This is a genomic window from Halorubrum sp. FL23 (assembly GCF_052439115.2).
GTDB lineage: Archaea > Halobacteriota > Halobacteria > Halobacteriales > Haloferacaceae > Halorubrum > Halorubrum persicum.
The window spans coordinates 54,274-167,991 of record NZ_JBQVRO020000008.1; the positions used below are offsets into that span (position 1 = coordinate 54,274).

Sequence of the window (113,718 nt, forward strand, 5' to 3'; positions counted from 1 at the left end):
CTCGTGATCGCCGCCGGCGTGGTCGGGACGATCACCACGGGGGTCGACCGCGTGAGCGCGGCGGTCGACGACGCCGGGTTGGACGCGACCGAGACGCTCCGGACCGACGTGACGATCATCTCCGACGCGAGCGCGGGGGTGTACAACGTCAACGATCAGCACAACGTGACGCTTCTGATAAAGAACACCGGAACCTATCGGCTCGCACCCGACGGATCGGACCTCGACGTCGTCTTCGACGGTCGGTACGTCCCGCCGAGCGCGATCGACGGCAAACTCGTGTCCGCCGACGCGGGGGCGGCGTGGAGGCGGGGCGACGTGTTGCGGCTCACGATCAACACGAACGCGCTCGAGGGGACGAGCGGCGGCCTCGACGACGGCGACCACCGGGTGTACGTCACCGCCAACGGTGACGAGGAGCTGTTCCAGTTCCGCGTGGGTGGAGGCAACTGAGATGCCACACGACAATCTGCTCTCGCTCGGACTCGGGGAGCGCGACCGGCTGAACAAGGAGCTCGGCGGGGGGATCCCCCGCGGCAGCATCGTCCTGATGGAGGGCGACTACGGGGCCGGCAAAAGCGCCATCTCCCAGCGGTTCGCCTACGGGCTCGTCGAGGAGGGCGCGTCGGTGACGATGATGTCGACGGAGCTCACCGTCCGCGGGTTCATCGACCAGATGCACTCGCTGGAGTACGACATGGTGAAGCCGCTCCTCCAGGAGGAACTGCTCTTTCTCCACGCCGACTTCGACTCCGGCGGGGCGTTCTCCGACACCGACGGCGAGCGCAAGGAGCTGCTCAAGCGCCTGATGAACGCGGAGGCGATGTGGAACTCCGACGTCGTCTTCCTCGACACGTTCGACGCCATCTTCCGGAACGACCCGACCTTCGAGGCGTTGGTCCGGAAAAACGAGGAGCGACAGGCGGCCCTGGAGATCATCTCCTTCTTCCGGGAGATCATCTCGCAGGGGAAGGTGGTGGTGCTCACCGTCGACCCCTCGGCCGTCGACGACGACGCGATCGGCCCGTTCCGGTCGATCGCCGACGTGTTCCTCGAGCTGGAGATGATCGAGGTCGGCAGCGACATCCGCCGCCAGATCAACGTGAAGCGCTTCGCGGGGATGGGCGAACAGGTCGGCGACACGATCGGCTTCTCGGTCCGGTCGGGAACCGGAATCGTCATCGAGAGCCGGAGCGTCGCCTAGACATATGGGCGAGCCGACGCACAGTCGTCCCGACGGCCGGGACGCGACCGATCCGACAGGAGACACGGAGTAGACCATGACCGAACACGGCACAGCGAAACCGTCGGAAGAGCTCCGGAAGGCCGCCATGCGACGACCTCACCTCCGCGAGCACCTGCGGGAGTTCAAACAGATCACCGGGGAGTTCCCGCAGTTCATCGAGGAGCCGAAAGACGAGTACGAGTCGAACCGCCCGAACGTCATCTATCCGGTCGGCGGACCGATCTACAGCCACATCTACGGCGACCTCGGGCAGGACACCAAGTACTACGCCATCGAGCCGGAGGTCTCGGGGCCGCAGGCGGAGGTCCTCAACGAGGTGAAAAACCGCCTGCTCGCGGTGAGCGGCCAGCACAGCGCCCCCGGCAGCGAGGCCGAGTACGACGACCTCATCGAGGAGCTGTTGGAGGAGGTCACCCACATCGACGAGCAGAATCAGGGGTTCCGCGGCAGCCTCTCGAAGGTGCTCAACATGGGGAAGCTGTCGGTCACCGAGGAGACGTACGATAACATCCGCTACCGCCTCAACCGCGACATCGTCGGTCTCGGCCCGCTCGAGCCGGTGATGCGCGACCCGGCCAACGAGGACATTCACGTCATCGGGCCCAAGGAGTGCCACGTCGACCACGGGACGTACGGGATGCTGGAGACGACCGTCGACTTCGGCACGCCACAGGAGTTCGACAACTGGCTGCGCAACATGGGTGAGCGGATCGGCGACCCGCTCTCCGACTCCGACCCCATCGTCGACTCCACGCTGCCCGACGGGTCGCGTATCAACATCATCTACTCCGACGACGTGTCGCTGAAGGGCTCCTCGCTCACGATCCGGCAGGGCGAGGAGGTGCCGCTGTCGATCAACCAGATCACCAACTGGGGGACGCTCTCGCCGGAGCTGGCGGCGTACCTCTGGCTCTGTCTGGAGAACGAGCAGACGGTGTTCGTGGTCGGGGAGACGGCGTCCGGAAAGACGACGACGCTGAACGCCATCCTCTCGTACATCCCGGACGACTCGAAGATCTACACCGCGGAGGACACCGCCGAGGTCATCCCGCCGCACAGCACCTGGCAGCAGCTGTTGACCCGCGAGGGGGGCGGCGAGGGCTCCTCGGACGTGGACATGTTCGACCTCGTCGCCGCCGCGCTGCGGTCGCGCCCCGACTACATCATCGTGGGCGAGGTGCGTGGCGCCGAGGGGCGCATGGCGTTCCAGGCGGCCCAGACCGGCCACCCCGTGATGCTGACGTTCCACGCGTCCGACATCGTCTCGATGATCCAGCGGTTCACCTCCGAGCCGATCAACGTCCCGGAGACGTTCATGGACAACGCCGACGTGGCGCTGTTCCAGAACCGGGTGAAGCAGGGGGACGACGTGCTCCGTCGGGTGACGAGCGTCCAGGAGATCGAGGGGTACTCCAAGGAGATGGAGGGGGTCGTCACCCGCGAGGTGTTCAGCTGGGACCCCGTCGAGGACGAGATCGTCTTCCAAGGGATGAACAACTCCTACGTGCTCGAGGAACAGATCGCGACGCTGCTGGGGTACGCCGACACCCGTGACATCTACGACGACCTGGAGTTCCGCGCGGAGCTGATAAACCGGATGATTCAGGAGGGAATCTTGGGCTACCACGAGGTGAACGACGCGATCAACTCCTTCCAGCGCGACGGCGTCGAGGGGCTTCCCTTCGACATGCACCGGAACGTCAGATAGCCATGGCGGTGAAGGAGGTCGGCAACGGACTCGCGACGGCCGCGGAGCTGACCTCGGCCGTGATGGAGTCGTACGACAAGCTCGACATCTCGAAGCGGAAGTACGTCGGGCTCGTGTTGATCCCGGCGGTGCTCGTGTTCGCCGCGAGCGTCGTCGGGCTGTTCGTCCTCCCGCTGCCGTTGGCCGCGCGGGTTCCGATCCCGATGTTCGGCGGGCTCGTCGTGGTGTCGGCGGTGATCTACCCGAAGATCTACCTCTCCAGTCTGGAGACGCAGATCGACAACCAGCTCCACCTCGTGATGACGCATATGACCGTGCTGTCGACGACGAACATCGACCGCATGGAGGTGTTTCGGACGCTGGCGAAAGAGGAGGAGTACGGCGTCGCGGCCGAGGAGATCGGCCGCGTCGTCCACCTCGTCGACACCTGGAACCAGAGCCTCGACGACGCGTGTCGCCGGCGGGCCGAGGAGGTCCCCTCCGACGCGATGGCCGACTTCTTCGACCGGCTCGGCTACACGATGGGGGCGGGCCAGTCGTTAGAGGAGTTCCTCGTCTCCGAGCAGGACGTCATGTTAGCCAAGTACGAGACGGTGTACGAGTCCTCGCTGGCGAACCTGGAGGTGATGAAGGACCTGTACATGTCGATGATCCTCTCGATGACGTTCGCCCTCGTCTTCGCGATCGTGCTCCCGATCCTCACCGGGAACGACCCGACCGCGACGGTGGCGGCGGTCATCGTCCTCTTCGTCTTCGTCCAGCTCGGCTTCTACGCGATGATCCGGGCGACCTCCCCGTACGACCCGATCTGGTTCCACCCCGACGAGCGCGCCCCCGGCGACCTGAAGCTCTGGGCGTCGCTCGGGATCGGCGGCGGGCTCTCCTTCCTCATCATCGGGATCACGGCCGCCGGGATGTTCGGATACGGCCCGGGGCTCCCGGGGCTGCTCTTCTTCCTCGACGACGTGCGGCTCCCGCTGTACCTCGCGGTGCCGATATCGCCCCTCATTATCACCGGCGTCGTCCTCCGCACCGAGGAACAGGCGATCACGGCCCGCGACGGGGAGTTCCCCTCCTTCGTCCGCGCGCTCGGCGCGACCGAGAGCGCCAAGCAGTCGACGACGACGGACGTGTTGACCACGCTGCGCGACAAGAACTTCGGCGCCCTCTCGCCGTCGATCGAGCGGCTCTACCGCCGGCTCAACATGCGTATCAGCACCGAGGGCGCGTGGGAGCAGTTCACCTACGACACCCGGTCGTACCTCATCCAGAAGTTCTCCGAGATGTACCTCGTCGGGCGGCAGATGGGCGGGGACCCGAAGATGCTCGGCGAGCTGATCTCGAAGAACATGAACGCCGTCAACCAGCTCCGCGAGCAGCGTCGGCAGGCGGCGATGACCTTCATCGGCCTGCTGTACGGGATCACGGCGGCGGCGACGTTCGCCTTCTTCATCGGGCTGGAGGTCGTCGCGATCTTGGCGGACCTGACCGCCGACTTCGGCCTCGACCAAATGGATATGGCCCAGATCGTCTACCCCGGGGCGTACGACATCCCCCTCATCGAGTACCTGCTGCTCACGGTCGTCCTCTTCAACGCCGCGCTCTCCTCGCAGATGATCCGGCGGATCGACGGCGGGAACCCCGCGAACGGCTACATCCACTTCGTGCTGCTGACGTGGCTCGGCGCGGGGACGGCGATCGCGACCCGGACGCTGGTGAACGCGATCTTGACGATTTAGGCGGTGATTCGTTTATAAATGGTCGCTGATGACGTTGCGGTGAACATCTCTAAAGCCCCAGTCGCGACGACTCGCGCGGCTCGCTGCGCGCTTCAGTCGCTCACTTCGTTCGCTCCCTGCAGTGCTTACGTCGCCGTGCTTCGCCCTCGCGACTGCCCCTTTGAGTCCCACCCGCCCCGCACAGCACCGCACCTCACACCTCCCCAACCTCGTCGCGGCCGCCTTTGGCGGCCGCGGGCTCCCTCGCACGCGCTCCTCGCGCCCTTATCAAGGCGCTCGGAGGCGTGCGCCACCGTACTTCCTGTTTATAACGATCTCCCGATCTACCGCTCGAACAGCGTCGGCTCGTCGACCTCGGCGTCCGCCGCCTCGCGCCACGAACGCGCGGGCGTCCAGCCGAACAGCCGCTCCGCCTTCGCGATCGCGTACGCGCCCCGGTCGTCGCCCTCGGCGAGCGCGCTCCCGTCGATTTCGCAGTCTGCCGGAACCGCGCCGTACGCCTCCCGTAACAGATCGAGCAGGGGCCGCCCGAGCGCGTTGTCGGCGGCAACGCAGTTGACCGCCTCGTGGGCGCCGGGCGTCACGGCCGGGTCCGATCCTCCCGTCCCCGTGAGGGCGGTGACGACGAGGTCGGCGACGTCGCGGGCGTCGACGTACGACCAGAAGTTGCCGGCGCCGGCGTCGAGGTCGCCGACGTACTCGTCGCTCCGGCAGGCGTACGCGCCGGGGAACTGGATCCACGACGGGCGGATCGACACGGCCGGGACGCTCTCGCGACGCGCCACCGCGCCGGCGGCCGCCTCCGCGGTCACCTTCGAGAGGCCGTACGGGTCCTCGGGCCGGAGAGGGTGCCCCTCGGTGATCGGAAGCTCGTCCGGGAACGGCGTCGGATCGGCGAAGAAGAAGCCGTACGCGCCGTCGCTCGACGCCTGCACGATCCGGGCGTCGGCGCGGCCGGCGGCGTCGAGGACGTTCTTCGCGGCGTGGACGTTCGTCTCGAACACCCGACCGTCGGGATGGGTACCGGCGACGGGGATCGCGGCCCAGTGGACGACCGCGTCGGGGTCCACGGCGTGGACGGTGTCGAGCGCCTCGCCGCGGTCGGCGAGGTCAGCCGCGCGGAACGAGACGTGCGGGGCCGGGTCGACGTCGGGTCCGGGGTGGTCGTAGTCGACGACGACCACCTCGTAGTCGTCCGCGAGCCGGTCGACGATCCAGCGACCGGAGGCGCCGCGGCCGCCGGTGACGAGGACGGTCTCCATGCGTTTGGGTCGGCGGGGCGAGAGAAAAGCGCACCGACGCGGTCGGGGAGCCGTACCCCGGCTCCGGCAGGCTTTAACGCACCGAGAAGTAACTCACGTGCATGGAATGGAAGACAGACTGGGGACTCCGTGGACGAATGGGGTTCACGATGTTCCTGCTCTTCGCCCTCTACGTCGTGTTCATCGGCGTCCTGATTGAGGTGTTCAACGTCGGGATTCTCTTTACGCTCGCGATGTTCGGCGCGTTCTCGTTCGCGCAGTACTTCTTCAGCGATAAGCTGGCGCTCCGGAGCATGGGCGCCCGCGAGGTGAGCGCCGAGGAGTATCCGGACCTCCACCGCCGGATCGAACGGCTCAGCCAGCAGGCCGACCTCCCGAAGCCGGCGGTCGCCGTCGCCGACACGCAGGTGCCGAACGCGTTCGCGACGGGTCGAAACAAGAAGAACGCGACCGTCGCGGTGACGACCGGACTGCTCCGGTCGCTGGACGACGACGAGCTCGACGGCGTGCTCGCCCACGAGCTCGCCCACGTCAAGAACCGCGACGTGATGGTGATGACCATCGCGTCGTTCCTCTCGACCATCGCCTTCTTCATCGTGCGGTGGGGGTGGCTGTTCAGCGGCGACAACAGGCAGGGCGCGCCGGTCATCGTCGCGATCCTCGTGTCGATCCTCGTCTGGATCGTCTCGTTCCTGCTCATCCGCGCGCTCTCGCGGTACCGCGAATACTCCGCCGACCGCGGCGCGGCGCTCATCACGGGGAAACCCGGCGCGCTCGCGTCCGCGCTGATGACGATCGACGGCCGGATGGACCGCGTCCCGAAAGAGGACCTCCGCGAGGAGGCGGAGATGAACGCGTTCTTCATCATCCCGATCAAGGCGGGGTTCGTCGGCAAGATCGCCTCGACGCACCCGTCGACCGAGAACCGGATCGAGCGCCTCCGCGAGCTCGAGCGCGAAATGGAGACCGCCTGAACGGCGTTTTCCGCTCGTCTTCCCACCTTTTTCTCTGACCGCCGGAGCGTGTCCGCGCCCGACCGGCTGCGAAGCAGTCGACCGCGTTCCGCAAAGAGTAACCCGCCCCGCCGGCAGTCGCATCGCCTACTCCCGCGAACGTCCCGCCGAGGCGTCGGGAAGCCCCAGTGAGGGGAGTCGATAGCCCGTCGGCAGAGAGAAAGAGTGCATATATCGAACATCAAACCTGCGTTATTATAGCAAATATTTGGTAGTTTTATCGATGTGGGGCGGCAGTTCGGATCGAATCGGAGTGACACTGGAGATCGCGGCGCGATCGGCGATCGAAGTCAGAAAGGCGTTTAGGCGGCCGTAGCTCGGAATAATTCGAGTATCCGATAGCACACTCGGTGAGAAATCGATAGCGGATAACTCCCCCAACCGTAATTAGACGCTTGCCGACGAGAGGCGCCTTAGCGTGCTTCTTCGCGAGTTCAGCGTGAGTCAGCGTAGGAACACGTGCATCGTCGCCGTCGATCGGCGGAAAGGGTCGAACGGGACTGTCGAGATATCTCATAATCTAAATAGTACGCAATAACCATCAGTTTAGACGTATTTGACCAGCGCAAGTTCGATGTGCGGGTGCGAGCGCGAGTCGATCTTCCGCTGAGGCTCGTCACAGTTTGTGGCGGCCAGAATAACAGGCGTACGTATGTTATTCTGAGTGTGGCGGACGCGGAATACGCGCCGTTCGACACCATCGAACGCGTCGCGCCGGGCAACGGACGGGATCCGGCGTCAGGAGTGTGCGATGTTGAGTTCCAGTTCGTTCGCCGCGCCGAGCAGCAGGTCGGGGAGTTCGGACTCGAACCGCTCTCCGGTCAGTCGATGCGAGGGGCCGGTGACGCTGAGACCGCCGATCACCTCGCCGTCCGGGCCGCAGATCGCGACGCCGACGGCGTGGGTCCCGCGGAGCGACTCCTCCCTGTTGAAGAAGTACCCGCGCTCCCGACCGGCTTCGATCTCCGCGCGGAGATCGTCCGGGTCGGTGATGGTGTGGTCCGTGACGGGCTCGAACGACATGCGTTCGAGCATGTCGAATAGCTCGGGCTCCGGCAGCTCGGCGAGGATCGCCTTTCCCGCCGAGGCCGCGTACAGCGGGATGCGACTACCGAGGCCGGGGTCGGTGCGAACCGCCTGATCGCCGGCGGCGCGGGCGAGGTACACCGCCTTCCCGTGCTCCTCGACGAAGAACTGGGCGCGCTCGCCGGTGGCCTCCGCGATCTCTTCGACCTTCTGGCGCACTAGGTCGTACCCGCGGAAACTGCTTCGAGCGGTGACGCCGACCTCGAGGAACCGAAGCCCGACGTGGTAGCCGTCGTCGCGCTGGACGACGTAGCCGAGCTGCTCCAGCGTTTGGAGGTGGCGGTGGACCGTGCTCTTCGCGTAGTCGAGCTCCTCCGCCAGCTCCGCCAGCGTCGCCCCGTCGTTCTCGGTGAGTCGTTGCACGACATCGAACAGCGTTTCGGCGGTCCGTACGGTGTCCACGTCCCCCTCCGCGGCGTCAGACCTCGTTTCGTTCATAATCGATGATCTCGCTCCGGGCAAATAAGTGTTCGACCATTTCGAACGATGATCGGTGACCGCGACAGAGTTACTGGGAAACGGAGTCGGCGGCACCGCCGTCGACACGCGACCGACCGTCCAAACGGGGAGACGCGACCGACTGCCCCAACGCGTAGGTTTAATTCGGACGCCCGCCTGCTCGCAAGCGTGGTATCGCCCTCGTCGATCGCGGGATCCGACGCCGGAATCGTCCGAGAGCGACCCTTCCAGCTGCTGCTCCTGATCAACGTGCTCCCGCCGCTCGGCACCGCCCTCCTCTCCCCGGTGCTCGGCTCGCTCGTCGAGCCGCTGGGGGCGTCGACGGCGAACATCGGGCTCATGATGTCGGCGTTCACCGCGCCGTCGATCGTCGTCATCCCGATCGCCGGCGTGGTCGCCGACCGATACGGGCGACGACCGGTGTTGATCTTCGGGCTCCTCTGGTTCGGGCTCACCGGCACCGCGATCGCGTTCGTCTCCACCTTCGCCGCGGCGCTCGCCCTGCGCGCGCTGCAGGGGGTCGGCTTCGCCGCGCTCACGCCCATCATCATCACCAGCCTCGGCGACCTCTACGCGGGGACGAAGGAGGCGACCGCACAGGGGCTCCGGTTCACCGGCTCCGGACTCTCGCAGACGGCGTTTCCGCTGGCCGCCGGGGTCCTCGTCGGGATGGCGTGGCAGTACCCGTTCCTCCTGTACGCCATCTCCTTCCCGATCGCGGCCGTCGTCTACGCGTACTTCGAGGAGCCGCTCGACAAGACGGCGGACGGGAACGGGGAGGCGGGGCTCCGGACGCAGGTCGGCGACATGCGCGCGCTCGTCGCGCAACGGCGGGCGTGGACCATGGTCGTCGCGCGGGGGAGCGCGAACGTCGCGTGGTTCGGCTTCCTCACCTACAACTCGATCCTCGTCGTCGACGTGCTCGGCGGCACGCCGGCGGAGGCGGGGGTACTCGCGGCGCTCGCGAGCCTCACGTACGCGCTCGCGGCGACGCAGGCGGGTCGGATCGCCGACGTCTTTGACGACCGGCTCTACCCGCTCGTGGCGATGAACCTCTCGATGGGCGTCGGCCTCGCGCTCGTCTTTCTCGCCCGGTCGCTCGCGGTCGCCGCCGTCGGCGTCGTGTTCATGGGCGCCGGCTTCGGGCTCGTGCTCTCCGTCTACCGGAGCGTCATCACGACGCTTCCGCCGGCGGACCTGCGGGGCGGGCTCGTCAGCCTCGGCGAGGGGAGCGGGCGCGCGGCGGCGACGGCGACTCCGATCGTCATGGGCGTCGCCGTCGCGGTCTCGACCCGGTCGCTCGGGTTCGAGGCGGCCGTCCGCGCGGTCGGCGTCGGCGCCGGGCTCCTCGGCGCGGGCGTCGGAGTCGCCTGCCTCCTCCTGATGAGTGCGTCGCCGCCGATCCGGATGGACGAGTAGCGCTCGCAGGCGCCCCGAGCCACCGACACCGGCGGGTACGAGGGGCTGCGAAATCAGGTCGCGGAGGAGATCAGATCGAGGAGATCGAGCCGCAAAGAAGCCGACAGTCGCGAACGGCGAGCGACTACTGGTACGCCTGCAGCCCGGTGAGGTCCTCGCCGAGGATCAGGGTGTGGATGTCGTGGGTGCCCTCGTAGGTGTACACGGTCTCCATGTTCGCCATGTGGCGCATGGGTGAGTAGTCGGCCGTGATCCCGTTGCCGCCGAGCATCTCGCGGGCGATCCGCGACTGGTCGCGGGCCATGCGGACGTTGTTGCGCTTCGCCATCGAGACGTGCTGCGGCCGCATCTCGCCGGCCTCCTTGAGCTCCGAGAGGCGGTGGGCGAGCAGCTGCGCGAGCGTGATCTGCGTCGCCATCTCCGCGAGCTTCTGCTGTTGCATCTGGAAGCCGCCGATCGGCTTTCCGAACTGCTCGCGGTCGGTCGCGTACTGCCGAGCGGTCTCGAAGCAGTCCTGTGCCGCCCCGATGGCGCCCCACGCGATGCCGTAGCGGGCCTGCGTCAGACACGACAGCGGCCCCTTCATCCCCTCGACGCCGGGGAGGCGGTTCTCCGCCGGGACGTGAACGTCTTGGAGGCTGATCTCGCCCGTGATCGACGCGCGCAGGCTGAGCTTCTCGTCGATCTTGTTGGTAGTGACGCCGTCGCGGTCGGTCTCGACGAGGAAGCCGCGAACGGGGGTGCCGTCCTCGGTGTGGTCCTTCGCCCAGACGACGGCGACGTCGGAGATGGGTGAGTTCGTGATCCACGTCTTCGACCCGTTGAGCACGTAGTCGTCCCCGTCGGCCTCGGCGCGCGTCTCCATGGCGGAGGGGTTCGACCCGTGCTCCGGCTCGGTGAGCCCGAAGCAGCCGACCGCCTCGCCGGTGCCGAGCTTGGGAAGCCACTCCTCCTTCTGCTCCTCGCTGCCGAACGCGTGGATCGGGTACATCACCAGCGCGCCCTGCACGCTCGCCATCGATCGCAGCCCGGAGTCGCACGCCTCCAGCTCGCGCATCAGCAGGCCGTAAGCCCGCTCGCTGACGCCCGGCAGGCCGTACCCCTCGAGGTTCGGCGCGTAAAACCCCATCTCGCCCATCTTCGGGATGATCTCTTTGGGGAACGTGCCGTCGATCCAGTGTTGGCCCACGTCGTCGACCTCGCCGTCGATGAACGACCGGGCGGAGTCGACGAGCAGGCGCTCCTCCTCGGACAGGGTCGACTCCATGTCGAAGTAATCGAGCATACGAATGCTTGCGATCCCAAGGATAAATAAGTATAGTCTCGCTCGCCGAGCGGCCGGGTTCTCCCGGAATCGCGCGCCGCGATCGTTCCCGGAGCGCCGGCTCAGAACCCGGTCGTCCCCTCGAGGAGGTGCTCCTCGACCACGTCCGTGTCGAGTTCGATCCCGAGACCGGGCGACTCCGGCACCGCGATCCGACCGTCCTCGATCAGCGGCTCGTCGCGCGCCAGCAGGTCGTCCCACCAGTCGACCTCCAGCGCGTGGTACTCCAGCAGGTCGAAGTTCGGCGTGGCCGCGCCGAGATGGACGCAGGCCATCGTCCCCACCGGACTACAGACGTTGTGCGGTGACATCGGCATGTAGTTCTCCTCGGCGCGGTCGGCGATCCGCATCGTCTCCGTGAGCCCGCCGACCGTCGCCGGGTCGGGGGTGACGATGTCGACGCCGTGCTCGTAGATCAGGTCCGACAGCTCGAACACGCGGAACCGGTTCTCGCCGGTCGCGACGGGGGTGCGCGTCGCCTTCGTCACCTCCTTCTGGGCGTCCATGTTCTCCGGGGGGATCAGGTCCTCGAGCCACATCAGGTCGAACTCCTCGAGCTCGTGAGCCAGCCGCTTCGCGCTCTCGACGGAGTAGTCCCAGTGGCAGTCGAAGGCGAGGTCGACGTCGTAGCCGATCTCCTCGCGCACGGCCGCGACGATCTCCTTTTTCTCCCGGATCGCCGCGTTCGTTAAGCGCCCGTTGTACGGGTCGTTCTCGTTGTCGGCCGGCAGGTCGAGGTCGAACTTCAGCGCCGAAAAGCCCATGTCGGTGACGCGGGCGGCCTCGGCGGCGTACGCCTCGGGGGAGTACGCCTCGGCGTCGGCGTAGGCGGTCGCGCCGTCCTCGACCGCGTACGCCTCGCCGGCGTGGCAGTCGCAGTAGAGGCGCACCTCGTCGCGGTACTTCGAGCCGAGCAGCTGGTAGACGGGGAGCCCGAGGATCTTCCCGGCGGCGTCGAGCAGCGCGATCTCGATGCCGGAGGCCGCGGTGACGACCTTCCCGGTCGTGCCGCCGTGGCCCGACATCTCCTGGAAGATGTACCGCACGAGCCGCTCGACGTCGAGGGGGTTCTCGCCGACGAGGAACCGGTTGGTGTACTCGACGAGCTCCGGGACGCCGCCGCCGCGGTACGCCTCGCCGATGCCGGTGACGCCGGCGTCGGTCTCCACTTTGATCAGGTTCCACTCGAAGTTCCCCTCGACGACGCAGGCGTCGAGGCCGGTGATCTGTACGTCTCGGTCCGGGTCGCGGGTGTCGATCTGGTCTGAGTAGTCTCGCATATGTAGTGTGTCGGTGTTGTGTGTCGGAGTGGGTCAGTCGTCTCTGAACCGCCGCAGCGCGTCCTTGTCGAGCGGCACGCCGTGACCGGGACGGTCCGGCAGCTCGATAGTCCCGTCGTCGCCGGGTGTGACGGGATCGGCGACGACGTCGTCGAACGCCTTCACGTCCATGTCGCGGTAGAAGTACTCGACCCAGAGGCCGTTCTCGATGGCGCCGAGCAGGGAGGCGTGGATGTTCCAGTTGTAGTGGGGCGCGATGGGGATGTCGTACGCCGAGGCGTGGTTGGCGATCTTCAGCCACTCGGTGACCCCGCCGCAGACGGTGACGTCGGGCTGGAGGATCGTCGCCGCCCCGGTGTCGGCGAGTCGGGCGAAGTTGTGTCGCGTCCCCTCCAGCTCCCCGGTGGCGACGGGGTAGTCGATCCCGTCGTTCACCTCGGCCATCGTGTCGACGCGGTCGATCATCACGGGCTCCTCGATGAAGTACGGGTCGTACGGCTCGAACGCCCGACAGTTGCGGAGCGCCTCCGTGGTGGACCCCCAGACGCCGTTGGCGTCGAGCAGGAGGGTGCGCTCGTCGCCGATCTCGTCGCGCACCGCGGCGACGCGTTCGGCCTCCTCCGCCGCCGACAGGCGACCCACCTTCATCTTGACCACGTCGTGGCCCTCGTCGAGGTAGCGCCGCATCTCGCCGCGCAGCGCCTCGTGACCCTTGTCGTCGCGGTAGTAGCCGCCGCTGGCGTACGACGGTACCGACTCGGAGTGGCCGCCGAGCAGCTTGTGGAGGGGCATGTCGGCCGCCTTCGCCTTCACGTCCCAGAGCGCGATGTCGACCGTCGAGATGGCGCGCAAGAAGAGACCGGTACGGCCGATCTGCACGTTGCCGTCGTACATCTTGTGCCAGAGCCGTTCGGTGTCGCGGGGGTCCTCGCCGACGAGCAGCGGTTCGAGCATCGACTCGACCGCGTCGGCGATGAGGCCGGCCCCCTCGTATCCCAGCGAGTAGCCGACGCCCTCGTGGCCGGTGTCCGTCCGTACGTACGTGATCGCGTGGTCCCGATAGGTGAGCGTCCGGTTGGAGAAGGAGACGGGCGACTCCAGCGGCAGCTTGATCGGGAACGACTCGACTTCGGTTATCTGCATGTGTGCTGCGGCGTCACACGGGTACTAGTAGCCCGCTGTATCGGCAAACCTCTCACCCGCAGCTTTTGTACCGGGGCTGCGAGGGACCCCACATGGAGTTTCCCGACCGAGCCGACGTCGACCACCTCATCGACCCGCAGCCGCTGCCGGAGTTCGCGCGGGTTCGGTACGAGCCGCGGACGGAGCGCCTCGACGATCCGGTCGGGGCGGCCCGCGAGGCGACCGACGCGCTCGATCTCGACGACCTCCCCAAGGGCGCGAGGGTGGCCGTCGGGGTCGGCAGCCGTGGGATCGACCGGATCGACGAGGTCGCGGCGGCGGTCGTCGACCGACTCGCCGAGCGGGGGTTCGACCCCGTGGTGGTCCCCGCGATGGGCAGCCACGGCGGCGCGACCCCGGAGGGGCAGCGCGAGGTGCTGGAGGCGCTCGGGATCACCGAGGAGGCGGTCGGCGCGCCGATCGACGCGCGCATGGCCGCCGCGGAGCTGGAGACGGTGCCCGTCGGCGACGCGGACCTGCCGGTGTACTTCTCGGAAGCGGCGTCGGAAGCCGACGCCGCCCTCGTGGTGAACCGCGTGAAGGCGCACACCAACTTCACCGGACCGATAGAGAGCGGGCTCGCGAAGATGACGGTCGTCGGGCTCGGCAAGCAGCGCGGCGCGAAGTCGTTCCACTCGACGGCGATCGCCGAGGGGTACGTGGAGGCGTTGACCGCCGCGCTCGAGGTCATCGAGCGGGAGACGCCGCTGGTCGGCGGGATCGCGCTCGTCGAGAACTTCGAGGAGGAGATCGGTCACCTGGAAGCCGTCCCCGCGGGATCGTTCCTCGACCGCGAGCCGGAGCTGTTGGAACGCGCGTACGACGAGATGCCGACGCTCCCGGTGGACGACGTCGACCTGCTCGTCGTCGACGAGATCGGCAAGGAGATCTCGGGCGCCGGGATGGACACGAACGTCATCGGTCGCTACCGCGTGCTCAACGCGCCAGACCCCGAGACCCCGGACATCGACCTCATCTACGTCCGAGGGCTCACGGAGGCGACGAAGGCGAACGGCAACGGGATCGGGCTCGCCGACCTCACGCGACAGGCCGCGGTTGACCAGCTCGACCTGAAGAAGACGTACGCCAACGCGCTCACCAGCGGGTCGCTCGCGAAGTCGAAGCTCCCGGTGGTGGCGCCCGACGACGAGTTCGCGCTCCGGACCGCGCTGGCGGCGCTCGGAGGGTACGACCCCGAGACCGTCCGGATCGTCTGGATCCGGAACACCCAGGACCTCGGCGAGCTCCGCGTCTCCGACGCGGTGGTCACGGACCTCCCCGCGGCGACGACGGTCGTGGGTCGCGAGACGGTGGGATACGACGACGGAACGGCGGAGTTCAATGACGAAACCGCGGAGTCCGACGCCGACCCGACGGGCGGGTCGGGCGCGTGAGGGCGGTCCGCCCGCTTGCCTGTAGGGAAACGTTTTCACGCCGGACTCCGGATGTGTGAGGCATGGACTTACAGATCGACGGGAACGTCGCACTCGTGACCGCATCGTCCAGTGGACTCGGGAAGGCATCGGCGAAGGCGCTGGCCCGAGAGGGAGTAGACGTCGTCATCAACGGCCGCGACGAGGAGCGGCTGGCGGACGCCAAAGAAGAGGTCGAGGCGGTCGCGACCGGCGAGGTCGTCGCGCAGCCGGCGGACCTGACCGACGCCGACGAGGTCGCGGCGCTCGTGGAGGCGACCGTCGACGAGTTCGGCACGATCGACCACCTCGTGACCAGCGCGGGCGGGCCGCCCTCGGGCGCCTTCCTCGACACCGACGACGAGGACTGGCAGTACGCCTTCGACCTGCTCGTGATGAGCGTCGTTCGGCTGGCGCGGGAGTCGTATCCGCACCTCAAGGAGGGCGACGGCGGCACCATCGTCAACGTCACCTCCCGCAGCGTGAAGGAGGCCATCGACAGCCTCGTGCTGTCGAACTCGGTCCGGATGGGCGTCATCGGGCTGGAGAAGACGCTCTCGAAGGAGTTCGCCCCGGAGGTACGCGCCAACGCCGTCCTCCCGGGCCCCCACGAGACGAGCCGGATCCGGGACCTCGTCGAGGCGGCCGTCGAGCGCGGCGACTACGACTCCTACGAGGAGGGGCTCGACGACTGGGCACAGAATCCGCTCGAACGCATCGGCGACCCGATGGAGCTCGGCAACACGGTCGCGTTCCTCTCGTCGCCGAAGTCCGGGTACGTCAACGGCACCGCGCTCCCGATCGACGGCGGCTCCACCGGAGCGAACCTATGAAGCCGGTCGCGTTCGACGAGGCGGAGACGTACGAGCCCGAGGAGGGGTGGCGGCGCGTGTCGATGGCGGGAAGCGACCGGTTCTCCTTCGAGTGGTTCGAGAAGCCGCCGGGCCACAGCTCGCCGATGCACGACCACGAGAACGAGCAGGTCTGCCTCTGCCTGCAGGGCGAGCTCACGGTCGCGACCGAGGACGACTCGGTCGCGCTCCAGGAGAACGACTCCGTGCTCCTGGAGTCGAACGAGACCCACAGAGTGGAGAACACCGGCGACGAGCGCGCGGTCGGGCTCGACGTGTTCGCGCCCGGGCGCTCGTTCGACTTCTGGACGGACCGCGAGGAGTGAGCGATGAAGTACCTCGCACGCACCGCGACCGGAACCCCCCTGCTCGGTGACGACGAGGGGTACGTCCCGCTCGCTGCCGTCGAACCCGACATCGAGACCGTCCGCGACGCCCTCCCACGGGCGGCCGCGGGGACGCTCGGCGATGTCGCCGACGCGACCGCCGACCCCGTCCCGGCCGGGGACGTGTCGTTCGGCGCGCCGCTGGAATCGTTCGGGAAGCTGTGGGGGATCGGCCTGAACTACGAGGAGCACGCCGGCGACCTCGACGAGCAGCGCCCCGAGGAGCCGGCGAGCTTCATGAAGCCGTCGTCGGTGCTGACCGGGCCGGGGGGCCCGATCCGACTGCCGCCGGAGTCGCAGAGCGAGCGGGTGACCGCCGAGGCGGAGCTGGCGGTCGTGATGGGGCGGACGTGCCGGAACGTCGACGAGGCCGCGGTCGACGACGTGGTGGCGGGCTACCTCCCCGTCATCGACATGACCGCGGAAGACGTGCTCCAGCGGAACCCGCGGTTCCTCACGCGAGCGAAGAGCTACGACACGTTCCTCGTTCCCGGCGCCGCGCTCGCGGTGCCGGAGGAGCCGCTCGACCTCGAGCGCCTCTCGGTGCGGACCGAGGTCAACGGTGAGGTGCGGGCCGAAAACGAGATCCGGAACATGCTGTTCCCGCCGGCGGAGATCGTCTCGTTCCACTCCGACGTGATGACGCTGGAGCCCGGCGATCTGTTCAGCACCGGAACGCCCGGCGCGGCGCCGATCGACCCCGGCGACGAGGTGCGCGCGGTCGTCGAGTCGATCGGGACCGTCGACGCGCCGGTGACGCGGTAGGGGCGGGCATCCCGACCGCAGGCAGTTTTATTACCCGCTGTTCGGTTAGGTTCTCGCATGTACCGCGTACTGCTTCCCGTCGGTGGGGACTCGGATAACGAACTGGCCGCAGCGGACGCCGTGGCGTCGCTGCCGAACGCCGCCGAGGAGGTCGAGGCGGTGATACTCAACGTCTACGAGGGGTTCGAGGTCAGCGGCGAGGCCGGTCGCGTCAACTCCGAGGACGTGTGGAACGAGGAGAACTACCCCGAGAGCGTCGACGTCGTCGAGGACCGGTTGGCGGAGGCCGGCGTCGAGACGGTCAGACGGCGCGAACACGGCGACCCGGCCGACACGATCGTCGAGGTCGCCGCGGAGCTCGACGTCGACGGCATCACCATGAGCGGGCGCCGCCGGAGTCCGACCGGGAAGATGCTGTTCGGGAGCACGACCCAGTCGGTGCTGCTCGGAGCCGGCTGCCCGGTGACGGTGATCCTCGACGAGTAAACAGCGGGACGGAACCTGTATAGCGAAGATCACGAAATGAATATTCTTCGTTTTCTAACTGGAATAAACAGATACATTGTTAATGATGGACGAACTGGTCACGGTTGAACATGGCAGACAAGTCGATCGATCGGCGGCGGTTCCTGTACGGCACGGGTGCGGTAGGCATCACCGGACTCGCTGGATGTAGCGGTGGGGGCGACGGTGGCGACGGCTCCGACGGGTCTGACGGCTCCGACGGGTCGGACGGTTCCGACGGGTCGGACGGTTCCGACGGCTCCGACGGATCGGACGGCTCCGACGGCGGAAGTCAGGATCTCACGCTGCGCGTCGGGACATCCGCCGGCGGGACCCAAGACGTCGGGCTCGCGGTCGAGCGGGCGGTCAGCCAAGAGAGCGACACCCTGAGCTACTCGACGATCGAGAGCCCGGGGTACATCGGCACGATCCGCCGGATGGCGAACAACCAGTTCAACGCCGGCATCACCGACAACAACTCGCTGTCGAAGGCGCTCGACGAGACCGGCGCGTTCTCGGAGCAGCCCGTCGAACGCATCCCGCAGTACGGGTTCTACGCGTTCCCGTACAGCATCTACGTCATCGCCCGTGACGGCACGGGGATCGAGACGTTCGACGACCTCGCCGGCGCGAACGTCTACCCGGCCGAGCCGGGGTACTCGACGCGCGCGACGACCCTCGACGTCTGGTCGCAGGACCCGACGGCCGACATCTACGACCAGATGAACATCCAGAACATGGGCGTCGACTCCGCGCCCGGTGCGATGGAGGAGGGTAACATCGACGCCTGTATCGCGTACGGGACCCCCGGCGTGCGGTACACCGGGTTCGTTCAGGAGATCGCCTCCCGCATCGACATCCACTACGTCGAGCCGACCGACGCGCTCCGCCAGTCGGCCGAGTCGTACCCGGGCGCCGGGACGGGCACCACGAGCTACGCCGACTGGTCCATCGCCGACGCCGACATCGGCACCGACGAAGTGTTCCACTGGAACCTCGAGGTGAACTACACGTTCAACCCCGAGGCGAACCCCGACGCCGTCTACGAGCTGTGCCGCGTCGTCGACGAGCACAACGACACGGTCAACGAGGGCGAAGAGCAGTTCAACGACTTCGAGTCCACCGCGGACATGCTCGCCTCGGCTCGGGAGAACATCCCGGTCCACCGCGGCGCAGTGCAGTACTACAAGGACAACGACGCGTGGGACGACAACCTGACCGAAGGCGACAGCGCCTGATCGGTCGGTAACCCGACTTTCTTCCCGCTCTCCGGGGCGTACCGATCAGTAATTTAAAATCATCCAATCCGTAATCGACAACTCAGACACCAACTATGACACTATCAACCACGCCCGGGCGGACGACCATCCTCTCTAACGTACGCAGGCGCCAATGAGTACGGAAACGTCCTCGACGGCCCCCGAATCCGGACTGCTTCGGGGACTCGACGTCACGGTCACGGCGGCGGCGCTGCTGTTCTGGGTCGGCGTCCTCTACTGGGCCCAGACCCAGGCGATCTCGCAGGTGCGGTACGCCACCGCGTTCGTGGGCGGTATCCTGACCGTGTACGCGCTCAACGAGACGCGGACCGCGATTTCGGACGGCGACTGGATCGACGGCGCCGTGTTGATCCCCGCGTCGCTGGCGCTGATGACCGCGTCGGCGTTCTTCGCGCTCAACTTCCAAGACGTGTATCTCCAGCGGCAGGGGTACGCGCTCGACCACGAGTACATGCTCGCGCGGCTGGTCATCATCTCGCTGATGTACCTCACGTGGCGCGAGTTCGGCAACGTGTTCCTCGGACTCATCTTCGCCGTGTTCGGGTACGCGATGTTCGGGAACGTCGTGCCGGGCGTGCTGGGGCACGCGGGGATGAACCAAGCGACGCTGCTCCAGGCGACGGTCACCGACCTGTACGGGTTCTACGGGAGCCTCACGCAGATCACGGCCTCGTGGATCGCGCCGTTCCTGCTGTACGCCGGGCTGCTGTTCGCGTACGGCGCGTTCGACCTCATCTTGCGGGTCGCCATCGTGGCGGCGAAGTACATCGAGTCCGGGATCGCCCAGACCGCCGTCCTCTCCTCGGCGGTCATCGGCTCCATCAACGGCTCGTACACCGCCAACGCGGCGATGACGGGGTCGTTCACCATCCCGACGATGCAGGAGGCCGGGATGAAGGGACACCGCGCGGCGGGTATCGAGGCGGTCGCGTCCACGTCCGGGCAGGTGCTCCCGCCCGTCATGGGGGCGTCCGCGTTCGTGATGGCGTCGTACCTCGGCGTCCCGTACCTCGACATCGTCGTCGCCGGTCTCGTGCCGGCCGCCATCCTGGTCGTGTCGATCTCCATCGCGGTCCACTACCTCGCGATCTCCGACGCCAGCAGCCAGGACATGGAGTTCTCCGAGTTCTTCGACGAGGAGCTCTCGACGGAGAAGAAGGTGTTCGAGGCGCTCCGTTTCGGCGTGCCGTTCGCGATACTCATCTACCTCCTCGGCGTCGTTCAGTACACCGTGATGACGTCGGCGCTGTACACGGTGGTCGCGATGATGATCACCGGAACGCTCATGCCGCCGCTCCAGCGGATCGTGGACAGTAGCGGCGTCGGGCCGGGCAGCGAGCTCGTCACGCAGGTGAAAAACACCGTCCACGGGATCCGCCGCGGCGCGATCATCCTGGCGCCGATCGCGATCATCCTCGTCGTCATCAGCGGCGTCGTGAACCTGTTCAGCACGACCGGGATCCCGGCGAAGATCGCGCTGCTGCTCATCAACATCTCGGGCGGCGTGCTGCTGTTCGCGGTGCTGCTCGGGATGGCGGTCGCCATCCTGATGGGCGTCGGGATGCCGACGGTCGCCGCGTACGTCATCGTGGCCATCCTCATCGTGCCGACCTTCGTCTCGGACTTCGCCGTCGAGCCGATCACGGCCCACTACACGATGTTCTACGCGGCCATCCTCGCGGGGATCACGCCTCCGGTGGCGACCGCGGCGGTGATCGCGGCGGGGATCGCGGAGGCGAACTTCTGGCGGACCTGCGGGGCCGCGATCCGGATCGCCGCGCCGCTGTTCATCCTCCCGGTCGCGTTCGTCTACAACCCCGGCCTGATCTCGATGGACGTCGGCGGATACACGCTGTACGTCGGACTGCTCGTGCTGCTCGGCGCGGTGACGATCATCTACGGGCTCAACTACCCGTTCAAGATGCGTCCCGGCCGGAAGATCGGCGCGCGAGCCCTGCTCGCGACGCTCGGCGTCCTCATCATGGTGTACCCGAGCAACGTCGCGAAGATCGCGGGGATCGCCGTCTTCGCCGCCGTCTTCGTCGCCGAGAAGGTGATGATCCGCGGTCTCAAACTGCCGTTCGGCAGGGGGGCGAGCCAATGAGCGACGGCGACTCCCCCGAGGCGGTCGCCGAGGAGTCCGCACAGCAGGCCGGCGGGCTGGGCGAGATCATCCCGGAGCCGCTGATGCCGGTGTGGAGCCAAGTCGAGAAGGTGCAGGCGTTCCGCCGGACGCACGGCGAGACGTACGTCGGCGTCCTCGAACTGCTCACCGCGCTCACGCTCGCCGGCGGCTACGTCTGGTGGCTGCTCATCTTCCTCGAACTCCTGTGAGCCCGTAGCCGCCGCCGGGCCGCGTTCGTTTCTTCGTTTCTTACGTCGAAGCGGCGGTCGGTCGGCGACGGGCGCTCACTCGAACCACTCCGCGGCCCGCTCGACGTCCTGCGGGATGTGGTACTCCCGATCGGAGACGTCGTCGAGGTACGAGCGTAGTTCGGGCGCGAACGCCGGGTGCGCGCAGCGCTCGACGATCAGTTCCGCGCGCTCGACCGGCGACAGGCCGCGCACGTCGGCGACGCCCTGTTCGGTGACGAAGACGTCGATGTCGTGTTCGGTGTGGTCGACGTGGAAGGTCTGCGGAACGACCCGCGACACCGCGCCGTCGTTCAGCGTCGAGGGGAGCGCGCACACCGTGATCAGCGAGTTCCGGTTGAAGTCGGCGGAGCCGCCGACCCCGTTTATCATGCGCTCGCCGCGGACGTGCGTGGAGTTGACGTTCCCGTAGATGTCGAACTCGACGGCGCTGTTGACGCCGATCACGCCGAACTGGTCGATGAGCCCGGGGTGGTTGGAGACGTCGGCCGGGCGGAGCACCACGTCCTCGGCGTAGCGCTCCACGTCGTCGAAGAGGCGTTCTTGCCCCTCGTCGGTGAGGGCGAGCGAGGTCGCGCTCGCCGACGCCAGCCCGCCGGCGTCGAGCATATCGAAGAGACCGTCCTGAATGAGCTCGCCGAAGTAGTGCACCTCGCGGTCGCCGAAGTCGAGCGCCCGCAGTTCGCTCATCAGGGCGTTGCCGACCGAGCCGACGCCGAACTGGAGGTGGACCGCGTCGTCGAAGACGGCCGAGCGCTCGAGCTCCGCACGGAGGAACTGCCCGAGGTTGGCGGCGATCGCGAGGTCGTCGTCGGTCGGGTCTCGGAACGTGTACGTCGAGTCGGGGATCTCCGTCTCGACGACGCCCGCGAGCTTCTCGGGGTCGAAGCCGACGTGTGCCGTACCGATGCGCTCTCCGGGGGCGGACAGCGGGATCGGTCCGCGGTCCGGCGGCGCGTCGGGGCGGTACACGTCGTGGAGCGCCTGCAGTTCGAGCGGCTGGTGGCGGTTCAGTTCGACGTACAGCGCGTCGGCCGCCTCGACGAACGCGGGCACCTGCCCGAGCGAGGTGGAGGGGACGAACCAGTCCTCCCCGACGGCGACCGCCTCGACGACGGCGACGTCGGGGTCGACGAGCCCGCCGTACTGGACCTCGTCGCCGATCGACGAGGCGTTGCGGTCGCTGAAGGCGATTTCGCGGGTGTTGCTCTTCTCGCGGGCGACCCGCGACGACTGGTAGGTGAAGCGGCGATCGACCTGGCCGGAGTCGATGAGCTCGACGTCGATCTCGTCGCCGACCTTCCCGCTGGAGACCAGCGTGAGCGAGAGGTCGCGGGGGGAGGACGCCAGCGCGAGCGGGATCGCCTTCGGGTAGCCGACGCTGCCGAAGCCGCTCGTGAGCACGGTCGACCCGGGAGCGATCTCGGCGGCGGCGTCCTCAGGGTCGGCGATCGGCACGTCCCCGTGAAGGCGGCGCTCGACTGGCCGCCGGTCCGGGCCGCGGTTCATTGCGACCCTCGGTCCGGTCGCCGGGGGCGTTCGCGGGGCGCGGTGCGGTCGGCGGCGAGGGGCGCCCGGCCGCCGTGGGTCGGGGGAGACGGGTGTGGTGACATGATCGTGGGGACGGGGCGGGTCGCGCGGCGGAAGCTTGGGACGCCTCCTCGGCCCGGCCCCGCGCGTGGTGGTCGAAGCCTCGGAGGGCCGGGACTTAAACCATGAGCTTCGGGGGAAGGGTGCGTCGCCCGCGTCGTCCCGATCGGGACGCAGCGGCGGGGCGCGGACCCGCGGTCACACCTTCGCCGCGAGCCGCTCCGCGATGTGATCGCCGAACGGCAGCGAGGAGGTGAGCCCGGGCGAGACGGCGTTGAGGATGTGGACGGCGTCCTCGCGCTCGACGAACAGCGGGTCCTTGACCAGCTCGCCGTCCTCGCTGACGAGCTGAGCGCGGATCCCCGCGTAGCTCTTCCGGAGGTCCTCGGCCCGAACCGCGGGCACCAGCTTCTGGGAGGCGGCCGCGAACTTCTCTTTGCGGTAGGATTTGTTCAGTTCCGACCACGCGACCGAGAGCATCAGCGGCGAGGCGAGCAGCCGCTGGAACCCGACGTAGCTGAGCGTGTCCAGCAGCTCCCGTGGATTCACGTCCGTGTTGTCGTACGCCTCGCGGCCGAACGCGAGGACGGCGTTCGGGCCGACGATCACCTTTCCGTCGGTGCGGCGCGTGTAGTGGACGCCGAGGAACGGGAGTTCGGGGTTCGGCGTCGGATAGATCATCGTCTCACAGAGCTCGCTGCGCTCGGGGCGGACCTCGTAATACTCCCCGCGGAACGGAACGACCTGGTACCCCTCGCCGACGCCGACCTGGTGGGCCAGGGTGTCGGCGTGAAGCCCCGCGGCGTTGACGAGGTACGAGACCTCGAACCGACCGTTGCTCGTGTCGAGTCGGTACCCCTCGGCCGCCGACTCGATCTGCGAGACCTCGTACCCCGTGTACACCGTGACCCCCGCGTCCCGGACCTCCCTCGCGAGCGCGTAGACGTACTGCTCGGCGTCGACGGAGGCGGCCTCGGGAGCGTGGAGGGCCGCCTGCCCCTCGGCGTGCGGTTCGTGTTCGCGGATCGCCTCGCGGGAGTCGAGCAGCTCGTAAGCGACGCCGTTGGCCTCGGCCTGCTCGGCGAGGTCGTCGAGCCGCGCCTCCTCCTCGTCGTCCGTCGCGATGACGAGAACGCCGAGCTCGTCACAGGGCACGTCGTGCTCCTCGCAGTACGCCTTCATCCGGGCGGTGCCCTCGGTGGCGAACCGCGCCTTCTTCGAGTCCGGCGGGTAGTTGAACCCCGGGTGGAGCACGCCGGAGTTCCGGCCGCTCTGGTGGGACGCGAGGTGGTGTTCCTTCTCCAAGACGGCGACGTCGAGGTCGGTGCGCTCCGCGAGGTGTTTGGCGACCGACAGCCCGACGCAACCGCCACCGACGATGGCGACATCGTGGCGCATCATTGCTCGTCTTTCGGATCCGGAAGGGGGGCCTTATAAATTCCCAAAGCGGGGACCGGTCGAGGCCGCGGCGGATGTCGACCGTCCCGGTCGGTCCGGGCGGTTGCGGCGGGAACCCCACGGCAATACCTTTGCCGCTGCTCGACGGTGATCCAGACGAATGAGCGACACGGACGATGCGGGGGGCCGCCGGAACAAAGTGGCGCGTCTCGTCGACGAGTACGATCTGGGCGGCGTCGGCGACGAGCTGGAGGCGCGATGGACCGCGACCGGTGACGCCCACACGAGCCTGCGCGACCTCGCCGAGGAGTTCAATCGGCGGCTCGTCGAGACGCGCCTCGACGAGGCCGGAGTGCGGTTATCAGTGGGAGAGCTCACCGCCGTGGTCGGGTTGTTGACGGGGGAAGAAGAGACCGCCGCCGACCGGATGCAGCTCCGGCGACGGCTCGAACGCGAGGGGGTCGACGTCGACGCGCTGGACCGCGACGTGGTCAGCTATCAGGCGGTCCGGAGCTACCTCCGGGACCACCGCGGCGCGGAGTACGAGCGCGACAGCGACGACCGCGCGGGGACCGCGGCACGGGCGATCGGGAAGCTCCGCGGTCGGTTGGTCGCGGTGACGGAGTCGAAGCTCCGGGCCCTCCGACAGACGCCGGCGCTCACCCTCGGGGAGTTTCAGGTGTTGGTCGACGTCGGCGTGCTCTGTACGGACTGCGGTTCGCGGTACGGCGTCACCGAACTGCTCTCGGCGGGGGGATGCGACTGCGAGGCGAACGCGGCACCCGAGTCGTCGGGACCGGACGGCGGATCGGGCGAGGGGCAGCGATAGAAACATAAGAAAACACATACTTTCTACATAACCCAAGAAATATTATACTAGTCGGGGAGAGCGAAGACGATGACAGATTTAGGCCTTCAGACCACCGTATACGTTTTCTAAACAGAAATCAGCCACTTTGGCTCTGTTTACTCGACAGCGATCAGAGTATCGTTGTGGTCGTTTAAGCCTCGTTTAAACAGACTATATGGCCGATTTCGGCGGTTTATTCGGCGTTTCTACAGATACCGACGGAACTTCGGTCGGGACAGATGTGTTCGAATTAAAAGATGTACTGTGTTCGAACAGACACAGCATAGATCCCGTGAGACGACGCGGGGTTACGTCTCCCGATCGGCCGCGCCGCCGACCAGTTCCTCAGCGACCGTCTCGGGGTCCATGAGGTCCGGGTCGACCGCGAGGTCGGCGACGCCCGCGACGAACTCCGGCAGCGACCGCCCCGCGTACGTCACGACGAGCACCTCCGGGTGCAGCTCCTTGGCGACGGGGATGCCGGTCGCCTCCTCCACGTCGGTGAGGACGAAGTAGGCGGCCTCGGCGATGCCGGCCGCGGAGAGCGCCTCGGCGGTGACGAGCCCCTCGATGCGGCGGATCTCGACGTCGAGCGCGTCGAGCTCCTCGCCGAGGCCGTGCTCGTCGGGGCCGGCGACGACCGCGATGGGTTGGTCCGCCATCACTCGTACTCGATCGTCGCGGGCGGCTTGTGGGTCACGTCGTAGACGACGCGCGCCACGTTCTCGTTCTCGCCGGTGATCCGGCTCTGGATCCGCTGGAGGGTGCTCCAGTCGAGCTCTTGGGCGCGCGCCGTCATCCCGTCGCGGCTCTCGACCGAGCGGACGGCGACGACCCAGCCGTGGACGCGGTTGTCGCCCTTCACGCCCGTCGCCTTCCCGAGCACGGCGGCGAACGCCTGCCACGGGTCGTACTCCTCCAGCTCCTCCTCGACGACGTGGGTCGCCTCGCGGGCGACCGCGGCCTTCTCGGGGGTGACCTCGCCGACGATCCGGACCGCGAGGCCGGGGCCGGGGAACGGCATGCGCTCGGAGATGATCTCCTCTAAGCCGAGTTCGCGAGCGACCTCGCGGACCTCGTCCTTGTAGAGGTCGCGCACGGGCTCGACGATCCCCTCGAAGTCGACGACCTCGGGCAGCCCGCCGACGTTGTGGTGCGACTTGATGTTCCCCTCGGACTCGATGCGGTCGGGGTAGATCGTCCCCTGCACGAGGAAGTCGGCGTCCACGTCGCGGGCGACGGTTTCGAACTCGTCGATGAACCCCTCGCCGATGACGTGGCGCTTCTCCTCGGGGTCGGTGACGCCCGCCAGTCGGTCGAAGAAGCGGTCCTGCGCCTCGATCACCCGCAGCGACTCCATAAAGGAGAACGTGTCGCGGATCTCGTCGGTCTCGCCCTTCCGCATCAGCCCGGTGTCGACGTACACCGGGGTGAGCTGGTCGCCGACCGCCTCGTACGCGAGCGTCGCCGCGACCGAGGAGTCGACGCCCCCCGACAGGGCGATCACGGCGTTCGCGTCGCCGATCGCCTCCCGTATCTCCGCTTTCGCCTCCGCGATGAATTCCTCCGTCTCGACCATCTATAGCCTCACGTCCGCGTTCCGCTCGGTTGTGTCCGTCGATCCCAGCGCCGCCTCGACGAGGGCGACGAACGGGGGGCTCGCGCGGTCCGGCCGCGATCGGAACTCGGGGTGCGCCTGCGTCCCGAAGAAGAACGGGTGGTCCGCGCGTTCGAGGATCTCCATCCGGTTGTCCGCGCGGCCGGAGAAGGTGAGCCCGTCGGCCTCCAGCTCGTCGATGTACTCGGGGTTCACCTCGTAGCGGTGGCGGTGGCGCTCCGTGCAGGAGTCGGCGTCGTACACCCGCGCCGCGAGCGTGTCGGGCTCGATGTCGGTCTCGTGGGCGCCGAGCCGCATCGTCCCGCCCATATCCTCCGTCTCGTACTGCTCGGGGAGCAGATCGATGACGGGGTGGGGCGTGTCGGGGTCGATCTCGGCGGAGTGGGCGCCCTCCAGCCCGAGCACGTTGCGCGCGTGTTCGACGACCGCCATCTGGAAGCCGAGGCAGAGCCCGAGGAACGGCACGTCGTTCTCGCGGGCGTACCGGACCGCCTCGATCTTCCCGTCCGTCCCGCGGGAGCCGAAGCCGCCGGGGACGACGACCGCGTCGGCCGACGCGAGCCGCTCCTCGTGCTGGTCCGTGGTCTCGTCGGCGTCGACCCACAGCACGTTCACCTCCGTCTCGGTGTGGATCCCGGCGTGTTTCAGCGCCTCGTGGATGGACATGTACGCGTCTTCGAGGGCGTACTTGCCGACGAGCGCCACGTCGATCTCGCGGTCGCGGTCGCGGGTGACGAGCTCGCGCCACTCCGTCGACCGCTCCGCCTTCGGGAGCGCCTCGTCGGCGAGCCCGAGCCGCTCCATCACGTGCTCGTCTAACCCCTCGTCTTCGACCATCAGGGGGACGTGGTAGATGTCCTCGACGTCGGGGTTCGAGAAGACGGCGTCCGTGGGCACGTCGCAGAACAGGGCGATCTTCTCTTTCGTCTCCGGATCCAGCCGGTTCTCAGAGCGCCCGACCAAGATGTCGGGCTGGAGGCCGATCGACCGCAGCTCCTTCACCGAGTGCTGGGTCGGCTTCGTCTTCTGCTCGCCGTTCTTCGAGTAGGGGACGAGCGTGACGTGGGTGAAGAGGATGTCCTCGTCGTCCTCCTCGTGGGCGAACTGGCGGAGCGCCTCGAGGAACGGCATCGACTCGATGTCGCCGACCGTGCCGCCGATCTCGATGAGGCAGACGTCGGAGCCCTCGGCGGCCTCCCGGATGCGCCGCTTGATGTCGTCGGTGACGTGCGGGATGATCTGGACGGTCTTCCCGAGGTAGTCGCCGGCGCGCTCGCGCTCGATGACGTGCTGGTACGTCTTCCCCGTGGTGACGTTGTGATCGAACGTCATGTCGGTGCCGAGGAAGCGCTCGTAGTTGCCCAGGTCGAGGTCGACCTCGCCGCCGTCCTTGAGGACGTACACCTCGCCGTGCTCGTAGGGATTCATCGTCCCAGCGTCGACGTTGAGATAGGGGTCCACCTTCACGGCGGTGACGTCGAAGCCCGCGTTCGCGAGGAGGCGCCCGGTGCTGGCGGCGGTGATGCCCTTGCCCAGTCCAGACATCACCCCGCCCGTGACGAACACGAACTTCCGACCCAGCGAGGGGTCGTACCCGGTGTCGGGATCCGTTGGCATATCGACCGTCCGTCAGGGGCCGGCAAAACCGTTTCGGACCCTTCGTTTCGAGTGGACGTTCGTGACGTTCTGTCGCGCGGAACGCGAGCGGGTCGCAACTGCGGCGCGGAACGGGCGACGAGGGAGCGAAAACTACTCACGGAACGGGGACGCACGCCCCAGTCGCCCCATGAACTGGTCCCCACTCCCTCCCGCGGTCGCGGCCGTCGTCGCGGTCGCGGTCGGCGTCGTGCGTCGCATTCCGCCGATCGTCGTGGAATCGCCCATCGAAATCCCCGGCCCGGGCGCGCTCAGCCTCTACACGCTCGGCGGGCGCGCCGCCGCGTTCGTCCTCGTCTACGGACTGCTCCTCGGCGTCGCGTACCGCGTCGGTCGCCGCGACGGCGACGCGATCGACGCCGGTGCGACGACGCTGGCCACCGCCGCAATCGGCGGAATCGCGTACCTCGTCGCATCCGGCGCCGTCGTCCTGTGGCTCGGTCCCAATCAGCGGTGGATCGCCGCCGTCGGCACGCTCGGCTCCGCCGCCGCTGTCGGCGTCGAGCTGGCGATCGTCGCGTTCGCCGGGCTCGCGCTCGGTCGATCGCGGATGCGCGGGTGAGCCCGGTGCGAATGAACCGGGAGAACGGACGTGCGAACCAAAAGAATACGTTCCACCGAAAGGTTGATTTTTTAAGAATTTGTCATACTCTCATGGAGAATTGGAGCGAGCGCTTGGAATCCAGTTCGGAGATTCTGCGCCGACAAGCGGTTCGGGTTCCGCTCCCAGACGTGGAGGCAGAGCGGTCCTTCCACCAGAACATGATGCGAATCGCGGCCGCTGGCGACCGAAAAAGCGAGTTGCTTGACGACCCGGACGTGCCGTTGACGGATGTCTACGAAGACGAGCTGGCCGAGATGCGGCGGAGTTTCGAGCATCGGTTGCAACACGTTGCTGGCGAGAACTACTACGATATCGCAACCGCGTATCTCGAGGACGATCGCGACGACTGGGTTGGCGCACTCGCGGCGTACTACTTGGAGTGTTATTATCGCTTGCAGGAACGCTACACGGTTGACGAGCAGATCTTCTTTTTGATGATTCTGCGCTACCCGAACTGTTTCACCGTGAACCTCAGTTTCCTCACCGGCGATTTCGGCCCCGAGGGTGTTAGATACGAGTCCACCAAACACGTCGAAGCCGACCTCGACGAGCAGGATAAACAACAGCTGTACGGCGACTGCCAGCGCTCACAGCACGAAGCTGCGAAATATCTTCGGGAGAAAACCGACTGCATTCGAGAAGCCGTCCCAGATCCGGATACGACGCCGTTCGAACAGCGCCGATACGGAGGGTTCGTCCATATCACCGGGAGAAACGGAGCCACGTTCAACGAGATACTGGAGTCCGTCTCCCCGGACCCGGACCGGTTCAATGGCGAGCCGTCGACGCCCGGTCTCGTCGATGAGGGACCAGAGGCCAAACGGGCGAAACAGGAGTTCCTCACCGACGCCAAGGTTGAACTCTGATACCGCCGCCCCTGTCTCGGCGAGTCCCCGCCCGCAGTTTCAGCGGTGATGGCGTGGGCGATACAGACGCCCGCTGAGGGTTCGTAACCGATACGGCAACAGAGACGGACGGCAGGAAACACCTCCAACCCCCCTGCTGCGACGACTTGGGGGCGAGGCGCGCGCCATCGCATCAGGCGCAGTTCCCGCGCGATCGAGCACACCGATTCCCGATCACGGAGCCAAGTAGCCGACGCTGGTGGCGTTCGAGTGAAGTGTTGCGAGGGAAGAGCGCTCCGAGAGCGTCTTCCGCATCACGGGGATGGACCCCCGCGATGCGAGGGGAGGGATTTGAACCACGGTCGCGCCAGAGGCGCTCCCTGATTCGAATCCTCCCCCCGGTTGTGCATTCGCGCGCTGTGACGCGCTCATGCGAGGGGAGGGATTTGAACCCACGGACCTCTACAGGAGCGGAGCTTGAATCCGCCGCCGTTTCCGGGCTTGGCTACCCTCGCACGCGGACTGGGCTTGGGTGTCACCTCCCTTTATTTCATCGATTGGTCGCGCCCGGCAGGCAGCCGGGGCAGGTCCGGCGTCTGACTCCGGCGACCTCACAGCGCGATCATCCCGACGCCGACGACCGCGAGGAGGGCCGCGACGAGTCGGACGCGGAAGTAGCGCTCGCCGAGGATCACCCCGCCGAGCACGACGGCGACGATGGCCTGCGTGTTGATCACGGGAGAGGCGACGCTGGCGGGCAGCGCCGCGAACGCGACCGTGGTCAGGTGTTCGCCGAGCGCGACCAGAGCGCCGACGGCGAGGAACTTCGGCGCGTCGCGGCGGGTCACGCTCGCCGGGTTCCGGAGAGCGCTCGGGAGCAACACGAGCGCCACGCCGGCGAGCAGCAGCGGGACCCACAGCGTCCCCTGGATCGCGAGCTCCTGAAGCGCCACCCGCCTCCCGAGGTCGGCGACGGCGTAACACGCCGCGCTCACCAGGGCGAGCTGGGCCGGACGAGAGTGGACCGCGCTGGTGAGCGGCGCGAGGAGGTCCCCCGGCTCGTAGTTCGCGACGTACACGGCCGCCGTGGCGACGACGACCCCGGCGACCTGTATCGGCGCGAGCACCTCGCCGAGCAACAGCACCTCTAGCGGGAGCACGAACATCGGGACGACCTTGTTGATCGGGGTCACGTACGAGACGTCCCCCCCGTCGATCGCCCGGAGGAACAGCACGAACGCGGCCGCGGTCGCCGCCGCGGTACCGGCGACGACGGCGACGGCCGGGAGGCCCGCGCCGGCCACCCCGCTGACGATTCCCCCGATCCCGCCGGTCGCGAGATCGGTCGTCGCGAGGGTGACCGGGAGGAACCACGCGATCGCCGAGGCGTTGATCAGCACCGTGAGCCCGGCGGGCGGATACCCCGCGAAGGAGCGCTTGAGGACGAAGATGTAGGTCCCCCAGACGACCGCGGCGCCGATCGCGGAGAGGAGGCCGGCGTCCATTGGCCGACCCGACGCCCGGCGGGGGAAAGAAGCGTTCGATCCGGTGGAAGCGGTCACCCCCGCGAAACGGTTAGGTCGCTGCGGGCGCGACACGACCCCATGGACGACCACACCCGCGATCCGGGCGTCGCCCCGCCGCTCGGGAACCCGACCGGGTGGCACGCGGCGGGCGAGGGCGCCGCGGCGGACGAAGATCCCGCCGCCGACGCGCGGATCGCCGGCGGTCACTGGGAGCACGCCACCCTCCGGCGGGCGACCGAACACGGCGTCCGGCTGTTCAACGCCGGCGCGTACCACGAGTCCCACGACTGCTTCGAGGACGAGTGGTACAACTACGGCAGCGGCACCGCCGAGAGCGCCTTCCTCCACGGGATGGTGCAGGTCGCCGCGGGCGCGTACAAGCGCGTCGGCTTCGAGAACGACGACGGGATGCGCTCGCTGTTCGAGACCGCACTGGGGTACCTCCGCGGGCTTCCGGGGGACTTCTACGGGGTCGATCTCGACGAGGTCCGGGCGACACTCCGGGACGCGCTGGACGATCCGTCCGCCGTCGACGGGTGGCAGATCGCCATCGACGGCGCCCGCCCGGAGGCGTACCCGGCCGACTACGAGTACGCGGAGCGGGTCGACGAGGAGCACTGAGCCGACGCTCGCGTCGGAGCGGCGAGCGCACCGAGCCGCGTTCCGGATCCGAACGCCACTTATCGGCAGGGCTCCTCGCGGACGTATGGACGTTCACGATCTGGGCGAGGGGGAGCCGGAGATCGCGGTCGTCGGCGCGATCCACGGCGACGAACCCTGCGGTGCCCGCGCGGTCCGACGGCTCGTCGACGCCGACCTTGACGTCGAGCGACCAGTCCGGCTGATCGTCGCCAACGAGGCGGCGCTCGACGCCGAGGTCCGCTACCTCGACGCCGACCTCAACCGGTCGTTCCCCGGCGACCCGGACGCGGAAGCGCACGAGGAGCGGCTTGCCGACGAGCTGCTCGGCGCGCTCGACGGCTGTTCCACGCTCGCGATCCACTCGACGCAGTCGTACGCCGAGCCGTTCGCCGTCGTCGACTCGATGGACGAGGTCGCTCGGGCGGTCGCCCCGCACCTGCCGGTCGACGCGGTTATCCAGACCGACGCGTTCACCGAGGGGCGGCTCATCGAGCACCCGCACACCCTCGAAGTGGAGGCCGGCCTGCAGGGCTCCGACGGCGCCGCGGACAACGCCTACTGGCTCGCGCGGGCCTTCCTCGCGGCGACCGGCGTCACCCCGGCGCCCGGCGCGGAGAGCGTGGTCGACGCCGGCGGTCGCGAGGACGTGGAGGTGTTCCGCCTCCGCGACCGGATCCCCAAGCCGGACGCCGAGGTGTACGAGGTGTTCGCGCACAACTTCGAGCGCGTCGAGGCCGGCGAGGCGTTCGCGGCCGCCGGCGACGAGCAGCTCCGCGCCGACGAACCCTTCTACCCCGTGTTGCTGTCGCCATACGGCTACCGCGACCAGTTCGGCTACGTCGCGGACCGGGTCGGCACGATCGAGTGAGGGGGCGGCCGACGGTTACTCGACCAGCTCGATCTCGTCGTCGCCGTTCGTCACCGCACAGATGAACGCCCCCGGCTCCTCGCCCTCGTTCCGGTACCAGTGCTCGACGCCCGCCGGAATGAGGAGCGCGTCGCCGGGACCGACGACGTGTTCCGCCTCGCCGATCCCGACGACGTACTCGCCGGCGAGCACGTACTGCTCGTGTTCGACCGCGTTCGTGTGACGCGGGACCGCGGCGCCGGGAGCGAGCTCGAACCGCCGCATCGCGAAGTTCGGGGCGCCGTCCGACTCGTCGAGGAGGACGCCCTTCCGGAGGCCCTCGGCGGCGTCGACGGCCTCGTAGCCGATCTCGTCGCCGCGCTTCACAACGGGGGCCGGGTCGTCAGCCGTCGCCGCGTCGTCGGTGGTGTCACGCATACCGGCCGATCGACCCCCGGCGGCTTATAAACGCCGGAGCGCCGTCTTCGGCGGCGCCCGGACGTTTAACCACCCACCCGCCCAACTCGCGGGTATGCGAGGACTCAAGATCGGGACGGTGCTGGGGATCCCGGTCAGGCTCAACTGGACGTTTCTGATCGTACTGCCGCTTTTCGCGTACCTCATCGGCTCGCAGGTCGGGATGATCGCCGAGGTGATGAACGAGTCGCTCGGCGCCGGCATCGACCCCGCCGGGCTGGCCGGAGGATTCACGCCGTGGGCGCTCGGGCTGGCGGCCGCGCTCGGACTGTTCGGCGGCGTCCTGCTCCACGAGTTCGGGCACTCGATCGTCGCGATGCGGTACGGCTACGAGATCGAGTCGATCACCCTGTGGCTGCTCGGCGGACTGGCGAACTTCGCGGAGTTCCCCGAGGACTGGAAACACGAGTTCTGGATCGCGATCGCGGGACCGGTCGTCAGCATCGCGGTGGGGCTCGCCTGCTACGGCGTGTTCGTGCTCGCGCCGGTCGGCTCGAACGCCGCGCTGTTCGTCTTCGGCTACCTCGCGCTGCTGAACCTCGTGCTCGCGGTGTTCAACATGCTCCCCGCCTTTCCGATGGACGGCGGGCGCGTTCTCCGAGCGCTCCTCGCGCGGAACCAGCCGCACGCGCAGGCGACCCAGCGCGCCGCCGCGGTCGGTAAGGTGTTCGCCTTCTTCATGGGGCTGATCGGGCTGTTCACCTTCCAGCTGCTGCTGATCGTGTTGGCGTTCTTCATCTACATCGCCGCCTCGGGCGAGGCCCAGCAGACGACCCTGAAGGCCGCCTTCGAAGACGTCACCGTCGCCGACGTGATGACTCGTCGCGAGTCCCTCCACACCGTCAGCGAGGACACCTCGGTCGCGGACCTGATGAGCCGGATGTTCGAGGAGCGTCACACCGGCTACCCCGTGCTCCGGGGCGACGACCTCGTCGGGATGGTGACCTTAGAGGACGCGCGTTCCGTCCGAGACGTCGAGCGCGACGCCTACACCGTCGAGGACGTGATGGAGACCGACGTGGTCGGTGTCGGCCCCGAGGCGGACGCGGTGACGGCGCTGCAGACGATGCAGGAGAACGGCGTCGGTCGGCTCCCGGTCGTCGATCGGAGCGGCGAGCTGGTCGGGATCATCTCCCGGACGGACCTGATGACCGCGTTCAACATCATCCAGACCGGCGGGACTCCGAGCATCATCAGCGGCCGCCGACAGCAGACCGAGGGCGGCCCCGGCGTGTTCTGACGACGAAGTCGCCGGCTCTCGAAACCGCCTACGAGACGCCGTCGCATCTTCCGTGAGAGGCGAGGTCGACGCTCGCCGTCTCCACGCGAAACACACCAAATTGCACTCAGTAGGTCTCCGTACCCTCACAGCGACACCGACGCTATCTGGCGATTACCGGGGGCAGTTCGTCGATCGAACCGCGCCACCCGCGTTTGCGTACCCCTTTATTTCGTCTGCGGAACAGCCGTGGCTGAGCGGGTCGTATACGCGCCCACCACGCAGCACGCTGCTCCTGTCGGAGTCGAGGGATCGAGAACGGAGCCGCCGCCGAAGCGGCAGCTCACTCGCCGTCGGCGCTCGCGAAGAACTCCACGTCGCCGGCGATGACGGCGCTCGCGATCACCGCGGCGCCGACGAGGATCGCGACGACGAGCGTCGTCAGCGTCACGGTGAGCGTGGTCCCGCCGATCGCGACGCCGACGAACGAGCCGACGGCCCCGCCCACCCCGCCCGCGATGATCGCGAGCGTCTTCGATTCGCTCATAGGTGTCGGTTCATCAACACTGTAGATAAACGTTCGCGTCGGGTTCTCTCGGGTGATAACGCCTTGCTCGCGTTCGGTCGAGTCAGTCCCGCATCGCGACCGACTGGGTCTGCCCGCATCGCGGTCTCCCGCAGTCGTCTCAGCGCGGGTACTGCCGACCGAGATCGGCGCTCGTCCCGCTGTCGCCCGTGTTGTCGCTCGTCCCCTCGTCGGTCGGCTCGCCGTCCCCGTCGCCGCCCGGACTCACGCTCCCGGTTCGGTAGCCGGCCATGTCGAGGGTGACGTAGTCGAACCCCACGTCGGTGAGGTGCTCGTGGACCGCCTCGGCGAAGGCGGGATCGAGCGCGCGCTCCAGTTCGTCGGGGGCGATCTCGACGCGCGCGAGCCCGTCGTGGTCGCGGACGCGGAACCCCTCGAACCCCCACTCGCGGAGCACCCGCTCGGCCTTCTCGACGCGGGTCAATCGCTCCTCGGTGACCTCCAACCCGGTCGGAATCCGGGAGGAGAGACACGCCATCGAGGGTTTGTCGGCGACCGACAGGTCGTAGGCCTCGGCGATCGCCCGGACCTCCGCCTTCGTGATCGCGGCGTCGAGGAGCGGCGAGAACACGTCGAGCTCCTCGACCGCGCGCAGACCGGGGCGGTGGCCCTCGCCGGGGTCGTCGGCGTTGGTCCCGTCACAGACCGTGCCGATCCCGAGCTCCTGTGCCGTCTCGTACATCCGGCCGAGCCGCATCGTCCGGCAGTGGTAACAGCGGTCGCCGTCGTTGGCGACGAAGTTCGGGTCGTCGAGCTCCGAGAAGGTGACCGTCTCGTGGCGGATCCCGATCTCGTCGGCGACGCGCTTCGCGTCGTCGAGCTCCGCGGCCGGGAGCGTCTCGCTGCGCGCCGTGCAGGCGACCGCGTCGTCGCCGAGCGCGTCGCGCGCGAGCGCCGCGACGACCGAGGAGTCGACCCCGCCGGAGAACGCGACGAGGACCCCGTCGCGCTCGCCGATCGCATTGCGGGCGGCCGCCGCCTTCGCCGCCGTCTCGGGGACGAGATCGCCCTCGGCGGCGAGAGTGTGCTGACTCATGGCCCCGGGTTCGCGGTCGGCGGGAAAAAGCGCGTCGGCCGCGGACGACCGGGAATCAGCGCGGGTCGAGCGAGCGATCCCGGCGGACCCGGACCCCCTATCCTTTTGCGCGTTGCCGCGATATCCGCGGACAGATGGAGCTGGAGGCGATCCCCGGCGTCGGCGCGAAGACGGCCGCGGCGCTGCGCGAGCTCGACGATCCGGTCGCGACCGTCGAGTCCGGCGACGTGGCCGCGATCGCTCGCGCCCCCGGCGTCAACGAGGCCCGCGCGGCCCGCATCGCCCGCGGCGCGATCCGCCGCCGGCACGACGACGACGGGCGCGTGCTGGCGACGGACCGGGCCCGCGAGGTGTACCGCTCGGCGATCGACCTGCTGCGCGAGCGCACCGTCACCGACTACGCCGCGAAGCGACTGGAGACGTTCTACCCGAGCGCCTCGGCCTCGCGGATCGACGAGGCGCAGTCGTTCGTCGAGGCGGCGACGGAGCGCGATCCCGACCCCGCGGTCCGGGAGGCGCTGACCGGCGTCGAACCCCTCACCGACCCGCCGACCGTCCGCGTGCGCGACCGGTGTCTCGCGACCGCCGACGCCGAGACGCTGGCCCGCGCCGAGTCCGCCGTCCCGGAGCTGTCGGTCGAGACCGTCGAGGACGCCCGCGACATCTCCGAGCTCGCGCGGTCGTACGCCACCGTGATCGTCCTCGACGAGACGTTCGCCGGACTGGACGTCGAGGGCGACGTGCACGTCCGCCCGGACGCGCTGGAGACCCCCGCCGAGACTGTCCCCGAACGCCTGCTCGCCTTTTTCGCGGCGAACCGCGAGCGGCTGGAGGCGGCCGCGGCGGTCCACGAGGCGGCTGACCTTTCCCCCGCGGCGGATCTCGGAAGCCTCCGCGACGCGCTCGCGCGGCTCGACGACGACGGGACGGTCGTGGGCGACGCGGAGCTCGAACGGCTGACGGCCGCCGTCGACGATCTGGACGCCGCGGTGTCGACCGCCGAGTCGGTCGCCGACGACCGGCTCCGGGAGGCGATCCGGGAGCGGGACGTGACGATCGAGGGGACCGACTTCCTCTCGCTGGTCGAGCAGGGCGCCCGCGTCGACTCGCTCCTCGACCGGGAGCTCGCCGACGAGTACGACGAGGCGATCGCCCGTGCCCGCGAGCAGTTCGCCGACGCGCTCCGGTTGGAGCCTGAGGAGGCGGAGCTGGCCGAGCGCGTCTTCGGCGGCGACCCCTCCTTCCCCGTCGAGCACGACGAGAGCGCGGTTTCTCGGCTGCGCACCGAGCTCTCGGCGGCGCGCGACCGACGGGCCGCCCGACTGAAGGCGGAGCTCGCGAGCGATCTCGGCGAGCTGCGCGAGCCGGTCGAGGAGCTCGTGCGGGACGCCCTCGAACTCGACGTGGAGCTGGCGATCGCGCGGTTCGCCCGCGACTTCGACTGCGTCATGCCGGACGTGGTCGAGCCGGACGCAGAAGGTGAACCGGAGACGGCGGGGAAGGGGTTCCGCATCGAGGACGGTCGCTCCCCGCTTCTCGACGTCGCGTTCGAGGACGCGGAGCCGATCGACTACGCCGTGTCGGGCGCGACGCTGCTCTCGGGGGTCAACTCCGGCGGGAAGACGTCGACGCTCGACCTCGTGGCGCTCGTGGTGGTGTTGGCGCAGATGGGGATGCCCGTCCCCGCCGCGTCCGCGAGCGTCGAGCGCTTCGAGGAGGTCCACTACTACGCCAAGTCGCAGGGCACCCTCGACGCGGGCGCGTTCGAGGCGACGCTCCGTGACTTCGGCGACCTCGTCGAGGGCGCCGACGGCCGGCTCGTCCTCGTCGACGAGCTGGAGTCGATCACGGAGCCGGGCGCCTCCGCGAAGATCATCGCGGGCATCCTCGAAGCGCTCGACGAGCAGGACGCGACCGCCGTCTTCGTCTCCCACCTCGCCCGCGAGATCCGCGACGCCGCCGACTTCGACGTCGCCGTCGACGGGATCGAGGCCGCCGGCCTCGTCGACGGCGAACTCCGGGTGAACCGGTCGCCGCGGAAGGGACACCTCGCGCGGTCGACGCCGGAGCTCATCGTCGAGAAGCTCGCCGGCGACCGCGACACCGAGTTCTACGAGTCGCTGCTGGAGAAGTTCTGAGCCGGGGGGTGATGGCGACCCGTCCGGGCTCAGTCGTCGCCGTCGAGTTCGGCCGTGACGGTGATCTCGACGTCGAGCGGCGCGGGGAGCCGGGACACCTCGACGCAGGTCCTGGCCGGGTACGGCTCCGAGAGGAACGACTCGTACGCCTCGTTCACGGCGTCGTAGTCGTCCATGTCCGTGAGGTAGACGGTCGCCGTCACGATGGCGTCCGGGCTGGTGCCGGCCGCCTCCAGTATCGCGGCGACGTTCGCGAGCGTCTGCGTCGTCTGCTCGGCCACCGACTCGGGGGCCTCGCCGGTGTCGGGGTCGACGCCGGTCTTCCCCGATACGTGCACCGTGTCACCGGAGACGATCCCCTGCGAGTACGGTCCGAGCGCCTCGGGCACGTCGTCCGTCGTGATCTCGTGCATCGCCCGGAGCGACGGCGCCCCGCGGCATCAAACTGCGGGTCGCTCCGACCCGGATGCACGGCGAAATCGGGAGCGCGGGCAGATCTCTCGCGCGGACGACGTCCCTCAGTCGTCGTCCGCGGCCGCCGGCTTTCGCCGGTCGTCTCGCGGCCCCGCGATGTCGACCTCGGGGAGAAGGTCGCGCAGGTAGCGTCCGGTGTGGGAGTCGTCGCTGCGGGCGACCGCCTCGGGCGTACCGCTCGCCACGAGCTCGCCGCCGCCGTCGCCGCCCTCCGGGCCGAGGTCGATCACGCGGTCGGCGTTTTTCACCAGGTCGAGCTCGTGTTCGATGACGACCACGGTGTTGCCGGCGTCGACGAGGCGGTGGAGCACGTCGATCAGCTTCCGCTCGTCCGCCTTGTGGAGCCCCGTCGTCGGCTCGTCGAGCAGGTAGAGGGTATCGCCGGTCGCCTTCTTCCCCAGCTCCTCGGCGAGCTTGACGCGCTGGGCCTCGCCCCCGGAGAGGGTGGTGGAGGGCTGGCCGAGCTCCATGTAGCCGAGTCCGACGTCTTTTAAGAGCTTCAGGCGGCGCTGGAGCCCCTGGTGGCTCTCGAAGAAGTCGTACGCCTCGTCGACGCTCATGTCGAGCACGTCGGAGATGGTCGCGCCCTTATACGTGACGTCGAGCGTCTCGTCGTTGTAGCGCGCGCCGCCGCACTCCTCGCAGGGGACGTACACGTCCGAGAGGAAGTTCATCTCGATCTTCACGGTCCCCTGTCCGCCGCACTCCTCGCAGCGCCCGCCCTTCACGTTGAAGGAGAACCGCCCCTTCTCGTAGCCGCGGCGCTTGGAGAGCTTGGTCTCCGCGAACAGCTCGCGGACGTAGTCGAACACGTCCGTGTACGTGGCGGGGTTCGAGCGCGGGGTCCGCCCGATCGGCGACTGGTCGATGAGCCGCACCGTCTCGATCTGATCGACGCCGTCGATCGCGTCGTGGTCGCCGGGGTCGACGGAGGTGTTGTCGTTCATCTCGCGGGCGAGCCCCTTGTACAGGATGTCGTTGACGAGCGTCGACTTCCCGGAGCCCGAGACCCCGGTGACGGTCGTCAGCGTGCCGAGCGGGACCAACACGTCGAGGTCCGCGAGGTTGTGCTGTCGGGCGCCGCGCACCGTCAGCTCGCCGTCCGGCTCGCGGCGCTCCTCGGGCACCGGGATCTCCTTCCGCCCGGCGAGGTAGTCGCCCGTGACCGACTCGTCGGCGGCGATCACGTCGTCGAAGTCGCCCTGCGCGACCACCTCGCCGCCGCGCTTGCCGGGGCCGGGCCCCATGTCGATGATCTCGTCGGCGCGGCGCATCGTCTCCTCGTCGTGCTCGACGACGACGAGGGTGTTCCCGAGGTCGCGCAGTCCGGCCAGGGTGTTCAGCAGGCGGTCGTTGTCGCGCTGATGGAGCCCGATCGACGGCTCGTCGAGGACGTACAGCACGCCGACGAGCCCCGACCCGACCTGCGTGGCGAGCCGGATGCGCTGGCTCTCGCCGCCGGAGAGCGTCGACGCCTCGCGGTCGAGGGTGAGGTACTCCAGGCCGACCTCCTCCATGAAGCCGAGGCGCGCGCGGATCTCCTTGAGAATCTCCTCGGCGATCGTCGTGTCGCGCTCGTTCAGCTCGGCCTCCATCCCTTCGAAGTGCTCCCGCGCCTCCGCGATCGACATCTCGTTCACCTCGGTGATCGCGGTGCCCGCGACGAGCACGTGTCGCGACTGCTCTTTCAGGCGAGTGCCGTCACACTCCGGGCACGTCGTCACGGCCATGTACTCCTCGATGTGGTCGCGGGCGCGCTCGGAGTCGGTCTCGACGTGGCGACGCTCCAGGTTCGGGATGACCCCCTCGAAGCGCTCGGTCTTCTCGCGCGTGCCGTTCTTCGTGGTCCACTCGAAATGGACGAGGTCGTCGGTGCCGTAGAGGAACTGCCGCCGAATCGACTCGTCGAGCTCCGCGAAGGGCGTGTCGAGCGAGATGCCGAAGTGGTCGGCGACGTTGTCGAGCTGGCGGGAGTAGTAGGTGCGGTCGTAGCTCCACGGCTCGAAGACGTGTTTGAGCGGCTTCGAGGGGTCCTCGATCACGAGGTCCTCGTCGACCTCCTTCGTCGAGCCGATCCCCTCGCACTCGGGACAGGCGCCGTACGGGCTGTTAAACGAGAAGGAGCGCGTCTCGATCGCGGAGAACTGCACGTCGGAGTTGGGGTTGCCGAGCTCCTCGGAGAACTCGACGACCAGCCGGTCGTCGGCGTCGGCGTCCGCCGCCAGCGACCCGGTCGACCGCGCGTTCGAGGCGAAGGGGACGTCTTCGGGCGGGTCGGGAACGATCAGCTTGAGCGCGCCGTCCGCCTCCTCCAAGGCGGTCTCCACCGAGTCCGTGATCCGCGAGCGGGCGTCGGGCGACACCCGGATCCGGTCGACGATCACGTCGATGGTGTGGTCGTAGTTCTCGTCGAGGTCGGGGTCGTCGAGGGTCAGGTCCATCCCCTCGCCGTCGACCTCGACGCGGGCGTACCCGTCGCTTACGAGTTCCTCGAACAGGTCCTCGAACGCGCCCTTCTGGTCGCGGACGACCGGCGCGGCGACCTTCGCGCGGGTCCCCTCGGGCAGTTCGAGGATCTGGTTCACCATGTCCTGTGCGGACTGCTCGCCGACCTCCTCGCCGGTGACGGGGTCGTACTGGGTGCCGATCCGGGCGTACAGCAGCCGGAGGTAGTCGTGGAGTTCGGTGACGGTCCCCACGGTCGAGCGGGGGTTGTTCGCGGCGTTCTTCTGGTCGATGGAGATCGCCGGCGAGAGCCCCTCGACCGACTCCACCTGCGGTTTGTCCATCTGCCCGAGGAAGTTGCGGGCGTACGCCGACAGCGACTCGATGTACCGGCGCTGCCCCTCGGCGTAGACGGTGTCGAACGCGAGCGACGACTTCCCCGACCCGGAGAGCCCGGTGACGACGGTGAACTCCTCGCGCGGGATCCGGACGTCGAGGTCCTTGAGGTTGTGTTCCTCGGCGCCGCGGACCTCGATGTAGTCCTTGCTCATTCTTGTCCCCTGTTGCGTGCGCGCGCGGGAATACCCGTCGGTCTCGGCGGTCTGCGGCGCTGGCGGAGCGAGAAGAGGGACGACGAGGAGCGAGAACCGACCCCGGTGCGCGTCAGCGTCCGACGAACTCCGAGGGCGGCGAGAGGTTCCGCCGGCCCCCGAAGGTGACGAGGAACAGGACGCCGACACCGACGCCGTACGCCGCCATCAGCGGGAGCGTCGCGAGGAGCATCGTGATCACGTCGGCGGGGGTGAACACCGCCGCGAACAGCATGATCCCGACGGTGACCTCGCGCCAGCGGCTCCGGAAGACCCGGTACGGAACCCCGGCGTTGTTCAACAGGAGCATCGCGATCGGGATGTCCGCGAGGAAGCCGATCCCGATGGTGGTGTAGACGACGAGCCAGAGGAAGTCGCTCACCTGGTAGGTGATGACCATGTTCGCCAGCTCGGCGTCGGTGACGAGCCACCCGATGATCCCGGGGGCGATGTAGGCGTACCCGAGCGCGAAGCCGCCGAACAGCCCGGCGAACAGCGCGCCGGCCCAGAGATACACCTGATAGATGCGGCCGGCGACGAAACCGCGCTCGCGGAGGGCGGGCCACGCGTAGTAGAGGGCGACCGGGAACACGGCGACGATCCCGAGCAGGACGGAGAACTTCACCATGAAGATCAGCGCCTCGACCGGGTGGAGCGTGATGATGTTGATCCCACCCCCGATCTCGGCGGGGACGCGGGACTCCAAGTCGTTGCGCACCGTCGCGAGCCCGCCGAGGTACAGCCACGTGAACGCGGCCGCCATCACGCCGCCGAAGACGGCGACGAGTCGGAACGACCGCGACCGCAGCGAGTCGAAGATGAACTTGAGGTCCTTGTAGTAGCCGCCGATGTCGTCTTCCGCCTCGTCCTCGTCGCCGTCGGTGAGCTCGGAGAGGAACGTGGAGCTGGCCCGAGAGGTCCGGTCCTGAACGGTGCCCACCAGGCCGTCGCCACCCCCGGAACCGCCGGAGCCACCCGCACCGCCGCCGCCTCCCGTCGCGTCGGGGGCAGCCGAACCGTCGCCGTCACCGCCCCCAGCGTCGCCGTCGTGCACCGCGTCGAACCGGTCGAGGACCGCCTGCGCCTTCTCCGGGTCGTCGTCGTCGATCGCGGTCTGTGCGATCGCGAGCGACTCCTCCTCGTCCATCGCCGCGAACGCGTCGTCCGGCGCTGCGCGCACGCCGGCGGCGTCGAGTTCGCTCACGTCGATGGCCGACGGATCGCCGTACTGGTACCCCGCGCTCGTCGTGTCGAGGTCGGCGTAGACGGCCCACAGCGTCGCGACAGCGACGAACGCGAGCGCCCACACGGCGGCGTAGATGCCGGCCGCCGTCGCGGGGTCGGTGCCGAGGCCCGCGCCGGGCTCGAGGAAGCGCCACTCGCTGTTGGCGAGGCGGAGGAGATCGTTAACGGCGGTCCGGCCGCCGTACTCGTAGAAGGCGTACACGAGCCCGCCGCCGAGGACGGCCGCCCCGCCGACGACGTTCCAGTGGTTCCAGGCCGCGCCGAGCACGTGGATGCGGTCGGAGCTTCGTTTGGCCGTGACGACGAGCTTCGCGAGGTAGAGGCTGAAGCCGTACAGAACGATCAGCGGGAACGCCCACATCAGCTGGGTGAACGGGTCCGGCGGCGAGAACACGGCACCGAAGACGAAGATGGCGACGACCGCGTAGCGCCACTTGTCGCGGAACGTCTCGTACTGGACGATCCCCGAGTAGGAGAGCCCGGTGATGAGAAGCGGCATCTGCCCGGCGAGCCCGAAGGAGAGCGAGAGGAAGACGATGAACTCCGTCCACATCACGATCCCGTAGGTGGGCTGGAGCCCGGCCTCCAACCCGAAGCCGGCGAGGAAGGAGAACATGATCGGGAAGAAGGCGTACACGCCGTACCCGACGCCGACCGCGAACAGACCGAAGCCGAGGAGACCGATTCCGGCGAGCTTCCAGCGCTGGATCGGCGACTGCGGCCACGCCCCGCGAGCGCGGAGCTCGTCGCGGGAGACGTAGATGAAGGGGGGAATCGCGAAGATGACGCCGACGATCAGCCCGATCTTCGCCTGCAGGAGGATCACTTCGAACGGGGTCGTCGCGATCACGTCCGTCTCGGCGGCGACCGAGGGCGACATGTTGGCCTCGGTGATCGCCCGAAGCTGGTCCCAGATGTAGACGCGGAGCGCCCAGAACGTCGCGAGGAACCCCAGCAGGAAGACGACGAACACCTTCTGGAGGTCTTTCTGAACCGACCGGAGGAAGGCCTTCGCAGACTCGCGTCCCTCCGCGAGCGACTGCTGGGTATCCTCGTCGAGGGCACTCGCCATACGAGACCGGAAGTCCGTCGCCGTTATCAACCTTTTCGACCGCGCTCGCGTCCGCGTGCCGCGGCGGCGCTCGCCGCCATCCGAAAAGGCCTATAGTCACCCGGTTGCGTAGAAGAAGTGAATGGACGACTCGGACCGGTCGCGTGACGAGCCCTCGGCCCCCGAGGACGACTCGGTCGCCGACGACGGGAGGGTCGACAGCGCCGACTCTCCGGAGGACGGATCGGCCGAAGAATCCGATGAGACTCCCGGAGACGGCCGAGTAGGCGACGAGGAAGGTGGCGAGTCGGCGGGCGTCGAGCCGGAGGTCTCGCCCGAGGTCACGTCGGAGATCGGGACGGACGAGGACGGCGCGGGCGACGAGGACGGCGCAGACGCGGATCCGGGTCCCGAAGGCGCCGACGGAGACGAAGAGGGCGACGAGGACGGCGACGACACCTTCGACGCGCACGAGCCGGGAAGCGCGAAGCACCTCGACGACAGCAGGAAGCCGGATCTCGGTTCCGACTCCGACGACGATGCGGACGACGCAGACGGCGACGATGCAGACGGCGACGATACAGACGCGGACGACGCAAACGCGCTGACCGTCGAAGACGGCGGTATCGCGAGTGGGGGGTCCGTCGAGAGCGAGGAGGAGTTCAGCGGGATCGAGGCGCCCGAGACGGACGAGGAGATGCCGCTCGCGGCCCACATCGAGGAGATGATGCGGCGGCTCGCGGTCGTCTTCGTCTTCGGCGGGTTGGCGACGCTGGTCGTGGTCACGGAGTCGACCGACCTCATCAACTACTTCTGGAGCTACCACATCCCCGCGCCGATGGAGAACCGCCCGCGGCTGTACGGCCCCCTCGAGCTCCCGCTCACGCGGCTGAAGGTCGCCGGGCTCGCGGGCGTCGTCGTCGGGCTTCCGGCGTTCGTCTACCAGACCTACCGGTTCATGAAACCGGGGCTGTACGAGAACGAGCGGCGCTACTACCTCGCCGCCGTCCCGACGAGCCTCGTCCTCGGCGGCGTCGGAATCGCGTTCGCGCACTTCCTCGTGTTGCCCGCGATCTTCTCGTACTTCACCACCTACACGTCCGACGCCGCGACGATCGCGTTCGGCCTCGCGGAGACGTTCAACCTGATCGTCATCATGCTCGCGTTCATGGCGATCGTGTTCCAGATCCCGCTGTTCATCATGCTCGCGATCATGATGAACCTCGTCACCCGGCAGTGGCTGGAGGCGAAGCGCCTGATCTTCTGGGGGTCGTTCCTCGGGATCGCGTTCCTCTTCAGCCCCGACCCGACCGGGATGGCGCCGATCATCGTGACGCTCACCATGATCATCCTGTACGAGGGGACGCTCGCGGTGCTGCGCTGGACCGGCAACTAGATCGGGTCGGCGCTGTTTACACCATTGATTGCGGATCGACGGCGGACATTGTCAAAGCCTCAGCCGCTCGGCTATACGCAGACACCTGCTGATCGCCGACGATCACCCCCAAAGCCCCAGCCGCTCCGCCGATACGCATTAGTCCGCCGCGGCAGATCGGCTCGGTATGGTCCTCGGACTCCTCGTTCCGGCCGCCGTCTCGTTCGTGTTCGCCGCGGTCGCGGCGTACGTGGGCGCCCTCCGCGCGCTGGAGGTGTACTTCGACCCGAACCAGGACAGCGTCTTCCTCATGGACGACCGCGAGCCGCCGCGGCGGCCGTGACCGTCGCTGATCGCGGGCCGCGGGCCGCGCGGCCCGGCGGGCGTCCCCAGTCAGCGCCGACCCGTTCGGACCGCGAACGCGACCAGCAGCGCGGCGACCGCGAGGATCGGCAGCAGCGCGAGCGTCACGTCGAACCGGTACCCGAGGTTCCAGACGAGGACGATCGTCTGGACCCAGCCGAACGTGGCGCCGAGAAAGAGCACGGAGAGGGTCGTCCCGCCCGGCGTGTTCGTCATCGAGTCCGGCGCGATCCGGACGAAGGCGACGGTCGCGACGCCGAACGCGAACAGGCCGACCGTCGCGACCGGCTTCGACGCCACCGTGTCCGGCGTCCCGCCGCTCCAGTGAACCGCCATCTCCGCCGGAAGCGATCCCCAGAGCAGGACCGCGGCGACGAGCGGGAGCGCCATCGTTCCGACCGCGAGCGCGTCTATCGATCGCTTGGAGGGCACGTTCATGGCTTCGCAGTCGCACGATCCGCCGCCGAGGTATTAATCAGTGGGTCCGCCGGCGTACCGGGTCACTCCCCGCCGAGCAGCTCGACGAGCAGCGCGTTCTGCGCGTGCATCCGGTTTTCGGCCTGGTCCCAGACGAGCGCGCGGTTAGATTCGAGCACGTCGTTCGTGACCTCCTCGCCGCGATGTGCGGGCAGGCAGTGCATCACCTTCGCGTCGGTGTCGGCCAGCAGGTCAGCGTTCACCTGGAACCCGTCGAAGGCGGCGAGCTTCTCCTCGCGTTCGTCCTCCTGCCCCATCGAGATCCACACGTCGGTGTAGACGATGTCGGCGCCGTCGATCGCGGCCTCGGGATCGGTCGTCGGGGTCACGTCGGCGCCGAACGACGCGGCGCGATCGAAGACGGCGGGGTTCATCCCGTACTCCGCGGGGGTGGCGACCTCGACGTCGATCCCGGCCATCGCCGCGCCGACGACGAACGACTGCCCGACGTTGTTGCCGTCGCCGACCCACGCGACCGTGGCGTCCTCGCCGACCGTCTCGCGGATCGTCAGGAGGTCGGCCAGCGTCTGGCAGGGGTGCGCCTCGTCGGTGAGCCCGTTGATCACGGGGCAGTCGGCGTACTCGGCGAGCGTCTCGACGTCGTCGTGATCGAACAGCCGCGCCATCACCCCGTCGACGTACCGACCGAGCACGCGAGCGGTGTCGCGCAGCGGCTCGCCGTGGCCCAGTTGGATGTCGTCGGGCCCGAGGAACATCGCGTGACCGCCCAGTCGGGTCATCCCCGTCTCGAAGGAGACGCGGGTGCGCGTCGAGGGTTTCTCGAAGATCATTCCGAGCGTCGCATCTCCGAGTCGGGGGTCGGTCTCGCCCGCCTTCATCGCGGCGGCGCGGTCGAGCAGGGCGTCCAGTTCGGCTGGCGTCACGTCGTCGATGTCGAGGAAGTCGTCGGTGGCGAGTGGCATGGGTAAGTGGTGTGTGTAGAGTCGAGATGGTGTCGGTGGTCTTGGGTCGTGACCGCGGTGCGGTCAATCGTCGGAAGCGACGCGAGGCGGGTCAAAAGGAGCCGGCGCCACGGGCGGTGCCGTGACGCCTACGGTCGGTCCCGGCAGACGTCGCTCAACACCGTCGTCGCGCGGTCCAACTCCGAGAGGGGGAGCCGCTCGTCGGGCGCGTGGTCGAGGTCCGAGTTCCCGGGGCCGTAGGTGACCATCGGGCAGTCCCACGCGGCCGCGAACAGGTTCATGTCGCTCGTGCCGGTCTTGCGCAGCAGCCGAACGTCGCCGCCGGCGCCCCGGATCGCGACCCGGAACGCCCGCGCCAGCTCCGTCCGCGGGCTCTCCATCACCGGCGGGATGGGCTCCTTCCAGTGGACCGAGCCGGTCGACAGCTCCGTCTCGGCCAGCTCGTGGATCTCGTCGACCGTCCGGTTGGGCGGGACGCGGAGCTGCACGTCCATCGTCGCCTCGACGGCGAGCCCGTCGTCGGTGAGCCCGCCGTCGACCGAGACGGGCTTGGTCGTCACCTGTTCGAAGACGGGCGTGTCGTCGTCGGTGGGGTCGAACGCCTCCTCGACGCCGTGCCACCAGTCGATCGCGTGCTGGATCGCGTTCGGCTCCGGACGCGAGGTGTGTCCGGACTCGCTCGTGTTCACGTACGTGCCCGCGAGGAACCCGCGGTAGCCGAGGGTGACGCCGTCCCAGCCGGAGGGTTCGCCGTTCACCACCGCCTCGGGCGCGTCGCGGTCCTCGACGAGGAACCGGGCGCCCCGAGAGTTCGTCTCCTCGCCGGCGACGCCGACGAACGAGACCCCCGTCTTCACCGCCGCGACCGCCATCGCGACGAGCGGCCCGGTGGCGTCCACGCTCCCGCGCCCCCAGAGCACTGGCTCGCCCGGCTCGCCGACCGCGCCGTCCTCGGCCGCCGGCTTCACCTCGACCGGGATGTCGCCGGGAACGGTGTCGATGTGCGAGGTCAGCAGGACCGCGTCGCTGGCGGGCGCGCGGACGTTGCCGGCCTCGTCGATCCGCGCCGCCCGGCCGTTGGCCTCGAAGAAGTCGACGAGGCGCTTCGCCGCCTGCTCCTCCTCGCCCGACGGCGAGGGGATAGAGACCATGTCGTACAGCAGCTTCCGAGCCGGCGTGTCGCAGGCCTCGGGGTAGCCGCCGCCCGCGACCACGTCGGTCCCGGCCGCCGACGACTCGTCCGCGTCCGACTCGGTCACCGGATCGTCCGCGTCGGCGGCGTCGCGCTCCTTCCCGGTCGACATCACCCGATCACCTCCGCGATCGCGTCGATGACCGCGTCGGCGTGCTCGCGGTCGATCGTCAGCGGCGGGAGCAGACGCAACACGGTGCGGCCCGCCGGCAGCGCGAGCACCTGGTGTTCGATCGCCAGGTCCCGCAGCAGGCGGTTCGAACCGCGCTTCACCTCGATGCCGATCATCAGGCCGTCACCGCGGACGTCGCGGACGTCGTCGCCGAGGCGCTCCTCGATCTGCCCGCGGATGTACGCGCCCGTCTCGTCGGCGTGCGTGGCGAGGTCCTCGCGCTCGATCACGTCGAGCGTGGCCCCCGCCGCGGCCGACACGACGGGCCCGCCGGAGAACGTCGAGCCGTGGTTGCCGGCGTCCTCGGCGATCCAGTCGCGACACAGCGTCGCGCCGATCGGGAGCCCGCTGGCGAGCCCCTTCGCGGTGGTGAGCACGTCGGGCACCACGTCATGGCGCTCGGCCGCCCACAGCGAGCCGGTGCGACCGAGCCCGGTCTGGATCTCGTCGAGGACCATCGCCGCGCCCGCTTCGTCCGTCGCCTCCCGGACTGCCTGCAGATACCCCGTGGCGACGGGGTTGATCCCGCCCTCGCCCTGCAGGGGCTCGAGGATCACCGCGGCGGTCTCGTCGTCGACCGCCTCGCGCATCGCGTCGGCGTCGCCGTACTCGACGAACTCGACCCCGCCCGCGAGGGGTTCGAACCCGTCCTTATACTTCTCCTTCCAGGTGGTCGCGAGCGCGCCCATCGTCCGACCGTGGAACCCCTGCGCCGTCGCGACGATCTTCTCGCGACCGGTGGCGTGCCGGGCGAACTTCAGGGCGGCCTCGTTGGCCTCGGTGCCGGAGTTACAGAGCCAGACGTTGTCCACGTCGCCCGGCCCGGCGTCGGAGAGCTGCTCGTACAGCGCGGTCCGCGCCGCGTGCGGGTACGACGCCTGCACGTACATGAGCTCCTCTATCTGACTCGTCGCGGCGTCGACGACCTCGGGGTGGCAGTGGCCGACGGGCGTACAGGCGTAGCTCGCGCCGAAGTCGAGGTACTCGGTCCCGTTCGTGTCGGTGAGCGTCACGCCGTCGCCCGAGGCGATCTCGATCGGCTTCTCGGAGAAGACGAACCCGCTCATGCGGTCTCACCTCCGGTTTCGGCGTCCGCCTCCTCGGCGTCGCCGTCTGCCTCGTCCCCGAGCGCCGACCGCTCGATCGTCGTCCCGCCGCCGCCGAGCGCGGCGACGATGGGATCGTTGATGTTGGCGTCGGCGACGACGACGCGCCCGGAGCCGCCGGAGAGCGCCTCCGTCGCGGCCATCACCTTCTTCCCCATGAACCCCTCGGCGGCGTTCTCGACCGTCGCCAGTTCGTCGGGCGTCGCCGCCGACTCGATCAGCGTGTCGGGGTCGTCGGGGTCCGCGTACACGCCGGCCACGTCCGTGAGCAGGACGAGATCTGCGCCGAGCGCGCCCGCGACCGCGGCGGCCGCCCGGTCCGCGTCGGCGTTAACGGGCGTGACGCCGCCGTCGCTCTCCGTCCCCTCCATCGGGGGCGAGGCGACGGGCGTGTAGCCGTCGGCGAGGAGGCCGGAGAGCAGGTCGGCGTTCACCGACTCGATCCGGCCGGAGTGCTCGCCGCGGCGGATCTTCTTCTTCCCGTCCTCGATGACCCGGACCGCCGACTTGCGCGGCCCCGAGAGGAGCCCGCCGTCGACGCCGGAGAGGCCGACCGCGTCGACGCCGGCCTCGCGGAACTGCGCCGTCAGCTCGGTGTTGAGCTTGCCGGCCATCGCCATCGTGAACGCCTCCATCGTCTCCGCGTCGGTGAACCGACCCGTGACGCCGGAGGCGGACTCGACGTACTCGGGCTCCATGCCGAGCCGCTCGATGACCTCGTCCACGACGGTCGAGCCGCCGTGAACGACGACGACCCGCCGCCCGTTGGCGGCGAGGTGGGCCACGTCGCCGACGGCGCCCGCCGGATCGACCGCCTTCGCGCCGCCGATCTTGACCACGACGGGGGGTTCGTCGGCGGGCGTGCCGCCGGCACGGGACTGCTCGCCCGTCATGGCGATCCCACGGGGTGAAGCCCCTGAAACTCCAAGCCGGCGTCTTCTGGCAGTTCGAGTGCGACGTTCGCCGCGTGGACCGCCTGCCCGGCGGAGCCTTTCATCATGTTGTCTATCGCCGAGAAGACGACGATGCGGCGGTTGCCGGGGTCGAGCTCGAAGCCGACCTCGCCGTGGTTGGTGCCGGCGACCGCCTTCGGTTCGGGGTAGCGGTAGACGCCGCCCCCGCCGGAGACGATCCGCATGAACGGCTCGTCCGCGTAGGCGCCGCGGTACGCCTGCCAGAGGTCCGCCTTCGAGACGGGCTCGTCGGGGAAGACGTGGCAGGTCGCGCTCGCGCCGCGCACCATCTCGACCGCGTGGACGGTGAAGGAGACGTCGAGCCCGAGGTACGCCTCTATCTCCGCCTCGTGACGGTGGCTCGTGGGCGCGTACGGGCGCACGACGCCCGACCGCTCCGGGTGCGAGGAGGCCGCGCCGCCGCCGGCGCCGCCCTCCGAGGAGCCCACCTTCACGTCGACGACGACCTCGCCCGCGTCGGGACCGAGCGCGCCCGCGTCGACGAGGGGCTTGAGCCCGAGGATCGTCGCGGTCGCGTTGCAGCCGCCGCCGGCGATCAGGTCGGCGCCGGAGAGGTTGTCGCGGTTGATCTCGGGGAGCGCGTACTCCGCGCGCTCCAGGTACTCGGGCGACTCGTGGCCGTCGTACCACTCGTCGTACAGCGCGGCCTCGGGCAGCCGGAAGTCTGCCGAGAGGTCGACGACCGTGTCGGCGGCCTCGAAGTACTCGTCGATCCGGCCCATCGAGACGCCGTGAGGCGTCGCCGAGAACAGCACGTCGACCGATTCGAGGTCGTCGGGGTCGGAGAAGCGCAGGTCGAGCCCGCGCAGGTTCGGGTGCGAGCGCCCGACGGTCATGTTGTCGGCCGACCGCGACGTGGCCTGCACGACCTCGAACTCGGGGTGACCAGAGAGGATCCGCAACAGCTCGCCGCCGGTGAAGCCGGTGCCGCCGACGACGCTCGCGGTGTACGTCTCGTCGGTCATGTGTGCGCCTCCGCGGCGTCGTCACCGGCCGCCGCGGCCGCCTTCGCCTCCAGCCAGTCGACGACCTTCGCGGGCACGTCGACGTCGGTGGCGGTGTTCAGCGCCTTGAACTCGACCGTGTGGTTCACCTCGTGGACGGTGTACTCGCCGGAGCCGGCGCCGCCGGTCTCCCCGGTGTCAGCTTCCGGCTCGACTCCCACCTCCATCAGGTCGACGCCGAGCATGCCGCCGCCGACGGCCGCAGACGCGCGCTCGACCAGCTCCAGCGCGCGGTCGTCGAGCTCGAACGGCTGGGCCTCGCCGCCCTTCGCGGCGTTCGTGAGCCAGTGGTCTGACGACCGGGTCATCGCGGCGACCGGCTCGCCGTCGACCGCCAGCACGCGGATGTCGCGGCCGGGCTTGTCGACGAACTCCTGGATGTAGAACACCTTGTGCTCGTAGTGGCCGAGCGTCTCCTTGTGCTCTAAGATCGCCTCTGCGGCGCTCCGCGTGTCGATCTTCGCCATCAGCCGGCCCCACGAGCCGACGACGGGCTTGAGCACGCAGGGGTAGCCGAACTCCTCGATGGCCTCCATCGCGGTCTCCTTGGTGAACGCGACCTCCGTCGCCGGGGTGGGGATGTCGGCCTCCGCGAGCGCGAGCGAGTTCTTCGCCTTGTCGGCGCAGACGTCGCCCGTCTCGGGGGCGTTCACCACCGGGACGCCGTAGCTGTCGAGGAACTCGGTCGCGTACAGCGAGCGGCTGGTCGACAGGCAGCGGTCGACGACCAGATCGAGGTCGGCGACGTCGGCCGTGGTCGACTCCAACCCGAACCGCTCCTTGCGGACATCGATCTTGGTGACCTCGTGGCCGCGCTCGCGGAGCTCACCGAGCAGCAGCTTCTCGTCTTTCCGGATCCGCGAGTAGAGGATCCCTATTTGCATGTCGACCACTCGCGTGTCGCGGTCGTGGCGGTCGTCGCCATCTACTCGCCCCAGTCCTCCTCGAGTTCGGGGGCCTCTTCCAACACGACGGGGTCCAGCGAGATGACCTCCAGCTCGGTCCCGGTGACCGGGCTGTCGATGATCTCACCGACCTCGACGTCGGCCGGAAGCTCGATCTCCTCGCCCGTAATCGGGTCCTCTGCCATCACCGGATCAGTGTCGCTCGTCATCGTACCACCTACTCGACCGTGAACCCGCATAAACCCTTCGAACTTGTAAAACAGATTACAGTAAATAAGCTACCCGCTAGCGGGCGAAAATCGGTTGTACAACCGCCGTGTGAAATCCGGTGTCAGATTTCAGTAGTTAGTGTGTCCCCTCGCGGGGACGGCGGCGTCGTCGGCGGTCGGGACCCGACCGTCGACGGCGCCGGTCGGCGCGGCGGTCGCGGTCGCCGTCCGGAAACGGGGGCCGGGGGCTCACGCATACGACTCCACCTCCGCGTCCAGCAGCGCCGCCGCCGCCGCGAGCGACTCCCGCTCGTCGGCGAGCGACCCGGCGTCGGCCTCGATCCCCGCCTCGGCGGTCGCGAGCTCGTCGGCGACCGCGTCGGGGGCGGGTCCGCCGGCGGAGTCGCGGCTCGCGACGCTGGCGGCCGGATCGAGCGCGGACTCCACGTCGTCGCGGCTCACGTGCGTCGAGAGGGGCTCGCCCGTCACGTTTCGAGTGGCCTCGTCAACTTTTGCGGCTGCGGCCGCGGGCGAGTCGTCGTCGGAGACGCTCTCGGCGGCGGTCGCGACGATCTCGTGGGCGGTCCGGAACGGCATACCGCCCATCGCGAGCAGGTCGGCGACGCCGGTCGCCGTCGAGAACCCCTCGCCGGCCGCGTCCGCGAGGGTCGTCTCGTCCCAGCCGGCGGTCGCGACCGCGCCCGCGGCGACTTCGGTCGCCTCGCGCACGTCGTCGACGATCTCGAACACGCTCGCGTGGGCGCGCTGGAGGTCGCGGTTGTACGCGCGGGGGAGCCCCTTGAGGAGGCTCAGCGTCCCCGTCGCCTCGCCGATCGCGTCGCCGGCGACGCCGCGAGTCAGCTCCAGCGTGTCGGGGTTCTTCTTCTGGGGCATGATCGAGGAGGTCGAGGAGTACGCGTCCGACAGCTCCACGAACCCCTTGTTGGAGAAGAGGATGAGGTCCTCCGCGAGCCCCGACAGCGTCGTCGCGAGCGTCGCGCACGCGGTCGCGCCCTCCGCGAGGAAGTCGCGCGCCGACGCCGCGTCCGTCGAGTTCCGGACCGTCCCGCCGAAGCCGAGCAGCTCGGCGGTCCGATCGCGGTCGACGTCGAACGGCGTCCCCGCGAACGCGGCCGCACCGAGCGGCGACCGGTTGACCCGGTCGTACGCGTCGAGCAGGCGCTCGGTGTCGCGGGCGACCCCGCTCTCGTAGGAGAGCAGGTAGTGCGCGACCGTCGTCGGCTGGGCCGGCTGGAGGTGCGTGTAGCCGGGCATCGTGGTCTCGGTGTGCTCGCTCGCCGCGTCGACGAGCGCCTCGCGGAGCGTCACCGTCGCCTCGGCCGCCGCGAGCAGGTCCTCGCGCAGGCGGTACCGGATACAGGTCGCCACCTCGTCGTTGCGCGAGCGGGCGGTGTGCATCCGTCCGCCGTCGGGGCCGATCCGGTCGATGACCGCCGTCTCGATCGCCTCGTGAACGTCCTCGCCGTCGGGGAGGGCGTCGTGGCCCGCGGACTCCACGTCGCCGAGGGCGGCGAGTATCTCCCCGGCGGTCTCGTCGTCGACGATCCCCTGCTCGGCGAGCATCACCGTGTGCGCGCGATCGACCGCGAGGTCGGCCTCGAAGATCGCCGCGTCGGCGGCGAGGCTCGACAGGAACTCGCGGGCGGGACCGCCGCTGAAGCGGTTGCGGCGGACGGCCGTTCCGCTCGTCGCGTCGGACGCGTCCGCGTCGTCGGCCACCGGGTGGGGATCGTCGTCGGTCATCTACTTCTCGTCCGTCTCGCCGGAGCCGTCCGTCGCCAGTTCGGGCTTCGACACCGACTGCTTCACGTCGTTGGCGAGGCGCTCCTGCAGCCCGTGGTACTTCGCGACGCCCGTGGCGTCCTCCTGCGCGATGCCGGCCACGTCCTCGGTGTTGAACGAGGCCATCTCCTCGGAGTAGACCGCGTACTCGGAGTCGCGGGCGACGACGCGGCAGTTGCCGCCGGAGACCTTCACGGTCGCGGTGCCGGTCACCACGTCCTGCGTCTCGTCGATGAACGCGTCGAGCGCGTCGACGACCGGGGCGAAGACGAGTCCCTGGTACGCCTTCTCCGACCACTCCTGCTCGATCCCCTTCTTGAAGGAGCGCTCGTTCTTGGTGAGGACGAGGTCCTCGAGCGCCTGGTGGGCCGTCAGGAGGACGGTGGCCGCCGGGTGCTCGTAGTTCTCGCGCACCTTCAGCCCGAGCATGCGGTCCTCCATCACGTCGGTGCGGCCGATGCCGTAGCCGCCGGCGTACTCGTTGAGGTGCTGGATGAGCGGGACCGGGTCCATCGCCTCGCCGTCGACGGCGACGGGGACGCCCTCCTCGAACGCCACTTCGATCGTGGTCTCGCCCTCCGGCTCCGCGGTCCACTCGTAGATGTCCTCCGGCGGCTCGTAGTTCGGGTCCTCCAGCTTGCCGCCCTCGACCGCGCGCGACCAGATGTTCTCGTCGATGGACCAGACGCCGCCGTCGCCGGCCTCGACGGGCAGGTCCTTCTCCGCGGCGTAGTCGATCTCCCACTCGCGGGTGAGGCCGAGCTCACGCACGGGGGCGATCACTTCGAGGTCGGAGCCGCGCCAGACGGCCTCGAACCGGAGCTGGTCGTTCCCCTTCCCCGTGCAGCCGTGTGCGATGGCGTCGCAGCCCTCCTCCTCGGCGACGCCGAGGATCGCCTCGGCGATGACGGGGCGCGCGAGCGCGGTGCCGAGCGGGTACCCCTGATACGTCGCGTTCGCCTTCACCGCGTCGTAACACAGGTCCGCGAACTCCGCTTTCGCGTCGACGACGTGGATGTCGAGGCCGAGCGCCTCCGCGGTCTCCTCGGCCTCGTCGAACTCCTCGGTCGGCTGCCCGACGTCGACGTTGACGCCGATGACTTCGTCGTAGCCGTACTCCTCTTTCAACAGCGGCACGCAGACTGTCGTGTCGAGTCCCCCACTGAACGCGAGTGCAACGGTTGCCATTACCGGAGTAGAGTAGCCCATATCCCTTAAATTCATCGCTTTAGATGTTGTAAACAAATGACGGCGCAGGCGCTAACCGACGACGTAGCTGTCACTCTCCGGAACGGAGCGGCGCGAACGCGACGAGGGAGGAAGGTTACTGGCCCGAAGGGGCCGGTCGTCGCGCCGCGCCGGAAGCCGGTCGCGGCGGTCGGACGCCTCGTCGCGGTCGCGGGGCTCGTCGGCCTCGGCCGAGGGCGGCGTCGAGACGAGCCTCCGCGATCATCGTCCGTAACTATCTGATCTCCGGTATAAAAGCGTTCCGCACTTGGTGACCGATCGCAACGTTTGCCGGTCGGCGGCGTCGGCTACAGCGCCTCCCGGTACGCCGCCAGCGTTTCCGCGACATCCTCCTCGGTGTGCGCGTACGACGTGAACTGGCACTCGAACTGGTTGGCGGTGAGGAACACGCCCTGGTCTTTCATCTCCTGCCAGAAGACGCGCTCCCATCGGTCGGTGGCGGCGTCGGCGACGTCGGCGCCGGTCTTCGGGCAGCCGTCGTAGCGGTCGCAGTCGGGGTCCTGCCGACAGCCGCCGGCGCAGCAGGCGGTCGGGTCGTCGGGCGCCTCGCGGGTGAAGACCGTCTTGAACATCGAATCGGTGCCGACGACGGTGTACTCGGGCGCGCGCTCCGCGCAGATCTCGGCGATTCCCTCGCGGAGCTTCCGCCCGAGGCGGTTGACGTGTTCGTACACGTCGTTTTCGGCGGCGTACTCCAGCCCGGCCTTCCCGGCGGCCATCGTCACCGGGTGGCCGGAGAACGTGCCGGACTGGAACACGTCGCCCGCGGGGGTGAACTCCTCGATGATCTCGGCTTTCCCGCCGATGGCGCCGACCGGGAAGCCGCCGCCGATGATCTTGCCGAACGTCGTCACGTCGGGCGTGACGCCGAACTTCGACTGCGCGCAGCCGAGCCCGCCCACGCGGAAGCCGGTGATCACCTCGTCGAAGATCAACAGCGAGCCGTGGTCGTCACAGAGGTCACGGAGCGTCTCGTGATAGCCGTCGATCGGCGTCACGATCCCCATATTTGCGAGGATCGGTTCGACGAGGACGGCCGCGACGTCGTCGCCGTGCTCGGCGAACACCTCCTTGGCGGCCTGCGGGTCGTTGAACGGGATCGGGAGGGTGTGTTCGGCGAACTCGTCGGGGATCCCCTTCGTCGAGGGGTGATGGTCGTCGGGGGACCCCTCGACGAGCGTCGACTCCTGGGCGCCGTGGTAGCCGCCCTGCATGACGACGATCTTGTCGCGGTCGGTGTGGCCGCGCGCGAGTCGCACCGCCGAGACGGTGGCCTCGGTCCCCGAGTTGACGAACCGGATCGACTCCACGCTCGGGACGTGCCGCGCCACGAACTCGGCGTGTTCGACCTCGATCTCGGTCGGGGCGCCGTACATCGGGCCCGCGGCGACGTGGGACTGGATCGCCGCCTCGACCGGCTCCGGGAGGTCGTGGCCGTAGAGGAGGGGGCCGTACCCCATCACCCAGTCGACGTACCGGTTGCCGTCGGCGTCGATCACGTGGCCGCCGTCCCCGCGCTCGACGAAGAACGGGTGCGGCATCGTCGCTCGGACGGAAGAGTTGACGCCGCCGGGCATGACCGACAGGGCGCGGTCGTACAGCCCGCGAGAGCGCTCGTGGTTCATGTCCCGGCGTTCGGTCGGCGGGGTGAAAGTTGTTGCCGAACCGGGCAACGAGAAGCGATCGGAACGCGGGGGCGCGTCGCGACCGCGAGCGGTGCCACCGCCGGGTGACGCAGCGTCGCGCAAAAGTCGGCAGCCGAAAGTCGCCGGGTCCGCCGTCGTTTCAGCGTCGGTCCGCGTCGAAACCGTCGGTCCGGCTTACACCGCCTCCGGACCGGTCGTTCCCGTGCGGACCTGCAGCGCGTCCTCCACGGGCATGATGAACACCTTGCCGTCGCCGGGCTCCCCGGTCTTCGCGGCGTCGGCGATCGCGTCCGCCACCTCGTCCGCCGGGATATCCGCGACGACCACCTCGATCTTCACCTTCTGGTGGAGGTCAACCGTGAACTCCTCGCCGCGCCACTGGCCCGTCTTCGCGGGCTGGCTGCCGCGGCCGGAGACGTTCGTCACCGTGAGCGATGGCGCGTTGATCTCCGCGAGCGCCTGCTTGATGGCCCCGAGCTTGTCGGGGCGGACGACCGCCGTAACCATCTTGATCCCCGTGCCGGCCTCCACGCCGCCGTCGGCACGCGGGGAGTCGTCGGTGGTGTCGATGACGGAGGGGCCGCCGTCGGTCGCGACGCGGTCGCCACCGAACTCGGGGTAGGTCTCGACGCCGTGTTCGGAGATGTCGAGACCCTCCTGTTCGTGTTCCTGCGTGACGCGTGCCTCACCGCTCAGCTTGAGGGCGTACCAGACGGCCGCGGTCGCAGTGAGCGTCCAGCCGCCGATGATGACGACCCCGGTCAGCTGGGCGATGAAGTGCGCCCCGACGCCGGCGGTGAGGGTGCCCGGCGCGGCGACGAAGGGGAACAGCAGCGTCCCCAGGACGCCCGCGCTGCCGTGGACCGGGAACACCGCACAGACGTCGTCGATCTTGAGCGTGTCCGAGACGAACTCGAAGACGATGGGGAGCTGCGCGCCGGCGAGCCCGCCGACGACCAGGGCCCCCCACCACGCCGTGGTGTCCGGGATCGCGGTGATACCGACCAGCCCGGCGAGCAGGCCGTTGGCGACGTAGAGCGTGTCGACCTTGCCGGTCTTCAGCCACACGACGAGGGCGGCGCCGATCCCGCCGGCCGCCATCGCGATGGTCGTCCCCATCGCGACGAGGTTGAGCGTCAGCGTGTTGAACACGCCGCCGCTGACGATCGAGGCCGTACCCACGTTGAAGCCGTACCAGCCGAACGCCAGAACGAGCGTCCCGAGGACGGCGAAGGTCAGCGAGTGACCGGGGATGACGTTCGTCGAGCCGTCCTCGGCGTAGCGGTCCATCCGCGGCCCGAGGACGGCCGCTGCCGTGAGACCAGCGATGCCGCCCATCCCGTGGACGATCATCCCGCCCGCGAAGTCGTGGAAGGCGGTACCGGTCAGCTGCGCGACGAGTCCGTCGCCGGAGGCCGACCAAGTGAACGCGATGACCATCGGGTAGATGACGGCGGCGAGCAGGAACGTGTAGGTCACGTACGCGCGGAGCTTCGCGCGGCCGGCGACCGCGCCGGAGACGATCGTCGCGGCCGTCATGGCGAAGACGGCGCCGTACAGCCAGTTGACGTACGGGCCGATCGCGCCGGCGTCGACCGCGAGTTCACCGCCGGAAAACAGCGACCCGGCGGCCGAGACGGGCCCGCCGGAGCCGCTCATCACGCTGGTGAACGCCGTTCCGATCAGGAAAAACACCGTCACCCCGACACTCCACGTCAGGAGGTTCTTCGTCAGCTGGTTGGCGACGTTCTTCGAGCGGACCTGCCCGGCTTCGAGCATGGCGAAGCCCGCGTGCATGAAGAAGATGAGGAACGTCACGACGAGGATCCACGTCCCGTTCATCGCGGACGCGAACGTGCTCGGGTCGACGGTCGCGAGTACGTCGGCCGTCACGCCTCGACCACCCCGAGTGAACGTTTGTTCGTCATACGGCTCGTTTCGTCCGTGTTCATGTTCTGAATCACGTTTCCACAGGGAGTAATGAGGATATATAAACGTTCTAGTTGAGTTTCACAAGAAATACATTTGATGATACAGAAGGTGTTCAATATAAGGTCAGATCAATGTTGTATAAGGACATATTCTTCAGCAGACAGTAGCAATATTTGCGACGAAAGCGGACGGGTGTTGTGTTATCTGAGCGTCAAAAGTTGCCGGAACGGGCGGTTTCGGGCCGCAAAACGCCGGGCGCGGCGTCTGGTGGAAATACTTGCCACCCGGAAAATCGCCGGAGACGACCGATCCGACCTGAATCACCCGCTATCGGGCGTATCAGGCGGTCCTGCGAGAAAATGACGTTTGTCAACCGATCTGTCTGTCGGCGTCCGATCCGGGGACTCCATTCCTACAGCGTCGCGTGTTCCACGTGCGTTCGCCGCAAAATCCGTCCGAAGTGGGCTGCCGGTCAACCGGACCGGCCGGCGGACGCAGCGATCGGTCTGCGAGCGTTCGGCCGCTACTCCGGCTTCAGCCCCTCACCCTGCACGCGCATCACGGCCTCGCCGTCGGCGAGGTTGGGCGCGTCGACGAGGCGGACGATCCGCTTGTCACCCTTCGACTTGCGGAGGTAGATCCGGAACGTGGACGCGTGCCCGAGGATGTTTCCGCCGATCGCCTGCGTCGGGTCGCCGAAGTAGGAGTCGGGGTTGGAGGCGACCTGATTCGTGACGAGGATGGCGGTGTTGAACAGGTCGCCGATCCGCATCAGGTCGTGGAGGTGTTTGTTGAGCTTCTGCTGTCGCTCCGCGAGTTCGCCGCGGCCGACGTACTCCGCGCGGAAGTGGGCGGTCAGCGAGTCCACGCAGACGATCCGGATCGGCCACTCGCCTTCCTCGTGCTCGCCGGCGAGCTCTTTGGCCTTCTCCGCCAGCAGGATCTGGTGGTTGGAGTTGAACGCCTTGGCGACGTGGATCTGGTCCAAGAAGGCCTCGACCAGTTCCTCCATCGCCTCCTCGTCGCTCGGCGTACCCTCGATCTCGCGGCGCTCCATCTCCTCGGCGAGGATCTCGTCGTCGAGCCCGCGGACCATGTCGTCGATCCGCTCCGGGCGGAACGTGTCCTCGGTGTCGACGAAGATGCAGCCGCCGTCGAGCCCGCCGTTCTCCGGCAGGAGCTGGACGTTGACCGCCATCTGGTGGGTCACCTGCGACTTCCCGGACCCGAACTCGCCGTACACCTCGGTGATCGACTGCGTCTCGATCCCGCCGCCGAGCAGATCGTCGACCTCGTCGATCTGCCACGAGAGCTTCCCGATCTCCTGCCGGCGCTCCAGCACGGTCGCGCCCGTCTCGAAGCCGCCGACGTCGGCGGCGTCGCGGGCGGCGTTGATGATGTCTGCGGCCGAAGATTCACCGATGTCGGCGGTGTTCGACATCTCGCCGGGGCTCGCGACGGCGATCGACTGGTAGCTCTCGAACCCGTTCTCGACGAGCTTGTCTGCGGTGGCGGGGCCGACTCCGGGGAGGTCCTCGAGTTCGTCTTCTGGCATGTACTCCACTCTTGTTCGCCACCCCGTATAAAGACTGGTTTACACCCGAGTGAAAGTGAAAATCGGGCGGGAACAGCGCTCAGGACTGGCTCGGCATCGCACGTAAGGCTCCGGGGGAGGTGACAGTTCATCGTCGCGGCGGAACTGATCGGGGTTCGCCGCTCGACCGTCGGCAGGTGCTCGCCGATCGGTGAGCGTCGCTCTCGCCTCGGCCGACCGCCTCAGAACCCGACGCGGCGGACGTACGCCAGATCGCGGATCTCCACGAGCAGGTCGCCGGAGAGGTCGGCGTCGGTGATGACGTACAGCTTCGGGTCGTCGGTGAACTCCGGGTCCTCGCTGAGGACCTGGCGGATCGAGACGTCGTGGTCGGCGAGGATACCGGTCACTTCGGCGACGATTCCGGCCTCGTCGGCCGCCGCGACCTCGATCGTGAGGACCGTGAGATCGAGGACGGGGGCCAAGTCCATCAGGCTCGGCACCGACGAGATGTTGGTGAAGATGCGTTTCAGCTCCGGGTCGGCCAGTATCGCGTCGGTCGTCGAATCCACGACGCGCCGATCGACGTCGAGCTCGCGCGCGATACCGGTGTACGGGATCTCGATCCCGCCGGAGACGACTCGGCCCTCCTCGTTGACCGAGAAGCCGCGCTCCAAGAACAGCCGGATCACCGCCTGTTGGCTGGGCGATCCCTCGAACTTCTCGAGGATCTCGTCGAACATTCGTCTCCGGCTGGTCGCCGCGAACGGTTAAAACACCCGGGGGAGCCCTCAGACCACCGGGGAAACGGCGCGACGATCGCAGAGTTACGGTGTCTCGGTATCAGCCAGACAGCCCCGCGTACGTGCCTCCGAGCACGACTCCGTACGCGAGGTGACCGAGGGCGCTCAGCGCGCTCACGTTGGGCAGGGGCGGGTTCGCGGGCGAACCGACCGCCGAGAGCCAGATCGGCATCACGATCACGGCGAGGGCTATCCAGACGGCGATCCCGTAGGCCGCACCGACGCCGAGAGACTTCGCGGCGTTCCCGCCGATCGAGGGCCTCAGACCGACGAGCGCGGCGAAGCCGACGCCGAGAACCGCTCCGTGTGACATGTGGATCACCCAGCCGACGAACGGCGCCGCGGGCGGGGCAAGGCCGTACATCGACGGGATCACGATCGCCAACAGCGGGTTCGGAATGGCGTACGTCATCACGAGTCCGAAGACGACGCTGCCGGTGAGCCCTCCGACGACGCCCGCCTTCCAACTTCCCGTCCCGGTCGATACGTCGGTCGTCGCGGTCGCGGTTTCAGTCGCCATAGCGGTTCGGAGGTCGGGTGAGTACCGGTAATATATGCTGGTAACGTGTGTCTCGGATGCACATTCCCCGAACGTATATAAACATTGAAACTAGCGAGTGTGAAATGTTCCGAGTCCGACGCGAGCCGATCAGTTCCGCCGCGGCACCCCACCCCTTTTAGCCGATGGCGACGAACTTCGTCCCGTGTCAGAGTCGCCGCATCTTCGGTTCTTCCCGTACGAGGAGCCGTACCCGAACCAGCGCGAGGCGATGGACAGGGTCGCCAACGCGCTGGACCGCGGGCAGGACGTGCTGTTCGAGGGGGCGCCGGGGACGGGGAAGACCCTCTCCGCGCTCGTGCCCGCCTTGGAGCACGCCCGGGAACACGACCGCACGGTCGTGATCACGACCAACGTCCACCAGCAGATGCGGCAGTTCGTCGAGGACGCCCGCGCGATCACCCGCGAGGAGCCAATCCGCGCCGTCGTTTTCAAGGGGAAGTCGTCGATGTGCCACATCGACGTCGACTATCAGGAGTGTCAGACCCTCCGGGACACCACCCGCGAGCTGGTGGAGACGGAGAGCGAGGTCCGCGAGCTGGAGACGCGCCAGCGCGAGCTGCTGGCCGAGAGCCGCGAGGGCGACGCGGGGGCCGCCGAGGCTCGCGAGTCGGTGATGGAGGAGCTCGACGAGCTGGAAGAAGCGATCGATGAGTACGAGACCGCGAACGTCTGTGCCCACTACCGGAACAACCTGGTCCAGGACACCGACGAGTTCTTCGGGTGGCTGTTCGAGGACGTCCGCACCCCCGAGGACGTGTACGCGTACGCGGACGAGCGCGAGCTGTGCGGCTACGAGCTGTTGAAGGAGGGGATGGAGGGCGTCGATCTGGTGGTGTGCAACTACCACCACCTGCTCGACCCGAACATCCGCGAGCAGTTCTTCCGGTGGATCGACCGCGACCCCGCCGAGATAATCACCGTCTTCGACGAGGCCCACAACGTCGAGGACGCCGCCCGCGACCACGCCACCCGCACCCTCACCGAGAACACGCTCGACGCCGCCCTCGACGAGCTCGCTGACAGCGACGACTCCCGCGCCGAGGCGGCCGAGAACGTCGTACGGGCCTTCCGCGACGCTCTCGTGGAGACTCGCGACGACGCGCTCGGCGTCGGGCAGCGCGAGTCGGTCGGCGAGAACTGGGAAGACCTGTCGATCGCCAACGACGACCGCCGCGACGACCTGACGCTCGCGTTCCTCCGCAACTACGAGGGGAAGGGGATCGACACGGAGACCGAGCTCGCCGTCCAGCTCGGGCAAGCGCTCGACGAGGAGTACGAGCGCCGCTACCGCGACGGCGAGACCACGACCCGCACGGAGTGTCAGACCCTGCAGGTCGCCCGGTTCGTCTCGACGTGGATGGAGGAGGGGACCGAACTGGGGCAGTATCCGGTGGTCTCCGTGCGCCGCGACGGCGCCACCGACGAGGTGTACGGCCGCGCGGAGCTGTACACCTGCATCCCTCGCCGCGTCACCGAGGCGCTGTTCGACGAGGTCGCCGCGTCGGTGCTGATGAGCGCGACGCTCCGCCCCTTCGACGTCACCAAGGACGTGCTCGGGCTGGAGGACGTGGCGGCGCTGGCGTACGAGATGGGATACCCCGAGGAGAACCGCCGGACGTTCGCGGTCGATACGCCCCCGCTGTTCGCCTCCGAGCGCAACGACCCGGAGACGCAGGAGACGGTGTCAGCGCTGCTGCGCGACGCGATCCGCTTCACGCCGGGGAACACGCTCGCCTTCTTCCCCTCGTACGCCGAGGCCGAGCGGTACTACGAGCGGCTCGCGGGCACCGGCCTCGGAAGCCGCTACCTCGACGGCCCGGGTGAAGACGAGGAGGAGCTTCGCCGGCGGTTCGTCGAGAGCGACGACGCGACCCTCTTCACCTCGCTGTGGGGAACGCTCGCCGAGGGCGTGAGCTTCGACGGCGACGACGCCCGGACGGCGGTGGTGGTCGGGGTCCCGTACCCGCACCTGTCGGACCGGATGGAGGCGGTGCAGGACGCCTACGACCGGGCGTTCGCCGACCGCGACCGCGCCCGGGACCCCGGCTGGGCGTACGCGGTCGAGATCCCGACGATCCGCAAGACTCGACAGGCGCTCGGGCGGGTCGTCCGCGGTCCCGACGACTTCGGCGTCCGGATCCTCGCGGACCGCCGGTACACGTCCGCGGACATGGGGAAGTACTCGGTCCGCGGCGCGTTCCCGCCGGAGGAGCGCGCGGAGCTGCTCGACATCGATCCGGCGAAGCTGAAGTTCGCGATGCTGAACTTCTACGGCGACCACGACGCGTACGAGGGAGTTCCCCCGGAGCCGTGACGCGTCATCCCGGCATCGTCGCGAACAGCAGCGTGAGGCTAAATAACACGATCGCGAGTAGCGTCGTGATCACGGCGTGGATCACGGTCATCCCGACAGTGAGTCGACGGGGTTGGTCGTAGCTCCACGCGAACATGGTGGCGTCAAAAAGGAGCGCGACGAGAACGATCAGGGCCTCCGGCAGTGCGTACGTGACGCCGACGATCGCGGTGACCGCGGGGAGGGGACCGACGTAGAGCGCGCGGCGCGGGTCCACGTCGCCGAGGACGTTCCGCGCCGCGAGGTGGGCGGTCACGGAGAGAAACAACGCGAGCGCGACGGTCGTCCCCAGCACCGTGATCGGCGTCACCGTCTGGAGGAGCATAGGTGGCCTACGAGGTGACGGGTAAAAGTGGTCGCGGAATCGGAACGAGCGCGGCGGCCGTCAGGCGAGGAGCCCGAGCCCGTCGAGCTCCTCGACGATCACGTCGACGGCGGCCGCGGCGTCGTCGGGGCTCGTCCCGCCGGTGACGACGAGCTTTCCGCTGCCGAACAGAAGCGCCACGACGTCGGGGTCGTCGATCCGGTAGACGAGTCCGGGGAACTGCTCCGGCTCGTACTCGATGTGTTCCAAGCCGAGCCCGATCGCGATCGCGTTGAGGTTGAGGCTCTCGCCGAGGTCGGCGGAGGTGACGATGTTCTGGACCGTGATCTCCGGGTCCTCGATGGGAATCTGGAGCTTGCGGAGCTCGTCGAACACCAGATCGAGGCTCTCGTGGACGGCGTCGATGGAGTTTGCGCCCGTACAGACGATCTTCCCCGACCGGAAGATCAGCGCGGCCGACTTCGGGTCCGTGGTGCGGTAGACGAGTCCAGGGAACTGCTCCGGGTCGTAGTCGGCGCCTTCGAGGTCCATCGCGACGCTCTGGAGATCGAGCTCCTGCCCGATCCCCGTGGAGGCAACGACGTTCTCTATTGTGATCGTCTCCTTCGGATCGGCCATTCTACCTCGATACACAGTTGAAGCACCTAAAAAGGTGGCTGGTCGGAACCGCTATCCTCTTGCGACCGGCGGTCCGACTCGGCGGCGTGTACTGGCTCGAACTCGCCGGCGAGGAAGACGCGTTCGCCGCCCGCGAGGCCGCCGTCGCGGCGACGGGCGTCGAACTGCTCGCGCCGGGGATCGCGCGCGCCGGAAGCGTCGGCGGGGAGGGCGGGAGCGACAGCGCCGGGGGTCCGGTCCGACGGCTCGCGTACACCCGCGCCGCCCACGGAGCGATCGCACGGACCGACGCCGATATCGACGCCGCCGCGGCCGCCCTCGACGCGGCGCCGATCGACCGGTCGGGCACGGTCGCGGTCCGCGCGCGCAACGTCCGGAACAGCACCGATATCTCGACGAGCGCCGCAGAACGCGAGTTGGGCGGTGTCCTCGTCGACCGCGGGTTCGACGTCGACCTCGACGATCCCGACCACGTCCTGCGCGCGCTGTTCGCGGCGGGGGAGCGCGACGAGCACGAGTCGGTGCCCGGCGCGGACGGCGGCGACGCCGCGGTCTGCGCGCTCGGGTGGGTCGCCGTCGAGGCCGCCCGCGACTTCGCGCCCAAGCCGACCGAACGACCGTTCTTCCAGCCGGGGAGCATGGCGCCGGCCGACGCCCGCGCGTACGCCAACCTCGCCGGGGCGGCGCCGGGGCGGAGCGTCCTCGACCCGATGTGCGGAACCGGGGGACTCCCCCTCGAAGCCGGGCTCGTCGGGAGCGACATCGTCGCCTGCGACGCCCAAGCGAAGATGGTCCGCGGGACGCGTGAGAACCTCCGAGCGTACGTGGGCGAGGCCGGGAGCGACGACCCCGACTGGCACGTCGCCCGCGGCGACGCCACCGACCTCCCCCTGCGCGACGACGCGGTCGACGGGGTCGCGTTCGACGCCCCGTACGGTCGCCAGTCGAAGATCGCCCGACACGAGCTCGCGGACCTCGTGGGAGGTGCGCTCGCGGAGGCCGCCCGGGTCGCGCCGCGCGCCGTCGTGGTCGCCGACCGCGACTGGCGGCGCGAGGCGCGGGAGGCCGGCTGGACGGTCGACGCCGTCTTCGAGCGCCGGGTTCACCGGTCGCTCACGCGGCACGTCCTCGTGCTCGACCGGGAGTGACCCGGAACGGCGGTCGCGTCGTCGACCGCCGATCCCACCGTCCCGAGAGTGAACGACCGGTCGTCGATACCCGGCGGATGAGCGTCGCAGGCGACAAGTTTCAGTTTCACCGCCCCCGCGGGCAACGGTTAAGTAGGCGGCCTGTCGTGGTGTTCACATGACCGGGGACGCCGGCGGCGACATGCTCTCGTGGGACGAGTCGGTGTTCCGCGACGAGTCGGTGTTCGAGATCGACCACGTCCCCGAGACGTTTCGCCACCGCGAGAGCCAGCTTGAGAGCCTGAAGTACGCGCTCCGGCCGGCCGTCCGCGGCTCCCGACCGCTCAACACGATGGTGCGCGGGCCGCCCGGCACCGGGAAGACCACCGCGGTCCAGAAGCTGTTCGGCGAGCTCGGCGCCCGGACCGACGTGCGAACGGTGCGGGTGAACTGCCAAGTGGACTCGACGCGCTACGCGGTGTTCTCGCGGCTGTTCGAGGGGATCTTCGACTACGAACCCCCCTCCTCGGGGATCTCCTTCAAGAAGCTGTTCGGCCAGATCACCGACCGGCTCGTCGAGGAGGACGACGTGCTCGTCGTCGCCTTAGACGACGTGAACTACCTCTTCTACGAGAACGAGGCGTCGGACACCCTCTACTCGCTGTTGCGCGCCCACGAGGCCCACTCGGGCGCGAAGATCGGCGTCATCGTCGTCTCCTCCGACCTGGGGCTCGACGTGATCGACGACCTCGACACGCGGGTGCAGTCGGTGTTCCGCCCCGAGGAGGTGTACTTCCCCGTCTACGACGCGACCGAGATCTACGACATCCTCTTCGAGCGCTCGAAACGCGGATTCCACGACGGCGTCATCGGCGACGCCGAACTGGAGCGCGTCGCGGACCTGACCGCCGAGAGCGGCGACCTCCGGGTCGGGATCGATCTGCTCCGCCGGGCCGGGCTCAACGCGGAGATGCGCGCCTCGAAGACGATCGCCGAAGAGGACGTGGAGTCGGCCTACGACAAGTCCAAGCACGTCCACCTCTCGCGCTCGCTCCGCGGGCTCTCGGACTCCGAGCGCGCGCTGGTCCGCGTGCTCGCCGAGAACGACGGCGAGCGCGCCGGAACGGTGTACGAGGCGTTCCACGACGAGACGGATCTCGGCTACACCCGCTACTCGGAGATCACCAACAAGCTCGACCAGCTCGGCGTGATCGACGCGGAGTACGCCGAGGTGGAGGGTCGCGGGCGCTCGCGGGAGCTCTCCTTGGCCTACGAGGCCGAGGCGGTGTTGGACCGGCTGGAGTAGCCCGACGCCTTTTCAACCGCTCCCGCACAGTCGGACGTATGAAAACGAGCGGCGGCAGCGACGCGGCGAAGCGACGCGCCGGTGAGTCGGCGGCCGAGGCGGTCGACGACGGTGACGTGGTGGGCCTCGGCACCGGGTCGACCGCGGCACACGCGATCCGGCGACTCGGCGACCGGATCGACTCCGGCCTCCACGTCCGGGGCGTGCCGACCTCCTTCGCGAGCCGCGAGCTCGCGGCCGACCGCGGGATCCCGCTGCTCGATCTCGACGAGGCGGTCGGTCCGGACGCGCCGGGGATCGACGTGGCGATCGACGGGGCGGATCAGATCGCGGTCGGCGCGGCGGGTCGGGTGGCGACCGGCGCCGAAGGAGGCGGCGACCCGACCGCCGCCCCCCTCATAAAGGGCGGCGGGGCCGCACACGCCCGCGAGAAGCTGGTCGACGCGGCGGCCGACCGCTTCCTCGTCGTCGCGGACCCCTCGAAGGAAGCGCCGGTGCTCGACCGGTCCGTTCCGGTGGAGGTGCTTCCCGCCGGGCGCTCCGCGGTCGCGGAGGCTGTTCGGGCGGCCGGCGGCGAGCCGACGCTGCGGCGCGCGGAGCGGAAAGACGGACCGGTCGTCACGGACAACGGGAACCTCGTGCTCGACTGCGCGTTCGGCGAGATCGCCGACCCGGAGGCGCTGGCGGCGACCCTCTCGGCGACGCCCGGCGTCGTCGAGCACGGGCTCTTCGTCGGGCTCGCGGACGAGATCCACGTCGGGACGGAGACGGGTGTGCGGGTCACGGAGCGGAGCGGCGGCTCGGGCGAATAGCCGCGTCGCTTCTCGGTCGGCAGTCGGCAAAAAATGAAGAACGGAAAACGCGTCCGTCTTAGAGGTCGCGAGGCTGGACCGTCTTCCGGTCGTTGGCCTCGGCGCGGCGGGCGGCGTCTTCGAGCAGCTCGTCCACTTCGTCGTCCAGCGCGTCGTAGAAGTCCGAAGCGACGTTCTTGTCGTCCAGGGCTTCCTTGACGGCCGCTTTGACAATAAGGTCTGCCATGCAGTCGGTCGTATCCATCGACAGTTAATAAGAGTTCCTGAATTCGACCGCGAGGGGCTCCCTGCGGCCCGTTTGCGAGGGGTCGGCTGGGCACTACCTTATAAACTTTGTGAGACCGGTCGGCCGGCCGGGCGGGTCGGTCGCCGCGGACCGATAGGTACGACCCCGTTCGGCCCGCACGATCGACCATGCGCGACACGCTTGAGGCGCTCGAGGTCGGAGAGATCGGCGTCGCGGAGGCGGAGTCACGGCTCGCGGGCTACGCGACCACGGGAGCGGGGCGGGGGCGATTCGACGCCGCCCGCGAGGGACGACGGGGGATCCCCGAGGCGATCCTGGCCGACGGGAAGACGCCCGCGGAGGTCGCCGCGTTGACCACGACCGCGGTGGAGACGACCGGGCGTGCGCTCGTCACGCGAGCGGACGCGGACGACACGGCCGCAGTTCGGACGGCGATGGAGGAGTTCGAACGCGGCGCCGAGATCGACACCGCGGAGTCACCGGGTGCGACCGTCGACCACGACGAGCGAACCGGCACCATCGTCGTGCACGCCGACGACTTCGAGCGCCCGGAGCTCGACGCGACCGTCGCGGTCGTCTCGGCCGGTACCTCGGACGCCGCGGTCGCGGGGGAGGCGGCGGTCGTCGCCCGCGAAATCGGCGCGACGGTCGATCGGATCGACGACGTGGGCGTCGCGAATCTGGACCGGATCTTGGACCAGCGCGACCGGATCCGAGAGGCGGACGTGGTCGTGGTCGCCGCCGGCCGCGAGGGGGCGCTCCCGACGGTCGTCGCGGGGCTCGTCGCCGCGCCGGTGATCGCGCTCCCGGTCTCGACCGGCTACGGCGTCGGCGGGGAGGGGGTCGCGGCGCTGGAGGGCGCGCTCCAGTCCTGTTCGGTGCTCACGACGGTGAACGTCGACGCCGGGTTCGTCGCCGGCGCGCAGGCGGGGCTGATCGCGAGAGCGGTCGACGCGGCCGGACGCGACTAGGGTTTATAAGTGATTTTCCGGAATCTGACGGGGGTGAGAAAGGGTATTTGTTCGTCGAGCCCCTGCGATCTTCCGCCGGTGGAGACCGGTACCAAATGCCACGCTGTGACCACTGCGGGTCGCACGTCTCGGACCGCTTCGCGCGCGTGTTCGCGGACGAGTACGGTGACCTCAACGCCTGTCCGGAGTGTTCCGCCAACGCGGGGATCGCGGAGGTCGCTCGGGAACGCGGCCGAACCGGAGATTAGCGCACACCGTCGGATCGCGACCGACCGCGCCGAACCCGTACCGCCTTAGCACCCGGAGCACAATCCGCACCCGTGTCGGACCATCACGTGTACGTCATCGAGTGCGCCGACGGCACCCTCTACACCGGCTACACCACCGACGTAGAGCGGCGCGTCGCCGAGCACGACGCGGGCGAGGGCGCCAAGTACACCCGCGGCCGGACCCCGGTAACGCTGCGCCACGTCGAGTCGTTCGACTCGAAGTCGGCCGCGATGTCGCGCGAACACGCGATAAAGTCCCTGTCGCGCGCCGAGAAGGAGCGTCTGATCGGCGACGCGTAGGCGCGGAGCCGTGGGGCGGAGCTACTCGACGAGCCGCTCGATCTCCGTGACGAGGATGCCGGTGGCGCCCACCGACTTCAGCTCCGAGATCGTCGCGAACACGTCGCGCTCCTCGACGACGGCGTGGACCGCGACCATGCCGTTCCCGTTCTCGTCGGCCTCGACGTTCATCACGGTCGGCCCGCCGAGCCCGGGTATCACGTCTTTCACCTCGTCGAGCCGCTGTTTGGGGGCGTTCATCATCAGGTACCGTCGCCCGTCGGCCGCGAGCACGGACTCGAAGGCGGTCAACACCTGCCCGACCTTCGGATCGTCGACCACGTCGGGGCGGGCGAACAGCCGCACCGAGGAGTCGAGCACGTCGTCGATCACGGCGAGCCGGTTCACCTTCAGGGTCGTCCCCGTGGAGGTGATGTCGACGATGGCGTCGGCCATGTCGACGTGGGGAGTGAGCTCGGTCGCGCCGGTGACGGTGACCACGTCGGCGTCGACGTCCACCCGGTCGAGGTAGTCGCGGGTGACCGCCGGGAACTCGGTGGCGACCGTCCCGCCGGCGAGATCCGCGACGCGCTCGATGTCGCCGTCTTCGGGGGCGGCGAGGACGAGCTTACAGGAGCCGTACCCCAGATCGAGCAGGTCGACGAGGTCGTCGTCGGCCGCCGCGCTCGCCGAGTCGGCGACGCCGCCGGACTCCGCGGCCTGATCGAGGCCCGTGATCCCCACGTCGGCCGCGCCGTCGCGGACGTACTCGGGGATGTCCGCCGCGCGCGCGAACAGCACCGTCACGTCGGGGTCGACGGTGTCGGCGTACAGCTGGCGGTCGGCGGTCTCCTCGACGTGGAGCCCCGCGCGCTCTAACAGCGAGAGCGTCGGATCGTGCAGGCGGCCCTTGTTGGGGACGGCGATGCGCATACTCGACGACTCGCGGGGCGACGGGGAAACGTTTTCGTCCGGAAGCCGGGGCGGGTGTCGGCGCGAAATCGCTTCATCTTGACAGTGCGGTCGGCGCGTGCCTCCGAGTGGCCGCCACTGGCGGCCGCGAGGAGCGCGTGCGAGGGAGTCAGTCGCCGGAGCGAAGCGACGGCGACTGACGAGGCTGGGGAGGCGTGAGGCCGCGGAGCTGTGCGTGCCCGCGAGCAAAGCGAGCGGGAGCACGGAGGTCGCAGCCCGCGCAGCGAAGCGAGCAGGAACGTCTTCCGGAGGGGTGGGACTCAAAGGGGCAGCCGCGAGGGCGAAGCACGGCGACGTAAGTACCGCAGGGAGCGAATGAAGTGAGCGACCGAGGAACGCAACGAGCCGCGCGAGCCCTCGCGGCTGGGGCTTTGGCGGAGTACACCGTCGCTCCGGCGTGAGTCTCTTATAAGAGAGTAGTCGGCGTTTCAGAGACGGCTGTGACCCCTCGATCTACGCGCTCTCGTCCCGAAACCGACGAGCGTCGACCTCGACGGAGAGGTCGTCGAAGTCGTCGTCTGCCCCGACGACGAGCGTCGCGTCCCGTTCGCGGGCGAGCGCGACGGCGTACGCGTCGGCGAGCGAGATGTCTCCGTTGGCCTTCACCTCGGCCGCCAGCCGCCACTTTGCCGATTCGATCGCCAGCCCTCGTCGTTCGAGCGCGCGGAGGTCCCGATCGGCTTCCCGAAGCGATGCGTCAGTCGGGGTGTCGTCGACGCCCTCGAACCGGGAGACGAGGTAGAACACTTCCCCGGCGTTCGTCTCGGCGAGCGCCCCCGCCGACTCGCCGGCGAACACCTCGTCGAGCAGCCGGGCGACCGCTTCGTGACCGGGCTCCCCGTAGAGGTACGCGACGACCGCCTCGGTGTCGAAGACGTAGCCGCTCATTCGTCCTCAGACGGACGGAGCCGGGCGGCCCGCTCCGCCTCCCGGCCCTTCTCGTCCTCTTTCAGTTCCCGAACCCGTTCTATCGCCGCTCCGCGCTCGTGCTCGTCGGCGTGGATCCCGTGGAGCTTTTCCGGCGAGGGCACCGGCTCGATGACGATCCGCCCCTCGTCCTCGTAAATGAACACCTCACCGGGCGCCTCGATCCCAAACTTCTCGCGGAGACCCTTCGGGATCGTGGCCTGCCCCTTCTGCGAGACGCGTACTACCGCCGGTTCACTTGTACTACTTACCATTATAAGTTGTACTTACGAATTCAGTATTACTAAAAGCACCGCCGGTCTGGGATACATTCCCTCGTCACCGACCGGCGGCCACTCCCTCGCGGACGCCGAACCGCCGCCTCACCACCCAGTACGCGACGGGGAGACAGCAGGCGAACGCGATCGGCCAGACGGTCAGCTGCGAGGCCGGATCGGGCGGTGAGACGAGGCTTCCGGTGACCAGTCCGCCGACCCCGGCGACGGTGACGGTGGCGGCGGTTCGCTCCCGCCGAGACGGGGGGGACTCGCGGGGCCGTCCGCGCCGCCACCACAGGAGGTAACACGCGATCGCGATACCCGAGACGGGCGCGAGAACGCCCCAGGCGACCGGGTGGGCGCTCCCGCGAGCGCGCGCGTCGAGGGTCACCCACGCGCCGGTCGCCACCAAAACGGCCAGGAAGAGGGCGAAGCCGAACGCGACGGCGGGGGTGAGCTGGAGGGACACGGTTCGCCGTTCCGCCCGGTCGGTAATCGATTTTTCCCTGCGAGGGACCGTCAGCGCGGGGCGAATCTCGTTCTGTGAGCCCCCTAGCCGCGCCGCTCAAGTGTCTCGCCGCCCAACGGCGCGTATCGTGAGCGACGCCGACTCCCCCCTCTCGGAGGACCGCCCGACCGTCGACCGCCCGCTCCGCGTCGACGCCCCGTTCGAGCCCGCGGGCGACCAGCCGGAGGCGATCGAGCAGCTCGTCGAGGGGTACGAGTCGGGCGCCGACAAGCAGACCCTCCTCGGCGTCACTGGCTCCGGGAAGACCAACACCGTCTCGTGGGTCGCCGAGGAGCTCGACCAGCCCACCCTCGTGCTCGCCCACAACAAGACGCTCGCCGCCCAGCTGTACGAGGAGTTCCGCGAGCTGTTCCCGGACAACGCGGTGGAGTACTTCGTCTCCTACTACGACTACTACCAGCCGGAGGCGTACGTCGAGCAGACGGACACGTTCATCGACAAGGAGATGTCGATCAACGAGGAGATCGACCGGCTGCGACACTCCGCGACGCGGTCGCTGCTCACCAGAGACGACGTGATCGTGGTCGCCTCCGTCTCGGCCATCTACGGGCTCGGCGACCCGCAGAACTACCGCGACATGGCGCTCCGCCTGGAGGTCGGCGAGGAGGTGGGCCGCGAGGAGCTGCTGGCCCGGCTCGTCGACCTGAACTACGAGCGCAACGACGTGGACTTCACGCAGGGCACCTTCCGGGTGCGGGGCGACACCGTCGAGATCTACCCGATGTACGGGCGGTACGCGGTCCGAGTGGAGCTGTGGGGCGAGGAGATCGACCGGATGATCAAGGTCGACCCGATGAAAGGCGAGGTCGTCTCCGAGGAGCCCGCGGTCATGCTCCACCCCGCGGAGCACTACTCGATCCCGGACGACAAGCTGGAGCGGGCGATCGGGGAGATCGAGGAGCTGATGGAGAAACGGGTCAGCTACTTCGAGCGGCAGGGGGACCTCGTGGCCGCCCAGCGCATCGAGGAGCGCACCACCTTCGACATCGAGATGCTCCGGGAGGCGGGGTACTGCTCCGGGATCGAGAACTACTCGGTCCACATGGACGACCGCGAGTCCGGCGACGCCCCCTACACCCTCCTCGACTACTTCCCCGACGACTTCCTCACCGTCGTCGACGAGTCCCACCAGACGATCCCGCAGATAAAGGGCCAGTACGAGGGCGACAAGTCGCGGAAGGACTCGCTGGTCGAGAACGGGTTCCGGCTCCCGACCGCCTACGACAACCGCCCGCTCACCTTCGAGGAGTTCGAGGAGAAGACCGACCGCACCCTCTACGTCTCGGCGACCCCCGGCGACTACGAGCGCGAGACGTCCGACCGGATCGTCGAGCAGATCGTCCGCCCCACCCACCTCGTCGACCCGAAGGTCGAGGTGACGGAGGCGACCGGGCAGGTCGAGGACCTCTTAGAGCGGGTCGGCGACCGGATCGAGCGCGACGAGCGCGTGCTCGTCACCACGCTCACCAAGCGGATGGCCGAGGACCTCACGGAGTACTTCGAGGAGGCCGGGATCGACGTGGCGTACATGCACGACGAGACGGACACGCTCGAACGACACGAGATCATCCGCGACCTCCGGCTGGGCAACATCGACGTGCTCGTCGGGATCAACCTGCTCCGCGAGGGGCTCGACATTCCCGAGGTGAGCCTCGTCGCCATCCTCGACGCCGACCAGGAGGGGTTCCTCCGCTCCACCACGACGCTCGTCCAGACGATGGGGCGGGCCGCGCGCAACGTCAACGGCGAGGTCGTCCTCTACGCCGACCGAATGACCGACTCGATGGAGGCAGCGATCGAGGAGACCCAGCGCCGCCGCGAGATCCAGCTGGAGTACAACGACGAGCACGGCCACGAGGCGACCACCATCGACAAGCCGGTCGGCGAGACGAACCTCCCCGGCTCGAAGACGGACACCTCCTCGGTCAGCGTCGGCGACGTCGAGAGCGAGGCCGAGGCGAAAGCGCAGATCGAAGCCCTCGAAGGGCGGATGGACGAGGCCGCGAGCAACCTGGAGTTCGAGCTGGCGGCCGACATCCGCGACCGGATCGCGGAGCTCCGCCGCGCGTTCGAGCTCGACGGCGGCGACGACGGCGTGCCGGCGCCGATGATCGACGAGTAGTCGAGCGCCTCCATCGATCCGACCGCCTCTCCCCCGGATCCGATTCTCGCGCGCCGAAAGCCACGACGACGGGGTTTTTAATTGCGACCGTCGGAGCCTGTCACATGAAGCGCCGCGCGGCGGTGGCCGGGATTCTCGGTGTCGCCAGCGCGGGCTGTACCGACCGCCTCCACGACCTCGCGGCGTCGACGCCGCGGGACCTCGCGGTCCGGAGCCGCTACGTCGACGGGAACCCGCTCGTCGAGGGGCAGAGCGTCCGTTCGCTGCCCGAAGAGCTCGTGACCCACGCCGCCTCCTTCCGGTCGAAGTCGGAGGCGAAGGCGGCGGTCCTCCCCGGTCAGCCGGAGACGATGGCGTTCGTCGAGGAGACGTCGTTCGTCGACGACGGCGGCGAGTCGGTTATCGTCGTCGCCCAGCGGCTCACCGCGCCGGAGGTCGAGCTTCGGTTGGGGTCGATCAGCCGTACGGGAGAGCGGTCCCTCCGCATCGCCGTGGACATCGCGGGCGTTCGCGGCGAGGTCGAGACCGACGACCCCGTGGTCAAGACCCTCCTCCTGCGGCTGACGGACGAGCGGGGGCCGCCAGAGCGCATCGTCGTCTCGATCGAGGGAGACCGCGCCGGCGTGACCGTCTGAGGCGGACCGGCACCGCACGGTGCGCCCACCGCCCGCATCGCGCCGGAGTCCCGGGGTCGTTTAGTGGCTCGGCGGTCTTCCGCCGGTATGCCATCTCTTCGCCGTCGCCTCGTCGGCGCCGCGCTGCTCGCCGCCGGCGCCGTTACGTTCGGGGTCGCGATCACGATTGCGCCCGTGATCGTGCCCGAAGTCGGGACCGCGTCCGGCGCCCCCGATCTCGTCGTGCCGTCGCCGGTTTCGCTGCTGGCCGCGCCCGCGCTCCTCGCGGCCGGATCGGTGCTTCTCGTCTCCGGGGGGGCCACGCTCTGCGACGCCCGGCTCTCGGCACGCGCCGCCCTCCTCGCGCCCGCGCTCGGCGCCGTCGGCGCGCTCGCGTTCGGCACCGGGATCGGCACCGAGTTCGGGGCCCCCCTCACCGCGTTCGCCGCCTCGGGGACGCTCACGGCCCTGAGCACCGGCCCGCCCGGTACGGTCGCCGCCGGCGCCGCCGCCGGCGCGACGGTGGCCCCCGTGGTCCGCGCGGCGACGACGGAGGATACGGTCGCGCTGCTCGTCGGCGCGACCCTGCTGCTCGCGTCGATCGCCGTCGGCTCCGAGTCCCCGCTCACCCTCGCTGCCGGGGGCGTCACCGGAGCGCTCGCGGTCGGCGCGCTCTGGGCGATCGACCCGGCGACGTGGCGGCCCTAACCCCGCGTCGCTACCGGAGTTGGAGCCGCCGCCGGCGCCATCGACCCGCCTCGCCGATCGGGCAGACCGCGCGAGCGGCAACTGCAGCGTCACAAAGGACGAAGTCAGCCGCGCGTGTTCGGAGCCGCCACGCCGCGATCCCTGTGCGTAACTATGCAATCTGAATTGTATTACTGAAATCCTGTTGGTAATATTTATCCCGGTGGAGCCGGAGGTGTCTGACACGGTTCGAACGGGAGACGCCGCCGATCGCGGCCGGTAGCAGCGCTTTCGCGGCGATCGGAGCGAGGCCCGCGAGTGGCAACGCCGTCGACCACGCTGCGGCGGATCGGGGTCGATCGGCTCGCGGCAGGTCGGACCCCGGACGAGCCGAGCACATCGGACACATCATGAGCACGACGACACACGACACCGCGGTTCGCGACCTGCTCGACCGGGCTCGGGCGGGCCACGAAGACGTACTGGACGACGACGAACGCGACCGGATCGCAGACGAGATCGAACGGGCGCTGTACGACGGCGCCGATCCCGGCGAGGTGGCCGAGGCGACCGTCGACGCGCTCACGGCGCGCATCGAACGCGACCCCGCCTACGACGCCGCGGCCGCGCGCGTCGCTCGCGAGGACTACTTCAGGCGGGTGACCGGCGAGCGACCGCCCGCGGCCGACGACGCGCTCGCGGCGGCGTACCGCGACTCCTTCCGAGCGGCGATCGACCACGGGCTCGACGCCGATCTGCTCGACGAGCGGATGGGGGAGTACGACCTCGATCGGCTCGCCGGCGCGATCGAGCCGCGGCGGGACGAGCTGTTCGATTACACCGCGCTCGACACGCTCGAACAGCGGTACTACCTGCGGGAGGCGGACGCGGAGCCGTTCGAGCTCCCGCAGGTCTTCTGGATGCGGGTCGCGATGGGCGTCGCGCTGCGGGAGGACCCGTCGGAGCGGGAAGCCCGCGCCGAGGAGTTCTACGAGGTGCTCTCGACGCTGCGGTTCGTCCACTCCACGCCGACGCTGTTCCACGCCGGGACGACCCATCCCCAGCTCTCCTCGTGTTACCTCACGACCGTCCCCGACGACCTGGAGGGGATCTTCGACGCGTACAAGGAACACGCCACGCTCTCGAAGTGGTCCGGGGGGCTCGGCAACGACTGGACCCCGCTGCGGGCCGACGGCGCGCTGATCTCCTCGACGGGCGTCGAGTCCACCGGCACGGTCCCGTTCCTCAAGATCTCGAACGACGTGACCGGCGCGATCAACCGGTCCGGGAAGCGCCGGGGCGCCGCGGCCGCCTACCTCGAGGCGTGGCACCTCGACTTCCCCGCGTTCATCGATCTCCGCCGGAACACCGGCGACGAGCGCCGCCGCACGCACGACATGAACACCGCGGCGTGGGTGCCCGATCTGTTCATGAAGCGGGTCGCGAACGACGGGAAGTGGACGCTGTTCTCACCCGACGAGGTCCCCGACCTCCATGACACCTACGGCGAGGAGTTCGAGGCGCTGTACGAGGAGTACGAGGACGCCGCCGAAAACGGCGAGCTCCGCCAGCACGAGACGGTCGACGCGAGCGGGCTCTGGCGGGAGATGCTCACCCGACTGTTCGAGACGGGCCATCCGTGGATCACGTTCAAGGACCCCTGTAACGTCCGGTCGCCACAGGACCACGTCGGCGTCGTCAACTCCTCGAACCTCTGTACGGAGATCACGCTCAACACGAGCGAGGAGGAGACCGCCGTCTGTAACCTCGGCTCGGTCAACCTCGCGCGTCACATGACGTTCCGCGGCGACGCCGAGACGCACCCCGCCCCCGACGACGTCGCGGTCGCGGCGCGGAGCGGATCCGAGACGGACGACTCCGCCGTCGGTCTCGGCGCCGACGGCGAGGCCGCCGAACTCGACGCCGACCTGTTCGCCGACACCGCCGAGACGGCGATGCGGATGCTCGACAACGTCGTCGACCTCAACTTCTACCCGACCGAGAAGGCCGAGCGCTCGAACATGCGACACCGGCCGATCGGGCTGGGGCTGATGGGGTTCCACGAGGCGCTGCAGCTCGCCCGCGTCCCGATGAACTCCGAGCGCGCGCTCGGCTTCGCGGGGCGGGCCGGCGAGCTGCTCGGCTACCACGCGATCGACAACTCCGCGAGGCTGGCGGCCGAGCGCGGCGCGTACGAGACGTTCGAGGGGTCGAAGTGGGACCGTAACGTGTTACCGCAAGACACTCTCGACCTGCTGGCCGACGAGCGCGACCGGGAGATCCCGGTCGACCGCGAGGAGACGCTCGACTGGGAGGCGGTCCGCGAGCGGATCGCCGAACACGGCATGCGGAACTCCAACACCACCGCGGTGGCGCCGACGGCGACGATCTCCACCATCGCCGGCACCTCGCCTTCGATCGAGCCGCTGTACTCGAATCTCTACGTCAAATCCAACATGTCCGGCGACTTCACCGTCGTCAACGAGCGGCTCGTCGCCGACCTCAAGGCCGAGGGGCAGTGGGGCGCCGAGGCGCTCGACCGGCTGAAGTACCGCGACGGCGCGGTCGGCGACCTCGACCTGCCCGGCGACCTCTCCGATCTCTACCGCGGCGCCTTCGAGATCGATCCGCGCCACCAGCTCCGGCTCACGGCGCGACGGGGGGCGTGGATCGACCAGAGCCAGTCGCACAACGTCTTCTTCCCGTCGACCGACGGCTCGCTGCTCACCGACGTGTACGAGACCGCGTGGGAGCTCGGCCTGAAGACGACCTACTACCTGCGCACCCTCGGCGCGTCGAGCATCGAGCAGTCGACCCTCGACATGAGCGAGTACGACGACACCCAGTCGCGCGGCGGGGACGCCGACGGCGGGCCCGGGTTCGGCGACGACGCGGACAGCGACGACGCCAACGACGCGGACGCCGACGGCCCGACCACCGACTCGTCGAGCGCGGCGGGAGGCGACCTCCCGACCGTCGAGGATCCGACGTGCGACGCCTGCCAGTGACGACGCGACGCGAGATCGCCCACGGTAACGACACCGGCCACACCGAACGACACCACCAACCTCACGATGCCGATACTCAACACCGACAGCCAGCACGACCCGAACAAGATCCTGCCGATCGAGTACGACTGGGCCCGCGAGTACTACCAGAACGGCGTCAACAACAACTGGGTCCCCGAGGAGATTCCGATGGCGGACGACGTCCACCAGTGGGAGAACGGCGAGCTCACCGAGGCGGAGCGCCAGCTCGTCGAGTGGAACCTCGGGTTCTTCTCGACGGCAGAGTCGCTGACGGCGAACAACCTCGTGCTGGCCGTCTACGACTACGTCACCGCCCCGGAGTGCCGCCAGTACCTGCTCCGGCAGGCGTACGAGGAGGCGATCCACACGGACACGTTCATCTACTGCTGTGACTCGCTCGGCTTCGAGCCGGAGTACATGTACGGGATGTACGACCGGATCCCGGCCATCCAGCAGAAAGACGAGTTCGTCGTCGACCTGACGCGCTCCATCGACGACCCGGCGTTCACCGTCGAGACCGACGAGGACGTCCGCGAACTCCTCCGCGATCTCGTCGGCTTCTACGTGATCATGGAGGGGATCTTCTTCTACGCCGGCTTCGCGATGATGCTCGCGTTGAAGCGGCGCGGGAAGATGGTCGGCGTCGGCGAGCAGTTCGAGTACATCATGCGCGACGAGTCGCTCCACCTGAACTTCGGGGTCGACCTGATCAACACGATCCGCGAGGAACACCCGGGGGTCTGGACCGACGAGTTCGAGGCGGAGATCGACGAGCTGATCCGCGAGGCCGTGGAGCTGGAGTCGACCTACGCCGAAGCGGCGTGTCCGCCGGACCTCATGGGGATGTCCGCCGAGGGGTTCGTCGAGTACGTGGAGTACATCGCCGACCGGCGGCTCACCCAGCTGGGCATGGACGAGCGGTTCGACACGGAGAACCCGTTCCCGTGGATGTCGGAGGCGGTCGACCTGAACCGCGAGGCGAACTTCTTCGAGCGGCAGGTCACCGAGTACCAGTCCGGGGGATCGCTGGACTGGTAGTCGGCGGCGTCCCGATCACCCCGGTCGCTCGCTCTCTGACTCCAGTTCGATGTCGCGGTCGGCCTCGCGCATCTCCGCCGCGTCTCCCTCCTGAGGCGTGAGGTCGACGTCGCGAGCCGTGTCGGCGTCGCGCGTCTCGTCGGTCCGGAGGTCGCTGTCGGCCACCGTGTCCAGCTGTTCGAGGGCGCTCTCGATGTCCTCCAGTCCGAGGAGCTTCTCCGTCTCCTCGTCGAACTCCTTGCCCTCCAACCCCTCCATCTGTTGGACGTCGGAGCCGGAGAGGGCCTTGCCGTAGCGGCCGACGAGGCTGGTGAGCTCCTGGGGGAGGACGAAGGTGGTGGACTCGCCCTTGCCGATCTCTTCGAGGGTCTCCATGCCGCGCTCGATGATGGCGCGCTCGCCCATCGACTCGGCCGAGCGCGCGCGGAGGACCGTGGAGATGGCGTCCCCCTGTGCCTCGAGGATCTGGCTCTGCTTTTCGCCCTGCGCGCGGATGATGTTGGACTGTTTGTCACCCTCGGCCTGCTCGACGGCGGAGCGGCGTTCCCCCTGCGCTTCGAGGATCATCGCGCGGCGACGGCGCTCGGCGCCCGTCTGTTGCTCCATCGCGCGCTGGACCTCCTGTGAGGGGCTCACCTCGCGGACCTCGACCGCCTCGACGCGGATCCCCCACTCGTCCGTCGGCTCGTCTAACTCCTCGTTGATGCGGTCGTTGATCTGGTCGCGCCGGGAGAGCGTGTCGTCGAGTTCCATGTCGCCGAGAACGGCGCGGAGGGTGGTCTGTGCGAGGTTCGAGACGGCGTTCTTGTAGTCGTCCACCTCGAGGAACGCCTTCTTGGCGTCCATCACCTTGATGTAGACGACCGCGTCCGCCGTCACCGGCGAGTTGTCCCGCGTGATCGCCGACTGGCTCGGCACGTCGATCGTCTGCGTCCGCATGTCGAACGCGTACGTCCGCGAGACGAACGGCGGGATGAGGTGGACGCCGGGCTCGAGGAGCTTGCGGAACTCGCCGAAGACGGTGAGCGCCTCCTTGTCGTAGGCGTCGACGATCTCGACGGCGCTGACGACCGTCACCGCCGCGACCAACACCGCGAGCGCCGCGACGCCGAACACCAGGCTCTGGCTGAGGAGGGCGAAGCCGACGAGGAGGGCGCCCGCGAGCGCCGTGTACTGCCAGACGGAGTCGGGGATGCCGCTCATCGAGTCCTCCAACTGGAAGGAGTCGCCGCGCGGACCTTGGGTTCCCATAAGGTGAGTTACGGTTCGACGCTGTTAACGGTTGCCACGAGAACGGTCGTGCGGCCCGAAAGCGCCGCGACACCGCGGAGAGCCGTCTCCGAGGAACCGGAAACGTCCGCGAGGTCCGGGCGGCTTTAAGCGCCGGGCGCGCCCACACGAGGGTATGCCATCCGACGAGGACGAGGCCAACCACGAGTTCCGCACGCGAAGCGTCCACGCGGGGTCGGACCCGGACCCGGCGACGGGAGCCCGCGCGACGCCCATCTACCAGACGACCTCCTACGAGTTCGAGGACGCCGAGCACGCCGCCCGGCTGTTCGGGTTGGAGGAGGCGGGCAACGTCTACTCGCGGATCATGAACCCGACGAACGCCGCCCTCGAAGAGCGGATCGCCTCGCTCGAAAACGGCGTGGGCGCGGTCGCCACCGCGTCGGGGATGGCAGCGCTCGATCTGGCGACGTTCATGCTCGCGTCCGCGGGCGACAACATCGTCTCCTCGTCGGCGCTGTACGGCGGCACCTACACGTACTTCACCCACTCCGTCGAACGGCGCGGGGTCTCGACCCGGTTCGTCGACCCGCTCGACTACGAGGGGTACGCCGACGCGATCGACGAGGACACCGCCTACGTCCACCTCGAAACCATCGGCAACCCCGCCCTCGTCACCCCGGACATCGAGCGGATCGCCGACATCGCCCACGAGCACGGCGCCCCGCTGTTCGTCGACAACACGTTCGCGACGCCCTACCTCTGCCGCCCGCTCGACCACGGCGCGGACCTCGTCTGGGAGTCGACGACGAAGTGGCTCACGGGTAACGGCACCACGGTCGGCGGGGTCCTCGTCGACGGCGGGTCGTTCCCCTGGAGCGACTACGCCGAGAAGTACCCGGAGATCGCCCAGGACAACCCCGCGTACCACGGGATCAACTTCGTCGAGGCGTTCGGCGACGCGGCGTTCACCTTCGCGGCGACGACGCGCGGCCTCCGCGATCTGGGCGATCAGCAGTCGCCGTTCGACGCGTGGAACACACTCCAACAGACCGAGTCGCTCCCGCTGCGGATGGACCGCCACTGCGAGAACGCCGGCATCGTCGCCGAGTACCTCGAGGAGCACGGGGACGTGGCGTGGGTGAACTACCCGGGACTGGAGAGCCACGAGACCCATGAGGAGGCGAGCGAGTACCTAGAGGGCGGCTACGGCGGCATGATCACCTTCGGGCTGGAGGGCGGCTACGAGGCCGCGAAGGGGACCGTCGAGAACGCCGACCTCGCCTCGCTGCTCGCGAACGTCGGCGACGCGAAGACGCTTGTCATCCACCCGGCCTCGACGACCCACCAGCAGCTCACCGAGGAGGAACAGGAGGCCGCCGGCGTCACCGCCGACATGGTGCGGCTCTCCGTCGGCATCGAAGACCCCGCAGACATCGTCGCCGACCTCGAAGCGGCGATCGAGCGCGCGACGGCGTAAGCGGCCGCGCGGCGATCGTCGTCAGTTACAGGTCGTCCGTGTCGAACTTCCAGAGGCCGAGCAGCGGCGGTGCGATCGTCCAGAACACGAGCATCGACACCGCCGAGATCTGCTGGTTGACGGTCTCCCCCGAGAGCAGCTGCTCGCCGAGGAAGGCGCTGGACAGCAGCTCGACGCCGGTCGTCGGGTTGGCGACCCGCAGGAACACGCTCACCTGCCGTTGCGAGACCGGCAGCGGATCGATCAGGCCGCTCGCGGCGTCGAGGAACTGGCCGGTGACGGCGCCCCACAGCAACACGAACAGGACGTAGATCGCGACGCCCCCGATCAGCGCGCGGCGCTGCGTCTCCGCGGCCGCCGAACAGCCGACCGCGATCGCGACGAAGACGACGCCGAGCACCGCGGCGAAGACGGTGTAACCGAGGAACGCGCCCACGTTGAACGTCGCGAGCGCCCCGGTCTGCGCGAGCGCGAACAGCACGAGTCCGGGCAGCAGGAAGCCGGTGAGCACCGCGAGCGACAGCGCGGCGCCCCGCCCGACCACCTTCCCGAACACCACGTCTGCGCGGGAGTGCGGCAGCGACAGGAGCAGCTTCAGCGACCCCGACTCGCGCTCGCCGCTGACGGCGTTGTACCCCACGACGACGCCGACGAGCGGGACGAGCGTCGTCACGAGGAAGGGGCCGACGAAGAAGCGCAACAGCAGCTCGGTCGCGAACTGCTCGCCGCCCTGTCCGCCCGGCCTGACGACGACGGCGAACGCCGCGACGAGCAGCGAGAACAGCGCCGCGAGGGCCAACATCCCGCGGGAGCGCACCGCGTCTTGGAAGTCCTTCTCCGCGATGGCGGCGAGACTCATCGGCTCACCTCCTCGGTGCCGGCGTCGGCGACGCCGTCGCCGTCATCGTCGGCGCTTTCGGTGTCATCGTCGGCGCCGTCTCCCCCGCCCTCGCTCCCTCCGCCGGGCGCGTCGCCCTCGGTGTAGGCCAAGAAGAGGTCCTCGAGCGACGCCTCGCGGGTGTGGAAGTCGGCGACCGCGACCCCGGCGTCCTCCAGGGCGCCGATGACCCGGGTTTTCGCGCCGTCGGCACAGCTCACGACGAGCGCGTCGCCGTCGCGGTCGACGCGGCTCACGCCGTCGAGGTCGCGGACCGCGTCGACGGCCGCGTCGCTCGCGCCGTCCGCGCCGCCGATCGCGATCTCCAGCGTCTCCTCGCCGCCGACGGCCTCGCGGAGCCCCTCCACGGAGTCCTCGGCGACGAGCTCCCCCTCGCGGAGGATGCCGACGCGGTCGCAGACGGCCTCGACCTGTTCGAGGATGTGCGAGGAGAAGAAGACGGTCGCGCCGCGGTCGGCCTCGGTCCGGACGATCTCGCGCATCTCCTTCGCGCCCGCCGGGTCCAGCCCGGAGGAGGGCTCGTCGAGGATGAGCAGGTCGGGCGCGCCCGCGAGCGCCATGGCGAGCGCGAGCCGCTGACGCATCCCCTTCGAGTAGCCGCCGGCCTTGCGGTCGGCGTCGTCGAGGAGTCCCACGCGGTCGAGGAGGGCGTCCGGGTCGTCGTCGGCCTCTTTCGATCGGACCGCGAATTCGACGTGTTTCCGCCCCGAAAGCCGGTCGTACACCGCGAATCCGTCGGGGAGCACGCCGGTCCGCCGGCGGATCGCGACGCCGTCGGCAGTGGCGTCCTGATCGAGCACGCGAACCGTCCCCTCGGTCGGCCGGACCAGGTCGAGCACCATGTCGATGGTCGTCGACTTGCCGGCGCCGTTCGGGCCGAGGAACCCGTACACCTCACCCTCCTCCACGGTGAGATCGAGGCCGCGAACGGCCGTGACGTCGGCGAACTCCTTCGTCACGCCCCGCAGTTCGATGGCGGTCATACCGCCCCGTTGCCGCGTCGCCCGATAAAGGGTTGTGGGACGGACCGAGGCGGAGAGCAGCCGGAGCGGCGGGTCGCGACCACCGCCGGCGCCCGTCGGAACCGGCCGATAGTTCGGTCGTGCTGTATGACAGAATTTCTACATTTTGGGGGAAAACACAGCTAACGTATATTATAATGATTTTTTATATTTCTCTGTCAGATCTCGACTACACAACGCGTCAAATCCCTCAAAAAAAGCATTTTCAAGAGTGGAGAAGCGTCTTCGCAAATTTTAATTAATTATATTTTCGATGGTAGATCGGATGATACCGCCTCTAATCCAATCGAACGTACAATTCGCACACAGTCCACTGTTAACGTTCATTATCGGCTTAGCGATCGTCATCGCGCTGCTCGTCTGGCTGGACCTCCCGGCGTTCATCGGGCTGATCATCTCGGCGTTCCTCGTCGGGGTCGTCAACACGTTCTTCGTCCAGGACTTCAGCGCCGCTGACGCGGGGGGACAAGTCGCGACCGCCTTCGGGAACGGGATGACGGGGATCGGGATCCCCATCCTGATGGCCGCGGTCATCGGCAAGGGGATGTTGGAGAGCGGTGCCGCGCAGCGAATCGTCCGCGGGTTCCAGGGGGCGCTCGGCGAGAGCAACTCGGACATCGCGCTGCTCGGAAGCAGTTCGGTGCTTGCGGTTCCGGTGTTCTTCGACAGCGTGTTCTATCTGATGGCACCGCTCGCGCGGTCGATGCGGGCGCGCATCGGTCGCGACTACACGCTGTTCATCGTGGTCGTCGGTACCGGTGCGGCGACGACGCACGTGTTCGTCCCGCCGACGCCCGGCCCGCTCGCGGTCGCGGACCAGATCGGAAGCAACCTGTTCACCACGATCATCGTCGGGCTGGTGACCGCCATCCCGGCGGCGATCGTCTCCGGACTCGTGTACGGGCGCTGGATCAACAGCCGACTCGACATCCCGCTGCGCGACACGATGGCGACGTCGACCGAGGAGCTGCAGGAGGTCGCCGACCGCCCCACCAGCGAGCTTCCGGGAGTGCTCGAATCGCTGGCGCCGATCCTGCTGGCCGTCCTGCTGATCGCGTCGTCGACGTTCGTCACCACGTTCCAGGAGGTCGCTCCGGCGCTGGCCTCGCTACAGCCGATCACCGACTTCATCGGGAACAAGAACGTCGCGCTGACGGCCGCCGCGCTCGCGGCCGCGTACACGTTCTACCGCTACGACGACATGACCCGGAGCGAGTGGAGCGACGAGCTCACGGAGGCCCTGAAAAGCGGCGGGAACATCGCCGCGATCACGGCGGCCGGCGGGGCGTTCGGCGCGCTGCTCGCCGCCTCCGGAATCGGCGATTACCTCGCCAACGCGCTGCAGGAGGTCGGCATCGGCCTGCTCATCACGGCGTGGCTCATCGCCGCGATCGTCCGCATCGCGCAGGGGTCCGCCACGGCCGCGATGTTGACCGCCGCGGGGATCATGGCGCCGCTCACCGGGCAGCTGACCGTCAACCCGGCCTACCTCGTGATGGTCATCGGCGCCGGCGGGAACATCTTCTCGTGGTTCAACGACTCCGGCTTCTGGCTCGTCAGCGAGATCGGGGGGCTCACCAAGTCGGAGACGCTGAAGACGTGGACCGCCCTCACGACGATCATCTCGGTAACGGGACTCGTGACCGTGCTGATCGTCTCCTCGGTGTTCCCGCTCGTCTGACGCGACCGGGTCGACGTTCGTTCGAGCGACCCCGACGGCGAGGAACTCGGCGCTACGCGTCGCCTTCCGGCGGCCACGGCACCCCGTGTTCCGCGAGGAGGTCGGCGAACGCGTCCTCGTCGACGACGGGGACGCCCTCGGCGTCGGCGTCCGTCCGCTTCGACCGTCCCGGGCTCTCGCCGGCGACGAGGTAGTCGGTGTTGCCCGAGACGCTCGACGTGGCGTCGGCGCCGTGGGCCTCCACGTGTTCCTGCGCCTCGCTCCGGGTCGTCGACAGCGACCCGGTGAACACGAAGGTCAGCCCGGCGAGCGCGTCGTCGGTCTCGACGGCGACCGGTTCCGGGTCGATCCCGCGCTCGCGGAGCCTCTCGATCGCCGCCCGGTTCTCCTCGTTGTCGAGGAACGTCCGGATCGATTCGGCCACCTCGGGGCCCACGTCGTCGACGGCGCGGAGCTCCGCCTCGTCGGCGTCGAGGACCGCGTCGAGGTCGCCGAACTGCGCCGCCAGCGCTCGGGCCGTCGTCGCCCCCACGTCGGGGATCCCGAGCCCGGCGAGGAAGTCGTCGAGCGGGGGGTTCCGGGTCGCGTCCAGCTCGGCGATCAGGTTCTCGGCGCTCGTCTCGCCCCAGCCCTCCAGCGCGGCGAGATCCTCGACCGTGAGATCGTACAGGTCCGGCAGCGACTCGACCAGGTCCGCCTCGCGGAGCTGTTCGACGCGTTCGGGACCCAACCCCTCGACGTCGAGCGCGTCCCGCCGCGCCCAGTGTTCGATCGCCCGGTTCAGCTGCGCCGGACAGCCCAGCCCGCCGGTACAGAACGCGAGCGGCCCGTCGCGCTCGACGGGCGCGCCGCAGACCGGACAGCGCTCGGGGAAGTCGTAGGTCCCCTCGGAGCGCTTCTCGACCACCTCGGGGACGTAGGGGATCACGTCGCCCGCGCGGTAGATCCGCACGCGGTCGTCGACGTTCACGCCGAGCGCCTCGATCTCTGCGGGGTTGTGGAGGGTCGCCCGCGAGACGGTGACGCCGCCCACGTCGACCGGATCGAGTTCGGCGACGGGGGTGAGCCGCCCCGTCCGGCCGACCTGCACCGTGATTCCCTCGACCGTCGTGGTCGCGGTGCGGGGCGGGAACTTGTAGGCGAACGCCCAGCGCGGCGCCCGCGACGTCGACCCGAGCGCCTCGCGGTGCGCGCGGTCGTCCACGGCGATCACGACCCCGTCGATCGCGAAGTTCAGGCCCTCGCGGTCGGCCATGAGCCGATCGCGGTAGTCGAGCGCCCCCTCGATGTCGCCGACGCGCTCGACTCGATCGGTGCGCCGGAGTCCGAAGCCGTCGAACGCGTCGAACTCCGCCCAGTGGGTGTCGGGGCGCTCGGGTGCGCCGGCGACGTCTCCGTCCCCACCCTCCGGATCGCCGGCCTCCCACCCCAACACGTCGAAGAAGAAAATCTCGAGCGGACGCTCCGCGACCACCGACGGGTCCAGCTGGCGGAGGGTGCCGGCCGCGGCGTTTCGGGGGTTCGCGAACGGCTCCTCGCCGCGCTCCATCAGCGTCTCGTTGTACGCCTCGAACGCGTCGCGGGGCATGTAGGCCTCCCCGCGGACCGCGAGCCGGCTCGGCGGGTCGCCACGCAGTTTGCCGGGGACAGACCGGATCGTGCGGACCTGCTCGGTCACGTCGTCGCCCTCGATCCCGTCGCCGCGGGTGGCGGCGCGGACGTACTCGCCCGCCTCGTACACCACCTCGACCGAGAGCCCGTCGAACTTGGGTTCGCAGACGTACTCGACCGCGTCCGGGTCGAACCCCTCGTCCGCGAGCCCGCTTCGGACGCGCTCGTCGAACCGGCGGACCGCCTCGGCCTCGGTCGCGTTGTCGATGGAGCGCATCGGCGCGACGTGCTCGACCGTCTCGAGCTCGTCGAGCGGTTCGCCGCCGACGCGACGCGTGGGGGAGTTCTCGGTCGAGAGGTCGAACGCGTCTTCGAGCTCCTCCAGGCGAGCGAACAGCCGGTCGTACGTCTCGTCGGCGATCAGGGGGTCGGCCTCCACGTAGTACCGGTAGTCGTGCTCGCGGATCGCCGCCCTGAGCGACGACGCCTGCGCCGCGGCCTCGTCTTCGGAGAGGTCCGCGACCGGCTCGAAGTCGGTCGGCGGCGACTCCACGTACGGGTTCTCGTCCGGGTCCGCGTACCGGGGCGACGACCCGGAGTGCGCGCTCGTCATCGCCCGATCGTTGGGTCGGCCCGGGTTAAAAGCGAGCGTTCGGGGGCGACCGCTACGCGACGCGCTCGCCCGCGGCGAACACCGACTCCGGCTCCTGCCACGCCGTCACGTCCTCGGTCGGGTCGGCGGCGAGGACGACGAGGTCGGCGCGGTACCCCGCCTCGACGCGCCCCACGTCGTCGAGCCCGAGCAGGTCGGCGGCGTTGACGGTGGCCGCCTCCAGCGCGCCCGCGGGCGAGAGGCCGTAGTCGACCATGTACTCCAGTTCCGTGGGGATGTCCGCGAAGAAGTTGAACGGCGTGCCGGCGTCCGTGCCCATCGCGATCGGCACGTCGGCCGCCAGCGCGTGGTCCCAGGCGTCGCCGAAGCGCTCCGCGGCGTCCTCGCCCTTCTCGACGGCGTCCGCGGGGATGCCGGCCTCGGTCCCGTGGTCGACGACCCCGCGGAGCGCGCTCGCGGTCGGCACCCAGTAGGTCCCGCGCTCGGCCATCATCTCGGCGGCCTCGCGGTCCATGAACGTCCCGTGCTCGACGCTCGAAATGCCGGCCTCGACCGCGTTCTTGATCCCCTGCTCGCCGTGGGCGTGAGCCGCGGTGGGCGTGTCGGTCGGCGCGGCGGCGTCGGTGAACGCCGCCAGCTCCGCGGGGGTCAGCTCGGGGGCGCCGGTCACCGCGCCCTCGGTGAGGACGCCGCCCGTCGCCATACACTTGAGCACGTCCGCGCCCGCCTTCAGCTGTTCGCGGGCCGCCTTCCGGACCTCCGCCGGGCCGTCCGCCTCGCGCCCGAACCAGTTGCCGTGGCCGCCCGTCATAATCACGTTGCGACCGCAGGCGAGGACGCGCGGCCCGTCGACGTTGCCGGCGGCGACCGCGTCGCCCGCGTCGAGCGCGAGCGTCCCGCGGCTCCCCAGATCGCGGACCGTCGTGACCCCCGCGTCGAGGGCGTCTCGGAGGTTGCCGACCGCCCGGTAGCTCGCCGTGTAGTCGCTGTCGGAGACCGCGGTGGCCACGTCCGGCCGCCCGTCCATCATGACGTGGACGTGCGCGTCGATCAGTCCGGGCGCGACCACGGCGCCGCTCGCGTCGGTCTCGGTGTCGACCGCGTCCTCGCCGCCGATCTCCGCGACCGCGTCAGTCCCGACCGCGACGATCTCGCCGTCCGCGACCGCCACGTCGGCCTCGCGAGTCCCATCGACGTCGGCGACGCGGCCGCCTCGAATCAGGTGCATACCCCTACGAGGGAGCGTTCACGTCGTAAACGATCGGGTCCCGGTAGTTCGCTACACGTTGGTTCGTGTCACTTACCCATACCTATAACCAGTCGGCTGCCGATTTTCCGGTCATGACAAGCGAAAAGCAAGCGAGCTCGTCGAGCGGACTGTACGCGCGACGCATCGGGGAGCCGACCACCAACGACGAGGTGAACGGATTCTGGCTGTTCGGGTTCGGCGTGCTGCTCGGACTGGCCGGCGTCGTCCTGTTTTTCCTCACCGACGCCGCGACGACCGCCCGCGGGATCGGGTACGCGCTCGCGGCGCTGGCCCCGCCGTTCATCATGCTCGGCGCGGTGATCCGCTTCCCCCTCCGCCGAGCGGGGACATCCATCGGGTATCTCGGGACGGCGGTCAGCGTCGTCGGGGTCGTCTGGTTCGTGAACATCTTTCCCGACGGCTGGTTTACCGCCTCCGGCGACCCGGTCGTGATCGCGGTGTACGGGGTCGGACTCGGGCTCATCGGGCTCGCGGGGACGATCGTCCCGCTCATGTCTGACCCGGTTCGCGAGGACTACGAGCGGATGAAGAGCGAGGTGGCGGCCACGTCGGCCGAGCGCGACGAGACCAGCGCGGAGCTGGAGGCGACGCGCGAGGAGTTGGCGGAGGCCGAGTCCGAACTCGCGGCGACCAACGAGGAGCTGGCGGAGACCGAGTCGGCGCTCGACGACGCCCGCGCGGAGACGGCGGGGCTGCGCGAGAGCAAGGCGCGGTTCGAGCTGTTCGAGGACGCCGGCGGCAAGCCGCGCTGGCGGCTCCGCCACCGCAACGGCAACGTGATCGCGACGGCCGGACAGGGGTACAGCAGCCGCGGAAAGGCCCAGAAGGGGCTCCACAGCGTCCGGCGAAACGCGCTCGGCGCCGGCATCCTCCGGATCGAGACCCCGGTCGCGGAGGCCGAGGCGATCGCCGACGACGACGGGCCCGAGCCGGAGGACGCCGCGGATCCGGACGTTGCCGTTCCGAGCGAGGACGAGGAGATCGCGAGCGCGGCGACCTTCGAGCTGTTCGAGGACGCCGGCGGCGAGTGGCGCTGGCGGCTCCGCCACGACAACGGCAACATCGTCGCTGACTCCGGCGAGGGGTACGCCTCCAAATCGAACGGGAAGCGCGCGCTCGGCCGGATCCGCGAGCACGTCGCCGCCGCGGACTACCTCCAGGTCGACCCGACCGCCTTCGAGGTGTTCCGCGACGCCGCCGGCGAGTGGCGCTGGCGGCTCATCCACGAGAACGGGAACGTCATCGCGGACTCCGGCGAGGGGTACGCGTCGCGTTCGAAGGCCCGACAGGGGCTCGACAGCGTGCGGTCGAACGCCGCCGACGCCGCCCTCGAAGCGGTCGGCGAGGACGGCACGGACACCGAGGGGACCCCCGACGCGACCTTCGAGCTGTTCGAGGACGCGGCCGAGGAGTACCGCTGGCGGCTCCGCCACCGCAACGGCAACATCATCGCCGACTCCGGCGAGGGGTACGCCTCGGAGTCGGGCGCCCGAGACGCGATCGAGCGCGTCCGCGAGTACGGCCCCGCGGCCGACGTGCTGGAGGTCGGCAACGCCGCCTTCGAGATCTACGAGGACGCCGGCGGCGAGTGGCGCTGGCGGCTCCGCCACCGCAACGGCAACATCGTCGCGGACTCGGGCCAGGGGTACGCCTCGCGGTCGAACGCGGTGGAAGGAATCACGTCGGTGAAGCGGAACGCTCCGGGCGCGGAGACGGAAGCGGAGGCGGGCGAGGCGGGCGAGGCGGGCGAGTAGGTCGGCGCTGGCCGGGGTTCGATTTTTAGACGCCTGTCAGGACGCCGCTAAGAGTTTCAGCCGCAGGTCCCGCTCGTCGACCTCGTACTTGAACGCGGGGTGGCCGTCGACGAGCACGTAGGGGACGCGCTCGCCGTACTCCTCGGCCAGTTCGGGGTCCCCGTCGACGTCGACCATGTCGAGGTCGATCGCCACGTCGAGGTCCGCGGCGACCGCCTCGATGGTCTCGCGGGCCGCGACGCACAGCGAACAGTCCTCGCGGGTGTACACCGTGACGGGGACGGCCTCCGAGGCGTCCGTCTCGCTCATGCGCCGGCGTTGGGACGGCGAGGCCGAGTCGCTTTCGATCGGTCGCGCGGCGGCGGCGACCGCTCATGGCCGTCCCTACCGTCGGCGAGCGTCACCGAAAATGTGGATGCCGGGGCCGCGTCGACGACCGGCGAGGGTCGGATCGACCGGTTAGGCGATCTTGTCGTACTGCTCGGAGAGCTTGTCGGCGGCCTCGTCGAGCAGCTCCGACTCGTACTCGTCGAGCTCCCACTCGACGACCTCTTCGACGCCGTTCGAGCCGAGCTTCGCGGGGACGCCGAGCGCGGTGTCCTCGTAGCCGAACTCGCCGTCGAGCACGACCGAACAGGGGAGCACCTCGCCGGTGTCGTTGAGGATGGCCTCGACGGTGTGGGCGACGCCGGTCGCGGGACCCCACTGCGTGGCGCCCTTCCGGCTGATCACGTCCATCGCGGACTCCTGGAGGTCTTCGAGGATCTCCTCCTTCTCGTCGGCGTCGAAGCGCGGGTCGCGCCCGTTGACGCGCACCTTCGAGAAGACCGGGGCCTGCGCGTCGCCGTGCTCGCCGAGGATCGTCGCCTCGACGTTCTGTACGGGCGCGTCGAAGCGCTGGGAGAGGACGTAGCGGAAGCGCGCGGAGTCGAGCCGCCCGCCGAAGCCGACCACCTTGTGGCGGTCGCGGTCGCCCGCCTCGTACAGGTGACGGTTGAGCAGGTCCACCGGGTTCGAGGTGGTGACGGTGACGAAGTCGTCGTTGTGCTCGGCGATGGAGGCGCCGATGTCCTCCATGATGGGCGCGTTGTCGCCGGCGAGATCGATCCGCGTCTGTCCCTCCTTGCGCGGGATACCGGCCGTGATCACGACCACGTCGGAGCCGGCGGTGTCCTCGTACTCGCCCTGCCGGACGGTCGTGTTCGAGTCGTAGGCGACGCCGTGGTTCGCGTCGGCGGCCTGTCCGATCGTCGTCTCGCGCTGGTCCGGAATGTCGACGAAGACGAGCTCGTCGACCACGTCCCGCAGCGCGAGATTGTACCCGGCCGCGGCACCGACGGTCCCCGCCGCACCGATGACACTCACTTTTGTCATACCGTATGAAGTCGCGGTCGGGCGGCGAGTAAACGTTTCGGAACCGCACAATCTCCGTGCCGGTTTCGGGGCGCCGCGTCCGGCGGTCGCCGCTCCCGAGGCGTCGCTCTCGGAGCGGTCCGCTCGGCGGCGCGTCGCGAAAACCCTAACTCCGGCGGCCGCGCACTCCCACCCAGTGCCGACGTTCCGCTACCCGTGCCCCGGCTGTCGGACGACCAACAGCCTCCACGACGCCGACTGCGACTTCGAGGGCGTGAGCTGGCCGACCATCGAGAAGGCGTACACGGATCTCCTCACCGTCCTCACCGCCGAGCGCGACGGCATGGCCGAGTCGACGCTCCGCGAGGCGGTCCACGGCGAGTGGAGCGGCCTCCACAAGGCGGCGCTCGGCGCCCTGGAACGCGATCAGCGCGTCGTCGAGGACGGCGACCGGCTCCGCCTGCTCACCGCCGCGGAGTTCAAGGAGCGCGTCTCCGAGCCGACCCGCGACCCGATGCGCACCGTCTACGAGCACGGCTCGGTCCCGGGGTGTCACGACAACGCCGTCTTCGCGATGGTCGCGTGGTACGAGATGGTCGGCCTCTCGTGGCCCGAGACCCGCGAGAACGTGATCGAGTGGCTCCGCGAGTCCGGCGCGTGGGACCGCGGCGGCTTCGAGGAGTCGACGCCCGGGGAGCTCGTCGACGCCAAGCGCCACGTGTACGACGAAGGGTACGGCTGGAAGGAGAAGGGGCAGGCCGCGAAGCGCGTCATCGAGCGCCACCTGTAGGGCGGGTCGGGCCGACAGCGCGCGGGATCCCTTTTTAAGTTCGCGGGCGCCGCCTCACCGGCGTGACACACCCGGAAGCCGGCGCGGCGCCGGTCGACGACGCCGGCGGCGACATCGCGACGGACGCCGGCGACGATCCCTCGCGCTCGCCGCCCGTCGCCAACCCGCGGCGCGCGCTCGCCGTGGTGATCGGGGTCGTCTTCATCGACCTGGTCGGCTTCGGGATCGTGATCCCGATCCTCCCCTTCTACGTGCGGTCGTTCGGCGTCAGCGACGCCTTCATCGGCCTGCTCGCGGCGTCGTACTCCCTCGCGCAGTTCCTCGCGGCGCCGACGCTCGGCCGGCTCTCCGACCGGGTCGGGCGGCGCCCCGTGCTGCTCGCGTCGCTCGCGACCGCCGGCGTCGCGTGGGTGGCGTTCGGCTACGCCGGGGAGGCGGGCGCGGGGTTCGGGACCGTCGCCGCGCTGGCGACGCTGTTCGGTTCCCGGACGCTCGCCGGGGCGATGGGGGGGAACATCGCCGCCGCGCAGGCGTACGTCGCCGACATCACGCCGCGGGACCGGCGGGCTGGCGCGCTCGGGCTCGTCGGCGCGTCGTTCGCGCTGGGGTTCGTCTTCGGCCCGGCGATCGGGGGGCTGCTCGCCGCGGACGCCGTCGTGGCCCGCGCCGACGCCCTCCTCCCGGCGTTCGTCCCGGCGACCGCCTACTCGCTCCCGAGCTTCGCGGCGGCGGGGATGAGCTTCCTCGCGGTCCTCGTCGGGTTCGCCTTCCTCGAGGAGCCGAACCGGACGCGCCCGCCGGAGGAGGCCGGTACGAGGCGGTCCACCGCGATCGGCCAGTTTCGCGACGCGCTCGCCTCCGCGTCGCTCCGCCCGCTGACGGTCGCGTACTTCGTCGTCGCCGTCGCGTTCGCGGGCGTGCAGGTGATGTTCATCCCGTACGTCGCGGACGCGTTCGGCTACGACGCGACCGCCGCGGCGTTCCTCCTCACCTACGTCGGCGTCCTCGGCGCGGTGAATCAGGGCGTGCTCGTCGGGCGGCTCTCGCGGGTCGTCTCGTCGCGGACGCTCGTGGCGGCCGGGTCGGCCGTGCTCGCCGCCGCGCTCGTCGGAATCCCCGCGACCGGGCTCGTCGACCGGGTGGCCGGCGGCGTCGCGCTCGGCGGTCCCGCGTGGCTCACGCTCCCCCTCGTCGCGCTGCTCCTCGCGCTCGCGGCGCTCTCGCTCGGCAACGCCCTCGTGAACGTCTCGCTGGCGACGCTCGTGTCCACCTCCGCCGGCGACGAGGAGCAGGGGGCCGCCTTCGGCGTGACGCAGGGCGCGTCGAGCCTCGGTCGGACCGTCGGGCCGCCGCTGATGGCCGTCCTCTACACGGTCGCCGTCGCGTCCCCGTTCCTCGCCGGCGCGCTGCTTCTCGTCCCCGTGGCGGTCGCGTTCGGGCGGTCGGCGGGATAAGGCGGAGAGCAGCGTGAGGCGGGGAACGAAGTAAGGCGAGGAGCGGGGGAGAAGAGCGGCGCCGCGCGATAGCTTTACGCCGCGCGTGTCCCTCGTCACCGATACATGGCGCTCGAGTTCGTCCCCGCGTGGCCGGCGCTCGGCTCGCTCGCCGGCGGGGCGGGGGCGATCTGGCTCGCGTGGGCGATCCGAGACCGGCTCGGTCGCCCCGGGGTCGACTGGTTCCTCGGCGTGTTCGCCGCGCAGGCGACGTGGTGTCTCTCCTACGGGGTGGGACTGCTCGTCGCGGACCCGACGCTGCGGTACCTGCTGGAGCTGTCGACGTGGCTCGGGATCGTCTGGACCGGCGTGACCTTCCTCGGCTTCGCGCTGGCGTACACGGGGCGGAGCGACGTGGTCAGGAGCCGGCTGTTCGCGTCGGTCGTCGGCTTCGGGCTCCTCTCGACGGCCCTGCTGGTCACGAATCCGGCCCACGGCGCGTTCTGGACCGGGTTCGAGAGCGACCCGGTCTTCGGCGTCGAAACCGTCTCCTACGCGTTCGGGCCGTGGGCGTACCTCACCGTCGCCGTGGAGACCGTGCTCGTCGCCAGCGCCGTCTTCCTGCTGGTCGACACGCTCCTCAGCTACGGCCCCCTCTACCGCCGGGAGAGCGCCGCGGTCGCCCTGAGCCCGCTGCCGCCGGGGTTCGCGATCGTCGCGTGGGCGCTCGCGATCGGCCCCGTCCCGCAGCTCCAACTCGCGCCGGTCATGTTCGTCCCGCACGTCCTCCTCGACGCCTACGCCTTCGACCGGGCGGAGATGTTCGAGCGGAACCCCACGACCAGCCGCGCCGCCGAACGCACCGCGATCGACGACCTGACCGACCCCATCGTCGCGCTCGGGCTCGACCGGCGAGTCGTCCGCCTCAACCCCGCTGCCGAGACGGTGCTCGGCGTCGGCGCCGAAACCGCTCGCGACCGCCCCCTCGACGAGTTCCTCGACCTGCCCGTCCGCGTCGGCAGGGACGCGGGAAGCAACTCCGTCACCGACGAGATCGAAGCCGATGCCGGCGAGGCCGGTCTCGATCAAACCGATCCTGATCCCGACCCCGACGCCGGCGGCTCCCGCGAGACGGTCGAGATCGGCTCCGCGACCGGAACCGGTCAGCGCACCTACGCGGTGTCGACCTCCCGGCTGACCGACCCGAACGGGACCCACGTGGGATACACGGTCGTCCTCTCGGACGTCACCGAGCGCGAGCGCCGGCGGCAGCAGCTGGAGGTGCTCAACCGCATCTTGCGCCACAACCTCCGCAACGACGCCGGGGTCGTCCACGGCTACGGCGAGATCCTCCGCGACCGCCTCGATGACCCCGATCTGGTCCGGATGGCCGACGCGATCGAGCGGCGCGCGGGCGCGCTGGCGGCGCTCGGCGAGAAGGCCGGGACCGTCGACCGGCTCGTCTCCGACGGCGACGTGAGCCCCGTGGCGGTCGACGAACTCGTCGAGGAGGCGGTCGCCGACGCGCGGGGTCGCGACCCCGACGTGACCGTCGAGGCGGCGATCGCCGACGGCGACTGGACCACGCGCGTCAGAACGGACGCGCTTCGGGCGATCGTGGAGAACACCGTGGAGAACGCGCTCGACCACCACGACGGCGGGGGGAGCGAACGCGAGGACGGCGGGCCGTGGGTCCGCGTGTCGCTCCAGCGGGAAGTCCGCGGGGACGGCGCGGGCGGCGGGGACGACGCGGGGAGCGGCGGAGTCGCGGCTGGCGAGAGCGACGCGAGCGACGACGCCCGGTTCGTCCTCGTCGTCGAGGACGACGGCCCGGGCATCCCCGATCACGAGATCGAGGCGGTCGAGTCGGGGCGAGAGACCGCGCTCGAACACGGCTCGGGGCTCGGCCTCTGGGTCGTCGAGTGGGGCGCCGCGGCGATCGGCGCCGCGGTCGAGTACGCCGACCGCGAGCCGCGCGGGACGCGCGTGCGGGTGTCGATCCCGGTGGTGGCCGAGGCGTGATCTCGGGCAGGGGTGAACCGCGAACCGGAGGAAAAATCGCTTCTGGGGAGCGTCAAAACCCCGATGTCGGCCGTTTCAGTCGCTCTGGATTCTCGGGGCGAGCATGAACGTCACGTTCCCGAGCCCCTCGGCGAACCCGTAGTGGAGCTTGACGGGGAACTCCTCGCCGAGCTCGATGGTGACCTCGGCGTCGGAGGGGATCGCCTTGTTCATGTCCTTGAGGTAGTCGAGGCTGAACAGCGAGTCGGCGGGGCCGGCGGTGAGCGCGATGAGGTCCTCGCGAGCGAGTCGCAGGTCGACGTCGTCGGTGTCGCCCTCCGCCTCGATGAAGAACGCCTCGTCCGTCTCGTCGACGCGCAGGCGAATGTGGTCCGAGACCATGTCGGCGGCCTTGATCCCGCGGTCGATCTGGGCGCCCTCGACGACGATCTCAGAGGCGAGATCGAGGTCCGGGATGTCCGGCTCCTGCCGAATGGAGTCGGGGTCGATGAGCGCGAGGGTGTAGGAGAGCCCGTCGATTTCGATGTGGAGCTTGCGGGTCTCCTCGTCGAGTTCGAGGTGGATCAGGTCGCCGGAGTTGGCCATGCCGGCGATGTCCTCCAGACGGGCGAGGTTGACGCCGATGACGCCGCCGTCGGCCTCGTAGGACTCGAACGCGGCGGCCTCGAGCGTGAGATCGACCATGCCGACGTTGGCGGGGTCGACGGCCCGGATGGAGAACTCCTCCTCGTTTAAGCGGATCTTACACTCGTCGACCAACACGCTCACCGAATCGAGCGCGTCCTGTAGCGTCGACGCGCCCACGATGGCCTTGAACATATACGTTCGGCTAGGGCGGTATCACCTAAAAAGGCACCCGATCGGACCGGCACGAAAACCCTCAAAGCGACCGGATCAGCCGGGCGACGACGACCGCGAGCGTGAGCGCAGTTCGGACCAGTCGGAGGCGTTCGAGCCGGTACGCCATCGATTCGGGATCGCAGCCCTCGTCGCCCTCGGACCGATCCGAGTCCGGCCGAGCGCGGTCCGGTCGATCGGGGTCCGTCACCTCGGAGGGGTCGACGCCCTCTCGGGGGCGATCGTCGATCCGGTCGGAGCCGCCTCGGCGGCCACACCCGACGATACAAAGTTAATTCATAAGAATTCGAGCCGAATGCAAAGCGAAACTGAAAGTCGTCGGATGAGAGGTGGTTTCGGACGGGGGCGCGGCGTCGAACGGAAACGACGGCGCCGATCGGGCGCTCAGACCAGCGGTTCGACGATCGCGCGACCCTCGGCGAGCAGGTCGTCGACCGCCTCCTCCGAGTGGGCCTCGGCGTACACCCGGAGCTTCGGCTCCGTGCCCGAGGGGCGGACGAGCAGCCACGAACCGTCCTCCAGGAGGAGCTTGAACCCGTCGAGGGTGACCACCTTCGCGACCCCGTGGCCGGAGACCGAGTCGGGGATGTGGTGTTCCAGGTCGTCGAGGACGGCCTCCTTGCGGTCGTCGGGACAGTCGAGCGACACCCGTCCGGAGGCGATCGCGCCGTGTTCGTCGAGCAGGCGGTCGACCCGGTCGTCGAACGGCTCCGCGGCGGCAGTGCCCGCCGCTAACAGCGACATCAACACGCCGTCCTTCTCGCGGACGTGGCCGCGGAGCGTGAACCCGCCCGACTCCTCGCCGCCGAACAGCGCGTCGTGGTCCCCCATCGCCTCGGCGACCCACTTGAAGCCGACCGGGGTCTCGTACACCTCCTCGCCGTGCGCCTCCGCGATGCGGTCGACGAGGAACGTCGTGGAGACGGTTCTGACGGCCGGTCCGGAGTCGCTCTCCAGGAGCCGGTCGTAGCAGGCGGCGTAGAAGAGGTTCGCGTTGAGCACGCCGCGCTCGGGCGTGACGACCGCGATCCGGTCCGCGTCGCCGTCGTTGGCGATACCCAGGTCCACCTCGCTGTCGGGGTCGGTGACGCGGTCGGCCAGCGCCTCGAGGTGCTCGGCCGAAGGCTCGGGCGAGTCGCCGCCGAAGGTCACGTCGCGGTCGCAGCGCAGGCGGACGACCTCGGCGCCGGCCGACTCGAGGAGCGCGTCGGTGACGCCGCGCCCGCTCCCGTGCATCGCGTCGTACGCGACCGTGAGCCCGTCGAGATCGATGCCGTCGCCCCCGGTCGCCGCGCCGACGACCTCGCGGGCCGCGTCGGCGTGGTCGCTGACGAGGTCGACGCGGGAGATCTCGCCGCGCTCGGCCTCGGGGAGGAGGTCGGGCTCCGCGAGCCGATCGACCACGTCCTCCGTGACATCCGGGAGCGCGGGCGCGCCGTCGCTCGGAATGAACTTCACGCCGTTGTACTCGGGCGGGTTGTGCGAGGCGGTGATCATGCAGGCGCCGGCGAGACCGCGGTCGACGATGGCGTACGCGATGACGGGCGTGGGCGCGTCGCGCTCGGGAAGGAGCACGTCGAAACCGTTGCCCGCGAGCACCTCGCCGAGGCTCTCGGCGAACCCCTCCGAGGTCTCGCGGGCGTCGTAGCCGACCGCGACCGGCTCGTCGTGGCCCGCCGCCGCGAGGTGGTCGGCGACCGCCTGTCCCACGATCCGTACGCGCTCGTCGGTGAACGTGTCGAGCGTGGCCCGCCAGCCGTCCGTGCCGAAGGCAATCTTATCCATGTAGACCACGTCGGCGGCGGAGACAATAATGCCCGGTGTCCCTCGCGGGTCGGATGCGGGCGTTTCGGACTCGCTGCGTTTTTGCGCGCGGCATGCGAAGCGAAGTCATGACCCGAATCGTCGCCATCTCCGGCAGCCGCCGAGCGGCGAGCACCACGCGGGCCGCGCTCCGCGTCGCGCTCGACGCCGCGGGCGACGCCGGCGCCGAGACCGACATGATCGACCTCAGCGCGGTCGACCTCCCGCTGTACCACCCGGACGAGGACGCTCAGGGCGACAGCGAGGGGCTGAAACGCCGTGTCCGCGAGGCCGACGGCGTGCTCGCGGGGACCCCGGTCTACCGGGGGTCGTACTCCTCGACGTTCAAGAACTTCCACGACTTCTGCGGCTCAGACGAGTACGCGGACACCGCCGTGGGGCTGCTCGCGACCGCCGGCGGGGGGTCGTACGGCGGGACGCTCGAGCACCTCCGGTCGACGTTCCGAAACGTCCACGCGTGGACGGTCCCCCACGAGGTCGGGATAGAGAGGGCGTCGAAGGTCGTCGAAACCGGCGGGAGCGCGGCGGACCACGCCGGCGACCCGCGGATCACCGACGACGACCTCCGGCGTCGCACCGAGCGCCTGGGTCGGGTCGTCGTCGAGCACGCGGAGCGCCTGCGGGAGTGAGCTGCGGAGGCGGCCGTCGCCGCGGACCGCGCTCGCAGACGGCAGGGATTTCCCTCGCGGGACCGACCGTCCGCCGATGAGCCGCATCCGGCCGGCCGAACTCGACGAGCGCCTCGGAACCGACGACGAGCCGCTGCTGCTGGACATCCGTCCCGAGTCGGACTACCAGCGGGAGGCGATCGAGGGGAGTCGGAGCGTACCGGTGTACGACGACCTCCGCGGCGGCGACGACTCCGCGCTGCGGCGCCGGCTCGGAGAGATACCCGACGACCGCGAGGTCGTCACCGTCTGTAAGATGGGGATCGTCGCCGCGCGCGCGACTCGGGTGCTCGACGACGCCGGCTACGAGGCGTCGACGCTCTCCGGCGGCATGAGCGGGTGGAACGGGTACCAACGGGGGTCGTTCAGCTACACGCTCCGGTCGCTGTGGTGGCGGCTGCGTGGGTGACGGGCGCCCGAGGCGACGCGGCGCCCGAGACCCGCCGGGCTTTTGACCGGCTCGCGTCTACGTCGCCCATGATCGAACCGGGTGACGACGACCGTGTCCGCTAACCGGAAAGGGGACCGCCGCGAGCGGGAGCTGGTGAACGCCCTCGACGACGCGGGGTTCGCCGTGATGCGCGCGCCGGCCAGCGGCGCGGCCACGGAGCGGGAGCTCCCCGACGTGCTCGCGGGCGACGGCGAGACGTTCTACGCGATCGAGGCGAAGTCGAGCGCGGGCGACCCGATCTACCTCACCGGCGAGGAGGTGGAGGCGCTGCTGTTCTTCGCGCAGAACTTCGGCGCGAAGGCGCGAATCGCGGTCCGGTTCGACCGCGAGGACTGGTACTTCTTCCACCCCGGTGACCTGTACACCACGGACGCCGGCTCGTATCGGGTCAAAAAGGAAACGGCGCTGGCCGACGGCACCGACTTCCCCGAGTTCGTCGGCGAGACCGAGAAGGTGACCCTCGGCGAGGTGGCCGCCGGCAGCGGGGAGGCGGGCGGAGACGGGGTCGACCCCGAGGTCGAGGAGCGCCGGGAGATACTGGAGGCGGTGCGAGACGGGCACATGCCGGTCGAGGACGCGCTCGACGTGCTGTGACCGTCGCCTCGACCGAACGCCGAGGCGGTCGTCGCGCTCCGCAGACCCCCTCGCTTATCCCTCGCGGCGTCGAACGTCGAGGCGAATGAGCGAGGAGTTCGTCCTGCTGGAACCCGACGACCAGCCCGGCGACGAGTGGGAACAGCTGGACGTCTCCGACACGGAGGCGGACCGGATCGCCCGCCGACAGGACCGGGAGTTCGACGAGTTCCGCAAGCGGATCAAAGACACCGAGCAGTTCAAACTGCAGGAGTCGGTGTTCGACGACGCGACGCTGGCGGCCGTCTACAAGCTCGTGCAGGACGGCTACGTCGACGCCTTCGGCGGCCCCGTGTCGACCGGGAAGGAGGCGAGCGTCTTCGAGGCGCTCGGCGGACAGGCCGGCGAGCGACCGGAACCGGGGTCGAAGGCGGCGGGCGGAGGGCCGGAGGGCGTCACGCCCGAGCGCGAGGTCGCCGTGAAGGTGTACCGGATCAACTCCTCGAACTTCCGGCACATGCGCGAGTACCTGGAGGGCGACCCGCGGTTCGAGGGGATCGCGAGCGACAAGAAGGCGGTCGTGCTGGCGTGGACTCGCAAGGAGTTCGCGAACCTCGAACGCGCGCGCAAGGCCGGCGTGCGCGTCCCCGAGCCCATCGCGGTCCAGCGGAACGTCCTCGTGATGGAGCTCGTGGGACACGCCGAGGACCGAGCGCGGCGGCTGAACGAGGTCGACGTGGAGAACCCGGAGACCGCCTACGAGGTCGTCCGCGAGTACATGCGACGGCTCTACCGCGCCGGACTGATCCACGGCGACCTCTCCGAGTACAACATGATCATCCACGAGGGCGAACTGGTGGTCATCGATCTGGGACAGGCCGTGACGGTGCACCACCCGAACGCCGGTGAGTTCCTCCAGCGCGACTGCGAGAACGTGGCGGCGTTTTTCACTCGGGAGGGGATCGACGTCGACCCCGACGACCTCCGCGCGTACGTGACCGAACCGGAGCCGGACCCGAGCGGGGAGCCGGGGTCGGGCGGGAGAGGAGGAGCAGGCGGGAAGAGGGATGGGGGGAAAGGAGAAGCGGGAGGCGAGCCGGAATCGAAGTCGGGCGAGGAGTCCGACGAGTAAATCCGGACGATCTCGTCCTCAAGCGGCCGAAGACCACCGTCACGCGGCCACACACCGCCCGCGGCGGAACACGCTTAAAAGGCTTCGCCGGGTAGTTCGTCGTATGCAACACGTGACGGTTCCGCAGGACCGGATCGGCGTCGTCATCGGCGCCGGCGGCGAGACGATGCGGGAGATCGAAGAGCGGGCGAACGTGCGGCTCGACATCGACTCTGAGTCGGGGAGCGTCGCCATCGAGGAGCGCGACGACCCGGTCGCCGCGATGGTGGCGCCGGACGTGATCAAGGCGATCGGGCGGGGGTTCAAGCCGGAGACCGCGCTGTCGATCCTCGACCACGACCTCCGGACGCTCGATCTGATCGACCTCTCCGAGCACACCCGCAACGACAACGACCTCCAGCGCAAGAAGGGCCGGATCATCGGCGAGAACGGTCGCACGCGGGAGCTGTTGGAGGAGCTGTCGGGCGCGAACGTCGTCGTCTACGGCTCGACGGTGGGCGCCGTCGGCCAGCCCGAGGAGCTGGAAGTGGTCCGTCGGGCGGTCGGGATGCTGCTGGACGGGGCGCCGCACGGCGCGGTGTACTCGTACCTGGAGCGGATGTCGAACGAGCTCGACGACGACGTGAGCTTCAACGCACCGCAGTAACTGGTTCTCGGTGTTGCCGGCGCCGTCGGCGGCGGGTATCGCGGAGTGATCCGACGATACCCACTCTCGTACCCCTAACGCACGGCATCGTCGCCCCGCGCTGCCCCAGTCTTGCGCGGTCTCAGCCTTGCGCTGCCCCAGACTCGCGCTATCCCGGCCTCGCGCTGCCCCAGCCTTGCGCTATCCCGGCCTCGTGCTACTCGCGCTACCCCACTCTCGCGCCGCTTCAGCCTCGTCGGCAGGGTGATCGCGGGGAGACGGCTCACCGTTTCACGGGCATACCGCTCGATCTGGAGTTCTATATAAAGGCCCGTGTGAACGTGACCCATACCGGGGCGTACTGCCCCACCGTGTTGCGTTTTCGCACGACCCGAGCAAAAGGTTTATATAGAATCACAAACAATCAATGGTTGTTATGTCACAGCGACAGCGGATGGGCAATCAGCCCATGATCGTACTTTCCGAGGAGTCGCAGCGTACCTCCGGAAAGGACGCTCAGAACATGAACATCACGGCCGGCAAGGCGGTCGCGGAGTCCGTCCGCACCACCCTCGGCCCGAAAGGGATGGACAAGATGCTCGTCGACTCCGGCGGGTCCGTCGTCGTCACGAACGACGGCGTCACCATCCTGAAAGAGATGGACATCGACCACCCGGCGGCCAACATGATCGTCGAGGTCTCCGAGACGCAGGAGGAGGAGGTCGGTGACGGTACCACCTCCGCTGTCGTTGTCGCCGGTGAGCTTCTCGATCAGGCCGAGGAACTCCTCGACCAGGACATCCACGCGACCACGCTCGCGCAGGGGTACCGCCAGGCCGCCGAGAAGGCCAAGGAAATCCTCGACGAGGAGGCCATCGACGTCTCCGCGGACGACTACGACACGCTCGTCGAGATCGCCGAGACGGCGATGACGGGCAAGGGCGCCGAGAACTCCAAGGACCTGCTCGCCGAGCTCGTCGTCGACGCCGTCCTGGCGGTTCAGGACGACGACGGCATCGACACGGAGAACGTCTCCGTCGAGAAGGTCGTCGGCAGCTCGATCGACAAGTCCGAGCTCGTCGAGGGCGTCATCGTCGACAAGGAGCGCGTCGACGAGAACATGCCCTTCGCGGTCGAGGACGCCGACGTGGCGCTGTTCGACGGCGCCATCGAAGTGAAGGAGACGGAGATCGACGCCGAGGTCAACGTCACGGACCCCGACCAGCTCCAGCAGTTCCTCGACCAGGAAGAGGAGCAGCTCCGCGAGATGGTCGACCACCTCGTCGACATCGGCGCCGACGTCGTCTTCGTCGGTGACGGCATCGACGACATGGCCCAGCACTACCTCGCGCAGGAGGGCATCCTCGCCGTCCGCCGCGCGAAGTCCGACGACCTCAAGAGCCTCGCCCGCGCGACCGGCGGCCGCGTCGTCTCCAACCTCGACGACATCGAGTCGGACGACCTCGGCTTCGCCGGCTCCGTCGCCCAGAAGGACATCGGCGGCGACGAGCGCATCTTCGTCGAGGACGTCGAAGAGGCGAAGTCCGTCACGCTCATCCTCCGCGGCGGCACCGAGCACGTCGTCGACGAAGTCGAGCGCGCTATCGACGACTCGCTCGGCGTCGTCCGCACGACGCTGCTCGACGGGAAGGTGCTGCCCGGCGGCGGCGCCCCCGAGGCCGAGCTCGCGCTGCAGCTCCGCGACTTCGCCGACTCGGTCGGTGGCCGCGAGCAGCTCGCCGTCGAGGCGTTCGCCGACGCGCTGGAAGTCATCCCGCGCACCCTCGCCGAGAACGCCGGGCTCGACCCCATCGACTCGCTGGTCGACCTCCGCTCCCGCCACGACGGCGGCGAGTTCGGCGCCGGTCTCGACGCCTACACGGGCGACGTGATCGACATGGAGGCCGAGGGCGTCGTGGAGCCGCTCCGCGTCAAGACCCAGGCCATCGAGTCCGCTACCGAGGCGGCCGTCATGATCCTCCGCATCGACGACGTCATCGCGGCCGGTGACCTCAAGGGCGGCGGCTCCGACGACGGCGGCGACGAGGGCGGCCCCGGCGGCGCGCCCGGCGGCATGGGCGGCATGGGCGGCATGGGCGGCATGGGCGGTGCGATGTAAGCACCGGTCAGTAGGCCACACCACTCCCCACGCCGACCGTATCCGCTTCGCTGGACCGACCCGCCGACCGACCGTCGCGCGCCCGTTTCGGGCCTCGACGACACGCGATTTTTATCGACGACCGACGCGACGACCGCGGAGCCGCCGGCTCGTCGTTCGACGGCGAGCGGTCGCGTCGACAACACGACGATAACACCGATGTCACCCCCCGACACGAGTGTTCGCGAGCCGTTAAGTGTCGTCCGCGCCTCCGATCGATCACGAAACGGGTCCGCCGCGAGCGCACGTGACGCGGTGTGGTCCGTTCGATTTCCCATACAATGCCACAGCAGAAAGCGGACTACGCGGACGACACCGAGATCGACGAGACGCTGGACCAGCCCGCCGACGACGCGGCCGTCGAGGAGACGGTCGCGAACCTCGAGGAGCGCGGCTTCGACGTGGTCGTCGTCGACTCCGCGGAGGAGGCGCTCGACGCGGTGGAGTCGCAGATCCCCGCGGGGGCGTCCGTGATGAACGGTCACTCGACGACGCTCGAAGAGATCGGCTTCGACGACCTGCTCGGCGAGGGCGACCACGAGTGGGAGAGCCTCCCGGACCAGATCTGGAGCATCGACGACGACGCCGAGCGACAGACCGCGCGCCGGGAGTCGCAGACGGCCGACTACTTCCTCGGCGGGATCAACGCGGTCGCGCAGACGGGCGAGCTCGTCGCCGCCGACCTCTCCGGCAGCCGCATCGGGGCGTACCCGTTCGCCGCCGGGAACGTGGTCATCGTCACGGGCACGAACAAGATCGTCCCGACGCTCGACGACGCGCTCGACCGGCTCGAGTCGGTCGCGTACCCCCTCGAAAACGAGCGCGCACAGGAGGCGTACGGCGCCGAGTCCGCGATCGCCAAGCAGCTGATCTACCGCCGCGAGACCGAGGAGGGCCGGACGACGGTCGTCCTCGTGCGCGAGCAGCTCGGATACTGAACGCGGAACGCGGTCGCCGGCCCGACGGCGACGCGGCGTGCGCTCTCTCCCCCGGTTTTCACGCCCGTGAGCGACGGCGTTGCTCCGGCGGTGTCGTCCGCGGCGACAGCGGATCGTGGAGGAGTCGCGCGAGCGGCGCGAGGCGGAGCAGCCGCACGTTCGAAGCGACGGGACCTAAAAGAGGGCAGACGCGACGATAGCCGTGTTGATGATAACGAACGCGGTCAGGAGGATGAAGCGAACGTATCGATGGACACCCGCTCTGTCCAGCGTCGGCGAGGCGCTAGGCATTCTCACGAGCGGAGACAGCTGCCCTCGCCTCGCCGTTGGGGATGGAGTCGGGGTCGGGGGAGCGCGCGTAAATGGGCCGATCGGTGTGCATGCTCGTTACACACGTTATTGTTACCCATACTACTAGTAGTTTTTTATGGTATATCCTAATAGTATCCCTCGATAGGTTGAGTTCGAAAGAAGGAGATATCCTCCACCCTCGCCATCGTAGAAATGATAGTAGGACAAGGTTAATGTGTAGGTGAGTACTATCGGTACGTGGATAATACGGGCGGAGGACGCGGTGAACCAGAGAGCGCAGTCCGCGGTAGCGCCCCGTCGAGGGGCCGCCGATCGAAGCGGCGTGCTGCTGCCATGCGACCTCCCTCGATCGGTCGTCCTAGGTGAGCAGAAGTTTCCACGGGTAGAACAATAATTTACACCTAGCGTGATATAATAAACTATTATCCAAAAACCCTTTATACTAATAGTATTTTATTTTACACAATGGTCGACTCGCTGCAGCAAAACGGTGATCACGCGATGACGACCGGTGAGGAGGAGGCCCCCCAGTTGGACTGGGCCGTGATCAAGTCGCTCATGAGCGCCCAGGCGAACACGAGCACGTCCCTCGAACAATATCTCCTGTACGTGACCCACGACGACTTCGACCTCGACAGGCAGAACGTGGAACAGTGTCTCTCGCAGGCGATCGACCACCACGAGCGCGCGCTCGAGGATCTAAAAGTTGCGCAGGAGCTTATCTCGGACGAAAATAACCGATGAAGGAACTTTTATTTAGAATTTAATACTTCGAATCTAGAAGGATATATATGTTGTGGGGGTGTGCATCCGGTGATGCGGTTGACAGTCCCGACCGACTTCGAGATACTGCAGATCCTTTCTAACGGCAGACGCAACAACGCGATTAACATCGCGGCGCATCTCGACAAGAACCGGTCGTACATCAACACGCGGCTCCCGGTTTTAGCGGACTACGACCTGCTCGATCGCGTCGGACCCGCACCGAACAGCGGCCTCTACGAGATCACCGAGCGAGGGCGGATCGCGGCGAGCCACCGGGAGGAGTACGAGGACGACGACGTCGACTTCGAGGCGCTGATCGATCGGGAGCTGGCGGACCGGGAGTAGTCGGGACTGGCGGATCGGCGGACCGGCCGAGCGCGGGAGCGACGGCACGTCGACGCCGATGATTCTGCGGACGCGGCGGAGAACGCGTGAGACGGGAGTCCCACGTTCGGCATCGATCCGAAGAGTGTCACGGCCGTGGAGCGTCCCTCGGTAGTCGGCGGCCAGTCAGTGACCCACGACTGAAGTCGTGGGCTTGTCAGTGGACTCGCCTTCTGCCGTCGAATCGACGGAGGCAATAAATTCGCCGTTCAGGTTCACCGTCCCTGACGTCAGCGCACACTGACAGCGTGCGCCTCCACTCGAAGACGTTTGCCCCGAGCGGAGACGTTTGAGGAGTTTTCGAGCAATATTCTTGCTCGCGTTGTAGTCCGCGTTCAGTTCGTACTCGCACTTCTGACACGAAAACTGGTGTTTCGACCGCCGATTTGTCTCGTGGGTAAAGCCACACTTCGAACACCGCTGGCTCGTGTACGCCGGACTCACCTGCTCGATCTCAATGCCGAACATCTCGGCTTTGTACTCGACGTACTCGTACAAGCGTCGGAACGCCCACGCGTGGAACCGCTTCGCACCAGCCATCCGATCGCGAATATCCGTCAGGTTCTCGAACGCGACGTGCGTACACCCGTGGTCGCGAGCTTCGTCGAGAATCTGGTTCGAAGCACGGTGGAGTTCGTCCCGCATCCAGCGGTGTTCGCGGTCGTCCATCGACTGGATCGACAGGTGCGCCGACCGCGTCCCCGTCTGTTGCATTGACCCGCGCGTCTTTTCGAACTCGCGGCGTCGATGGTTCATCTCGTCGGCGTTTCCGATGAACTCTCCCGTGGAAGTCACAGCAAGCGAGCCGTCCACGTTCAGATCGACGCCAAGGACTGTTCTGTGCGTGGCGTCAGAAGACACACCCGTGGACTGGTCGTGTTCATCTGTGGTGTGGCGCATACGCGCGTGGAGGTAGAATGAGTCGGTCGAGCGGTCGTACTGAATCGTGGACATCCGGAACTCGTAGTCCTCGTTCAGTAGGTACTCGCCGATCGGTGTCTCCTCGGGATCGTCGGGAATCACGTACTCACACTCGACACGCCCGTTTATTGTTGAAAGAGACACGTGATCGCGGTGGAACGTCGCGCTACGCTTGTCGTAAACGACGCTCCACGCGTCGAAGTGTGGTTGACTGGTGGTTTCGCCTTTTTTGAGTCGGGCGACACCGCTTTTCGTAGCCTCGATAGCGCGTCGAATCCCCTTTTGAACGAGGTTCGCAGTGAGTGCTGTTTCGTTGCGAAGGCGTTCGTAGAGCGCGTTCTCGGCTTGTTGTTTCGAGGTGACGCAGTACTCGTCGGGGTATCTCCACGCCCACGCCGCGGTGGTGTTCGCACAGTGGAGAAACTGGTCTTTCGTCTGATGGAGGTCGTCGCGCCGCTCGTTGGGTACGTCAAGCTTGACTTTGACGGTGCGGAGCACATCCCCCATCTGTATCTCACATATCTATCTATTTATTTATAAATTCTACGGCTGGTGCCGGGGAGTCAGGCTGCTATCGCTCATTATATGTTGCGGGGAGTGTCGGATTCCTCCCATGGCTAAAGCCGTGGGCTTCCTCCTTGTTACTCTGAGACACCGAAACCACATGGAGTATATACTGTAAGTATCTACCGGAGCGCGTGATACCGATCGCGAACGCGTTCGATCTGGTCGTCCTGCGGTGTCTCTCGGAGCGGGGTGGCGGCAGTGCGGCGGACGTTGCGCGGCGGCTCGACCGGTCGCGGACGTACGTGCGCACGAGACTGATCACGCTCGCGGAGACCGGCTACGTCCGGCCGGCCGGCGCGGTGCCGCGACTGCAGACGTACGAGCTCACGTCGACGGGCGCGGCCGTGGCGCGACGCGTGGATTCGATGGCGGACGTGTAGCGCCCGCAGGGCGAGCGAGCCGAACGGGAGTTCGATCACACGGCGTCGACCGCGATTTGTTCGCAATAATGCAGTTTAGAGGGCTTTAGTCGGGCCTTAATGCAATTTATACTATCCCTACGTACTGACAGTAGATATAAGTGGTTAGATTAGATAAGTGATAACTGCAACGTGAAGTGGCTACTAGAACGGTCAATCGGCGTACAGAGCGAGGAGAGTTCCGATCAGTGGCGATGACAGGCGACATCAACGGGGGCGACACCGCAGATCTGACGCACATAAGGGAGTGCTGGAGGATTGTTACGGCCTCGATTGATGCGCTGGGCGAGAGCCCACCGGAGCATGCGATGACTCGACAGGGGTATCATTCGATGACTAACCGCGACTCTTACAACACCAATTAATGATACACGACAAGACACGCGACCAGGTACGCGCAGTGTTCCTGGCGGTCGTTATGATCGTCTCCGTCTTTGGCGGGACGATGGCGTTCGCCGGCACTGCTGCTGCCCAAACAGAAGCCACGGCCTCGATCGGGTCGGTGGACACGATCACCGACGGTGACACGCAAGTGAGCGTCAACAACGTTGGCTTCTCGAACGCTGGCGGCAGCGTGTACGTTGACGCTGAAGACGGCTCGGGCACTAGCCTGACCGCAGACGGCGGCGAGACGGAAGTCACCAGCAGCGGTGACAGTGCGACGCTCACGCTTTCGACGGCTGCCTCGGAGAGTGACACGGTGAATGTGGTGGTCTACGAGTCGAGTGGTCCAACGAACGAACTCGTCTCAGACAGTAACACCGTCCAAGCAGCACCGACCGGTTCGGTGAGTGTGTCGAGTCCCATCGCTGCGGATGACTCTGAGTTCACGGTTGACGTGAGTAACGTCCAGAACACTGAGGGCGATAACGCGTACCTCGTTGTAACGAACAGCCAAGGTGACTCGGAGACATTTACCGTTGCTGATGGTGTCGACACCACCAGTGACTCAGTGACGATCACACAGGCTGACTCCTCCGGCGACAATAGCGCAGCGTTCAATCTCGTCGGCAGCGATTCGGTCGATGCCACTCTCTACGAGAGTAGCAGTGAGAGCAACCAACTCGACACTGGCGCAACCACCGTTGACGCTGGCGCCTCTGCGTCGGTCACGTTCAGTTCCGGCACGCAGGACGTGAGTAACGATGAAGTGAGCGTTGACATCAGCAACCTGCAGAACGTCCAGGACGGTAATGTGGACGTGCTGGTGGTCAACCAGAATGGCGCTAGCGATGGTCAGACCGAGGAGATTGTTGGTTCAAGCTCTGATCTGACTGCTGGCGACGGACAGGCTGTCACACTCGGACAGAACACGGGGAACCTGAACGATCAGGACACGCTCCGTGTGGAAGTCCACGAGATCAACAGTCCGACTCTCGATGACAGTCCGCTCGACACCGATACGGCTACCGCGGAACGTCCCGCCACAGGTTCGATTGGGTCGGTGGACACGATCACCGACGGTGACACTCAAGTGAGCGTCAACAACGTTGGCTTCTCGAACGCTGGCGGCAGCGTGTACGTTGACGCTGAAGACGGCTCGGGCACTAGCCTGACCGCAGACGGCGGCGAGACGGAAGTCACCAGCAGCGGTGACAGTGCGACGCTCACGCTTTCGACGGCTGCCTCGGAGAGTGACACGGTGAATGTGGTGGTCTACGAGAGTAGCAGCCTGTCGACCAGTCTCGCTTCGAACGAGAACACGGTACAGGCAGCGCCGACCGGTTCGTTCGCTGGGACCGTCTCCGATAGTAACGGTGCGCTTGACTCGGTTGCCGTGACGCTCACGTCCGGTGACTCTACGATCGACACGACCGTCACGACCAACGCAGACGGAACGTACACGGTCTCGGACGTGCCGATCGGCACGTACCAGGTCAGCGCCACTGCTGACGGCTACGAAACGACCTCCACGCAGGAAGTCCAGATCTCCCAGAACAGTGAAACGAGTGCTGTCGACTTCACGCTCACCGAGTCGTTCGACGCAAGCGCGATCACCGCCGATCCGTCGACGACCAGTACGTCTGACTCGGCGCACTCGGTGACGATCACTGCGACCGATGCGACGACCGCGACCGAGGGCAACCTCAATGAGGTCGTCCTCGACTACAGCGCCGGTGCGTTCACCGGCGAAGGCGGTCAGCTCGGGAGCATCAGTTCCAGCCAGCAGGTCACCGAATTCACCTACACGCCGTCCGGTGACGGTGAGCCGATCGAACTGAACGAAACGGACCAAGTCGGAGTCGACGTGTCGAACGGTGCGATCACGCTCGACATCAGCGGCGTGGACAGTTCGAACAAATTCACGCTCGCGTCCGACGACACGATCGACATTACGCTCTCCCAGTTCGACAATCCGAGCACGAGCGGCGACTACGACGTTGACGTCGAACTCACCGACGCGTCCGACAACACGGACACGGCGAGTACGACGGTCAACATCGGCGCTCGCACCGGCTCCGTGACGTTCTCCGACCAGGCGCTCGGACAGAATGACTCCAACTCGGCCGTCCTCGTCGAAAGTGTCGACACCAATGTCGATTCGACGGTGCTCGTCACCTACACGAACGAGAGCGGTGACGAAGTCATCGCCGGTCTCGAAGACGTCGACTCGCCCGACGGCGAGAACGTGGTCGTCGAGATCGGAAACGCATCCGGCTTCCCCGGTGAACACACCGCGCACGTGGTCCCGGATGACTCGCTGAGTGGCGACTACTCGGTCGATGACACGGTGTCCGACGACACGTCCGGTTCAGCGCTAGGCACTGACACCGCGACCGTGCTCGAAACGGATCTCGTCATCGAGAACCAGTCGTACGCTGACCCGACGACCGATGTCACGGTCGCTAACGCGACGGTCCGCGACGGTGGAGATGACACGACCGGATTCACCGTCAATGTGAATGACGGTAGTAGCGGCCCGCTTACGGGTGAGAACACCGACGTAACTGTCTCGGGTATCACCGAGATCGGTGAGACGACCGAGGTTACTGCAGAACTCAGCAGTATCCAGGCCGTCGACGGTGACGCCGGATTCGTGGCCGTCAACGACACAGCGACGGTCACCATCACTGGCGACGCCGCGCAGGTCGACACCATCAACGCGACGAACGACTTCGCCGGCATCGTC

Annotated in this window: 102 protein-coding genes and 1 tRNA gene (2 of these 103 cut by a window edge); 52 read left to right on the plus strand and 51 right to left on the minus strand. The window is 68.5% G+C overall.

From position 1 onward, the window contains the following. The 4 genes from arlG to arlJ form a co-directional block, all read left to right on the plus strand. Positions 1-453, plus strand: partial view of an archaellum stator protein ArlG gene (arlG, locus tag ACT4MF_RS11310; protein WP_099256130.1) — the 3' portion only. Its footprint begins 45 nt before the window's first position; only the last 453 of its 498 coding nucleotides appear in the window; the start codon falls outside the window, past its left edge; the stop codon is at positions 451-453. Position 454: 1 nt separating this feature from the next. Further along, positions 455-1,204, plus strand: a complete 750-nt coding sequence (arlH, locus tag ACT4MF_RS11315) for an archaellum protein ArlH (RefSeq protein ID WP_099256131.1) — start codon at positions 455-457, stop codon at positions 1,202-1,204. Between the two features lie 76 nt (positions 1,205-1,280). Further along, positions 1,281-2,954, plus strand: a complete 1,674-nt coding sequence (gene flaI / locus ACT4MF_RS11320; RefSeq protein ID WP_099256132.1) for an archaellum flagellar ATPase motor FlaI — start codon at positions 1,281-1,283, stop codon at positions 2,952-2,954. Positions 2,955-2,956: 2 nt separating this feature from the next. Continuing rightward, a complete protein-coding gene (arlJ, locus tag ACT4MF_RS11325; protein ID WP_099256133.1) occupies positions 2,957-4,693 on the plus strand; it encodes an archaellar assembly protein ArlJ/FlaJ in 1,737 nt (578 codons plus the stop codon). A gap of 323 nt (positions 4,694-5,016) precedes the next feature. On the opposite strand, the gene ACT4MF_RS11330 is transcribed toward arlJ, so the two are convergent. Further along, entirely contained in the window at positions 5,017-5,955 is a 939-nt protein-coding gene (locus ACT4MF_RS11330; protein ID WP_444682684.1) for an NAD-dependent epimerase/dehydratase family protein, read from the minus strand. A gap of 101 nt (positions 5,956-6,056) precedes the next feature. On the opposite strand from ACT4MF_RS11330, the gene htpX reads away from it, so the two are divergent. Next, on the plus strand, positions 6,057-6,929 hold the full coding sequence (gene htpX / locus ACT4MF_RS11335; RefSeq protein WP_099254104.1) for a zinc metalloprotease HtpX: 873 nt from the start codon (positions 6,057-6,059) through the stop codon (positions 6,927-6,929). A 777-nt stretch (positions 6,930-7,706) separates the two neighbouring features. Here htpX and ACT4MF_RS11340 read toward each other — a convergent pair. Next, complete coding sequence (locus ACT4MF_RS11340; RefSeq protein ID WP_444682685.1) at positions 7,707-8,492, minus strand: IclR family transcriptional regulator; 786 nt, start codon at positions 8,490-8,492, stop codon at positions 7,707-7,709. Between the two features lie 189 nt (positions 8,493-8,681). On the opposite strand from ACT4MF_RS11340, the gene ACT4MF_RS11345 reads away from it, so the two are divergent. After that, positions 8,682-9,932 (plus strand): MFS transporter, encoded by a 1,251-nt coding sequence (locus ACT4MF_RS11345; protein WP_444682686.1) that lies wholly within the window; start codon positions 8,682-8,684, stop codon positions 9,930-9,932. Positions 9,933-10,056: 124 nt separating this feature from the next. Here the strand turns inward: ACT4MF_RS11345 and ACT4MF_RS11350 are convergent, their stop codons facing one another. From ACT4MF_RS11350 to ACT4MF_RS11360, 3 genes are all read right to left on the minus strand, one after another. After that, positions 10,057-11,217, minus strand: a complete 1,161-nt coding sequence (locus ACT4MF_RS11350) for an acyl-CoA dehydrogenase family protein (RefSeq protein ID WP_099254107.1) — start codon at positions 11,215-11,217, stop codon at positions 10,057-10,059. Between the two features lie 101 nt (positions 11,218-11,318). Further along, positions 11,319-12,536 carry a mandelate racemase/muconate lactonizing enzyme family protein gene (locus ACT4MF_RS11355; RefSeq protein WP_444682687.1) on the minus strand — a complete coding sequence of 406 codons (1,218 nt, stop codon included), beginning with the start codon at positions 12,534-12,536 and terminating at the stop codon, positions 11,319-11,321. Between the two features lie 33 nt (positions 12,537-12,569). After that, a complete protein-coding gene (locus tag ACT4MF_RS11360; RefSeq protein WP_444682688.1) occupies positions 12,570-13,679 on the minus strand; it encodes a mandelate racemase/muconate lactonizing enzyme family protein in 1,110 nt (369 codons plus the stop codon). A gap of 92 nt (positions 13,680-13,771) precedes the next feature. Between ACT4MF_RS11360 and ACT4MF_RS11365 the strand changes: the two genes are divergently transcribed. The 8 genes from ACT4MF_RS11365 (at position 13,772) to ACT4MF_RS11400 (ending at position 21,250) form a co-directional block, all read left to right on the plus strand. Continuing rightward, positions 13,772-15,112 carry a nickel pincer cofactor-dependent isomerase, group 22 gene (locus tag ACT4MF_RS11365; RefSeq protein ID WP_444682689.1) on the plus strand — a complete coding sequence of 447 codons (1,341 nt, stop codon included), beginning with the start codon at positions 13,772-13,774 and terminating at the stop codon, positions 15,110-15,112. Positions 15,113-15,174: 62 nt separating this feature from the next. Then, complete coding sequence (locus ACT4MF_RS11370) at positions 15,175-15,963, plus strand: SDR family oxidoreductase (protein WP_444682690.1); 789 nt, start codon at positions 15,175-15,177, stop codon at positions 15,961-15,963. After that, a complete protein-coding gene (locus ACT4MF_RS11375) occupies positions 15,960-16,307 on the plus strand; it encodes a cupin domain-containing protein (RefSeq protein WP_099254112.1) in 348 nt (115 codons plus the stop codon). Before ACT4MF_RS11370 ends, ACT4MF_RS11375 begins: the two co-directional genes overlap by 4 nt. Positions 16,308-16,310: 3 nt before the next feature. After that, entirely contained in the window at positions 16,311-17,132 is an 822-nt protein-coding gene (locus ACT4MF_RS11380) for a fumarylacetoacetate hydrolase family protein (protein ID WP_444682691.1), read from the plus strand. 57 nt (positions 17,133-17,189) lie between these two features. Beyond that, positions 17,190-17,618 (plus strand): universal stress protein, encoded by a 429-nt coding sequence (locus ACT4MF_RS11385; RefSeq protein WP_099254114.1) that lies wholly within the window; start codon positions 17,190-17,192, stop codon positions 17,616-17,618. Between the two features lie 110 nt (positions 17,619-17,728). After that, positions 17,729-18,874: a TAXI family TRAP transporter solute-binding subunit gene (locus ACT4MF_RS11390; RefSeq protein ID WP_099254115.1), complete on the plus strand. Its 1,146-nt coding sequence runs from the start codon at positions 17,729-17,731 to the stop codon at positions 18,872-18,874. A gap of 154 nt (positions 18,875-19,028) precedes the next feature. Continuing rightward, entirely contained in the window at positions 19,029-21,020 is a 1,992-nt protein-coding gene (locus ACT4MF_RS11395) for a TRAP transporter permease (protein ID WP_444682692.1), read from the plus strand. Continuing rightward, entirely contained in the window at positions 21,017-21,250 is a 234-nt protein-coding gene (locus tag ACT4MF_RS11400; RefSeq protein WP_099254117.1) for a hypothetical protein, read from the plus strand. Before ACT4MF_RS11395 ends, ACT4MF_RS11400 begins: the two co-directional genes overlap by 4 nt. Positions 21,251-21,325: 75 nt before the next feature. Here the strand turns inward: ACT4MF_RS11400 and ACT4MF_RS11405 are convergent, their stop codons facing one another. Together ACT4MF_RS11405 and lhgD are read right to left on the minus strand one after the other, a co-directional pair. After that, positions 21,326-22,798 (minus strand): acetyl-CoA hydrolase/transferase C-terminal domain-containing protein, encoded by a 1,473-nt coding sequence (locus tag ACT4MF_RS11405; protein WP_444682693.1) that lies wholly within the window; start codon positions 22,796-22,798, stop codon positions 21,326-21,328. Between the two features lie 279 nt (positions 22,799-23,077). Next, the gene (lhgD, locus tag ACT4MF_RS11410) at positions 23,078-24,280 is read right to left on the minus strand and encodes an L-2-hydroxyglutarate dehydrogenase (protein WP_444682694.1); all 1,203 of its coding nucleotides are present in this window, start codon (positions 24,278-24,280) and stop codon (positions 23,078-23,080) included. Between the two features lie 157 nt (positions 24,281-24,437). Between lhgD and rdfA the strand changes: the two genes are divergently transcribed. Continuing rightward, positions 24,438-25,106, plus strand: a complete 669-nt coding sequence (gene rdfA, locus ACT4MF_RS11415; protein ID WP_099256878.1) for a rod-determining factor RdfA — start codon at positions 24,438-24,440, stop codon at positions 25,104-25,106. A 329-nt stretch (positions 25,107-25,435) separates the two neighbouring features. Here the strand turns inward: rdfA and ACT4MF_RS11420 are convergent, their stop codons facing one another. The 3 genes from ACT4MF_RS11420 to pyrG are packed head-to-tail and all read right to left on the minus strand — an operon-like array spanning position 25,436 to position 28,362. Continuing rightward, positions 25,436-25,789 (minus strand): DUF7126 family protein, encoded by a 354-nt coding sequence (locus ACT4MF_RS11420; protein WP_444682695.1) that lies wholly within the window; start codon positions 25,787-25,789, stop codon positions 25,436-25,438. Further along, positions 25,789-26,706, minus strand: a complete 918-nt coding sequence (gene guaA / locus ACT4MF_RS11425; protein WP_099256876.1) for a glutamine-hydrolyzing GMP synthase — start codon at positions 26,704-26,706, stop codon at positions 25,789-25,791. Before guaA ends, ACT4MF_RS11420 begins: the two co-directional genes overlap by 1 nt. Continuing rightward, positions 26,707-28,362 carry a CTP synthase gene (pyrG, locus tag ACT4MF_RS11430; protein ID WP_444682696.1) on the minus strand — a complete coding sequence of 552 codons (1,656 nt, stop codon included), beginning with the start codon at positions 28,360-28,362 and terminating at the stop codon, positions 26,707-26,709. Positions 28,363-28,531: 169 nt separating this feature from the next. Between pyrG and ACT4MF_RS11435 the strand changes: the two genes are divergently transcribed. Further along, a complete protein-coding gene (locus ACT4MF_RS11435) occupies positions 28,532-28,963 on the plus strand; it encodes a hypothetical protein (protein ID WP_444682697.1) in 432 nt (143 codons plus the stop codon). Between the two features lie 92 nt (positions 28,964-29,055). Continuing rightward, positions 29,056-29,871, plus strand: coding sequence for an HVO_2248 family motility-related protein (locus tag ACT4MF_RS11440; protein ID WP_444682698.1), 816 nt, complete (start codon positions 29,056-29,058; stop codon positions 29,869-29,871). A gap of 410 nt (positions 29,872-30,281) precedes the next feature. On the opposite strand, the gene ACT4MF_RS11445 is transcribed toward ACT4MF_RS11440, so the two are convergent. After that, a tRNA-Leu gene (locus ACT4MF_RS11445) sits at positions 30,282-30,365 on the minus strand. Positions 30,366-30,461: 96 nt separating this feature from the next. After that, entirely contained in the window at positions 30,462-31,355 is an 894-nt protein-coding gene (locus tag ACT4MF_RS11450) for an EamA family transporter (protein WP_444682699.1), read from the minus strand. A gap of 99 nt (positions 31,356-31,454) precedes the next feature. Between ACT4MF_RS11450 and ACT4MF_RS11455 the strand changes: the two genes are divergently transcribed. Both ACT4MF_RS11455 and ACT4MF_RS11460 read left to right on the plus strand, forming a co-directional pair. Further along, entirely contained in the window at positions 31,455-31,997 is a 543-nt protein-coding gene (locus ACT4MF_RS11455; protein WP_444682700.1) for a DUF309 domain-containing protein, read from the plus strand. An 85-nt stretch (positions 31,998-32,082) separates the two neighbouring features. After that, entirely contained in the window at positions 32,083-32,886 is an 804-nt protein-coding gene (locus tag ACT4MF_RS11460; RefSeq protein WP_444682701.1) for a M14 family metallopeptidase, read from the plus strand. A gap of 15 nt (positions 32,887-32,901) precedes the next feature. On the opposite strand, the gene ACT4MF_RS11465 is transcribed toward ACT4MF_RS11460, so the two are convergent. Next, the gene (locus ACT4MF_RS11465) at positions 32,902-33,303 is read right to left on the minus strand and encodes a cupin domain-containing protein (RefSeq protein ID WP_099256869.1); all 402 of its coding nucleotides are present in this window, start codon (positions 33,301-33,303) and stop codon (positions 32,902-32,904) included. Between the two features lie 94 nt (positions 33,304-33,397). Between ACT4MF_RS11465 and ACT4MF_RS11470 the strand changes: the two genes are divergently transcribed. Further along, complete coding sequence (locus ACT4MF_RS11470; RefSeq protein ID WP_444682702.1) at positions 33,398-34,582, plus strand: CBS domain-containing protein; 1,185 nt, start codon at positions 33,398-33,400, stop codon at positions 34,580-34,582. A 322-nt stretch (positions 34,583-34,904) separates the two neighbouring features. On the opposite strand, the gene ACT4MF_RS11475 is transcribed toward ACT4MF_RS11470, so the two are convergent. Both ACT4MF_RS11475 and larE read right to left on the minus strand, forming a co-directional pair. Then, positions 34,905-35,108 (minus strand): hypothetical protein, encoded by a 204-nt coding sequence (locus ACT4MF_RS11475; protein WP_099256867.1) that lies wholly within the window; start codon positions 35,106-35,108, stop codon positions 34,905-34,907. Positions 35,109-35,247: 139 nt separating this feature from the next. Continuing rightward, complete coding sequence (gene larE, locus ACT4MF_RS11480; RefSeq protein ID WP_444682703.1) at positions 35,248-36,183, minus strand: ATP-dependent sacrificial sulfur transferase LarE; 936 nt, start codon at positions 36,181-36,183, stop codon at positions 35,248-35,250. A gap of 134 nt (positions 36,184-36,317) precedes the next feature. Between larE and ACT4MF_RS11485 the strand changes: the two genes are divergently transcribed. Next, positions 36,318-38,321 carry a MutS-related protein gene (locus ACT4MF_RS11485; protein ID WP_444682704.1) on the plus strand — a complete coding sequence of 668 codons (2,004 nt, stop codon included), beginning with the start codon at positions 36,318-36,320 and terminating at the stop codon, positions 38,319-38,321. Between the two features lie 29 nt (positions 38,322-38,350). On the opposite strand, the gene ACT4MF_RS11490 is transcribed toward ACT4MF_RS11485, so the two are convergent. The 3 genes from ACT4MF_RS11490 to tatC (ACT4MF_RS11500) all read right to left on the minus strand — a co-directional run bounded on the left by ACT4MF_RS11490 (position 38,351) and on the right by tatC (ACT4MF_RS11500) (position 44,147). Then, entirely contained in the window at positions 38,351-38,734 is a 384-nt protein-coding gene (locus ACT4MF_RS11490; RefSeq protein ID WP_444682705.1) for a RidA family protein, read from the minus strand. A gap of 105 nt (positions 38,735-38,839) precedes the next feature. Beyond that, the gene (gene uvrA / locus ACT4MF_RS11495; protein WP_444682706.1) at positions 38,840-41,791 is read right to left on the minus strand and encodes an excinuclease ABC subunit UvrA; all 2,952 of its coding nucleotides are present in this window, start codon (positions 41,789-41,791) and stop codon (positions 38,840-38,842) included. Positions 41,792-41,903: 112 nt separating this feature from the next. Beyond that, complete coding sequence (tatC, locus tag ACT4MF_RS11500; RefSeq protein WP_444682707.1) at positions 41,904-44,147, minus strand: twin-arginine translocase subunit TatC; 2,244 nt, start codon at positions 44,145-44,147, stop codon at positions 41,904-41,906. A gap of 121 nt (positions 44,148-44,268) precedes the next feature. On the opposite strand from tatC (ACT4MF_RS11500), the gene tatC (ACT4MF_RS11505) reads away from it, so the two are divergent. Together tatC (ACT4MF_RS11505) and ACT4MF_RS11510 are read left to right on the plus strand one after the other, a co-directional pair. Continuing rightward, a complete protein-coding gene (gene tatC / locus ACT4MF_RS11505) occupies positions 44,269-45,522 on the plus strand; it encodes a twin-arginine translocase subunit TatC (RefSeq protein ID WP_444682708.1) in 1,254 nt (417 codons plus the stop codon). 166 nt (positions 45,523-45,688) lie between these two features. After that, the gene (locus ACT4MF_RS11510; RefSeq protein WP_180271876.1) at positions 45,689-45,844 is read left to right on the plus strand and encodes a hypothetical protein; all 156 of its coding nucleotides are present in this window, start codon (positions 45,689-45,691) and stop codon (positions 45,842-45,844) included. Between the two features lie 50 nt (positions 45,845-45,894). On the opposite strand, the gene ACT4MF_RS11515 is transcribed toward ACT4MF_RS11510, so the two are convergent. The 15 genes from ACT4MF_RS11515 to ACT4MF_RS11585 form a co-directional block, all read right to left on the minus strand. Further along, the gene (locus ACT4MF_RS11515) at positions 45,895-46,302 is read right to left on the minus strand and encodes a DUF1648 domain-containing protein (protein ID WP_099256860.1); all 408 of its coding nucleotides are present in this window, start codon (positions 46,300-46,302) and stop codon (positions 45,895-45,897) included. Positions 46,303-46,364: 62 nt separating this feature from the next. Beyond that, positions 46,365-47,264: an ornithine carbamoyltransferase gene (gene argF, locus ACT4MF_RS11520; protein ID WP_444682709.1), complete on the minus strand. Its 900-nt coding sequence runs from the start codon at positions 47,262-47,264 to the stop codon at positions 46,365-46,367. Between the two features lie 128 nt (positions 47,265-47,392). Next, a complete protein-coding gene (locus ACT4MF_RS11525; RefSeq protein WP_180271875.1) occupies positions 47,393-48,568 on the minus strand; it encodes a [LysW]-lysine hydrolase in 1,176 nt (391 codons plus the stop codon). Next, positions 48,568-49,695: an aspartate aminotransferase family protein gene (locus ACT4MF_RS11530; RefSeq protein WP_099256858.1), complete on the minus strand. Its 1,128-nt coding sequence runs from the start codon at positions 49,693-49,695 to the stop codon at positions 48,568-48,570. Before ACT4MF_RS11530 ends, ACT4MF_RS11525 begins: the two co-directional genes overlap by 1 nt. After that, positions 49,692-50,627 (minus strand): acetylglutamate/acetylaminoadipate kinase, encoded by a 936-nt coding sequence (locus ACT4MF_RS11535; protein ID WP_099256857.1) that lies wholly within the window; start codon positions 50,625-50,627, stop codon positions 49,692-49,694. Before ACT4MF_RS11535 ends, ACT4MF_RS11530 begins: the two co-directional genes overlap by 4 nt. Next, a complete protein-coding gene (argC, locus tag ACT4MF_RS11540; protein ID WP_444682710.1) occupies positions 50,624-51,673 on the minus strand; it encodes an N-acetyl-gamma-glutamyl-phosphate reductase in 1,050 nt (349 codons plus the stop codon). Before argC ends, ACT4MF_RS11535 begins: the two co-directional genes overlap by 4 nt. After that, positions 51,670-52,596: a lysine biosynthesis protein LysX gene (gene lysX, locus ACT4MF_RS11545; RefSeq protein ID WP_444682711.1), complete on the minus strand. Its 927-nt coding sequence runs from the start codon at positions 52,594-52,596 to the stop codon at positions 51,670-51,672. Before lysX ends, argC begins: the two co-directional genes overlap by 4 nt. 41 nt (positions 52,597-52,637) lie before the next feature. Then, a complete protein-coding gene (gene lysW, locus ACT4MF_RS11550) occupies positions 52,638-52,826 on the minus strand; it encodes a lysine biosynthesis protein LysW (protein WP_004047516.1) in 189 nt (62 codons plus the stop codon). Positions 52,827-53,075: 249 nt separating this feature from the next. Continuing rightward, complete coding sequence (gene argH / locus ACT4MF_RS11555; RefSeq protein ID WP_099256855.1) at positions 53,076-54,590, minus strand: argininosuccinate lyase; 1,515 nt, start codon at positions 54,588-54,590, stop codon at positions 53,076-53,078. Continuing rightward, positions 54,591-55,817, minus strand: a complete 1,227-nt coding sequence (locus ACT4MF_RS11560; RefSeq protein WP_444682712.1) for an argininosuccinate synthase — start codon at positions 55,815-55,817, stop codon at positions 54,591-54,593. 347 nt (positions 55,818-56,164) lie between these two features. After that, complete coding sequence (gene hemL / locus ACT4MF_RS11565) at positions 56,165-57,502, minus strand: glutamate-1-semialdehyde 2,1-aminomutase (protein WP_099256853.1); 1,338 nt, start codon at positions 57,500-57,502, stop codon at positions 56,165-56,167. Between the two features lie 195 nt (positions 57,503-57,697). Next, positions 57,698-59,416, minus strand: coding sequence for an ammonium transporter (locus ACT4MF_RS11570; protein ID WP_444682713.1), 1,719 nt, complete (start codon positions 59,414-59,416; stop codon positions 57,698-57,700). A 562-nt stretch (positions 59,417-59,978) separates the two neighbouring features. Next, positions 59,979-61,010, minus strand: coding sequence for a DNA repair and recombination protein RadA (radA, locus tag ACT4MF_RS11575; protein WP_099256852.1), 1,032 nt, complete (start codon positions 61,008-61,010; stop codon positions 59,979-59,981). A 221-nt stretch (positions 61,011-61,231) separates the two neighbouring features. Next, positions 61,232-61,732 (minus strand): TrpY family transcription regulator, encoded by a 501-nt coding sequence (trpY, locus tag ACT4MF_RS11580; RefSeq protein ID WP_008847308.1) that lies wholly within the window; start codon positions 61,730-61,732, stop codon positions 61,232-61,234. Between the two features lie 100 nt (positions 61,733-61,832). After that, complete coding sequence (locus ACT4MF_RS11585) at positions 61,833-62,312, minus strand: histidine kinase (protein ID WP_099256851.1); 480 nt, start codon at positions 62,310-62,312, stop codon at positions 61,833-61,835. A 184-nt stretch (positions 62,313-62,496) separates the two neighbouring features. Between ACT4MF_RS11585 and ACT4MF_RS11590 the strand changes: the two genes are divergently transcribed. Next, positions 62,497-64,668, plus strand: coding sequence for an ATP-dependent DNA helicase (locus tag ACT4MF_RS11590; protein ID WP_444682714.1), 2,172 nt, complete (start codon positions 62,497-62,499; stop codon positions 64,666-64,668). Between the two features lie 4 nt (positions 64,669-64,672). Here the strand turns inward: ACT4MF_RS11590 and ACT4MF_RS11595 are convergent, their stop codons facing one another. Both ACT4MF_RS11595 and ACT4MF_RS11600 read right to left on the minus strand, forming a co-directional pair. Further along, the gene (locus ACT4MF_RS11595) at positions 64,673-65,032 is read right to left on the minus strand and encodes a DUF7473 family protein (protein WP_444682715.1); all 360 of its coding nucleotides are present in this window, start codon (positions 65,030-65,032) and stop codon (positions 64,673-64,675) included. Positions 65,033-65,092: 60 nt separating this feature from the next. Beyond that, on the minus strand, positions 65,093-65,650 hold the full coding sequence (locus ACT4MF_RS11600; RefSeq protein WP_099256849.1) for a TATA-box-binding protein: 558 nt from the start codon (positions 65,648-65,650) through the stop codon (positions 65,093-65,095). A gap of 86 nt (positions 65,651-65,736) precedes the next feature. On the opposite strand from ACT4MF_RS11600, the gene ACT4MF_RS11605 reads away from it, so the two are divergent. From ACT4MF_RS11605 to rpiA, 3 genes are all read left to right on the plus strand, one after another. Then, positions 65,737-66,798 (plus strand): THUMP domain-containing protein, encoded by a 1,062-nt coding sequence (locus ACT4MF_RS11605; protein ID WP_444682716.1) that lies wholly within the window; start codon positions 65,737-65,739, stop codon positions 66,796-66,798. A gap of 157 nt (positions 66,799-66,955) precedes the next feature. Further along, positions 66,956-68,083: an ORC1-type DNA replication protein gene (locus tag ACT4MF_RS11610; RefSeq protein ID WP_099254757.1), complete on the plus strand. Its 1,128-nt coding sequence runs from the start codon at positions 66,956-66,958 to the stop codon at positions 68,081-68,083. Between the two features lie 38 nt (positions 68,084-68,121). Next, positions 68,122-68,895: a ribose-5-phosphate isomerase RpiA gene (gene rpiA / locus ACT4MF_RS11615; RefSeq protein WP_444682717.1), complete on the plus strand. Its 774-nt coding sequence runs from the start codon at positions 68,122-68,124 to the stop codon at positions 68,893-68,895. 58 nt (positions 68,896-68,953) lie between these two features. On the opposite strand, the gene ACT4MF_RS11620 is transcribed toward rpiA, so the two are convergent. Continuing rightward, entirely contained in the window at positions 68,954-69,121 is a 168-nt protein-coding gene (locus ACT4MF_RS11620; protein ID WP_004047560.1) for a DUF1931 family protein, read from the minus strand. 188 nt (positions 69,122-69,309) lie between these two features. Here ACT4MF_RS11620 and larB point away from each other — a divergent pair, with 188 nt between their 5' ends. From larB to ACT4MF_RS11635, 3 genes are all read left to right on the plus strand, one after another. Next, complete coding sequence (gene larB / locus ACT4MF_RS11625) at positions 69,310-70,113, plus strand: nickel pincer cofactor biosynthesis protein LarB (RefSeq protein WP_099254759.1); 804 nt, start codon at positions 69,310-69,312, stop codon at positions 70,111-70,113. A 95-nt stretch (positions 70,114-70,208) separates the two neighbouring features. Beyond that, the gene (locus ACT4MF_RS11630) at positions 70,209-70,361 is read left to right on the plus strand and encodes a DUF7563 family protein (protein ID WP_180271732.1); all 153 of its coding nucleotides are present in this window, start codon (positions 70,209-70,211) and stop codon (positions 70,359-70,361) included. A gap of 72 nt (positions 70,362-70,433) precedes the next feature. Next, positions 70,434-70,682 carry a GIY-YIG nuclease family protein gene (locus tag ACT4MF_RS11635; protein ID WP_099254760.1) on the plus strand — a complete coding sequence of 83 codons (249 nt, stop codon included), beginning with the start codon at positions 70,434-70,436 and terminating at the stop codon, positions 70,680-70,682. A 21-nt stretch (positions 70,683-70,703) separates the two neighbouring features. Here the strand turns inward: ACT4MF_RS11635 and hisG are convergent, their stop codons facing one another. The 4 genes from hisG to ACT4MF_RS11655 form a co-directional block, all read right to left on the minus strand. Next, the gene (gene hisG / locus ACT4MF_RS11640) at positions 70,704-71,594 is read right to left on the minus strand and encodes an ATP phosphoribosyltransferase (RefSeq protein ID WP_099254761.1); all 891 of its coding nucleotides are present in this window, start codon (positions 71,592-71,594) and stop codon (positions 70,704-70,706) included. Positions 71,595-72,086: 492 nt separating this feature from the next. Further along, on the minus strand, positions 72,087-72,521 hold the full coding sequence (locus tag ACT4MF_RS11645; protein WP_444682718.1) for a PIN domain-containing protein: 435 nt from the start codon (positions 72,519-72,521) through the stop codon (positions 72,087-72,089). Then, positions 72,518-72,814 (minus strand): AbrB/MazE/SpoVT family DNA-binding domain-containing protein, encoded by a 297-nt coding sequence (locus tag ACT4MF_RS11650; RefSeq protein WP_444682719.1) that lies wholly within the window; start codon positions 72,812-72,814, stop codon positions 72,518-72,520. The genes ACT4MF_RS11645 and ACT4MF_RS11650 overlap by 4 nt, the downstream gene beginning before the upstream one ends. 64 nt (positions 72,815-72,878) lie before the next feature. Continuing rightward, positions 72,879-73,286 (minus strand): hypothetical protein, encoded by a 408-nt coding sequence (locus ACT4MF_RS11655; protein WP_444682720.1) that lies wholly within the window; start codon positions 73,284-73,286, stop codon positions 72,879-72,881. Positions 73,287-73,413: 127 nt separating this feature from the next. Between ACT4MF_RS11655 and uvrB the strand changes: the two genes are divergently transcribed. The 5 genes from uvrB (at position 73,414) to ACT4MF_RS11680 (ending at position 80,836) form a co-directional block, all read left to right on the plus strand. Next, a complete protein-coding gene (uvrB, locus tag ACT4MF_RS11660; RefSeq protein ID WP_444682721.1) occupies positions 73,414-75,468 on the plus strand; it encodes an excinuclease ABC subunit UvrB in 2,055 nt (684 codons plus the stop codon). A 104-nt stretch (positions 75,469-75,572) separates the two neighbouring features. Beyond that, positions 75,573-76,103 (plus strand): hypothetical protein, encoded by a 531-nt coding sequence (locus tag ACT4MF_RS11665; protein ID WP_444682722.1) that lies wholly within the window; start codon positions 75,573-75,575, stop codon positions 76,101-76,103. An 87-nt stretch (positions 76,104-76,190) separates the two neighbouring features. Beyond that, entirely contained in the window at positions 76,191-76,790 is a 600-nt protein-coding gene (locus ACT4MF_RS11670) for a hypothetical protein (protein WP_444682723.1), read from the plus strand. Positions 76,791-77,179: 389 nt separating this feature from the next. Beyond that, positions 77,180-79,777, plus strand: coding sequence for a ribonucleoside-diphosphate reductase subunit alpha (locus ACT4MF_RS11675; protein WP_444682724.1), 2,598 nt, complete (start codon positions 77,180-77,182; stop codon positions 79,775-79,777). 66 nt (positions 79,778-79,843) lie between these two features. Further along, positions 79,844-80,836 (plus strand): ribonucleotide-diphosphate reductase subunit beta, encoded by a 993-nt coding sequence (locus tag ACT4MF_RS11680; protein ID WP_444682725.1) that lies wholly within the window; start codon positions 79,844-79,846, stop codon positions 80,834-80,836. A 15-nt stretch (positions 80,837-80,851) separates the two neighbouring features. On the opposite strand, the gene ACT4MF_RS11685 is transcribed toward ACT4MF_RS11680, so the two are convergent. Further along, positions 80,852-82,087 carry an SPFH domain-containing protein gene (locus tag ACT4MF_RS11685; protein WP_099254770.1) on the minus strand — a complete coding sequence of 412 codons (1,236 nt, stop codon included), beginning with the start codon at positions 82,085-82,087 and terminating at the stop codon, positions 80,852-80,854. 154 nt (positions 82,088-82,241) lie between these two features. On the opposite strand from ACT4MF_RS11685, the gene ACT4MF_RS11690 reads away from it, so the two are divergent. After that, a complete protein-coding gene (locus ACT4MF_RS11690; RefSeq protein ID WP_444682726.1) occupies positions 82,242-83,546 on the plus strand; it encodes an O-acetylhomoserine aminocarboxypropyltransferase/cysteine synthase family protein in 1,305 nt (434 codons plus the stop codon). A gap of 25 nt (positions 83,547-83,571) precedes the next feature. On the opposite strand, the gene ACT4MF_RS11695 is transcribed toward ACT4MF_RS11690, so the two are convergent. Beyond that, the gene (locus ACT4MF_RS11695) at positions 83,572-84,405 is read right to left on the minus strand and encodes an ABC transporter permease (protein WP_444682727.1); all 834 of its coding nucleotides are present in this window, start codon (positions 84,403-84,405) and stop codon (positions 83,572-83,574) included. Then, positions 84,402-85,427 (minus strand): ABC transporter ATP-binding protein, encoded by a 1,026-nt coding sequence (locus ACT4MF_RS11700; protein WP_444682728.1) that lies wholly within the window; start codon positions 85,425-85,427, stop codon positions 84,402-84,404. Before ACT4MF_RS11700 ends, ACT4MF_RS11695 begins: the two co-directional genes overlap by 4 nt. 304 nt (positions 85,428-85,731) lie before the next feature. Between ACT4MF_RS11700 and ACT4MF_RS11705 the strand changes: the two genes are divergently transcribed. Further along, positions 85,732-87,147, plus strand: a complete 1,416-nt coding sequence (locus ACT4MF_RS11705) for a GntP family permease (protein WP_444682729.1) — start codon at positions 85,732-85,734, stop codon at positions 87,145-87,147. 52 nt (positions 87,148-87,199) lie between these two features. On the opposite strand, the gene ligA is transcribed toward ACT4MF_RS11705, so the two are convergent. Together ligA and ACT4MF_RS11715 are read right to left on the minus strand one after the other, a co-directional pair. Continuing rightward, entirely contained in the window at positions 87,200-89,371 is a 2,172-nt protein-coding gene (gene ligA, locus ACT4MF_RS11710) for an NAD-dependent DNA ligase LigA (RefSeq protein WP_444682730.1), read from the minus strand. Between the two features lie 52 nt (positions 89,372-89,423). Then, positions 89,424-90,599 (minus strand): metal-dependent hydrolase family protein, encoded by a 1,176-nt coding sequence (locus ACT4MF_RS11715; protein WP_099254776.1) that lies wholly within the window; start codon positions 90,597-90,599, stop codon positions 89,424-89,426. Positions 90,600-90,712: 113 nt separating this feature from the next. Between ACT4MF_RS11715 and ACT4MF_RS11720 the strand changes: the two genes are divergently transcribed. Continuing rightward, the gene (locus tag ACT4MF_RS11720) at positions 90,713-92,395 is read left to right on the plus strand and encodes an HVO_2922 family protein (RefSeq protein WP_444682731.1); all 1,683 of its coding nucleotides are present in this window, start codon (positions 90,713-90,715) and stop codon (positions 92,393-92,395) included. 36 nt (positions 92,396-92,431) lie between these two features. On the opposite strand, the gene ACT4MF_RS11725 is transcribed toward ACT4MF_RS11720, so the two are convergent. After that, a complete protein-coding gene (locus ACT4MF_RS11725) occupies positions 92,432-92,704 on the minus strand; it encodes a glutaredoxin family protein (protein ID WP_444682732.1) in 273 nt (90 codons plus the stop codon). 150 nt (positions 92,705-92,854) lie between these two features. After that, the gene (mdh, locus tag ACT4MF_RS11730; RefSeq protein WP_099254779.1) at positions 92,855-93,769 is read right to left on the minus strand and encodes a malate dehydrogenase; all 915 of its coding nucleotides are present in this window, start codon (positions 93,767-93,769) and stop codon (positions 92,855-92,857) included. Positions 93,770-93,944: 175 nt separating this feature from the next. Here mdh and ACT4MF_RS11735 point away from each other — a divergent pair, with 175 nt between their 5' ends. From ACT4MF_RS11735 to ACT4MF_RS11745, 3 genes are all read left to right on the plus strand, one after another. After that, on the plus strand, positions 93,945-94,538 hold the full coding sequence (locus ACT4MF_RS11735) for a DUF7474 family protein (protein WP_099254780.1): 594 nt from the start codon (positions 93,945-93,947) through the stop codon (positions 94,536-94,538). A gap of 62 nt (positions 94,539-94,600) precedes the next feature. Further along, positions 94,601-95,992 carry an MFS transporter gene (locus ACT4MF_RS11740; RefSeq protein WP_444682733.1) on the plus strand — a complete coding sequence of 464 codons (1,392 nt, stop codon included), beginning with the start codon at positions 94,601-94,603 and terminating at the stop codon, positions 95,990-95,992. A gap of 105 nt (positions 95,993-96,097) precedes the next feature. Beyond that, positions 96,098-97,993, plus strand: a complete 1,896-nt coding sequence (locus ACT4MF_RS11745) for a sensor histidine kinase (protein WP_444682734.1) — start codon at positions 96,098-96,100, stop codon at positions 97,991-97,993. A gap of 75 nt (positions 97,994-98,068) precedes the next feature. Here the strand turns inward: ACT4MF_RS11745 and ACT4MF_RS11750 are convergent, their stop codons facing one another. The 3 genes from ACT4MF_RS11750 to ACT4MF_RS11760 all read right to left on the minus strand — a co-directional run bounded on the left by ACT4MF_RS11750 (position 98,069) and on the right by ACT4MF_RS11760 (position 100,636). Beyond that, positions 98,069-98,812 (minus strand): DNA polymerase sliding clamp, encoded by a 744-nt coding sequence (locus ACT4MF_RS11750; protein WP_099254782.1) that lies wholly within the window; start codon positions 98,810-98,812, stop codon positions 98,069-98,071. Positions 98,813-98,873: 61 nt separating this feature from the next. Further along, positions 98,874-99,041, minus strand: coding sequence for a hypothetical protein (locus ACT4MF_RS11755; protein WP_444682735.1), 168 nt, complete (start codon positions 99,039-99,041; stop codon positions 98,874-98,876). A 194-nt stretch (positions 99,042-99,235) separates the two neighbouring features. Then, complete coding sequence (locus ACT4MF_RS11760) at positions 99,236-100,636, minus strand: phosphoglucomutase/phosphomannomutase family protein (protein WP_444682736.1); 1,401 nt, start codon at positions 100,634-100,636, stop codon at positions 99,236-99,238. A 107-nt stretch (positions 100,637-100,743) separates the two neighbouring features. Here ACT4MF_RS11760 and ACT4MF_RS11765 point away from each other — a divergent pair, with 107 nt between their 5' ends. The 9 genes from ACT4MF_RS11765 (at position 100,744) to ACT4MF_RS11805 (ending at position 108,642) form a co-directional block, all read left to right on the plus strand. Continuing rightward, positions 100,744-101,304 carry an NADPH-dependent FMN reductase gene (locus tag ACT4MF_RS11765; RefSeq protein ID WP_444682737.1) on the plus strand — a complete coding sequence of 187 codons (561 nt, stop codon included), beginning with the start codon at positions 100,744-100,746 and terminating at the stop codon, positions 101,302-101,304. A 76-nt stretch (positions 101,305-101,380) separates the two neighbouring features. Then, a complete protein-coding gene (locus ACT4MF_RS11770) occupies positions 101,381-101,752 on the plus strand; it encodes a rhodanese-like domain-containing protein (RefSeq protein WP_444682738.1) in 372 nt (123 codons plus the stop codon). 81 nt (positions 101,753-101,833) lie between these two features. After that, positions 101,834-102,388: a Holliday junction resolvase Hjc gene (gene hjc, locus ACT4MF_RS11775; protein ID WP_444682739.1), complete on the plus strand. Its 555-nt coding sequence runs from the start codon at positions 101,834-101,836 to the stop codon at positions 102,386-102,388. A gap of 85 nt (positions 102,389-102,473) precedes the next feature. Continuing rightward, positions 102,474-103,499 (plus strand): serine/threonine-protein kinase Rio1, encoded by a 1,026-nt coding sequence (gene rio1 / locus ACT4MF_RS11780; protein WP_444682740.1) that lies wholly within the window; start codon positions 102,474-102,476, stop codon positions 103,497-103,499. A 103-nt stretch (positions 103,500-103,602) separates the two neighbouring features. Further along, on the plus strand, positions 103,603-104,145 hold the full coding sequence (locus ACT4MF_RS11785; RefSeq protein ID WP_099255094.1) for a 16S rRNA 3'-interacting factor aDim2p: 543 nt from the start codon (positions 103,603-103,605) through the stop codon (positions 104,143-104,145). 448 nt (positions 104,146-104,593) lie between these two features. After that, positions 104,594-106,243, plus strand: a complete 1,650-nt coding sequence (gene thsA / locus ACT4MF_RS11790; protein WP_444682747.1) for a thermosome subunit alpha — start codon at positions 104,594-104,596, stop codon at positions 106,241-106,243. Between the two features lie 320 nt (positions 106,244-106,563). Further along, positions 106,564-107,220 (plus strand): lactate utilization protein, encoded by a 657-nt coding sequence (locus ACT4MF_RS11795; RefSeq protein WP_099255095.1) that lies wholly within the window; start codon positions 106,564-106,566, stop codon positions 107,218-107,220. A gap of 777 nt (positions 107,221-107,997) precedes the next feature. Continuing rightward, complete coding sequence (locus ACT4MF_RS11800; RefSeq protein WP_444682741.1) at positions 107,998-108,276, plus strand: DUF8103 family protein; 279 nt, start codon at positions 107,998-108,000, stop codon at positions 108,274-108,276. A 72-nt stretch (positions 108,277-108,348) separates the two neighbouring features. Next, positions 108,349-108,642: an ArsR family transcriptional regulator gene (locus ACT4MF_RS11805; RefSeq protein ID WP_444682742.1), complete on the plus strand. Its 294-nt coding sequence runs from the start codon at positions 108,349-108,351 to the stop codon at positions 108,640-108,642. Between the two features lie 165 nt (positions 108,643-108,807). Here ACT4MF_RS11805 and ACT4MF_RS11810 read toward each other — a convergent pair whose 3' ends face one another. Further along, positions 108,808-110,109, minus strand: a complete 1,302-nt coding sequence (locus ACT4MF_RS11810) for an RNA-guided endonuclease InsQ/TnpB family protein (protein WP_444682743.1) — start codon at positions 110,107-110,109, stop codon at positions 108,808-108,810. Between the two features lie 191 nt (positions 110,110-110,300). Here ACT4MF_RS11810 and ACT4MF_RS11815 point away from each other — a divergent pair, with 191 nt between their 5' ends. After that, positions 110,301-110,549, plus strand: coding sequence for a helix-turn-helix domain-containing protein (locus ACT4MF_RS11815; RefSeq protein ID WP_444682744.1), 249 nt, complete (start codon positions 110,301-110,303; stop codon positions 110,547-110,549). 403 nt (positions 110,550-110,952) lie between these two features. After that, positions 110,953-113,718: the 5' portion of a carboxypeptidase regulatory-like domain-containing protein gene (locus ACT4MF_RS11820; protein WP_444682745.1), read on the plus strand. The gene runs 789 nt beyond the window's last position; 2,766 of the gene's 3,555 nt are visible here — the first part of the coding sequence; its start codon is at positions 110,953-110,955; the stop codon falls past the right edge of the window.

Excerpts from the sequence above, each read along its gene's own strand:
- ACT4MF_RS11460 (WP_444682701.1), top strand. The coding sequence starts at position 32,083 with ATGGACGTTCACGATCTGGGCGAGGGGGAGCCGGAGATCGCGGTCGTC.
- ACT4MF_RS11690 (WP_444682726.1), top strand. The coding sequence starts at position 82,242 with ATGCCATCCGACGAGGACGAGGCCAACCACGAGTTCCGCACGCGAAGC.
- thsA (WP_444682747.1), top strand. The coding sequence starts at position 104,594 with ATGATCGTACTTTCCGAGGAGTCGCAGCGTACCTCCGGAAAGGACGCT.
- ACT4MF_RS11630 (WP_180271732.1), top strand. The coding sequence starts at position 70,209 with ATGCCACGCTGTGACCACTGCGGGTCGCACGTCTCGGACCGCTTCGCG.
- ACT4MF_RS11485 (WP_444682704.1), top strand. The coding sequence starts at position 36,318 with ATGGAGCTGGAGGCGATCCCCGGCGTCGGCGCGAAGACGGCCGCGGCG.
- ACT4MF_RS11440 (WP_444682698.1), top strand. The coding sequence starts at position 29,056 with ATGGAGAATTGGAGCGAGCGCTTGGAATCCAGTTCGGAGATTCTGCGC.
- lysX (WP_444682711.1), bottom strand. The coding sequence starts at position 52,596 with ATGCAAATAGGGATCCTCTACTCGCGGATCCGGAAAGACGAGAAGCTG.
- ACT4MF_RS11705 (WP_444682729.1), top strand. The coding sequence starts at position 85,732 with ATGATACCGCCTCTAATCCAATCGAACGTACAATTCGCACACAGTCCA.
- ACT4MF_RS11330 (WP_444682684.1), bottom strand. The coding sequence starts at position 5,955 with ATGGAGACCGTCCTCGTCACCGGCGGCCGCGGCGCCTCCGGTCGCTGG.
- hemL (WP_099256853.1), bottom strand. The coding sequence starts at position 57,502 with ATGAACCACGAGCGCTCTCGCGGGCTGTACGACCGCGCCCTGTCGGTC.
- ACT4MF_RS11810 (WP_444682743.1), bottom strand. The coding sequence starts at position 110,109 with ATGGGGGATGTGCTCCGCACCGTCAAAGTCAAGCTTGACGTACCCAAC.
- ACT4MF_RS11450 (WP_444682699.1), bottom strand. The coding sequence starts at position 31,355 with ATGGACGCCGGCCTCCTCTCCGCGATCGGCGCCGCGGTCGTCTGGGGG.
- ACT4MF_RS11515 (WP_099256860.1), bottom strand. The coding sequence starts at position 46,302 with ATGAACGTGCCCTCCAAGCGATCGATAGACGCGCTCGCGGTCGGAACG.
- ACT4MF_RS11725 (WP_444682732.1), bottom strand. The coding sequence starts at position 92,704 with ATGAGCGAGACGGACGCCTCGGAGGCCGTCCCCGTCACGGTGTACACC.
- ACT4MF_RS11375 (WP_099254112.1), top strand. The coding sequence starts at position 15,960 with ATGAAGCCGGTCGCGTTCGACGAGGCGGAGACGTACGAGCCCGAGGAG.
- tatC (WP_444682707.1), bottom strand. The coding sequence starts at position 44,147 with ATGGCGAGTGCCCTCGACGAGGATACCCAGCAGTCGCTCGCGGAGGGA.
- mdh (WP_099254779.1), bottom strand. The coding sequence starts at position 93,769 with ATGACAAAAGTGAGTGTCATCGGTGCGGCGGGGACCGTCGGTGCCGCG.
- trpY (WP_008847308.1), bottom strand. The coding sequence starts at position 61,732 with ATGTTCGACGAGATCCTCGAGAAGTTCGAGGGATCGCCCAGCCAACAG.
- ACT4MF_RS11620 (WP_004047560.1), bottom strand. The coding sequence starts at position 69,121 with ATGGCAGACCTTATTGTCAAAGCGGCCGTCAAGGAAGCCCTGGACGAC.
- rio1 (WP_444682740.1), top strand. The coding sequence starts at position 102,474 with ATGAGCGAGGAGTTCGTCCTGCTGGAACCCGACGACCAGCCCGGCGAC.
- rdfA (WP_099256878.1), top strand. The coding sequence starts at position 24,438 with ATGAGCGACACGGACGATGCGGGGGGCCGCCGGAACAAAGTGGCGCGT.
- ACT4MF_RS11665 (WP_444682722.1), top strand. The coding sequence starts at position 75,573 with ATGAAGCGCCGCGCGGCGGTGGCCGGGATTCTCGGTGTCGCCAGCGCG.
- ACT4MF_RS11400 (WP_099254117.1), top strand. The coding sequence starts at position 21,017 with ATGAGCGACGGCGACTCCCCCGAGGCGGTCGCCGAGGAGTCCGCACAG.
- ACT4MF_RS11610 (WP_099254757.1), top strand. The coding sequence starts at position 66,956 with ATGACCGGGGACGCCGGCGGCGACATGCTCTCGTGGGACGAGTCGGTG.
- ACT4MF_RS11360 (WP_444682688.1), bottom strand. The coding sequence starts at position 13,679 with ATGCAGATAACCGAAGTCGAGTCGTTCCCGATCAAGCTGCCGCTGGAG.
- hisG (WP_099254761.1), bottom strand. The coding sequence starts at position 71,594 with ATGCGCATCGCCGTCCCCAACAAGGGCCGCCTGCACGATCCGACGCTC.
- ACT4MF_RS11350 (WP_099254107.1), bottom strand. The coding sequence starts at position 11,217 with ATGCTCGATTACTTCGACATGGAGTCGACCCTGTCCGAGGAGGAGCGC.
- lysW (WP_004047516.1), bottom strand. The coding sequence starts at position 52,826 with ATGACGAGCGACACTGATCCGGTGATGGCAGAGGACCCGATTACGGGC.
- ACT4MF_RS11455 (WP_444682700.1), top strand. The coding sequence starts at position 31,455 with ATGGACGACCACACCCGCGATCCGGGCGTCGCCCCGCCGCTCGGGAAC.
- htpX (WP_099254104.1), top strand. The coding sequence starts at position 6,057 with ATGGAATGGAAGACAGACTGGGGACTCCGTGGACGAATGGGGTTCACG.
- ACT4MF_RS11355 (WP_444682687.1), bottom strand. The coding sequence starts at position 12,536 with ATGCGAGACTACTCAGACCAGATCGACACCCGCGACCCGGACCGAGAC.
- ACT4MF_RS11685 (WP_099254770.1), bottom strand. The coding sequence starts at position 82,087 with ATGGGAACCCAAGGTCCGCGCGGCGACTCCTTCCAGTTGGAGGACTCG.
- ACT4MF_RS11380 (WP_444682691.1), top strand. The coding sequence starts at position 16,311 with ATGAAGTACCTCGCACGCACCGCGACCGGAACCCCCCTGCTCGGTGAC.
- ACT4MF_RS11535 (WP_099256857.1), bottom strand. The coding sequence starts at position 50,627 with ATGACGGGCGAGCAGTCCCGTGCCGGCGGCACGCCCGCCGACGAACCC.
- ACT4MF_RS11795 (WP_099255095.1), top strand. The coding sequence starts at position 106,564 with ATGCCACAGCAGAAAGCGGACTACGCGGACGACACCGAGATCGACGAG.
- pyrG (WP_444682696.1), bottom strand. The coding sequence starts at position 28,362 with ATGCCAACGGATCCCGACACCGGGTACGACCCCTCGCTGGGTCGGAAG.
- rpiA (WP_444682717.1), top strand. The coding sequence starts at position 68,122 with ATGAAAACGAGCGGCGGCAGCGACGCGGCGAAGCGACGCGCCGGTGAG.
- ACT4MF_RS11800 (WP_444682741.1), top strand. The coding sequence starts at position 107,998 with ATGGTCGACTCGCTGCAGCAAAACGGTGATCACGCGATGACGACCGGT.
- ACT4MF_RS11465 (WP_099256869.1), bottom strand. The coding sequence starts at position 33,303 with ATGCGTGACACCACCGACGACGCGGCGACGGCTGACGACCCGGCCCCC.
- ligA (WP_444682730.1), bottom strand. The coding sequence starts at position 89,371 with ATGACGAGCGCGCACTCCGGGTCGTCGCCCCGGTACGCGGACCCGGAC.
- ACT4MF_RS11670 (WP_444682723.1), top strand. The coding sequence starts at position 76,191 with ATGCCATCTCTTCGCCGTCGCCTCGTCGGCGCCGCGCTGCTCGCCGCC.
- ACT4MF_RS11715 (WP_099254776.1), bottom strand. The coding sequence starts at position 90,599 with ATGCACCTGATTCGAGGCGGCCGCGTCGCCGACGTCGATGGGACTCGC.
- tatC (WP_444682708.1), top strand. The coding sequence starts at position 44,269 with ATGGACGACTCGGACCGGTCGCGTGACGAGCCCTCGGCCCCCGAGGAC.
- ACT4MF_RS11405 (WP_444682693.1), bottom strand. The coding sequence starts at position 22,798 with ATGAACCGCGGCCCGGACCGGCGGCCAGTCGAGCGCCGCCTTCACGGG.
- ACT4MF_RS11370 (WP_444682690.1), top strand. The coding sequence starts at position 15,175 with ATGGACTTACAGATCGACGGGAACGTCGCACTCGTGACCGCATCGTCC.
- ACT4MF_RS11675 (WP_444682724.1), top strand. The coding sequence starts at position 77,180 with ATGAGCACGACGACACACGACACCGCGGTTCGCGACCTGCTCGACCGG.
- ACT4MF_RS11745 (WP_444682734.1), top strand. The coding sequence starts at position 96,098 with ATGGCGCTCGAGTTCGTCCCCGCGTGGCCGGCGCTCGGCTCGCTCGCC.
- ACT4MF_RS11385 (WP_099254114.1), top strand. The coding sequence starts at position 17,190 with ATGTACCGCGTACTGCTTCCCGTCGGTGGGGACTCGGATAACGAACTG.
- ACT4MF_RS11525 (WP_180271875.1), bottom strand. The coding sequence starts at position 48,568 with ATGTCGACCGGGAAGGAGCGCGACGCCGCCGACGCGGACGATCCGGTG.
- argC (WP_444682710.1), bottom strand. The coding sequence starts at position 51,673 with ATGACCGACGAGACGTACACCGCGAGCGTCGTCGGCGGCACCGGCTTC.
- ACT4MF_RS11560 (WP_444682712.1), bottom strand. The coding sequence starts at position 55,817 with ATGGCAACCGTTGCACTCGCGTTCAGTGGGGGACTCGACACGACAGTC.
- ACT4MF_RS11365 (WP_444682689.1), top strand. The coding sequence starts at position 13,772 with ATGGAGTTTCCCGACCGAGCCGACGTCGACCACCTCATCGACCCGCAG.
- ACT4MF_RS11395 (WP_444682692.1), top strand. The coding sequence starts at position 19,029 with ATGAGTACGGAAACGTCCTCGACGGCCCCCGAATCCGGACTGCTTCGG.
- ACT4MF_RS11785 (WP_099255094.1), top strand. The coding sequence starts at position 103,603 with ATGCAACACGTGACGGTTCCGCAGGACCGGATCGGCGTCGTCATCGGC.
- ACT4MF_RS11470 (WP_444682702.1), top strand. The coding sequence starts at position 33,398 with ATGCGAGGACTCAAGATCGGGACGGTGCTGGGGATCCCGGTCAGGCTC.
- ACT4MF_RS11680 (WP_444682725.1), top strand. The coding sequence starts at position 79,844 with ATGCCGATACTCAACACCGACAGCCAGCACGACCCGAACAAGATCCTG.
- lhgD (WP_444682694.1), bottom strand. The coding sequence starts at position 24,280 with ATGATGCGCCACGATGTCGCCATCGTCGGTGGCGGTTGCGTCGGGCTG.
- ACT4MF_RS11750 (WP_099254782.1), bottom strand. The coding sequence starts at position 98,812 with ATGTTCAAGGCCATCGTGGGCGCGTCGACGCTACAGGACGCGCTCGAT.
- ACT4MF_RS11420 (WP_444682695.1), bottom strand. The coding sequence starts at position 25,789 with ATGGCGGACCAACCCATCGCGGTCGTCGCCGGCCCCGACGAGCACGGC.
- radA (WP_099256852.1), bottom strand. The coding sequence starts at position 61,010 with ATGCCAGAAGACGAACTCGAGGACCTCCCCGGAGTCGGCCCCGCCACC.
- larB (WP_099254759.1), top strand. The coding sequence starts at position 69,310 with ATGCGCGACACGCTTGAGGCGCTCGAGGTCGGAGAGATCGGCGTCGCG.
- ACT4MF_RS11585 (WP_099256851.1), bottom strand. The coding sequence starts at position 62,312 with ATGGCGACTGAAACCGCGACCGCGACGACCGACGTATCGACCGGGACG.
- ACT4MF_RS11700 (WP_444682728.1), bottom strand. The coding sequence starts at position 85,427 with ATGACCGCCATCGAACTGCGGGGCGTGACGAAGGAGTTCGCCGACGTC.
- ACT4MF_RS11645 (WP_444682718.1), bottom strand. The coding sequence starts at position 72,521 with ATGAGCGGCTACGTCTTCGACACCGAGGCGGTCGTCGCGTACCTCTAC.
- flaI (WP_099256132.1), top strand. The coding sequence starts at position 1,281 with ATGACCGAACACGGCACAGCGAAACCGTCGGAAGAGCTCCGGAAGGCC.
- ACT4MF_RS11530 (WP_099256858.1), bottom strand. The coding sequence starts at position 49,695 with ATGAGCGGGTTCGTCTTCTCCGAGAAGCCGATCGAGATCGCCTCGGGC.
- ACT4MF_RS11435 (WP_444682697.1), top strand. The coding sequence starts at position 28,532 with ATGAACTGGTCCCCACTCCCTCCCGCGGTCGCGGCCGTCGTCGCGGTC.
- ACT4MF_RS11510 (WP_180271876.1), top strand. The coding sequence starts at position 45,689 with ATGGTCCTCGGACTCCTCGTTCCGGCCGCCGTCTCGTTCGTGTTCGCC.
- ACT4MF_RS11340 (WP_444682685.1), bottom strand. The coding sequence starts at position 8,492 with ATGAACGAAACGAGGTCTGACGCCGCGGAGGGGGACGTGGACACCGTA.
- ACT4MF_RS11390 (WP_099254115.1), top strand. The coding sequence starts at position 17,729 with ATGGCAGACAAGTCGATCGATCGGCGGCGGTTCCTGTACGGCACGGGT.
- ACT4MF_RS11760 (WP_444682736.1), bottom strand. The coding sequence starts at position 100,636 with ATGGATAAGATTGCCTTCGGCACGGACGGCTGGCGGGCCACGCTCGAC.
- ACT4MF_RS11650 (WP_444682719.1), bottom strand. The coding sequence starts at position 72,814 with ATGGTAAGTAGTACAAGTGAACCGGCGGTAGTACGCGTCTCGCAGAAG.
- ACT4MF_RS11600 (WP_099256849.1), bottom strand. The coding sequence starts at position 65,650 with ATGGCCGATCCGAAGGAGACGATCACAATAGAGAACGTCGTTGCCTCC.
- guaA (WP_099256876.1), bottom strand. The coding sequence starts at position 26,706 with ATGGTCGAGACGGAGGAATTCATCGCGGAGGCGAAAGCGGAGATACGG.
- ACT4MF_RS11595 (WP_444682715.1), bottom strand. The coding sequence starts at position 65,032 with ATGCTCCTCCAGACGGTGACGCCGATCACGGTGCTGGGGACGACCGTC.
- arlJ (WP_099256133.1), top strand. The coding sequence starts at position 2,957 with ATGGCGGTGAAGGAGGTCGGCAACGGACTCGCGACGGCCGCGGAGCTG.
- argF (WP_444682709.1), bottom strand. The coding sequence starts at position 47,264 with ATGCCACTCGCCACCGACGACTTCCTCGACATCGACGACGTGACGCCA.
- ACT4MF_RS11720 (WP_444682731.1), top strand. The coding sequence starts at position 90,713 with ATGACAAGCGAAAAGCAAGCGAGCTCGTCGAGCGGACTGTACGCGCGA.
- uvrA (WP_444682706.1), bottom strand. The coding sequence starts at position 41,791 with ATGAGCAAGGACTACATCGAGGTCCGCGGCGCCGAGGAACACAACCTC.
- arlH (WP_099256131.1), top strand. The coding sequence starts at position 455 with ATGCCACACGACAATCTGCTCTCGCTCGGACTCGGGGAGCGCGACCGG.
- larE (WP_444682703.1), bottom strand. The coding sequence starts at position 36,183 with ATGAGTCAGCACACTCTCGCCGCCGAGGGCGATCTCGTCCCCGAGACG.
- ACT4MF_RS11475 (WP_099256867.1), bottom strand. The coding sequence starts at position 35,108 with ATGAGCGAATCGAAGACGCTCGCGATCATCGCGGGCGGGGTGGGCGGG.
- ACT4MF_RS11770 (WP_444682738.1), top strand. The coding sequence starts at position 101,381 with ATGAGCCGCATCCGGCCGGCCGAACTCGACGAGCGCCTCGGAACCGAC.
- ACT4MF_RS11695 (WP_444682727.1), bottom strand. The coding sequence starts at position 84,405 with ATGAGTCTCGCCGCCATCGCGGAGAAGGACTTCCAAGACGCGGTGCGC.
- ACT4MF_RS11805 (WP_444682742.1), top strand. The coding sequence starts at position 108,349 with ATGCGGTTGACAGTCCCGACCGACTTCGAGATACTGCAGATCCTTTCT.
- ACT4MF_RS11490 (WP_444682705.1), bottom strand. The coding sequence starts at position 38,734 with ATGCACGAGATCACGACGGACGACGTGCCCGAGGCGCTCGGACCGTAC.
- ACT4MF_RS11765 (WP_444682737.1), top strand. The coding sequence starts at position 100,744 with ATGACCCGAATCGTCGCCATCTCCGGCAGCCGCCGAGCGGCGAGCACC.
- argH (WP_099256855.1), bottom strand. The coding sequence starts at position 54,590 with ATGACCGACGACGATCCCCACCCGGTGGCCGACGACGCGGACGCGTCC.